This window comes from Sediminicoccus sp. BL-A-41-H5, assembly GCF_050632405.1.
Classification (GTDB): domain Bacteria; phylum Pseudomonadota; class Alphaproteobacteria; order Acetobacterales; family Acetobacteraceae; genus Roseococcus.
This window is the reverse complement of the sequence record NZ_CP192601.1, coordinates 2,668,667-2,777,304: the sequence shown is the minus strand read 5'-3', so window position 1 is coordinate 2,777,304 and position 108,638 is coordinate 2,668,667. Positions and strand designations below refer to the sequence as shown.

General features: G+C 70.4%; 116 protein-coding genes, 1 tRNA gene and 1 riboswitch (2 of these 118 running past the window's edge). Of the genes, 65 read left to right on the top strand and 52 right to left on the bottom strand.

Going from position 1 to position 108,638, the window contains the following annotated elements:
• Both ACQ860_RS13660 and ACQ860_RS13655 read left to right on the top strand, forming a co-directional pair.
• Positions 1-1,144: the 3' portion of a TRAP transporter permease gene (locus ACQ860_RS13660; RefSeq protein ID WP_431303899.1), read on the top strand. Its footprint begins 875 nt before the window's first position; the window shows 1,144 of its 2,019 coding nt (coding positions 876-2,019); its start codon lies off the left edge, out of view; the stop codon is at positions 1,142-1,144.
• An 18-nt stretch (positions 1,145-1,162) separates the two neighbouring features.
• Positions 1,163-2,707, top strand: coding sequence for a tetratricopeptide repeat protein (locus ACQ860_RS13655; protein WP_431303898.1), 1,545 nt, complete (start codon positions 1,163-1,165; stop codon positions 2,705-2,707).
• Here ACQ860_RS13655 and ACQ860_RS13650 read toward each other — a convergent pair.
• A complete protein-coding gene (locus ACQ860_RS13650; RefSeq protein WP_431305755.1) occupies positions 2,694-3,038 on the bottom strand; it encodes a cupin domain-containing protein in 345 nt (114 codons plus the stop codon). The two genes, ACQ860_RS13655 and ACQ860_RS13650, sit on opposite strands and share 14 nt — an antisense overlap.
• Positions 3,039-3,111: 73 nt before the next feature.
• On the bottom strand, positions 3,112-4,734 hold the full coding sequence (locus tag ACQ860_RS13645; protein WP_431303897.1) for an ABC transporter substrate-binding protein: 1,623 nt from the start codon (positions 4,732-4,734) through the stop codon (positions 3,112-3,114).
• 85 nt (positions 4,735-4,819) lie between these two features.
• On the opposite strand from ACQ860_RS13645, the gene ACQ860_RS13640 reads away from it, so the two are divergent.
• The 3 genes from ACQ860_RS13640 (at position 4,820) to ACQ860_RS13630 (ending at position 8,057) form a co-directional block, all read left to right on the top strand.
• Positions 4,820-5,797, top strand: a complete 978-nt coding sequence (locus tag ACQ860_RS13640) for a TIM44-like domain-containing protein (RefSeq protein ID WP_431303896.1) — start codon at positions 4,820-4,822, stop codon at positions 5,795-5,797.
• 191 nt (positions 5,798-5,988) lie between these two features.
• Positions 5,989-6,927 (top strand): threonine dehydratase, encoded by a 939-nt coding sequence (locus ACQ860_RS13635; protein WP_431303895.1) that lies wholly within the window; start codon positions 5,989-5,991, stop codon positions 6,925-6,927.
• A complete protein-coding gene (locus ACQ860_RS13630; RefSeq protein ID WP_431303894.1) occupies positions 6,924-8,057 on the top strand; it encodes an amidohydrolase family protein in 1,134 nt (377 codons plus the stop codon). The genes ACQ860_RS13635 and ACQ860_RS13630 overlap by 4 nt, the downstream gene beginning before the upstream one ends.
• A gap of 119 nt (positions 8,058-8,176) precedes the next feature.
• On the opposite strand, the gene ACQ860_RS13625 is transcribed toward ACQ860_RS13630, so the two are convergent.
• Positions 8,177-9,070, bottom strand: a complete 894-nt coding sequence (locus ACQ860_RS13625; RefSeq protein WP_431303893.1) for an NAD(P)-dependent oxidoreductase — start codon at positions 9,068-9,070, stop codon at positions 8,177-8,179.
• A 3-nt stretch (positions 9,071-9,073) separates the two neighbouring features.
• Positions 9,074-9,541, bottom strand: a complete 468-nt coding sequence (locus tag ACQ860_RS13620) for a carboxymuconolactone decarboxylase family protein (protein WP_431303892.1) — start codon at positions 9,539-9,541, stop codon at positions 9,074-9,076.
• 81 nt (positions 9,542-9,622) lie between these two features.
• On the opposite strand from ACQ860_RS13620, the gene ACQ860_RS13615 reads away from it, so the two are divergent.
• Positions 9,623-10,504, top strand: coding sequence for an alpha/beta fold hydrolase (locus tag ACQ860_RS13615; protein ID WP_431303891.1), 882 nt, complete (start codon positions 9,623-9,625; stop codon positions 10,502-10,504).
• Complete coding sequence (locus ACQ860_RS13610; protein WP_431303890.1) at positions 10,497-10,847, top strand: hypothetical protein; 351 nt, start codon at positions 10,497-10,499, stop codon at positions 10,845-10,847. Before ACQ860_RS13615 ends, ACQ860_RS13610 begins: the two co-directional genes overlap by 8 nt.
• Before the next feature lie 233 nt (positions 10,848-11,080).
• On the opposite strand, the gene ACQ860_RS13605 is transcribed toward ACQ860_RS13610, so the two are convergent.
• Complete coding sequence (locus tag ACQ860_RS13605) at positions 11,081-12,715, bottom strand: gamma-glutamyltransferase family protein (RefSeq protein WP_431303889.1); 1,635 nt, start codon at positions 12,713-12,715, stop codon at positions 11,081-11,083.
• Between the two features lie 61 nt (positions 12,716-12,776).
• Here ACQ860_RS13605 and ACQ860_RS13600 point away from each other — a divergent pair, with 61 nt between their 5' ends.
• Both ACQ860_RS13600 and ACQ860_RS13595 read left to right on the top strand, forming a co-directional pair.
• A complete protein-coding gene (locus tag ACQ860_RS13600; protein ID WP_431303888.1) occupies positions 12,777-13,724 on the top strand; it encodes a Bug family tripartite tricarboxylate transporter substrate binding protein in 948 nt (315 codons plus the stop codon).
• Positions 13,725-13,759: 35 nt separating this feature from the next.
• Positions 13,760-13,834 (top strand) — tRNA-Gly (locus tag ACQ860_RS13595).
• Between the two features lie 16 nt (positions 13,835-13,850).
• Here ACQ860_RS13595 and ACQ860_RS13590 read toward each other — a convergent pair.
• From ACQ860_RS13590 to ACQ860_RS13580, 3 genes are read right to left on the bottom strand one after another with little or no spacing between them, the layout of a single operon-like run.
• Complete coding sequence (locus ACQ860_RS13590) at positions 13,851-14,231, bottom strand: histidine triad nucleotide-binding protein (RefSeq protein ID WP_431303887.1); 381 nt, start codon at positions 14,229-14,231, stop codon at positions 13,851-13,853.
• Positions 14,232-14,272: 41 nt separating this feature from the next.
• Positions 14,273-15,106 (bottom strand): HpcH/HpaI aldolase/citrate lyase family protein, encoded by an 834-nt coding sequence (locus tag ACQ860_RS13585; protein ID WP_431303886.1) that lies wholly within the window; start codon positions 15,104-15,106, stop codon positions 14,273-14,275.
• On the bottom strand, positions 15,106-16,335 hold the full coding sequence (locus ACQ860_RS13580; protein ID WP_431303885.1) for a CaiB/BaiF CoA transferase family protein: 1,230 nt from the start codon (positions 16,333-16,335) through the stop codon (positions 15,106-15,108). The genes ACQ860_RS13585 and ACQ860_RS13580 overlap by 1 nt, the downstream gene beginning before the upstream one ends.
• 81 nt (positions 16,336-16,416) lie before the next feature.
• Here ACQ860_RS13580 and ACQ860_RS13575 point away from each other — a divergent pair, with 81 nt between their 5' ends.
• Positions 16,417-17,343: a polysaccharide deacetylase family protein gene (locus ACQ860_RS13575; RefSeq protein WP_431303884.1), complete on the top strand. Its 927-nt coding sequence runs from the start codon at positions 16,417-16,419 to the stop codon at positions 17,341-17,343.
• Positions 17,344-17,350: 7 nt separating this feature from the next.
• On the opposite strand, the gene ACQ860_RS13570 is transcribed toward ACQ860_RS13575, so the two are convergent.
• Positions 17,351-18,322 (bottom strand): Bug family tripartite tricarboxylate transporter substrate binding protein, encoded by a 972-nt coding sequence (locus ACQ860_RS13570; protein ID WP_431303883.1) that lies wholly within the window; start codon positions 18,320-18,322, stop codon positions 17,351-17,353.
• Between the two features lie 120 nt (positions 18,323-18,442).
• On the opposite strand from ACQ860_RS13570, the gene ACQ860_RS13565 reads away from it, so the two are divergent.
• Positions 18,443-19,558, top strand: a complete 1,116-nt coding sequence (locus ACQ860_RS13565) for a serine hydrolase domain-containing protein (protein ID WP_431303882.1) — start codon at positions 18,443-18,445, stop codon at positions 19,556-19,558.
• Here the strand turns inward: ACQ860_RS13565 and ACQ860_RS13560 are convergent.
• The 6 genes from ACQ860_RS13560 to ACQ860_RS13535 form a co-directional block, all read right to left on the bottom strand.
• Positions 19,548-20,390: a ParB/RepB/Spo0J family partition protein gene (locus ACQ860_RS13560; RefSeq protein ID WP_431303881.1), complete on the bottom strand. Its 843-nt coding sequence runs from the start codon at positions 20,388-20,390 to the stop codon at positions 19,548-19,550. The two genes, ACQ860_RS13565 and ACQ860_RS13560, sit on opposite strands and share 11 nt — an antisense overlap.
• Before the next feature lie 67 nt (positions 20,391-20,457).
• Entirely contained in the window at positions 20,458-21,294 is an 837-nt protein-coding gene (locus tag ACQ860_RS13555) for a ParA family protein (protein ID WP_431305754.1), read from the bottom strand.
• Complete coding sequence (rsmG, locus tag ACQ860_RS13550) at positions 21,281-21,895, bottom strand: 16S rRNA (guanine(527)-N(7))-methyltransferase RsmG (RefSeq protein WP_431303880.1); 615 nt, start codon at positions 21,893-21,895, stop codon at positions 21,281-21,283. The genes ACQ860_RS13555 and rsmG overlap by 14 nt, the downstream gene beginning before the upstream one ends.
• A complete protein-coding gene (gene mnmG, locus ACQ860_RS13545; protein ID WP_431303879.1) occupies positions 21,873-23,744 on the bottom strand; it encodes a tRNA uridine-5-carboxymethylaminomethyl(34) synthesis enzyme MnmG in 1,872 nt (623 codons plus the stop codon). Before mnmG ends, rsmG begins: the two co-directional genes overlap by 23 nt.
• 47 nt (positions 23,745-23,791) lie before the next feature.
• Complete coding sequence (gene mnmE, locus ACQ860_RS13540) at positions 23,792-25,084, bottom strand: tRNA uridine-5-carboxymethylaminomethyl(34) synthesis GTPase MnmE (RefSeq protein WP_431303878.1); 1,293 nt, start codon at positions 25,082-25,084, stop codon at positions 23,792-23,794.
• Complete coding sequence (locus ACQ860_RS13535) at positions 25,081-25,434, bottom strand: (2Fe-2S) ferredoxin domain-containing protein (RefSeq protein ID WP_431303877.1); 354 nt, start codon at positions 25,432-25,434, stop codon at positions 25,081-25,083. Before ACQ860_RS13535 ends, mnmE begins: the two co-directional genes overlap by 4 nt.
• A gap of 126 nt (positions 25,435-25,560) precedes the next feature.
• Here ACQ860_RS13535 and ACQ860_RS13530 point away from each other — a divergent pair, with 126 nt between their 5' ends.
• Positions 25,561-26,034, top strand: a complete 474-nt coding sequence (locus ACQ860_RS13530; RefSeq protein WP_431303876.1) for a methylated-DNA--[protein]-cysteine S-methyltransferase — start codon at positions 25,561-25,563, stop codon at positions 26,032-26,034.
• 15 nt (positions 26,035-26,049) lie between these two features.
• Complete coding sequence (locus tag ACQ860_RS13525) at positions 26,050-27,024, top strand: quinone oxidoreductase family protein (RefSeq protein ID WP_431303875.1); 975 nt, start codon at positions 26,050-26,052, stop codon at positions 27,022-27,024.
• Between the two features lie 5 nt (positions 27,025-27,029).
• Here ACQ860_RS13525 and ACQ860_RS13520 read toward each other — a convergent pair whose 3' ends face one another.
• The 6 genes from ACQ860_RS13520 to ACQ860_RS13495 form a co-directional block, all read right to left on the bottom strand.
• The gene (locus ACQ860_RS13520) at positions 27,030-27,767 is read right to left on the bottom strand and encodes a GNAT family N-acetyltransferase (RefSeq protein ID WP_431303874.1); all 738 of its coding nucleotides are present in this window, start codon (positions 27,765-27,767) and stop codon (positions 27,030-27,032) included.
• Positions 27,764-28,318 (bottom strand): HD domain-containing protein, encoded by a 555-nt coding sequence (locus ACQ860_RS13515; RefSeq protein ID WP_431303873.1) that lies wholly within the window; start codon positions 28,316-28,318, stop codon positions 27,764-27,766. Before ACQ860_RS13515 ends, ACQ860_RS13520 begins: the two co-directional genes overlap by 4 nt.
• Positions 28,319-28,322: 4 nt before the next feature.
• Positions 28,323-28,568 (bottom strand): YMGG-like glycine zipper-containing protein, encoded by a 246-nt coding sequence (locus ACQ860_RS13510; RefSeq protein WP_431303872.1) that lies wholly within the window; start codon positions 28,566-28,568, stop codon positions 28,323-28,325.
• Positions 28,569-28,959: 391 nt separating this feature from the next.
• Complete coding sequence (rho, locus tag ACQ860_RS13505; RefSeq protein WP_431303871.1) at positions 28,960-30,234, bottom strand: transcription termination factor Rho; 1,275 nt, start codon at positions 30,232-30,234, stop codon at positions 28,960-28,962.
• Between the two features lie 185 nt (positions 30,235-30,419).
• A complete protein-coding gene (gene hemJ, locus ACQ860_RS13500; protein WP_431305753.1) occupies positions 30,420-30,875 on the bottom strand; it encodes a protoporphyrinogen oxidase HemJ in 456 nt (151 codons plus the stop codon).
• Positions 30,872-31,393: a D-glycero-alpha-D-manno-heptose-1,7-bisphosphate 7-phosphatase gene (locus ACQ860_RS13495; RefSeq protein ID WP_431303870.1), complete on the bottom strand. Its 522-nt coding sequence runs from the start codon at positions 31,391-31,393 to the stop codon at positions 30,872-30,874. The genes hemJ and ACQ860_RS13495 overlap by 4 nt, the downstream gene beginning before the upstream one ends.
• Before the next feature lie 66 nt (positions 31,394-31,459).
• Here ACQ860_RS13495 and hisB point away from each other — a divergent pair, with 66 nt between their 5' ends.
• The 8 genes from hisB (at position 31,460) to ACQ860_RS13455 (ending at position 36,274) form a co-directional block, all read left to right on the top strand.
• Positions 31,460-32,065, top strand: a complete 606-nt coding sequence (hisB, locus tag ACQ860_RS13490; protein ID WP_431303869.1) for an imidazoleglycerol-phosphate dehydratase HisB — start codon at positions 31,460-31,462, stop codon at positions 32,063-32,065.
• Positions 32,065-32,472, top strand: coding sequence for a DUF2628 domain-containing protein (locus ACQ860_RS13485; RefSeq protein WP_431303868.1), 408 nt, complete (start codon positions 32,065-32,067; stop codon positions 32,470-32,472). Before hisB ends, ACQ860_RS13485 begins: the two co-directional genes overlap by 1 nt.
• Positions 32,469-33,113 (top strand): imidazole glycerol phosphate synthase subunit HisH, encoded by a 645-nt coding sequence (gene hisH, locus ACQ860_RS13480; RefSeq protein ID WP_431303867.1) that lies wholly within the window; start codon positions 32,469-32,471, stop codon positions 33,111-33,113. Before ACQ860_RS13485 ends, hisH begins: the two co-directional genes overlap by 4 nt.
• Positions 33,110-33,697 carry a GNAT family N-acetyltransferase gene (locus ACQ860_RS13475; RefSeq protein ID WP_431303866.1) on the top strand — a complete coding sequence of 196 codons (588 nt, stop codon included), beginning with the start codon at positions 33,110-33,112 and terminating at the stop codon, positions 33,695-33,697. The genes hisH and ACQ860_RS13475 overlap by 4 nt, the downstream gene beginning before the upstream one ends.
• The gene (hisA, locus tag ACQ860_RS13470; protein WP_431303865.1) at positions 33,694-34,428 is read left to right on the top strand and encodes a 1-(5-phosphoribosyl)-5-[(5-phosphoribosylamino)methylideneamino]imidazole-4-carboxamide isomerase; all 735 of its coding nucleotides are present in this window, start codon (positions 33,694-33,696) and stop codon (positions 34,426-34,428) included. The genes ACQ860_RS13475 and hisA overlap by 4 nt, the downstream gene beginning before the upstream one ends.
• Positions 34,425-34,862 carry a GNAT family N-acetyltransferase gene (locus ACQ860_RS13465; protein WP_431303864.1) on the top strand — a complete coding sequence of 146 codons (438 nt, stop codon included), beginning with the start codon at positions 34,425-34,427 and terminating at the stop codon, positions 34,860-34,862. Before hisA ends, ACQ860_RS13465 begins: the two co-directional genes overlap by 4 nt.
• A 102-nt stretch (positions 34,863-34,964) precedes the next feature.
• Positions 34,965-35,735 carry an imidazole glycerol phosphate synthase subunit HisF gene (gene hisF, locus ACQ860_RS13460; protein ID WP_431303863.1) on the top strand — a complete coding sequence of 257 codons (771 nt, stop codon included), beginning with the start codon at positions 34,965-34,967 and terminating at the stop codon, positions 35,733-35,735.
• The gene (locus ACQ860_RS13455) at positions 35,735-36,274 is read left to right on the top strand and encodes a phosphoribosyl-ATP diphosphatase (protein WP_431303862.1); all 540 of its coding nucleotides are present in this window, start codon (positions 35,735-35,737) and stop codon (positions 36,272-36,274) included. The genes hisF and ACQ860_RS13455 overlap by 1 nt, the downstream gene beginning before the upstream one ends.
• Before the next feature lie 56 nt (positions 36,275-36,330).
• Here ACQ860_RS13455 and ACQ860_RS13450 read toward each other — a convergent pair whose 3' ends face one another.
• Positions 36,331-36,912, bottom strand: coding sequence for a helix-turn-helix domain-containing protein (locus ACQ860_RS13450; RefSeq protein WP_431303861.1), 582 nt, complete (start codon positions 36,910-36,912; stop codon positions 36,331-36,333).
• 28 nt (positions 36,913-36,940) lie between these two features.
• Between ACQ860_RS13450 and ACQ860_RS13445 the strand changes: the two genes are divergently transcribed.
• The gene (locus ACQ860_RS13445) at positions 36,941-37,147 is read left to right on the top strand and encodes a hypothetical protein (RefSeq protein ID WP_431303860.1); all 207 of its coding nucleotides are present in this window, start codon (positions 36,941-36,943) and stop codon (positions 37,145-37,147) included.
• 169 nt (positions 37,148-37,316) lie between these two features.
• On the opposite strand, the gene ACQ860_RS13440 is transcribed toward ACQ860_RS13445, so the two are convergent.
• The 5 genes from ACQ860_RS13440 to ACQ860_RS13420 are packed head-to-tail and all read right to left on the bottom strand — an operon-like array spanning position 37,317 to position 41,845.
• Positions 37,317-38,291, bottom strand: coding sequence for an NAD(P)H-dependent glycerol-3-phosphate dehydrogenase (locus ACQ860_RS13440; protein ID WP_431303859.1), 975 nt, complete (start codon positions 38,289-38,291; stop codon positions 37,317-37,319).
• Positions 38,284-39,099 (bottom strand): 23S rRNA (adenine(2030)-N(6))-methyltransferase RlmJ, encoded by an 816-nt coding sequence (locus tag ACQ860_RS13435; protein WP_431303858.1) that lies wholly within the window; start codon positions 39,097-39,099, stop codon positions 38,284-38,286. Before ACQ860_RS13435 ends, ACQ860_RS13440 begins: the two co-directional genes overlap by 8 nt.
• 24 nt (positions 39,100-39,123) lie before the next feature.
• The gene (locus ACQ860_RS13430) at positions 39,124-39,816 is read right to left on the bottom strand and encodes an SDR family NAD(P)-dependent oxidoreductase (protein ID WP_431303857.1); all 693 of its coding nucleotides are present in this window, start codon (positions 39,814-39,816) and stop codon (positions 39,124-39,126) included.
• Positions 39,817-39,818: 2 nt separating this feature from the next.
• Positions 39,819-41,273 carry an amidophosphoribosyltransferase gene (gene purF / locus ACQ860_RS13425; RefSeq protein ID WP_431303856.1) on the bottom strand — a complete coding sequence of 485 codons (1,455 nt, stop codon included), beginning with the start codon at positions 41,271-41,273 and terminating at the stop codon, positions 39,819-39,821.
• An 11-nt stretch (positions 41,274-41,284) separates the two neighbouring features.
• Positions 41,285-41,845: a CvpA family protein gene (locus ACQ860_RS13420; RefSeq protein ID WP_431303855.1), complete on the bottom strand. Its 561-nt coding sequence runs from the start codon at positions 41,843-41,845 to the stop codon at positions 41,285-41,287.
• Between the two features lie 262 nt (positions 41,846-42,107).
• Between ACQ860_RS13420 and ACQ860_RS13415 the strand changes: the two genes are divergently transcribed.
• Positions 42,108-44,084 carry an HWE histidine kinase domain-containing protein gene (locus ACQ860_RS13415; protein ID WP_431303854.1) on the top strand — a complete coding sequence of 659 codons (1,977 nt, stop codon included), beginning with the start codon at positions 42,108-42,110 and terminating at the stop codon, positions 44,082-44,084.
• Here the strand turns inward: ACQ860_RS13415 and radA are convergent.
• A complete protein-coding gene (gene radA, locus ACQ860_RS13410) occupies positions 44,065-45,465 on the bottom strand; it encodes a DNA repair protein RadA (protein WP_431303853.1) in 1,401 nt (466 codons plus the stop codon). The two genes, ACQ860_RS13415 and radA, sit on opposite strands and share 20 nt — an antisense overlap.
• 172 nt (positions 45,466-45,637) lie before the next feature.
• On the opposite strand from radA, the gene ACQ860_RS13405 reads away from it, so the two are divergent.
• Positions 45,638-46,054 carry a hypothetical protein gene (locus ACQ860_RS13405; protein WP_431303852.1) on the top strand — a complete coding sequence of 139 codons (417 nt, stop codon included), beginning with the start codon at positions 45,638-45,640 and terminating at the stop codon, positions 46,052-46,054.
• Positions 46,055-46,186: 132 nt separating this feature from the next.
• On the opposite strand, the gene ACQ860_RS13400 is transcribed toward ACQ860_RS13405, so the two are convergent.
• The 3 genes from ACQ860_RS13400 to ccmA all read right to left on the bottom strand — a co-directional run bounded on the left by ACQ860_RS13400 (position 46,187) and on the right by ccmA (position 48,097).
• On the bottom strand, positions 46,187-46,546 hold the full coding sequence (locus ACQ860_RS13400) for a hypothetical protein (RefSeq protein ID WP_431303851.1): 360 nt from the start codon (positions 46,544-46,546) through the stop codon (positions 46,187-46,189).
• Between the two features lie 65 nt (positions 46,547-46,611).
• Complete coding sequence (gene ccmB / locus ACQ860_RS13395) at positions 46,612-47,262, bottom strand: heme exporter protein CcmB (RefSeq protein WP_431303850.1); 651 nt, start codon at positions 47,260-47,262, stop codon at positions 46,612-46,614.
• 232 nt (positions 47,263-47,494) lie between these two features.
• Entirely contained in the window at positions 47,495-48,097 is a 603-nt protein-coding gene (gene ccmA, locus ACQ860_RS13390; RefSeq protein ID WP_431303849.1) for a heme ABC exporter ATP-binding protein CcmA, read from the bottom strand.
• A 56-nt stretch (positions 48,098-48,153) separates the two neighbouring features.
• Between ccmA and acnA the strand changes: the two genes are divergently transcribed.
• Positions 48,154-50,844, top strand: a complete 2,691-nt coding sequence (gene acnA, locus ACQ860_RS13385; RefSeq protein WP_431303848.1) for an aconitate hydratase AcnA — start codon at positions 48,154-48,156, stop codon at positions 50,842-50,844.
• Positions 50,845-50,889: 45 nt separating this feature from the next.
• Here acnA and ACQ860_RS13380 read toward each other — a convergent pair whose 3' ends face one another.
• Together ACQ860_RS13380 and ACQ860_RS13375 are read right to left on the bottom strand one after the other, a co-directional pair.
• A complete protein-coding gene (locus tag ACQ860_RS13380; protein ID WP_431303847.1) occupies positions 50,890-51,429 on the bottom strand; it encodes a CHAP domain-containing protein in 540 nt (179 codons plus the stop codon).
• A 62-nt stretch (positions 51,430-51,491) separates the two neighbouring features.
• A complete protein-coding gene (locus ACQ860_RS13375) occupies positions 51,492-52,115 on the bottom strand; it encodes a YjbF family lipoprotein (RefSeq protein WP_431303846.1) in 624 nt (207 codons plus the stop codon).
• Positions 52,116-52,213: 98 nt separating this feature from the next.
• Here ACQ860_RS13375 and proB point away from each other — a divergent pair, with 98 nt between their 5' ends.
• From proB to ACQ860_RS13345, 6 genes are all read left to right on the top strand, one after another.
• Positions 52,214-53,335 carry a glutamate 5-kinase gene (gene proB / locus ACQ860_RS13370; protein ID WP_431303845.1) on the top strand — a complete coding sequence of 374 codons (1,122 nt, stop codon included), beginning with the start codon at positions 52,214-52,216 and terminating at the stop codon, positions 53,333-53,335.
• The gene (locus ACQ860_RS13365) at positions 53,335-54,126 is read left to right on the top strand and encodes an undecaprenyl-diphosphate phosphatase (RefSeq protein WP_431303844.1); all 792 of its coding nucleotides are present in this window, start codon (positions 53,335-53,337) and stop codon (positions 54,124-54,126) included. Before proB ends, ACQ860_RS13365 begins: the two co-directional genes overlap by 1 nt.
• Before the next feature lie 84 nt (positions 54,127-54,210).
• Positions 54,211-54,363, top strand: coding sequence for a hypothetical protein (locus ACQ860_RS13360; RefSeq protein WP_431303843.1), 153 nt, complete (start codon positions 54,211-54,213; stop codon positions 54,361-54,363).
• Between the two features lie 8 nt (positions 54,364-54,371).
• Positions 54,372-54,812: a hypothetical protein gene (locus ACQ860_RS13355; RefSeq protein ID WP_431303842.1), complete on the top strand. Its 441-nt coding sequence runs from the start codon at positions 54,372-54,374 to the stop codon at positions 54,810-54,812.
• Between the two features lie 79 nt (positions 54,813-54,891).
• Positions 54,892-55,230 (top strand): STAS domain-containing protein, encoded by a 339-nt coding sequence (locus tag ACQ860_RS13350; RefSeq protein WP_431303841.1) that lies wholly within the window; start codon positions 54,892-54,894, stop codon positions 55,228-55,230.
• Positions 55,227-55,631, top strand: coding sequence for an ATP-binding protein (locus ACQ860_RS13345; protein ID WP_431303840.1), 405 nt, complete (start codon positions 55,227-55,229; stop codon positions 55,629-55,631). The genes ACQ860_RS13350 and ACQ860_RS13345 overlap by 4 nt, the downstream gene beginning before the upstream one ends.
• A 9-nt stretch (positions 55,632-55,640) precedes the next feature.
• Here the strand turns inward: ACQ860_RS13345 and ACQ860_RS13340 are convergent, their stop codons facing one another.
• Positions 55,641-57,668: a 4Fe-4S binding protein gene (locus tag ACQ860_RS13340; protein WP_431303839.1), complete on the bottom strand. Its 2,028-nt coding sequence runs from the start codon at positions 57,666-57,668 to the stop codon at positions 55,641-55,643.
• 81 nt (positions 57,669-57,749) lie between these two features.
• Here ACQ860_RS13340 and ACQ860_RS13335 point away from each other — a divergent pair, with 81 nt between their 5' ends.
• The 14 genes from ACQ860_RS13335 (at position 57,750) to ACQ860_RS13270 (ending at position 70,487) form a co-directional block, all read left to right on the top strand.
• Positions 57,750-58,454, top strand: coding sequence for a biotin/lipoate--protein ligase family protein (locus ACQ860_RS13335; RefSeq protein WP_431303838.1), 705 nt, complete (start codon positions 57,750-57,752; stop codon positions 58,452-58,454).
• The gene (locus tag ACQ860_RS13330; protein ID WP_431303837.1) at positions 58,439-58,987 is read left to right on the top strand and encodes a DUF6505 family protein; all 549 of its coding nucleotides are present in this window, start codon (positions 58,439-58,441) and stop codon (positions 58,985-58,987) included. The genes ACQ860_RS13335 and ACQ860_RS13330 overlap by 16 nt, the downstream gene beginning before the upstream one ends.
• Positions 58,984-60,012 carry a DUF6352 family protein gene (locus ACQ860_RS13325; RefSeq protein ID WP_431303836.1) on the top strand — a complete coding sequence of 343 codons (1,029 nt, stop codon included), beginning with the start codon at positions 58,984-58,986 and terminating at the stop codon, positions 60,010-60,012. Before ACQ860_RS13330 ends, ACQ860_RS13325 begins: the two co-directional genes overlap by 4 nt.
• Positions 60,009-60,509, top strand: a complete 501-nt coding sequence (locus ACQ860_RS13320; protein WP_431303835.1) for a DUF3305 domain-containing protein — start codon at positions 60,009-60,011, stop codon at positions 60,507-60,509. The genes ACQ860_RS13325 and ACQ860_RS13320 overlap by 4 nt, the downstream gene beginning before the upstream one ends.
• A complete protein-coding gene (locus ACQ860_RS13315; protein WP_431303834.1) occupies positions 60,509-61,198 on the top strand; it encodes a DUF3306 domain-containing protein in 690 nt (229 codons plus the stop codon). Before ACQ860_RS13320 ends, ACQ860_RS13315 begins: the two co-directional genes overlap by 1 nt.
• Positions 61,199-61,321: 123 nt before the next feature.
• On the top strand, positions 61,322-62,104 hold the full coding sequence (locus ACQ860_RS13310; RefSeq protein WP_431303833.1) for a molecular chaperone TorD family protein: 783 nt from the start codon (positions 61,322-61,324) through the stop codon (positions 62,102-62,104).
• 27 nt (positions 62,105-62,131) lie between these two features.
• Positions 62,132-62,362: a twin-arginine translocation signal domain-containing protein gene (locus tag ACQ860_RS13305; RefSeq protein ID WP_213613732.1), complete on the top strand. Its 231-nt coding sequence runs from the start codon at positions 62,132-62,134 to the stop codon at positions 62,360-62,362.
• A 20-nt stretch (positions 62,363-62,382) separates the two neighbouring features.
• Positions 62,383-65,322, top strand: coding sequence for a formate dehydrogenase subunit alpha (locus ACQ860_RS13300; protein ID WP_431303832.1), 2,940 nt, complete (start codon positions 62,383-62,385; stop codon positions 65,320-65,322).
• A 12-nt stretch (positions 65,323-65,334) separates the two neighbouring features.
• Positions 65,335-65,931 (top strand): formate dehydrogenase FDH3 subunit beta, encoded by a 597-nt coding sequence (gene fdh3B / locus ACQ860_RS13295; protein ID WP_213613736.1) that lies wholly within the window; start codon positions 65,335-65,337, stop codon positions 65,929-65,931.
• Between the two features lie 71 nt (positions 65,932-66,002).
• The gene (locus tag ACQ860_RS13290) at positions 66,003-67,013 is read left to right on the top strand and encodes a formate dehydrogenase subunit gamma (protein ID WP_431303831.1); all 1,011 of its coding nucleotides are present in this window, start codon (positions 66,003-66,005) and stop codon (positions 67,011-67,013) included.
• A 104-nt stretch (positions 67,014-67,117) separates the two neighbouring features.
• Positions 67,118-67,837 carry a hypothetical protein gene (locus tag ACQ860_RS13285; RefSeq protein ID WP_431303830.1) on the top strand — a complete coding sequence of 240 codons (720 nt, stop codon included), beginning with the start codon at positions 67,118-67,120 and terminating at the stop codon, positions 67,835-67,837.
• Positions 67,838-67,952: 115 nt separating this feature from the next.
• The gene (gene mobB / locus ACQ860_RS13280) at positions 67,953-68,453 is read left to right on the top strand and encodes a molybdopterin-guanine dinucleotide biosynthesis protein B (protein WP_431303829.1); all 501 of its coding nucleotides are present in this window, start codon (positions 67,953-67,955) and stop codon (positions 68,451-68,453) included.
• A 3-nt stretch (positions 68,454-68,456) separates the two neighbouring features.
• Entirely contained in the window at positions 68,457-69,704 is a 1,248-nt protein-coding gene (locus ACQ860_RS13275) for a molybdopterin molybdotransferase MoeA (RefSeq protein WP_431303828.1), read from the top strand.
• Positions 69,705-69,734: 30 nt separating this feature from the next.
• The gene (locus ACQ860_RS13270; protein ID WP_431303827.1) at positions 69,735-70,487 is read left to right on the top strand and encodes an enoyl-CoA hydratase-related protein; all 753 of its coding nucleotides are present in this window, start codon (positions 69,735-69,737) and stop codon (positions 70,485-70,487) included.
• A gap of 88 nt (positions 70,488-70,575) precedes the next feature.
• Here the strand turns inward: ACQ860_RS13270 and rdgB are convergent, their stop codons facing one another.
• Together rdgB and rph are read right to left on the bottom strand one after the other, a co-directional pair.
• Complete coding sequence (gene rdgB / locus ACQ860_RS13265) at positions 70,576-71,175, bottom strand: RdgB/HAM1 family non-canonical purine NTP pyrophosphatase (RefSeq protein WP_431303826.1); 600 nt, start codon at positions 71,173-71,175, stop codon at positions 70,576-70,578.
• Positions 71,172-71,888: a ribonuclease PH gene (rph, locus tag ACQ860_RS13260; RefSeq protein WP_431303825.1), complete on the bottom strand. Its 717-nt coding sequence runs from the start codon at positions 71,886-71,888 to the stop codon at positions 71,172-71,174. Before rph ends, rdgB begins: the two co-directional genes overlap by 4 nt.
• A 117-nt stretch (positions 71,889-72,005) precedes the next feature.
• Between rph and hrcA the strand changes: the two genes are divergently transcribed.
• From hrcA to ACQ860_RS13245, 3 genes are all read left to right on the top strand, one after another.
• Positions 72,006-73,082: a heat-inducible transcriptional repressor HrcA gene (gene hrcA, locus ACQ860_RS13255; protein WP_431303824.1), complete on the top strand. Its 1,077-nt coding sequence runs from the start codon at positions 72,006-72,008 to the stop codon at positions 73,080-73,082.
• 31 nt (positions 73,083-73,113) lie between these two features.
• On the top strand, positions 73,114-73,665 hold the full coding sequence (locus ACQ860_RS13250; protein ID WP_431303823.1) for a nucleotide exchange factor GrpE: 552 nt from the start codon (positions 73,114-73,116) through the stop codon (positions 73,663-73,665).
• An 84-nt stretch (positions 73,666-73,749) separates the two neighbouring features.
• On the top strand, positions 73,750-74,706 hold the full coding sequence (locus ACQ860_RS13245; RefSeq protein ID WP_431303822.1) for a Bug family tripartite tricarboxylate transporter substrate binding protein: 957 nt from the start codon (positions 73,750-73,752) through the stop codon (positions 74,704-74,706).
• Between the two features lie 30 nt (positions 74,707-74,736).
• Here ACQ860_RS13245 and ACQ860_RS13240 read toward each other — a convergent pair whose 3' ends face one another.
• The 4 genes from ACQ860_RS13240 to thiS all read right to left on the bottom strand — a co-directional run bounded on the left by ACQ860_RS13240 (position 74,737) and on the right by thiS (position 78,333).
• Positions 74,737-75,867, bottom strand: coding sequence for a type III PLP-dependent enzyme (locus ACQ860_RS13240; RefSeq protein WP_431303821.1), 1,131 nt, complete (start codon positions 75,865-75,867; stop codon positions 74,737-74,739).
• Positions 75,868-76,515: 648 nt separating this feature from the next.
• On the bottom strand, positions 76,516-77,295 hold the full coding sequence (locus ACQ860_RS13235; protein ID WP_431303820.1) for an SDR family oxidoreductase: 780 nt from the start codon (positions 77,293-77,295) through the stop codon (positions 76,516-76,518).
• Positions 77,296-77,331: 36 nt separating this feature from the next.
• Positions 77,332-78,108 (bottom strand): thiazole synthase, encoded by a 777-nt coding sequence (locus ACQ860_RS13230; RefSeq protein WP_431303819.1) that lies wholly within the window; start codon positions 78,106-78,108, stop codon positions 77,332-77,334.
• A gap of 3 nt (positions 78,109-78,111) precedes the next feature.
• Positions 78,112-78,333 (bottom strand): sulfur carrier protein ThiS, encoded by a 222-nt coding sequence (thiS, locus tag ACQ860_RS13225; protein WP_431303818.1) that lies wholly within the window; start codon positions 78,331-78,333, stop codon positions 78,112-78,114.
• Between the two features lie 39 nt (positions 78,334-78,372).
• Positions 78,373-78,484: riboswitch (TPP riboswitch) on the bottom strand.
• A gap of 105 nt (positions 78,485-78,589) precedes the next feature.
• Between thiS and aroQ the strand changes: the two genes are divergently transcribed.
• The 6 genes from aroQ to ACQ860_RS13195 all read left to right on the top strand — a co-directional run bounded on the left by aroQ (position 78,590) and on the right by ACQ860_RS13195 (position 83,334).
• Complete coding sequence (gene aroQ, locus ACQ860_RS13220; RefSeq protein ID WP_431303817.1) at positions 78,590-79,045, top strand: type II 3-dehydroquinate dehydratase; 456 nt, start codon at positions 78,590-78,592, stop codon at positions 79,043-79,045.
• The gene (gene accB / locus ACQ860_RS13215; RefSeq protein ID WP_431303816.1) at positions 79,042-79,554 is read left to right on the top strand and encodes an acetyl-CoA carboxylase biotin carboxyl carrier protein; all 513 of its coding nucleotides are present in this window, start codon (positions 79,042-79,044) and stop codon (positions 79,552-79,554) included. The genes aroQ and accB overlap by 4 nt, the downstream gene beginning before the upstream one ends.
• Before the next feature lie 206 nt (positions 79,555-79,760).
• Positions 79,761-81,101 (top strand): acetyl-CoA carboxylase biotin carboxylase subunit, encoded by a 1,341-nt coding sequence (gene accC, locus ACQ860_RS13210; RefSeq protein WP_431303815.1) that lies wholly within the window; start codon positions 79,761-79,763, stop codon positions 81,099-81,101.
• A gap of 61 nt (positions 81,102-81,162) precedes the next feature.
• Positions 81,163-82,128 (top strand): Bug family tripartite tricarboxylate transporter substrate binding protein, encoded by a 966-nt coding sequence (locus tag ACQ860_RS13205; RefSeq protein WP_431303814.1) that lies wholly within the window; start codon positions 81,163-81,165, stop codon positions 82,126-82,128.
• 43 nt (positions 82,129-82,171) lie between these two features.
• The gene (locus ACQ860_RS13200; RefSeq protein WP_431303813.1) at positions 82,172-82,813 is read left to right on the top strand and encodes a TetR family transcriptional regulator; all 642 of its coding nucleotides are present in this window, start codon (positions 82,172-82,174) and stop codon (positions 82,811-82,813) included.
• Positions 82,814-82,914: 101 nt separating this feature from the next.
• Complete coding sequence (locus ACQ860_RS13195) at positions 82,915-83,334, top strand: phasin family protein (protein WP_431303812.1); 420 nt, start codon at positions 82,915-82,917, stop codon at positions 83,332-83,334.
• Positions 83,335-83,352: 18 nt separating this feature from the next.
• Here the strand turns inward: ACQ860_RS13195 and ACQ860_RS13190 are convergent, their stop codons facing one another.
• The 5 genes from ACQ860_RS13190 to ACQ860_RS13170 are packed head-to-tail and all read right to left on the bottom strand — an operon-like array spanning position 83,353 to position 87,743.
• Positions 83,353-84,519: a M20 aminoacylase family protein gene (locus ACQ860_RS13190; protein ID WP_431303811.1), complete on the bottom strand. Its 1,167-nt coding sequence runs from the start codon at positions 84,517-84,519 to the stop codon at positions 83,353-83,355.
• Positions 84,520-84,526: 7 nt separating this feature from the next.
• A complete protein-coding gene (locus ACQ860_RS13185) occupies positions 84,527-84,730 on the bottom strand; it encodes a DUF2783 domain-containing protein (protein ID WP_431303810.1) in 204 nt (67 codons plus the stop codon).
• Positions 84,727-86,337: an FAD-dependent oxidoreductase gene (locus ACQ860_RS13180; protein WP_431303809.1), complete on the bottom strand. Its 1,611-nt coding sequence runs from the start codon at positions 86,335-86,337 to the stop codon at positions 84,727-84,729. The genes ACQ860_RS13185 and ACQ860_RS13180 overlap by 4 nt, the downstream gene beginning before the upstream one ends.
• Before the next feature lie 15 nt (positions 86,338-86,352).
• Complete coding sequence (locus ACQ860_RS13175; protein ID WP_431303808.1) at positions 86,353-87,327, bottom strand: MBL fold metallo-hydrolase; 975 nt, start codon at positions 87,325-87,327, stop codon at positions 86,353-86,355.
• A gap of 59 nt (positions 87,328-87,386) precedes the next feature.
• On the bottom strand, positions 87,387-87,743 hold the full coding sequence (locus ACQ860_RS13170) for a hypothetical protein (RefSeq protein WP_431303807.1): 357 nt from the start codon (positions 87,741-87,743) through the stop codon (positions 87,387-87,389).
• Positions 87,744-87,795: 52 nt separating this feature from the next.
• On the opposite strand from ACQ860_RS13170, the gene ACQ860_RS13165 reads away from it, so the two are divergent.
• The 5 genes from ACQ860_RS13165 to ACQ860_RS13145 all read left to right on the top strand — a co-directional run bounded on the left by ACQ860_RS13165 (position 87,796) and on the right by ACQ860_RS13145 (position 95,158).
• On the top strand, positions 87,796-88,734 hold the full coding sequence (locus ACQ860_RS13165; RefSeq protein WP_431303806.1) for an ArsR/SmtB family transcription factor: 939 nt from the start codon (positions 87,796-87,798) through the stop codon (positions 88,732-88,734).
• 17 nt (positions 88,735-88,751) lie between these two features.
• Positions 88,752-92,249 (top strand): methionine synthase, encoded by a 3,498-nt coding sequence (gene metH / locus ACQ860_RS13160; protein WP_431303805.1) that lies wholly within the window; start codon positions 88,752-88,754, stop codon positions 92,247-92,249.
• Positions 92,250-92,251: 2 nt separating this feature from the next.
• Positions 92,252-93,181: a hypothetical protein gene (locus ACQ860_RS13155; protein WP_431303804.1), complete on the top strand. Its 930-nt coding sequence runs from the start codon at positions 92,252-92,254 to the stop codon at positions 93,179-93,181.
• A gap of 101 nt (positions 93,182-93,282) precedes the next feature.
• Positions 93,283-94,170, top strand: a complete 888-nt coding sequence (locus ACQ860_RS13150) for a cation diffusion facilitator family transporter (protein WP_431303803.1) — start codon at positions 93,283-93,285, stop codon at positions 94,168-94,170.
• 688 nt (positions 94,171-94,858) lie between these two features.
• Entirely contained in the window at positions 94,859-95,158 is a 300-nt protein-coding gene (locus ACQ860_RS13145; RefSeq protein WP_431303802.1) for an energy transducer TonB, read from the top strand.
• 39 nt (positions 95,159-95,197) lie between these two features.
• On the opposite strand, the gene cobO is transcribed toward ACQ860_RS13145, so the two are convergent.
• From cobO to cobT, 4 genes are read right to left on the bottom strand one after another with little or no spacing between them, the layout of a single operon-like run.
• Positions 95,198-95,800, bottom strand: coding sequence for a cob(I)yrinic acid a,c-diamide adenosyltransferase (gene cobO / locus ACQ860_RS13140; RefSeq protein WP_431303801.1), 603 nt, complete (start codon positions 95,798-95,800; stop codon positions 95,198-95,200).
• A gap of 1 nt (position 95,801) precedes the next feature.
• Entirely contained in the window at positions 95,802-96,332 is a 531-nt protein-coding gene (gene cobC / locus ACQ860_RS13135) for an alpha-ribazole phosphatase family protein (RefSeq protein WP_431303800.1), read from the bottom strand.
• A complete protein-coding gene (locus ACQ860_RS13130; protein ID WP_431303799.1) occupies positions 96,323-97,081 on the bottom strand; it encodes an adenosylcobinamide-GDP ribazoletransferase in 759 nt (252 codons plus the stop codon). Before ACQ860_RS13130 ends, cobC begins: the two co-directional genes overlap by 10 nt.
• Entirely contained in the window at positions 97,078-98,088 is a 1,011-nt protein-coding gene (gene cobT, locus ACQ860_RS13125) for a nicotinate-nucleotide--dimethylbenzimidazole phosphoribosyltransferase (RefSeq protein WP_431303798.1), read from the bottom strand. Before cobT ends, ACQ860_RS13130 begins: the two co-directional genes overlap by 4 nt.
• 56 nt (positions 98,089-98,144) lie before the next feature.
• Between cobT and ACQ860_RS13120 the strand changes: the two genes are divergently transcribed.
• Positions 98,145-99,167, top strand: coding sequence for a zinc-binding dehydrogenase (locus ACQ860_RS13120; protein WP_431303797.1), 1,023 nt, complete (start codon positions 98,145-98,147; stop codon positions 99,165-99,167).
• Positions 99,164-100,048 (top strand): lipid A biosynthesis lauroyl acyltransferase, encoded by an 885-nt coding sequence (locus tag ACQ860_RS13115; RefSeq protein ID WP_431303796.1) that lies wholly within the window; start codon positions 99,164-99,166, stop codon positions 100,046-100,048. The genes ACQ860_RS13120 and ACQ860_RS13115 overlap by 4 nt, the downstream gene beginning before the upstream one ends.
• A gap of 57 nt (positions 100,049-100,105) precedes the next feature.
• On the opposite strand, the gene ACQ860_RS13110 is transcribed toward ACQ860_RS13115, so the two are convergent.
• Entirely contained in the window at positions 100,106-101,695 is a 1,590-nt protein-coding gene (locus ACQ860_RS13110) for a phosphoenolpyruvate carboxykinase (protein WP_431303795.1), read from the bottom strand.
• Between the two features lie 153 nt (positions 101,696-101,848).
• Positions 101,849-102,586: a HugZ family protein gene (locus ACQ860_RS13105; protein ID WP_431303794.1), complete on the bottom strand. Its 738-nt coding sequence runs from the start codon at positions 102,584-102,586 to the stop codon at positions 101,849-101,851.
• 148 nt (positions 102,587-102,734) lie between these two features.
• Here ACQ860_RS13105 and ACQ860_RS13100 point away from each other — a divergent pair, with 148 nt between their 5' ends.
• The 4 genes from ACQ860_RS13100 to ACQ860_RS13085 all read left to right on the top strand — a co-directional run bounded on the left by ACQ860_RS13100 (position 102,735) and on the right by ACQ860_RS13085 (position 106,752).
• A complete protein-coding gene (locus ACQ860_RS13100; protein ID WP_431303793.1) occupies positions 102,735-103,574 on the top strand; it encodes a hypothetical protein in 840 nt (279 codons plus the stop codon).
• Positions 103,575-103,685: 111 nt separating this feature from the next.
• A complete protein-coding gene (locus ACQ860_RS13095) occupies positions 103,686-105,059 on the top strand; it encodes a DUF2252 domain-containing protein (RefSeq protein ID WP_431303792.1) in 1,374 nt (457 codons plus the stop codon).
• Between the two features lie 55 nt (positions 105,060-105,114).
• Entirely contained in the window at positions 105,115-105,978 is an 864-nt protein-coding gene (locus ACQ860_RS13090) for an AraC family transcriptional regulator (RefSeq protein WP_431303791.1), read from the top strand.
• Positions 105,979-106,050: 72 nt separating this feature from the next.
• Complete coding sequence (locus ACQ860_RS13085) at positions 106,051-106,752, top strand: response regulator transcription factor (RefSeq protein WP_213616854.1); 702 nt, start codon at positions 106,051-106,053, stop codon at positions 106,750-106,752.
• A 12-nt stretch (positions 106,753-106,764) separates the two neighbouring features.
• On the opposite strand, the gene ACQ860_RS13080 is transcribed toward ACQ860_RS13085, so the two are convergent.
• Positions 106,765-108,638: the 3' portion of a methyl-accepting chemotaxis protein gene (locus tag ACQ860_RS13080; RefSeq protein ID WP_431303790.1), read on the bottom strand. The gene runs 199 nt beyond the window's last position; the window shows 1,874 of its 2,073 coding nt (coding positions 200-2,073); the start codon falls outside the window, past its right edge; its stop codon occupies positions 106,765-106,767.

Here is a 108,638-nt window from a genome sequence, read left to right as displayed (position 1 = left end):
TGGCCTCGGCGCCATCATCTCGCCACCCATCATGGGTGCCGCCGCCTTCCTGATCGCCGAGTATCTGAAGATCAGCTACCTCGATGTGCTGCTGATGGCGGCGATCCCGACGGTGCTCTACTACGCCTCGCTGCTCTTCATGGTGGAACTCGACCAGCGCCGCATCCGCGCGGCGGGCGGCGGCAAGGATGACGCGCCGATCCAGGTCGAGAAGGTGGGCGCCATGTTCAAGCGCGGCTGGTACCACTTCACCAGCCTGATCGCGATCATCGCCTTCATGGCCATGGGCTATTCCGCGACGCTTTCCGTCCTTTACGCCATGGGCCTCGCCATCGCCCTCTCCTTCCTCTCGCGCGAGCATGCGCTCTGGCCCCGCAAGCTGATCCGCACGCTGGCGGCTGGCTCCGAGCAGGCGATCGGCATCGCCGCCACCTGCGCCTGCGCCGGCATCATCGTGGGCTGCATCACGCTGACCGGCCTTGGGCTCAAGTTCTCCGACATCGCCATCCAGGCGGCGGGCGGTTCGCTGATCATCACGGCGATCTACACGGCGCTGATCGTCTGGGTCGTCGGCCTCGCCGTGCCGGTCACCGCCAGCTACATCATCTGCGCCGTCGTGGCGGCACCCGCGCTGATGAAGCTGGGCGTGCCGGACTACGCGGCGCACATGTTCGTCTTCTACTACGCGGTGCTGAGCGAGGTCTCTCCGCCCACCGCGCTCTCGCCCTTCGCGGCGGCGGCCATCACGGGTGCGGGGCCCTACCGCACCACGCTCATGGCCTGGAAATACACGCTGCCCGCCTTCGTGCTGCCCTTCGTCTTCGTGACCGACCCGCAGGGCGTGGGCCTGCTGCTGAACATGCTGCCGGGCATGGACTGGATGGATGTGGTGGAGCAGGTGTTCTTCGCCACGCTGGGCCTCGCCGCCCTCTCCGCCGCGTGCCAGGGCTATGCCATCACGGTGATGAACGCGGCGGAGCGCTGGCTGATGGCGCTGGGCGGGCTTCTGATGGTGTTCCCGGCCATCGTCGAGGTGATGGTGGCCGACGCCATACCCGCCCCGCATTGGGTGGGCCTGGCCATCGGCGGGGTGCTGCTGGGCGTGCAATGGGCGCGGCGGAGGCGCTTGCAGGCCGCCGGCTAGGAGGCTTTCCTGGCCGGCATGGATGCCGATGAGACGCCCGCTGCCGAAGCGCGCCCGTCAGGGCTGATCCGGCGCGGCTGGGGTCGCGCCGTCGCCATCTGGGAGTTCGGCCAGAAGCTGATGCTGGGTACCCTGCCGCTGGTTCTCGTGGTGCTGGCCGTGGTGATGGTGGTGCGCGAGGCGGCGCGCCAGCCCATCGAGATTGCCGAAGTCGCCGTGCCCACGAGCCTCTCCGACAGCGGGCTCTCCGGCGCGGTCGCGGCGCGCCGGCTGCTGGATGCGATCAACGCCACCGCGCATGCCGTCCGCACCGAGACGCTGCACCGCCCGAGCGCCGAGCTGGAAGGCTCGGAGCCCGATCTCAACATCCCCGCCGCCGGGCTTTCGCTGCGCGGGCTGGCGGCGCTGCTGCGCAACCTGCTGGGCTGGCCGGAGCGCAAGCTCTCGGGCGAGATCATCGTGGCGGGGGACAGGATGCGCCTGCGCCTGCGCCTCGCGGGCCATGGCGTGATCGCGGATGTGGAGGGGCCGACGGCCGAAGGCGCGGACCCTCTGCTGCTGCGCGCGGCGCCCGAGGTGTGGCGCGTCGTCGCCCCGCGCCTCTATGCCTGGCACCTGGCCGAGACGGATGCGGAGGAGGAGGCGATCCGCGACCGGCTGCTGCTGCTGCGCCGCCGCGTCGAGGATGCCGATACGGTGGCCACGATCAACTTCCTCTTCGCGCGCTCGCTGGTGCGCTCGGGCCATGCGCAGCGCGCGCTGGAGCTGCTGGACCTGGTGATGGAGCAGGGGCCGCCGCGCGCCTCGGCGCATTACGGCAGGGCGCTGGCGCTGCGCGCGCTGGGGGACCGGCAGGGCGCGCTGGAGGCGCAGGCGCGCGGCCTGGCGCTCGATCCGCTCTCGCCCTGGGCGCATCTCTCCTCGGCTGTGCTGCTGCGGGAGCTGGGGCGCTACGAGGAGGCGCTGGCGGCGGCGCGCACCGCGCAGCGCCTGGATGATGACGACCGCGACGGGCTGATCGAGGAAGCGCGCATCCTGCGCTTCATGGGGCACCTGGCGGAGGCCGCTTCCGTCGCGCGGCGGGCGGTGGCGCTGGACCCGACCTATGCGCCGGCGCATGCGGGCATGGGGCACACGCTGCTGCGGCAGAACGAGAATATGGCCGCGCTGGCTGCCTTTGAGACGGCGCTGCGCCTCGCTCCGCATCTGGCCGATGGGCATACCGGCCGCGGCCAGGCGCTGGCCGGGCTGGGCCGCACGCCGGATGCGCTGGAATCGCTCGCGCGCGCCATCGCGCTGGACGCCGCCGACCACCGGCCGCACCAGGCCAAGGGCATGGTGCATGCGCGGCTGGGGCAGTGGGAGGAGGCGCTGGCGGCCTATGACACCGCCATCCGCCTCACGGCCGGCGTGCCGGAACTGTATCTGGGCCGCAGCGTGGCGCTGGCCGAGCTGGGGCGGCGGGCGGAGGCCATCGAGGCGCTGCGCCAGGCCTTCGCGCTCGGCCTGCGGGATGATGGCGGGCGGCGGCTCCTGACGGAGCTGGAGGCTACCGGCCGGTGAGGACCGCCATGTCCTCGGCATCCAGTCCCATCGACGTGCCGTTCCGGATGAGCGCCGCGAAATCCTCATCCGGCACCATCAGCGTGAGGCAATAGAGCTTCCCGGGGCCGGTGTTCTCCACCACATGCTCCACGCCGGGCGGCAGCAGCAGCGTGTCGCCGGGGCTGATCTCTTGCCAGGTGTCGCCCGCCCGCGCGCGGCCCTGGCCGCGCAGGACGAAGAAGGCCTCCTGCGCCGCGCGATGCGTGTTGGGCGGCGTGGCGCCGCCGGGGCGAAGACCTCCACCACCAGGGTGAAGCCAGCGCCATCGGCGATGGGGTCGAGCAGGCAGGCGAAGTCATTGCTGTCGCCCGCCGCGATGCGGAAGCCGCGCAGATCGGCGGCGCCTTTCACGAGAGCCGGCATCAATCCAGCTTGATCTCGCGCACCTGGAACTGGTTGTCCGCGCGGTGCCGCACATGGACACCCTGGCGATGCGCCCAGGGGATCATCATGTGATAGAGCGGGACATGGCCGAGGTCGGCGTTGTGCAGCTTGTGCGCCTCGATCATCAGCGCGCGGCGTGCCGCCGGGTCGCCCTCATTGTCGATGCGCGGCAGCAGCGCGTCGAAGGCCGGGTTGGAATAGCCGCCCATGTTCCAGGTGGCCGCCCCGCCCACGGAGCGCGAGGCCATGATGGCGCGCAGCGTGTAGCTGGCATCGAAGGTCGGCACGCCCCAGGAGAGCGCGTAGAAGGCCGTCTCCTGCCGCCGGATGCGCTGGCTGAAGACGGCGTTGGGATGCAGCGCCAGCGTCACGCGGATGCCCACCTGGCTGAGCATGGCGGCGACGGCCTGGCAGGCCTCGTCATAGGTGCCGACGGGGCAATCCAGCGGCACGGAGAAGCCCTGCGGGTAGCCGGCCTCGGCCAGCAGGCGGCGGGAGCGCTCGCGGTCCAGCGGCAGGCGGGCATCGGTGCTGGCGTCCCAGCCATTCACGAATTGCGTCCACATGGAGCCGGTGGGCACCGCCTGGCCGCGCAGCGTCGCGCGGCGCAGCGCCTCGACATCAATGGCATGCGCCACGGCCTGGCGGACGCGGAGATCCTTGAAGGGGTTGCGGCCGCGGATGTCGCTGCCGGGCAGTTCGTCCACATCCTGGCGGAAGCCGAGCCAGACCGTGCGGTTCTCCTGGCCTTCCAGCACGCGCAGGCGCGAATTGGCGCGGATGCGCGCCACATCCTGCACCGGCACCACATGCACCATGTCCACCTCGCCCGAGAGCAGGGCGGCCACGCGCGTGGCGTCCGAGCCCAGCGTGATGTGATGGTATTCCGTCACGTTCCCGTCGGGGGCCACGCCGGCCGCGATGCCCCACCAGTTCGGGTTGCGCACCATGATGGTGCGCTGGTCCACCTCGCGCGAGCGGATCACGAAGGGGCCGGTGCCATTGGCCATGCGGACGGCCGGGATTTCCTCGCGCTGGGCGAAGTTCTGCGGAACGGTGCTGCGGTTCGCCTCGGACCAGCCGCGATCCATGAGGAGGACGCGCGTCATCTTGTCCGGGATCACGGCGTCGGGCACGCGGGTGACGATGTCCACCGTGAGGTCATCCACCGCCTCGGCGCGCAGCACCGTGTCCACGAAGATGCCGTAGTTGCTGGTCGGCGCCAGCGCGCGGGTGATGCTGAAGACGACATCATCCGCCGTGAAATCCTCGCCGCCCGCGAATTTCACGCCGGGGCGCAGGGTGAAGCGCCAACGTGTGGGCTCCACCTGGCGCCAGGCGGTGGCGAGGCCGGGATGCACGCGCAGATCATCCCCGCGATGCGTCAGGCTCTCATAGACCTGGGAGACGACGAGGAAGGTGAAGAGCGCGTTGGTGGCGTGCGGGTCCAGTGTCGCGGCATCCACGCTCGTCGCCATGCGGAAGATGCGCGGCGGCGTGGTCTGCGCCAGCACCGGGAGCGTGACCGTCACGGCCAGCGCCGCCCCCGCCAGGATGTTTCGCCAGCCCATCAGCGCCTCCATGTGCCAAGCCTTCACCATGGGCGGTGATGAAGAACCTCGCAATCCGCGTTCCTTGCCCCTATATTGCGGGAAAGACAGATTTCCTCGGGGAGTTGCCCTCACCATGCGTCGCACTGCACGTTTCCTGACCCTTCTGGCCGCCGCCGCCTTCGTGCTGGCGCCGGCCCTGGCCGAGGCCGCGCCGGGCGGCCGTTCCTCCTCGGGCAGCCGGGGGGCGCGCACCTATCAGGCGCCGCCTCCGACCAACACCGCGCCGCAGCCCGCGCGCCCGATGGAGCGCACCGCGACCCAGCCCTCCGCCCCCGCGACCGCGGGCGCCCCTGGCGCTGCCGCGCGCCCGGCCGCCGCGCCGGGTGGCTTCTTTGCGCGCAACCCGATGATGGCCGGCCTGATGGGCGGCCTGCTGGGTGCGGGCCTCTTAGGCCTGCTGGCGGGCGGCGGCTTCTTCTCGGGCCTCGGCAGCCTGGCCGGGATCATGGGCTTCCTGCTGCAGCTCGCGCTGATCGCGGGCCTCGTCTTCCTGGCTATGGCGCTGTTCCGCCGCTTCCGGCAGCAGCCTGCGCCGGCCGGCGTGCCCAATGGCATGATGCGTGAGGCGCAGCCCGATGCGCGCCCCATGATCGGCGGCGGCAATACCTCCCAGGGCGGCCGCGGCCCCGCGCAGCCGGTGGATGAGATCGGCGTCCAGGCGGCCGACTTCCAGGCCTTCGAGCGCAGCCTCATCGAGATCAACGCCGCCTGGTCGCGCGAGGATATCGCCACCCTCTCGCGCCTCGCGACGCCGGAGATGGTGCAGTATTTCCGCGACGACTACGCGGCCCTGGCCCAGCGCGGCTGGAAGAACGAGACACGCGACGTGAAGCTCGAGCAGGGCGACCTGGCCGAGGCCTGGAACGAAGGCGCGCGCGACTACGCGACCGTCGCCATGCGGATGTCGCTGGTGGACTGGACGCGCGACCTGAAGACCGGCGCCATCACCGAGGGCGACCCGAATGCGCGGCAGGAGCAGACGGAGCTCTGGACCTTCGTCCGCGTGCAGGGCGGCCCCTGGATGCTGAGCGCGATCCAGCAAACGGGTTGATTTTTGCCCTCAGACGCCGGGCGCGCGCTCCGCGCGCTTGGCTTCGGAACGCTGAAGCATTCCGCCTCGCCTATTCGGCTCGCATCCTCGGAGGGTGCGGGCCTTTTTTTGCGCCCGGATCCTCATCGGGCGCGGCTGTTCTTTTTCCGTCTTCGCTTTCCCTCTTGGGCTGGCGCCTCTAGCCTGCGCGGATGTTCACCCTCCCCGCGCTCGAAGCCGCCGAAGCCCTGATCCGGCGGCATTTTCCCGCAACGCCGCAATATGCCTGGCCACTGCTGGCGCAGCGCGCCGGATGCGAAGTCTGGGTCAAGCATGAGAACCACACGCCCACCGGCGCCTTCAAGGTGCGCGGCGGGCTCACCTATTTCGAGACGCTGCGCTCGAAGGGCGTGGTGAGCGCGACGCGCGGCAATCACGGGCAGTCGTTGGCCTATGCCGGGGCCAAGGCGGGGATTCCCGTCACCATCGTCGTGCCCATCGGCAATTCCACCGAGAAGAACGCCGCCATGCGCGCGCAAGGTGCGACGCTGATCGAACACGGCGCGGATTTCGACGTGGCGCGGCAATTCGCGCGCGATTACGCAGCCGAACACGGCCTCGACTTCGCCCCCTCCTTCGCGCCGGACCTGGTGCGCGGGGTGGCCACCTATGCGCTGGAGCTGTTCCGCGCCGCACCGCCGCTCGATGCGCTCTATGTGCCGATCGGCCTCGGCTCGGGCATCTGCGGCTGCATCATGGCGCGGGACCTGCTGGGGCTGACAACCGAGATCATCGGTGTGCAATCCACCGGTGCCGATGCCTATGCGCGCAGCTTCGCCGCCGGCCATGTGATCGAGACGCCGAGCGCCATCACCAAGGCCGATGGCATGGCGACGCGCATCCCGGATCCAGGCGCGCTGGAGATGATCCTCAAGGGTGCGGCGCGCGTCGTCACCGTCACGGATGACGAGGTGCGCGATGCGATCCGCGCCTATTGGACGGACACGCACAACCTCGCCGAAGGCGCGGGGGCCGCGCCCTTCGCGGCGCTGATGCAGGAGCGCGCGAAGATGCAGGGCAAGCGCGTCGCGACCATCCTCTGCGGCGGGAACATCGATCTCGCGCTGTTCCGTGACTGGGTGATGGCATGATCCTGGAGCATGTCAGCCCGCTCGGCGGGGCGCCGGTGGATCTGCATGTGGCGGAGGGTCGCATCGCGAAGCTCACGCCCAGCACATGCGACGGCGCGCCGCGCCTGCTGCTGCCGGGCCTGGTGGAGGGGCATTGCCACCTCGACAAGACGCTCTGGGGCCAGCCCTGGTGGCGCAATGAGGTCGGTCCCTCGCTGATGGACCGCATCAACAACGAGAAGGCGACGCGCCGCGCCATCGGCATGGATGCGATGCGGGAAGGCCGCGCGCTCTGCGAGGCGCATCTCGCCGCCGGCACCACGCGCCTGCGCAGCCATGTGGACGTGGATGAGGAAAGCCGCCTCACCCATGTCGAGAAGCTGCTGGCGCTGCGGGCCGAGATGCGCGGGCGGATGGAGATCCAGCTCGTCGCCTTTCCGCAATCGGGCATCCTGCGCACACCGGGCGTGGAGGATTGGCTGGACACGGCGCTGCGCCTGGGCTGCGACGTGGTGGGTGGGCTGGATCCCTCGCTGATTGACCGCGATCCGGTGCGGCATCTGGATATCGTCTTCAGGCTGGCGCAGCGGCACGGCAAGCCGGTGGACATCCATCTGCATGAGGCGGGCGAGCTGGGCGCCTTCAGCATGGAGCTGATCGCGGAGCGCGCGCGGGCGCTCGGCATGCAGGGGCGCGTCGTCATCAGCCATGGCTTCGCGCTGGGCGATGTGGCGCCCGCGCGGGCCGATGCGCTGCTGGCGCAACTGGCGGAGGCGGGGGTGGCGCTCTGCACCTCGGTGCCGCCGTCCCGCGCCGTGCCGCCGCTGAAGCGGGCGCGGGAATTGGGCGTCACGCTCTTCGCCGGCAATGACAATATTCGCGATACCTGGAGCCCGCACAATGCGCCGGACATGCTGGCGCGGGCCGCGATGGTGGCGCTGAAATATGAGCTGCGGCGGGATGAGGATGTGGCCCTCGCCCTGGACGCCGTGACCTTCCGGGGTGCCGAGGCCTGCGGCTTCGCGGAGTATGGCCTGGCGGTGGGCGACCGCGCCGATCTGGTGCTGGTTGGGGCCAGCTGCGTGGCGGAGGCGGTGGTGACGCGCGCGGCGCCGCTGGTGGTGTATTCGGCCGGGAAGCGGGTGGTTTGATGCGAGAGGGCTTTGCCCTCTCGCGCTCACCCACCAGGAAACAGGTTTCCTGGACCTTCATGTGATATGGGTGCAGGGAACTCGTTCCCTGCCGGGGTCGAGGGGCAGAGCCCCTCGCTTCAGGTATTGCCCCCCGTGAGCGTCTGATTGGCCAGCCGTTCCGACAGCTTCGCCACTGCCGTGTGATCCTCGCCCGGCCCCAGATGTGTCGCCGCCGCCGCCCAGAGTTCACGCGTCAGCGCCGAGAGCGGCGTCGGCACGCCCGCTTCCTTGCCGACCTCGATGGCGATGGAGAGGTCCTTCACCATCAGGTCGAGCCCGAAGCCGGAATCGAAGCGCCGGGACAGCACGAATTGCCGGAACTTCTTCTGGGTGGAGTTGTTCATCCCCGTCGAGGAATTCAGCACATCCACCATCAGCCCAGGTTCGAGGCCGAGCTTCTGGCCGATCAGCAACGCCTCGATGCCCATCAGGAAGCCGCCGGCGCTGACCAGGTTGTTCAGCGCCTTCATTGCCTGGCCCGCGCCGATCCCGCCGCAGCGGTGCAGCGAGGTGCCCATGGCGCGCAGGATGGGTTCGGCGGCGTCGAGATCCGCCGTCTCGCCGCCCAGCATGATGGCGAGCTCGCCCGTCTTCGCGCGCGGCACGCCGCCGGAGACGGGGCCGTCCACCATGCGGATCTTGCGCGTGGCCAGCCGCGCCGCGATCTCGCGCGTGCGGGTCGGGTTGCCCGAGGTCATGTCGATGAAGAGCGCGCCCTCGGGCAGGGCGGGAAGCACGGCGTCGGCGACGAGCGCCACTTCCTTGCTGGTGGGCAGGATGCAGAGGAAGGCGTCCACGCCCTTCGCCGCTTCCGCGGGCGAGGCGGCGGCCTGGCCGCCCACCTCGCTGACGAAGCGCGCCACGCGCTCGGGCGAGATGTCGGTGACGGTGACATCATGGCCGGCCTTGATGAGGTTGGCCGCCATGGGCCAACCCATATTGCCGATGCCGGCGAAGGCGAGGCGCGCCATGGCCTACTTCTTCGCCTTCTTGGCGGCGGGCTTCGGCGCGGCGGCGGCCTTCGCCTTCTTCGCCGGCTTCTCGGCCTTGGGCTGGATCGCGCCCTCGGCCAGCAGCACCTCATGCGTCGCCTTGAAGGCGTCGAGGCCGGCGGGAATGCCGCAATAGGCGGTGGCGTGCAGCAGCGTCGCCTTGATCTCCTCGACGGTCACGCCGTTGGCCAGCGCGCCCTTCACATGCAGCTTCACCTCGGGGATCTTCCCCAGCGCGGTGAGCATGGCGAGGTTGATGATGGAGCGCGTCTTGCGGTCCAGCGTCGGGTCGCCCCAGGCCCAGCCCCAGGCCCAGGCGGTGGTGGCGCGCTGGAAGGACATCATGAATTCGTCGGCCTTGGCCATGCTGCCATCCACATATTCGGCGCCGAGCACGGCGCGGCGGATGGGCAGGCCCTTCTTGAACAGCTTGTCGTCGTCGAGCGCCATGGAAGTTCCCCTTGGGTTGCTGGGTTGTTGAAAGTTGCCGCAGGCTAATCGCCGCGAGAGACGGGTCAATGGGAGGCTGGGATGTTCTTCGAGGGATTCACGCTGGAAACGCGCGAGGTGGATGGCATGGCGGTGCGCTACCGCCGCGGCGGCAAGGGCCCGCCGCTCCTGCTGCTGCACGGCAACCCGCAGACGCATGCCATGTGGCACCGCGTCGCGCCGGAGCTGGCGGAGCGCTTCACCGTCATCGCGGCCGATATCCGCGGCTACGGGTTTTCCGCGAAGCCGGGTGTGACGGCGGATCACGCGCCCTATTCCAAGCGCGAGATGGCCAAGGATGTGGTGGGGCTGATGCGCGGCCTCGGCTTCGATCGCTTCCGCATCGTGAGCCATGATCGCGGGGCGCGGCTCGCGCATCGCATCGCGCTGGATCACCCGGCCTGCGTGGAAAAGCTCTGCGTGATGGATATCGTGCCGACGCTGCATCACTTCGAGCATGCCGACATGAAGTTCGGCCTTGGCTACTACCATTGGTTCTGGTTCGCGCAGCCGCATCCGGGGCCGGAGACGCTGATCAGCGCGGATGTGGAGGCGTGGTTCGACATCCACACCTCGCGCGAGCCCAAGGATCGCAGCTTCTTCCACCCCGAGGCGCGGGCCGATTACCTCGCCGCGCTGCGCCTGCCGGGGACGGTGACGGCGATCTGCGAGGATTATCGCGCGGCTGCGAGCATTGACCTGGAGCATGACCGCGCGAGCCGCGCGGCGGGCGTGCGGGTGCAATGCCCGGTGCTGGCGCTGTGGGGTTCCAAGGGCAAGATCGGGCAGTGGTATGACGCGCTGGAGGTCTGGCGCGCCTATGCGGATGGGCCGGTGAGCGGGCATGCGGTGAACAGCGGGCATTACCTGGCGGAGGAAGCGCCCGGCGAGGTGCTGGTGGCGCTGGAGGGCTTTCTTGCGTGAGCTGACGCTGCGCGTGGCGGCGCCGGAGGATGCGGCGCGGGTCTCGGCGGTGCTCGCGGCGTCCTACGGCACGTTGTGTCGCGGCGCCCGCGAGCCGGAGGCGCTGGATGCCGTGCTGGCGCTGGTGAGCCGGGAGCGGCCGGAGCTGCTGGCTTCGGGGTGGTCCTTTCTGGCGCTGCGGGGCGATGTGGTGGCGGCTTTCGGCGGCTGGAGCCTGGAGGACCCGGGCAGCGGCGTCGCGGAGGCGGGCGGGGTGCCGGCGCCTGACCTGATGAGCCGCGAAGACCGCCGATTTCGACAGGCGGAGCGCATGAATCTTGACCGGAAAGGCATTTTGTCCTAACGACGATAGCGACAATCGGGGTCCCCATGTCCGGCCGGCGCAGTGCTGCCGCCCCGGGGTCTCGCCTTGGCTGGCAGGATGATTCAGCCTCGACCCACCCGGCATCAAGGCGCCCCATCGGCTGCGATTTCGCGCGCGATGGCGGGCGCGGCTGCGCGGGCCGGAACCGAGCCCGCGCCTTGGGTCCGGGCCGTTTTCCAGGATGGGTGATTTGTCCGAAAGCGCGGTGGCGCTCAATCTCCCAGCGCGGCGCCGTCGCGCCTCGGGTCGGCCGCGCCTTCCAGCCCGCCGGGGATGCGGCGGATCACCTGCAGGCCGGTGTTGATCACCACCACGCGCGGCGCATGGCCCATGGCGCTGAGCGCGGGGGCGAGGGCGGCGGCGGCCGTGCCTTGCTCCAGCTCCACCACGCCGGATTGCGCGCCCAGGCGCGCGCGGGATGCGGCGGCCCAGGCGTCGCGGTTCCAGGCGAGGATCTCGGCCAGGCCGGCGGCCACCGCATCGGGAATCCAGGAGCCGCCGCCGGCGCCGATGACGATCTCGGGCGCGCCCGTCGTGCCGAAGACGATGCTGGGGGCCATGGTGGTGGCGGGTCGCTTGCCGCCCTGCATGCGGTTGGGCGAGTTGGATTGCGGGTTCACGGCGAAATTCGTGTTGCCGTTGTTGAGCGCCACACCCATCGCCATCAGATCGGCGCCGAAATTCAGGTTGTTGGTGGTGGTGAAGGCGACGGCGCCGCCCATCGCGTCCATCACGGAGATATGGCTGGTCATCGGCGCGTTCTCGGGCGTGCCGGGGGTGATTTCGGGGCGGGCCTGGGTCGGGCTGATGAGTTCCGCGCGGGCGTCGAGGTAGCGGCGCGCGACCATCGCATCCTCCGGCACGGTGATGAAGCGCGGGTCGCCCACCCAGCGCAGCCGGTCGGCCCGGGCGAGGCGGCCGGCCTCGATCAGCAGATGCGCGGCCGCGGCGCTGCCCGGCGTGGCCTGTGCGAAGCCCGTGCGCTCCAGCAGGCCGAGCTGCTGCAGCACGGAGACGCCGCCGGAGGAGGGGGCGGCGGCGGTGCAGATGCGGTGGCCGAAGGCCTGGCCGCACAGCGCCTCACGCGGGAGGGCGCGGTAGGCGCGGAGGTCCTCGGGCGTGATCAGGCCGGGGATGGGGCTGTCGCGCGTGGCGGCGAGGAAGGCTTCGGCGAGCGGGCCCTCGCGCAGGGCGGCGGCGCCGTGGGCGGCGATGAGGCGCAGCGCCTCGGCCTGGGCGGGGTTGCGGAGGATGTGGCCAGCGGGGTGGGGCGTGCCGTCCTCGGCGTAGAAGAGGGCGCGGAAATCGGGGTTCTGGCGGAGCGCGGGGGCGCGGGCGGTGAGCACGGCGTGGAGATAGGGCGGAATCGGGAAGCCCTGCGCGGCCAGGCGGATGGCGGGGGCGAAGAGGCTGGCCCAGGGCAGGCGGCCGAGGGCGGCGTGCCCGGCCTCCAGCGCCGCGATGCTGCCGGGGATGGCGACGGCGCGGCCGCTGCGGGCGACGCTGGGGGGAAGGCGGCTGCCATCGGTGTCGAGCGTGAGCGAGGGCGTGGCGGCGGCGGGCGCTTCGGCCACGCCGTCCCAGTGCCAGGTGCGGCGGGTGGCGGGATCCCAGGCCAGCAGCAGGCCGCCCCCGAAGAGGCCGGAGGCGTGGGGCTCGACGAGGCTCAGGACCGCCTGGGCGGCGATGGTGGCATCCATGGCGCTGCCGCCGGCGCGAAGCATCTCGAGCCCGGCGGCGGAGGCCATGGGGTTGGCGGTGGCGACCATCTGGCGCGTGGCGCGCGTGGCCTCGGCCTGGGCGGCGAGGGGCGCCAGCAGGAGCAGCAGCAGGAGAAGGGCGCGCATGGATCGGGCTTCCGGGGGAGGGCGTTCTTGGCCACGATGGCGGAACATCCGGGAGACCGCCATGCGCCGCCGCTCTGTCCTTGCCCTGCCCTTCCTTGCCACGCCTGCAATCGCGCAAAGCCCCGCGCCGCGGGCGCTGCGCGTGATCGTGCCCTTCGGGGCGGGGGGCATCATCGACGTGGCGACGCGGCTGCTGGCGGAGCCGATGGGGGCGGAGCTGGGGCAGACGGTCCTGATCGAGAACCAGCCTGGCGCGGGGGCGACCATCGGCGCGCGCAACGTGGCGCGCGCGGCGCCGGATGGGCAGACGCTGCTGGTGAGCGGCGCCGCGCATGCGGTGATGCCGGCCCTCTATCCGGACGCGCCCGATCCGGCGCGGGACTTCACGCCGATCACGCTGATCTCGCAGCAGCCCTTCCTGCTGGCGGTGCACCCTTCCAACCCCGCGCGCAGCCTGCCGGCCTTCCTGGCCTGGCTGCGGGAGAAGCGGGACACGGCGACCTTCGGGACGACGGGCGTGGGGGCGGCCTCGCACCTCGCCGGCGAATTGCTGAAGAAGCTGGCGGGGGTGGATTTCACCGTGGTGCCCTATCGCGGCACGCCCCAGGCGGTGACGGATCTGACGGCCGGGCGGCTCGACTTCATGATCGACAGCCAGACGCTGCTGGCGCCGCTGGCCCGCGCCGGCCAGGTGGTGGGGCTGGCGGTGACGACGGCCGGGCGCTCGCAGATGCTGCCGGATCTGCCGAGCATCGCGGAGGTGGTGCCGGGCTTCGAGAGCTCCTCCTGGCAGGGGATGTATGCGCCGGCGGGGCTGCCGGCGCCGATGGTCGCGCGGCTGGCGGCGGCGGCGCAGGTGGCGCTGGCGCGGCCGGAATTGCAGGCGCGCTTCGCTGATGCGGGCTTGCAGATGATGCCGACGGGGCCGGAGGCGCTGCGGACATTCCTGGCGGCGGAGACGGCGCGCTGGGTGCCGATCCTGCAGGCGACGGGTGCGCGTGGGGGTTGAGAAGGGGCGCGGCTGTCTGTAGGGTCTGCGGGAGCGCGGGCGTAGTTCAGAGGTAGAACGTCAGCTTCCCAAGCTGAATGTCGTGGGTTCGATTCCCATCGCCCGCTCCACTTTCCCCAATCCAGATCAGACCGGCGTGAGCATCCGCCCCAGCGGCCGGCCGCCCAGCACGTGCACGTGGAAATGCGGCACTTCCTGGCCGGAATGCGGGCCCATGTTCGTGATCAGCCGGTGGCCGGGCTGCTCCAGGCCGAGCGACTTCGCCACCGCGCCGACCGCGCGCCAGAAGCCCGCGATTTCCTCCGTGGTGGCGCCCGCGTGGAAATCGGCGGCGCTGACATAGGCGCCCTTGGGGATCACCAGGACATGAGTCGGGGCCAGCGGGTTGATGTCGTGGAAGGCGAGGGCGAACTCGTCCTCATGCACCTTCTTGCAGGGAATCTCCCCGCGCAGGATGCGCGCGAAGATGTTTTGCGGATCATAGGGGGGAAGGCCGGAGACGCTCATGCGGCGCAGGTTAGTGCAAGCGCTGCCGCGTTGGAATCACCTCATCCCTCACCCGCCTGGGCCAGGATGCGGCGGGCCCGGATGAGGATGGGTTCGTCCACCATCAGCCCATCCACGACGAAGGAGCCCCGGCCCTCGCGCGCCGCTTTCTCGCCGGCGGCGAGCTGCCGGCGGGCGAGGTCGAGCTCGGCCGCGCTGGGGGAAAAGCCCTGGTTCAGGATGGGCACGAGGGAGGGGTGGATGCAGCTCGCGCCGACCAGGCCGGTGCGCTTGGAGCGGGCGACAAGGGCGCGCACCTTCTCGGCGTCCTTGTAGTCGGCGACGGTGCCGAGCGTCCCGAGCGGGGCCACGCCCGCCGCCACGGCGGCCAGCACCATCTGGCGCTTGGCCATGGCGATGATCTCGTCATCCGCGGCCGCACCGCATTCGGCGGCCAGGTCCTCGGCGCCGATGAGCAGGCCGGCGACGCGCGGCGAGGCGCGGGCGATCTCGTGCAGGGAGCGCAGCGCGGCCGCGGTCTCGACCATGGGGATGATGCGCATGTGCCCGGTGAGCAATTCGCAGGCGAGCTGGACATGGTCGGGGCCCAGCACCTTGGTGAGCAGGATGCCATCGGCCCCGGCGGCGACGGCGGCCTCGATGTCGCCCACGGCGAGGCGCAGCGGCCGGTTCACGCGGACCAGCACCTCGGAGCCGCCGGAGCGCGCGATGGGGATGGCGGTGGCCAGCGCGGCGCGGGCCTCGGCCTTGCGCTCATGGGGGATGCTGTCCTCGAGGTCGAGCAGGATGGCATCGGCGCCGGCGGTCGCGGATTTCTCCACGAAGCGCGGCACGTTCGCCGGCACATACAGCATCGAACGCCAGATGCGGGCCATCACTTGGTCTCCCCGTCGAGCACGATGCGCGCGGCGCGCAGGCGTGCGAGTTCTTGAGCGCCCAGCAGCGGGCCAAGCAAAGCGTCATTGTCCTGGCCCAGGCTGGGGGCCGGGTTGCGCAGGATGCCGGGTGTGCCGGAGAGGCGCGGCACCTCGCCATGCATGGGCAGCCAGCCGCCGGGCATCTCGGCATCGGGCACTTCGATCAGCGCCTCGCGGCCGGCGACGTAATGGTCCTGCTCCAGGCCGGCCACGTCCATGATGGGGCCGATGGTCACGCCGTCGCGGTCGAACTGCGCCAGCGCCTCTTCCATGGTGAGCTGCGCCACGGCGTCGCGCACCACCGCATCGATCTCCTCGATGTGGCGGAGGCGGTCGCTGTTGGTGCGGAAGCGGGGGTCGTCCACCAGTTCGGGGCGGCCGATGCTCTTCATGAGCTTCACGAAGATCGCCTGGGTGGAGCTGGACAGGCCGACCCAGCCGCCATCCTTGGTCTGATAGGCGTTGCGCGGCGCGGTGTTGGTGCTGCGGCTGCCGGTGCGCGGCTTGAGCTTCCGGGTGATGCGGTAATTCGCCATCTGCGGCTCGAGCACGGAGAAGATCGGCTCGAAGAGCGAGAGGTCCACCACCTGGCCCTGGCCGGTGCGCTCGGCATGCCGCAGGGCGATGAGGGTGGAGGAGGCGCCCATCAGGCCGGCATAGGCATCGGCCATGAACATGGGGGGCAGGACGGGCGGTCGGTCCTCGTAGCCGTTGATGGCGGCGAAGCCGGAATAGCCCTCCACCAGCGTGCCGAAGCCGGGCTTGTGCGCGAAGGGCCCGGTCTGCCCCCAGCCGGAGACGCGGACGATCACCAAGCGCGGGTTCAGCGCGAGCAGGGTTTCGGGCGCCAGGCCCATCTCCTCCAGCACGCCGGGCCGGAAGCTTTCGACGAAGATGGCGGCGGTTTCCGTGAGGCGCTTCACCACGGCGATGGCGTCGGGCTGGCGGAGGTCGAGGCAGATGCTGCGCTTGTTGCGGCACCAGGTCTTCCAGGAGGTCTCCACGCCGCCGACCTTCCAGGCGCGCAGCGAATCCCCGGCGGGGGGCTCGACCTTGATGACCTCCGCGCCCTGGTCGCTCAGCATCTTGGTGAGCATGTTGCCGGCGACGAGGCGGGAGAGATCCACCACGCGCAGGCCATCCAGCGCGCCTGTCGCCGCCGCGTGGAATTCGCGCCGCGTGAGCATCTTTCCCCGGTTTCCCCGCTCCATTGATCGGGGGCGACGCTATGGGCCAGTCTGGACCCGGTCAATGCGGAGGCGGCGCGAGTGGCATATCAAGCAAGGCGCGATTTCATCGGCTATGGCGCGAACCCGCCGGATCCCCGCTGGCCGGGCGGCGCGAAGCTGGCGCTGAACTTCGTGCTGAATGTGGAGGAGGGCTCCGAGCCTTCGGTGCAGGATGGCGAGGGGTTTTCGGAGACGAACCTCAGCGAGGCGCATGGGCGGAACCAGATCCCCAAAGGGCGGGACCTCGCGGCGGAGACGCTGTTCGAATATGGCAGCCGGGTGGGGTTCTGGCGCATCACGCGGATGTTCGCGGAGCGCGGCTTGCCGCTGACCATGTTCGCCTGCGCGCTGGCGCTGGAGCGCAATCCGGAGATCGCGGCGGCCATCCGGAATTCCGGGAATGACGTCTGCTCGCATGGCTGGCGCTGGATCAAGCATTTCGAGCTGGAGGAGGCGGAGGAGCGCGAGCATATCGCGCGCGCCGTCGCCTCGCTGGAGCGGACCACGGGGCAGAAGCCCTCGGGCTGGTATTGCCGCTATGGACCCTCGGTGAACACGCGAAGGCTCGTCGCGGAGCATGGGGGCTTTCTCTACGACAGCGACCATTATGGCGATGAACTGCCCTTCTGGGTGACGGTCGAGGGCCAGGGGCACCTGATCGTGCCCTATTCGATGGCGACGAATGACGCGAAGTATTTCGGCGCGATCGGCAATGGCGAGCAGTGGTTCGGCTATCTCCGCGACGCCTTCGACACCATGCTGGACGAAGGCCGGCGTGGGCGGCCTGCCATGATGTCGGTGGGGCTGCACCCGCGCATCACCGGCCAGCCGGCGCGGGCCGCGGGACTGCGGCGCCTGCTGGACCATGTGATGGCCCAGCCTGATGTCTGGGTGGCGCGGCGCGAGGACATCGCGCGGCACTGGTTGGCCACGCACCCCTATCCGGGGCGCGGGCTGAACGAGTGAGGGCGGCTCAGTCGGCCCGGATGCCGGCTTCCCGAACGAGCCGGCCCCAGCGTTGCACCTCGGCCTCCATGAAGGTCCGGGAGCGGTCGGGCTCCCAGCCCAGCATGTCGAAGCCGCCATCCTCGCCGCGGCGGCGGAGGTCGGCGTCGCGCATGGCCAGTTGCGTCGCGCGGCTGATTTCCGTCAGCGCGGGCCGTGGCACGGCGGTATTGGTGAGCATCGCCGTCCAGTTGGTCATTTCCAGGCCGGGCGCGTTCGCTTCCAGCACGGTCGGGATGTCGGGGACCAGCCGGTGGCGGGTCGAACTGGTGACGGCGAGGCCGCGCAGGCGCCCGGCCTGGATCTGCGCCAGGCACTCCGGCAGGTTGGAGACCATGAAGTCGAGATTGCCGGCGACGAGGTCGGTCACGCCCGGCGCGCCGCCGCGATAGGGCACATGGGTAATGTTGCCGCCGGCGCCGGAGACGCGGCGGAACAGCTCCAGCCCCAGATGCGGGGGCGAGCCATTGCCGGAAGAACCGCCATTCAGCACGCGCGACCGCGCCTGGGCGATGAGGTCGGCCAGCGAGCGTGCGGGGTTGTTGGCGTTGACCACGACGACGAGCGGCAGCGAACCCAGCACGGAGACAGGGACGAAATCCCGCATCAGATCATAGGGCGCATTGGGGAAGAGGCTTACATTCACCGCATGTGTCAGGGTGATGGCGAGCAGCGTATGGCCATCCGGCGGGGATTTCGCGGCGGCGTCGGCGCCGATCAGCGCATTGCCGCCGGCGCGGTTCTCGACGACGACGGGCTTGCCCCAGATCTCGGAAAGCTTCTGCGCGACGAGGCGCGCCATGATGTCGGTGAGGCCCGCGGGGGTGAAGGGCACGATGTAGCGGACGGCACGGTCCGGGAAACTCGGCGCGGTTTGCGCCTGGGCGAGCATGGGAAGGCCGAAGGGCAGGCCGAACGCCGCCCGGCGGGTGATGGACATGATGATTCCTCCGGTGGGTGATGATCGCACCCTTGGCGGCGAGTGTAGGCGAAGCCGGGGCCGGTTTGGCAAGCCGCGAAGGCTCTGGCGTAATGATCGCGCATACGAAGGAAGCCATCCATGACTGACGCCTTTCCGCTGCCCAGCGCGAGCCCCGCCGAACTGGGCCTGGACCCCGCCAAGCTCGATCTGCTCTGTGCGCGGATCGAGGCGGATATCGCGGCGGGGCATCACCCGGGCGCGCAGGTGGCGATCGCCCGGCACGGCCAGCTCGGCTTCTTTCGCAGCTTCGGCGCGGCGCGGCGGGGTCTCGCCGCGAATGACGCGACACTCTGGCTGCTCTACTCCAACACCAAGGTCATCACCGCCGCCGGGCTCTGGGCGCTGGCCGAGGAGGGCCGGCTGCGGCTGACGGATACGATCGCGCAGCACCTGCCGGGCTTCGAGGCGGGCGGGAAGGGCAACATCACCTTTATCGAACTGCTGACCCACCAGGCTGGTTTCCCGAGCGCGGAGGTTCCAGCCGCCGCCTGGGAGGATGCGGCCCTGCTGCGGGAGGTGGTCTGCGGCTTCCAGCTGGAATGGGAGCCGGGAAGTTCCGTGCGCTACCATCCGGCCTCGGCGCATTGGGTGGCGGCGGCGGTGATCCGCGCGGTGACGGGCGAGGACCACCGCGCCTATCTCCGCCGGCGGATCATCGCGCCGCTGGGGCTGGAGGGGGAGCTTTTCGTCGGCGTCCCGCCGGAGGTGCAGCCGCGCACGGTGGACATGCATGACGTGGACGGCTCGGTGAGGATGCCGGAGGGCACGGCGGCGCATCGGGCGGCCGGCATTCCGGGCGGCGGCGGCTATGGCACGGCGCGGGCGATGGCGGCCTTCTACCAGGCCCTGCTGAATGGCGGGGCGGTGGCGGGCCGCCGCGTCATCTCACCGCGGATGATCGGCTATGCCATTCGCAACTACACGGGCGACCGGCCGGATGAGTACAACGGGATGCCGATGCATCGCGGGCTCGGGCCGCATCTGCGGGGCGAGACGCCGGGCATTCGCGGGCTGGGGGATATCGCGCATCCCGGCACCTTCGGGCATGGCGGCGTGGGGTCGTCCTATTGCTGGGGGGACCCGGCCTCCGGCGTGTCCTTCGCCTTCCTCTCGAACACGCGTCAGACGGAGGAATTCCACGGGCCGCGGATGAACACGATCAGCAACCTCGTCCACGCGGCCATCATTTCGTGAGAAGGCGGACCAGCCCATCGAGCTGGTCGAGGTCCTTGTAGGCGAGCACCACCTGCCCGCCGCGCTGGCCGTGGCGGATGGTGACCTTGAGGCCCAGATGGGCGGTGATCTGCCGCTCCAGCGCCCGGGTCTCGGCGTCGGATTTCGGCTGGCGCGGCGCGGGGCCGACATTCTTCGTGGCGGCCAGGGCTTCCGCCTGGCGCACGTTCAGGCCGCGATCCACCACCTGGAGCGCGAGGGCCACGGGGTCCTTCGCGGTGAGCAGGGCGCGGGCGTGGCCGGCGGTCAGCGCGCCCTCGCGCAGCAATTCGCGCACGCGCTCGGGCAGGTTGAGCAGGCGCAGCGTGTTGGCGACATGGGGGCGGCTCTTGCCGACGGCGCGGGCCAGCGCCTCCTGTGTCAGGCCGAACTGCTCGGTGAGGCGGCCATAGCCTTCCGCTTCCTCCAGCGGGTTGAGGTCCTGGCGCTGCAGGTTCTCGACGAGGCCGGCGGCCATCGCTTCGCGGTCGGAGAATTCGCGGACCAGGGCCGGCACTTCGTGCAGGCCGGCGGCCTGGGCCGCGCGCCAGCGGCGCTCGCCGCCGATGATCTGGTAGCGGTTGGCCTTGCCCTTGGTGGGGCGCACCAGGATGGGCTGCAGCACGCCATGCTCGCGGATGGAGGCGGTGAGTTCGGCCAGCGCGGCCTCATCCATCGCTTCGCGTGGCTGGAAGGGGCCTGGCTCCATGGCGCCGACCTGGAGGGTGCGCAGGCCGGGCGCACTGGGGTTGACGGCGGCGGCATCGCCCAGCAGGGCGGAGAGGCCGCGGCCGAGGGCGGGGGGTTTGGTCATGGGGCGGCCTCCTCGGCCATCCTGGGGGCAGGCGGTTTCGGCCCTGGATGGTCACACTCAACACGGATCAGGATTCGCGCTCCAGATCATTCTTCGCCAGCTCGCGCAGGCGGGCGCGGTGGCGGCGCAGGAACTCGGCGGCGAGGCGGGTATAGGCCTCGGCGCCGGGGGAGCGGGGGTCGTAGAAGGTGACGGGCAGGCCGTGCGACGGCGCCTCGGAGACGCGGACGTTGCGCGGGATCACCGTGTCGTACACCTGGGACTTGAAGAAGCCCCGCACATCCTGCGCCACCGCCTCGGCCAGGTTGTTCCGGCGGTCGAACATGGTCAGCACGATGCCGTCGAGGCGAAGCTTCGGGTTGAAGCCGGCACGGACGCGATCCAGCGTCTGGATGATCTGCGAGACGCCTTCGAGGGCGTAGAACTCGGCCTGCAATGGAACCATGACGGATTCGGCCGCCACCAGGGCGTTGAGGGTGAGCAGGCCGAGCGAGGGTGGGCAGTCGAGCAGGATCCACTCGACGCCCTTGAGCGTGCCGGCCCCCTTCTCCAGTGCGTCGCGCAGACGGGTTTCGCGTTGGGCGAGGTCCACCAGCTCCAGCTCGCCGCCGGCGAGATTCGGGTCGGCCGGGATGATGGAGAGGTTCGGGATGGCCGTCGGGCGGAGTACCTCGGCCAGCGGGCGGCCCTCGACCAGCATGGCGTAGCTACCGGCGCCACGGGCGGCGCGGGCGATGCCGAGGCCGGTGGAGGCGTTGCCCTGGGGGTCGAGGTCGATGAGCACGACGCGCTGCCGCGCGGCGAGTGCGGCAGCCAGGTTCACGGCCGTCGTGGTTTTGCCGACGCCACCCTTCTGGTTGGCGAGGGCCAGGATGCGGAAGGTGGCGGGGTCAGACACCGGCAGGGCGTATCTCGCTGAGGCGGAGGATGGTCGCTTGCGCGTCGGTGCGGCTTTGGAACCGCTCCGTCCGCATAAGCCAATGCGGCGCGGCGGCCGTCAACTCCGCCTCGGCATTCCGGCCCTTCAAAAATACCGCGACCCCGCCGGGTGCCAGGATTCGCCCGGCATGGCCGAGCAGATCGTTCAGTGGGGCGAGGGCGCGGGCCGTCAGCACCTGGATCCTCGGCAGGCGCGCGGCCTCGATTCGCGACGGGTGCACGCGCACATGGTTGAGGCCGAGCGTGCGGGCCGCCTCCATCAGGAAGGCGCATTTGCGCCGGTCGGATTCGACCAGGTGGGTCTCCTCTTCACGCCTGATGGCGATGACCAGCCCGGGTAGGCCGCCGCCTGAGCCGATATCCGCCAGCGGGCCGGGCGGCAGGAGGGGGAGCATCTGCCACGAATCCAGGATGTGGCGGTGCCAGGCCTCTTCCTCCGGTACGGCGGCGATCAGGTTGATCCGCGCGTTCCAGGCGAGCAGCAGGCGCAGATACTCCCGGAGTCGCGCCTCTGTTTCATGTGGAACATCAAGGCTGGGCTGATCAGGCTGTTTCACGTGAAACACCTCGCCGCAGATGCACCGCGAGTGCGGCGATGGCTGCCGGTGTGACGCCGGGGATCCGCCCGGCGCCGCCCAGGGTGGCGGGCCGGGCGCGCTGCAGGCGGTCCTTCATCTCGTTGGAGAGGCCGGCGATCTCGGCGAAGTCCACATCGGGCGGGATGGCGAGCGCTTCCTCGCGCTCCAGCAGGGCGCGCTCGCCCTCTTGACGGGCGAGGTATGGGCCGTAGAGCGCTTCGGCCTCGACATAGGCGCGAACCCGGCGCGGCAGGTCGCGCAGCCACGGGAAGAGGCGCTCCGCCGCCTCGCCGGACATGGCGGGCAGGGCCAGCGTGTCCAGCGCACTGCGCCAGCGGCCATCCTGGTTCACCGCGACACCCGCGGCGGCATAGGCGGCGGGCGTCGCCCCCTCGGTCCGGGCCCGGTGCAGCGCCTCCGCCACATCGGTGGCGAAGGCGCGGTGCAGGGCGGCGCGTGCCGGACCGACACAGCCCCAGGCGATGCCCTTCTCCGTCAGGCGCATCCCGGCATTGTCGGCCCGCAGGCTGAGGCGATATTCGGAACGCGCGGTGAGCATGCGGTAGGGCTCGCTCACGCCCTGCAAGGTCAGGTCATCCAGCAGCACGCCCAGATAGGCATCGGCACGGCTGAGCGTCGCGGGGGCAGGTCCGCCGCCCGCGACATGCGCAGCGTTCACGCCGGCCAGCAGGCCCTGGGCCGCCGCCTCCTCGTAGCCGGTGGTCCCGTTGATCTGCCCGGCCAGGAACAGGCCCGCCAGCGCCTTGCACTCCAGCGTCGGGCCAAGCGCGCGCGGGTCTACATGGTCATATTCGATCGCGTAGCCGGGGCGCAGGATCACGGCCTGCTCCAGCCCCGGGATGCTCGCGATCATCGCGCGCTGCACATCCTCGGGCAGGCTGGTCGAGATGCCGTTGGGATAGACCGTCGGGTCATCCAACCCCTCGGGCTCAAGGAAGATCTGGTGCCGCTCGCGCGATGCGAAGCGCACCACCTTGTCCTCGACCGAGGGGCAGTAGCGCGGGCCCACCCCCTCGATCCGCCCGCCATAGACGGCGGAGAGGTGCAGGCTGCTGCGAATGATTTCATGTGTGCGGGTCGTGGTGTGGGTGATGCCGCATTCCACCTGGCGATTGGTGATGCGCTCGGTCATCCAGGAGAGCGGCTCTGGCTCCGCGTCGCCCGGCTGCATCTCGAGGGTGGCCCAGTCGATCGTCCGCCCATCCAAGCGCGGCGGCGTACCGGTCTTCAGCCGCGCCAGCGGCAGGCCGAGGCGTTCCAGCGCCAACGCGAGGCCCACGGCCGGTTCCTCGCCCACACGGCCGGCCGGGATGCGCTGCTCGCCGATATGGATCACGCCACGCAGGAAGGTGCCGGTGGTGATGACCAGCGCGCCGCAGGCAATGCGCCGGCCCGTGCCGGTCACGACGCCCTGCAGGCGGCCCTCCGCGATCACCAGATCCTCGGCCGGATCACCCAGGATGGTGAGGTTCGCGGTCTCGGCCAGCAGGGCCTGCACCGCCTCGCGGTAGAGCCGGCGGTCGGCCTGGGCGCGCGGGCCACGTACGGCAGGGCCCTTGCTGCGGTTCAGCAGCTTGAAATGGATGCCTGCCGCATCCGCCGCGCGGCCCATCAGGCCATCCAGCGCATCCACTTCACGCACCAGATGCCCCTTGCCGACGCCGCCGATGGCCGGGTTGCAGGACATCTCGCCCAGCTTCGCCGGATCATGCGTCAGCAGCAGGGTCTGCGCGCCACAGCGCGCCGCGGCCGCCGCCGCTTCGCAGCCCGCATGGCCGCCGCCCACCACGATCACATCGAAGCGCATGTCCCACATGGCGCGGGCTATAGCAGCGCTCGCGCATCAACGCGATGCGCCGCGCATCACTTGCCGATGCAGAACTCGCCGAACACCACGTCCAGCACCTGCTCGACACCGACGCGGCCGGTCAGCCGCCCCAGCGCCCGCAGCGCGCGGCGCAGCGCCTCGGCCCGCAACTCAGGCAGACCGGCCTCTGGCAGGCGAGACAACTCCTCCGCCGCCTCGCGCAGCGCGGCGCGATGACGCGGGCGGGTAAGCACCGCGCCTTCCACCAGCCCTGCCCGCGCCGCAGCGGCCTTCTCCAGCGTCTGCCGCAGCGCCACCAGTCCCTCGCCGGAGCGCGCCGAGACCGGCAGCGCCCCAGCCAGCCCCGGATGCGGCAGGTCCGCCTTGTTCAGCACCACCAGCGCCTCCGGCCCACTCAGCGCGAGCGTTGCTTCATCGGGCGGCGCATCCGCGGCGAAGACCAGCAGCCGCAGATCCGCGCTCTCCGCCCGCGCCAGCGCCCGACGAATCCCCTCCCGCTCAATCTCGTCCACCGCCTCACGCAGCCCGGCCGTATCGGCCAGCGTCACCGGCACGCCGGCCAGGATCAGCCGCACCTCCACCACATCCCGCGTGGTGCCCGCCCGCGCCGAGACAATCGCCGCCTCCCGCCCCACCAGCGCATTGAGCAGCGAGGATTTTCCGGCGTTGGGCGCGCCCAGGATGGCGATGGTCAGCCCCTCCCGCAGCTTCTCGCCACGGTCCCCTTCGGCCAGCATGGCCTCCATCTCGGCGCGGAGTACGCCGGCATCCGCCTCCACCCGGGCATCGAGGTCGCCGGGAAGGTCCTCCTCCTCGAATTCGATGAAGGCTTCCTGCCGCGCCAGCAACTGTGTCAGGCGCTGCGCCCAGCCGGCATGGCGTTCGGCCAGCGCGCCCTCGGCCTGGCGCAGAGCCTGGCGCCGCTGCGCTTCCGTCTCGGCCGCGATCAGGTCGGCGATGCCCTCGGCCGCTGTCAGATCCAGCTTTTCATGCAGGAAGGCGCGCCGCGTGAATTCACCAGGCTCGGCCGGTCGCGCGCCCAGTGCCGTCAGCGCCTCCGCTACAGCCGCGATCACGGCCGGCCCGCCATGCAGATGCAGCTCCGCGCTGTCCTCGCCCGTGTAGCTGCCGGGCGCGGGGAACCAGAGCACCAGCGCCCGGTCCAGCTCCACGCCCTCGTGTCTCAGCAGCCTCAGGCTCGCCCGTCGCGGCGCCGGCAGCGTCCCGGCGAGCGCGGCCACCACCTCGCCCACGCCCGCCCCGGAAAGCCGCATCACCGCGACCGCGGAGCGCCCACCCCCCGTCGCCAGAGCGAAGATCACGCTCACGTCTTGGCCGGGGGCACGTCTTTCTCGGTCAGCATCAGGCGCCGCGCACGGCCGCCCGCCACGAGATGCGCCTGCAGCACCTCCTCCACATCCTCGCGGGTCTGGACCTGGTACCAGATGCCCTCGGGGTAGATCACCAGCGTCGGGCCGAACTCGCAGCGGTCCAGGCAGCCCGCCTGGTTGATCCGCACGCCCTTGAGGCCGAGCTCCTTGGCGCGCGCCTTCATGTAGTCGCGCAGCGCCTCGCTGCCGGAGGCGGCGCAGCTGCCGCGCTTGTGCCCGTCCGGCCGCCGGTTGCAGCAGACGAAGACATGCGCCTCGAAATAAGGCGGGGGATCGGCCTCGGCCATGCGGCCTCCTTGGGGTCAGGTTCTGTCCCCCATGTAGCAAGCGGGGACAGCGGGGGAAGGGAGGGGATGCTTGACGCCGGCCCCCTCTGGGTGCTGCATCCCGTCACGCGCGCAACATCGGGAAACATGCCGCAACTTTCGCTTCACACTCCGCTCGGCGAGGTCACCCTTTCGGAAGACGAAGGGGCCATTGTCGCGCTCGACTGGGGCCGCGGCAGCGAGCAGGAGGCCACGCCCCTGCTGCGTGAAGCGCGGGACCAGCTGCATGACTATTTCGACGGCAAGCGCGTGCAGTTCCAGCTGCCCCTGGCGCCGCACGGCACGCCCTATCAGCGCCGCGTCTGGTCCGCCCTTCGCGCCATCCCGGCCGGCGAGACGCGCAGCTATGCCGAGATCGCCCGCGAGGTCGCCTCGCACCCGCGCGCCGTGGGCCAGGCCAATGGGCGCAACCCGATTCCGATCCTCATCCCCTGCCACCGGGTGGTCGCGGCCAATGGTGCGCTGGGCGGGTATTCGGGCCTGGATGGACCCGAAACGAAGCGCTATCTGCTCGCTCTCGAGGCGCGAAGTCTGAACCTGCCCTTCCCCTCCCTCTTCTGAACCAGGAACTCCTCCATGAACCACGCCATCCGCGTCCATGAATACGGCGGCCCCGAGAAACTGATGTGGGAGGAGGTCCCCCTGCCGCACCCGAAGCCGGGCGAGGCGCTGATCCGCCAGAAGGCGGTGGGGCTCAACTACATCGACGTCTATTTCCGCACCGGCCTCTACAAGGCCCCCTCGCTGCCCTTCACCATGGGCATGGAGGGCGCCGGCGTCGTCGAGGCGATCGGCGAGGGTGTCACCGAGGTCGCGGTGGGCGATCGCGTGGCCTATGCCTCGGGCCCCATGGGCGCCTATGCCGAGGCGCGCACCAACAAGGCCGATCGCCTGGTGAAGATCCCCGAGGGCATCAGCTTCGAGCAGGCCGCCTCGATGATGCTGCAGGGCATGACGGCGCAGTACCTGCTGCGCAGCACCTATCGCGTGAAGGCGGGCGAGACGATCCTGGTCCATGCGGCCGCCGGCGGCGTCGGCCTCATCATGGTGCAATGGGCGAAGGCGCTGGGCTGCACCGTCATCGGCACCGTCAGCACCGAAGCGAAGGCCGAACTCGCCCGCGCCAATGGCTGCGACCATGTGGTGCTGGCCGGCGAGGACCTGCCGGCGGCGGTCAAGCGGATCACCGGCGGCGCCATGCTGCCCGTGGTCTATGACAGCGTGGGCCGCGACACCTTCACCGCCTCGCTCGACTGCCTGGCGCCGCTCGGCATGATGGTCAGCTACGGCAATGCCTCGGGCGCCGTGCCGCCCATCGACATCGGCATCCTGGCCGCGAAGGGCTCGCTCTACCTGACGCGCCCCACGCTCGGTTCCTACACGATGAAGCGCAGCGACCTAGAGCATGTCGCGGCTGAGCTGTTCGACGTGGTGAAGTCCGGCGCGGTGAAGCTGCAGATCAACCAGCGCTATGCGCTGAAGGATGCGGCCCAGGCCCATCGCGACCTCGAGGCCCGCAAGACCACGGGCAGCACCGTCCTGCTGCCGTAAGGCCCTTACCGCAGCACGAAGTAGCGGTAGCGATAGGCCTCCGTGAGCCCCAGCCCCGCCTGGAGCGCCACGGAGGCCGTGTTCGTGATGGCCACCTGCGCGAAGCAGGTCTCGGCCCCCAGCCCCTGGCCCCAGGCGGCCGCCGCCCGGATCATGCGCTGAGCCAGGCCGCGGCGCCGGAATTCCGGCCGCACTGCGAGGTCGAAGATGCCGGTGAAGCGCCCATCGCAGGTGGCCGACATGGCGGCGGCGGCCTGGCCCTCCTCCTCCAGCACCAGCCAGGCCGCGGGAATCGCAAAGAGTGGCACCGCCTCCTGCTTCTCGGCGCGCCGCGCGGCGGACTGGTATTCCACGGTGCCCAGCACGTCGAACCAGGTCGCGTCCGGGGCGTCGAGGATGCGGATGGCAGGGTCCGTCCGCGCCTCCACGCGCCCATGCGTGACATGGCTCTCATCGGCCTCCGCCCAGCCGCCCGCGCGCAGCAGCGCCTCCAATCCCGGCGGATCGAGCGGCGCGGAGCGGAAGCGCGGCGTCATGCCGAGGCGCTTGTAGTGTGCGGCGATGCGGGTCATGCGCTGCGGCAGCTCGGGATCGGGCGAAGGGTCGAGGCAGCAGGCCGCATTGGCCCGCCCCGTCCCGCCGAGGAAGCTGCGGACGACGAAGGGGCCGTCGAAGACGACGCGCGGCGAAGGCAGGGCGTTCAGCGTCGCCCGCTCCAGCGCGTGCACCAGGGCGAGGTTCATGCCGTGTTTCTCGCAAGCTCGATCATCGCGTTCCGGTAGGTCTGGTCGAACAGCGCCTCGAGCCCGGGGTTCACGCCCCGCAGCCCGGCGGCGACCCGTCCGGCCCAGCCGACATATTCGACGCGGCGCGCATGGTTCCAGTTGGCCGGCGGCGCGCTGACCATGGCGCGCAGGTTGGATATCTTGTCGGCCAGCTTCACCATCTTGGCGGCGGCGGATTTCTTCGGTGCCTGCGCGATCTGCAGCGCCTTGCGCGTCTCCTTGGGAAGGCTCTTGTCGTCGGACACCTCGGCGACGATCGCCGCGACCTCGGCGCCGAAGCGTGCGGCCAGGGCCTCGAGCGTCACCGGCTCGGGGTCATCGCTGCTGTCCTCCACCGTGTCATGCAGCAGCGCGGCCAGGATCGCCTCCTCCGGCGCGTCATGCTCGGCGAGGATCTGGGCCACTTCCAGCGGATGGTTGATGTAGGGCTCGGCCGCCGCACCCTTGCGGCGGTGCGTGGCATGGACGGCGGCCGCGAAGCTCGCGGCCGCCAGGATCTTCGCGCTCAAGCGATTACTTGTAGGCTCGCTGCGGCTGCTGCGGCGTCGTGATGAGGCCGGTTGCGGCACCCACCGCGCCGCCTGTCAGCGCACCAATGGCGGCACCCTGACCGCCGCCCGCGATGGCGCCGATCGCGGCACCCGCACCGGCGCCGATCAAGCCGCCGCCCGCGGCGCGCTGCGCGGGATCATTCGGATTGGTGCAGGCGCCCAGGGACAGCAGGGCGCAAAGCCCGATCGCCGTGAAAGCGTTTCGCATGGTCTGTTCTCCTTGTGTGGCGGCAACCGACCCGCCGCTCAGCGGGCTGAAGCTTCGCCGTTGCTTCCTTGCCATCCGATCAATTTCCCGGATGATTTGCAACGTCCCGCTGCCGGAACAGCGGGCCCAAATTCGGCCAGGGCCGCGTATAGCCATCGGACGGAACGCCCTGTGACGGCGCGCAGCCCGCGAGCGGGCTCAGCAACAGGAGCAGGGCGAATGCGACCTTCGGCATGGCGTGAGCCTGGCCATGCATTGCGGCGGGATCATGCCCGGCCGCGCCCGATTTTCGCACGATGCATGGCGGGGCCCGGCCCCGCCATGGCGCAGATCACGTGTTCATCGCGTCACGCCGGAGGCGTGCCGAGCCATGCTGATGCGACGAACACCCTCAGGTGTTCATCGCGTCAAAGAAGTCCTGGTTCGTCTTGCTGTATTTCAGCTTGTCCAGCAGGAACTCCATCGCGTCCTGCGTGCCCATCGGGTTCAGGATGCGGCGCAGCACCCACATCTTGCTGAGCGTGCCGCGATCCACCAGCAGCTCTTCCTTGCGGGTGCCGGACTTGGTGATGTCGATGGCCGGGAAGACGCGCTTGTCGGAGAGCTTGCGGTCCAGGATCAGCTCGCTGTTGCCGGTGCCCTTGAACTCTTCGAAGATCACCTCGTCCATGCGGCTGCCGGTGTCGATCAGCGCGGTCGCGATGATGGTCAGCGAACCGCCTTCCTCGATGTTGCGCGCCGCGCCGAAGAAGCGCTTCGGCCGCTGCAGCGCATTGGCGTCCACGCCACCCGTCAGCACCTTGCCCGAGGAGGGCACCACGGAGTTATAGGCACGGCCCAGGCGCGTGATGCTGTCGAGCAGGATCACCACATCCCGCTTGTGCTCGACCAGGCGCTTGGCCTTCTCCAGCACCATCTCCGTCACCTGGACGTGGCGCGTCGCCGGCTCGTCGAAGGTGGAGGCCACGACCTCGCCCTTCACCGTGCGCGCCATGTCGGTCACTTCCTCCGGCCGCTCGTCGATGAGCAGCACCATGAGAAACACGTCGGGGTGGTTCGCCGTGATGGACTTGGCGATGGATTGCAGCATCACCGTCTTGCCGGTGCGCGGCGGTGCGACGATCAGCGCGCGCTGCCCCATGCCGATCGGCGCGATGAGATCAATCACGCGATGCGTGTTGTCCTTCTGCTGCCCCTTCGGCACCTCCGGCTGGCCCTCGACCTCCATCTTCAGGCGACGGGTCGGGTAGAGCGGCGTCAGGTTGTCGAAGTTGATGCGGTGGCGCAGGGCTTCCGGCGGCTCGAAATTGACCGCGTTCACCTTGAGCATGGCGAAGTAGCGCTCGCCATCCTTCGGCGCGCGGATCTGGCCTTCCACCGTGTCGCCGGTGCGCAGGCCGAAGCGGCGCACCTGGGCGGGGCTCACATAGATGTCGTCGGGGCCGGGCAGGAAGTTCGCCTGCGGGCTGCGGAGATAGCCGAAGCCGTCGCTGAGGATTTCCAGCGTGCCTTCGCCATAGATCGCCTGGTCGTTGTCGGCGAAGGTCTTGAGGATGGCGAACATGATGTCCTGCTTGCGCAGGATGGAGGCGTTCTCGACGCCCAGCTCCTCCGCGAAGGCGAGGAGTTCGGGCGGCGTCTTCGCCTTGAGTTCAGAGAGGTGCATGCAGCATCCGGAGTGTGGATCGTGGGGAAGACGCCGGGGGCAATGGGATGGGCCCCGCAATTCGTGCCGCGCGCATGGGCTTCGGCGAATTCGGCGATCGGAAGGGAGGGATCGGCCCAGGGAGGGCCGACCCCACTAAACTAGGGAGCCCGGAACGCCCCGTCAACGGTTCCGGACAGGCGGCCTCAGAAGGGCTTCACGATCACCATGATGACGATGACGATCATGAGCAGCGTCGGCACCTCGTTCATGTAGCGCCAGTGGCGCTGCGGAAACAGGCGCTCATCCCGCTCGAAGGCCTTGCGGTGCTTCGCCAGATACATGTGGAACCACGTCATCGCCAGCACGCTGAGCAGCTTCACGTGCCACCAGCCCGAGGTCCAGGAGACGACGCCGGGTGTGGCGACCAGCATCAGGCCCAGCAGCCAGGTGGCGATCATGCTGGGGTTCATGATGCCGCGCAGCAGGCGGCGCTCCATGGTCTTGAAGCGCTCATGCTCCGGCCCGCCGCCGGCCGGGATCTCCGAGTGATAGACATAGAGGCGCGGCAGGTAGAACAGCCCCGCCATCCAGGCCATGACCGCCATGAGATGGAAGGATTTCACCCAGAGGTAGGCGGGGGCGAGGAATTCCAAGGTCAGGTTCCCTTCAGGATGGCGGCGACGAATCCATCCAGATCATCGCCGGGAAAGAGGTGGCCGGGAATCCCGGCCGCGCGCGCGGCCTGCATGTCGGTCTCGCGGTCGCCGATCAGGAAGCTGCCCTCCCGCCGCAGCGGGAAATGCGCGAGCCAATCCTCGATCATGCCGGCCTCCGGTTTGCGGCGGGGGCTCGGGCGGCGGTAGCGCGCATCCTCGGCCGCCGGGTGGAAGGGGCAATAGGCGAAGCCGTCCAGCCGCGCGCCGGCCGCCCGGGCCTCGCTTGCCATCCAGTGGTGCAGCCGGCCGATCGCGGCCTCGTCGTAGTAGCCCCGCGCCACGCCCGCCTGGTTGGTGACGATGCAGACGGCCAGCCCCGCCGCGTTCAGGCGGCGCAGCGCGGCCATGACGCCGGGCACCCAGCGCACCTCCTCGATGCGGTGCGGGTAGCCGGTATCCTCGATCAGCACGCCGTCACGGTCCAGGAAGGCGCAGGGGCGCCGTTCATCCATCGGTTCCATGGCCTTGCCGATAGCATGGCCCTCTGGTGCTGGTCTTCTCACGCCGGGAGGATTAGAGGTGCGGCCATGCAGCCCGTGACCCGCCGCGCCGAGATTGCCCGCAAGACCGCCGAGACCGACATCACCGCCCGGCTCGACCTGGACGGCGCCGGCCGCGCCGAGATCGCGACCGGCATCGGCTTCCTTGACCACATGCTGCACGCGCTCACGCGCCACGCCCTGCTGGACCTGACGCTCCATGCCCAGGGCGACCTGCATATCGACTTCCACCACACGGCCGAGGATTGCGGCATCGTGCTGGGCCAGGCCATCAAGGCCGCGCTGGGCGAGAAGCGCGGCATCACGCGCTTCGGCCAATGCCTGATGCCGATGGACGAGGCGCTGGCGGAATGCGCCATCGACATCTCGGGCCGCCCCTTCCTCGCCTGGAGCGTGACCTTCACGCGCGACAAGGTGGGCGAGATGGATACGGAGCTCTTCGAGGAGTTCTTCCGCGCCCTGGTGATGAACGCGGGCCTGACCTGCCACATCACCCAGAAGGCCGGCACCAACGCGCACCACATCGCCGAGGCCTGCTTCAAGTCCTTCGCCCGCGCACTGCGCATGGCGGTCGAGCCCGACCCCCGGCAGGCCGGCGCCATTCCCTCCACCAAGGGCGTGCTGGAGGGGTGATGCGGAGCTGGACCGTCCACCTCCCGCCTGGCGCCGCGCGCGGCTCGGTGCCCGCCACGGGCATCAGGCAGGCGCCGGTGCTGATCCCGGAGGGGTTCTCCTTCTGGGCCTTTCTCTTCGGGCCCTTCTGGCTGTTCCGCCACCGCGCCTGGCTGGCCGGGATCGCGGTGCTGATCGGCCTCGTCGTGATCAACCTGCTGCCTGACCCCTATGGTATCGCGGCCGCCCTCGCCGCGCATCTGCTGCTGGGCTTCCAGGGCCAGGATCTGCGCCGCTGGACGCTCGGGCGCCGCGGCTGGACGCTGGCGCATGTCGTCCAGGCGCAGAGCGCGGATGGCGCGCTGGCCCGCCTGCTCCAGGCCGAGCCGCGCCTCTTGCCGCTCTATGCCGGGGAGGCCGGACGATGAGGGTTTCCGTCATTGATCCCGGCTCGGGCAACCTTGCCTCCGTCTGCCGCGCGCTGGAACATGCGGCCCCCGGCCCCATCACCGTCGAGATCACGCGCGAGCCGGAGACGCTGATCCACGCCGACCGCATCGTGCTGCCCGGCCAGGGCGCCTTCGCCGCCTGCCGCGCCGGGCTGGACGCGCTGGAGGGCATGGTCGGCGCGCTCTACGAGCAGGTGCGGGTGCACCAAAAGCCCTTCCTTGGCATCTGCGTCGGCCTGCAATTGCTGGCGGAGCGGGGCCTGGAGCATGGTACCACCCCCGGCCTCGCCTGGCTGCCCGGCGAGGTGGCGGAGATGGATCCCCGCGCGCCTGACGGCAGCCCCCTGCCCCTGCCGCAGATGGGCTGGAACGCGCTCGACTTCACGCCCGGCTCGCACCCGCTGCTGGAAGGACTGCTCCCCGGCGACCACGCCTATTTCGTGCATTCCTACGCCTGGCGCGGCGGCGAGGCGCGTGATGTGCTGGCCACCACCGACTATGGCGGCCCGGTTCCGGCCATCCTCGGGCGCGGCAACGTCGTCGGCACGCAATTCCATGTCGAGAAAAGCGCGGCCGTCGGCCTGCGCCTCCTCGCCAATTTCCTGCGGTGGACCCCATGATCCCCGATCCGGCCGTAGCCCACCGCCTGGAGGTGGAGCGGGTGGACATGCTCGACCCGCATGACCTTGCCGATCTTTGCGAGGCGACCAACGCCGCCATCGTGGAAGGCGGCGGCTTCGGCTGGGTGGAGGCGCAAAGCCGCTCCGCCCTCGAGCGCCATTTCCGCGGCGTGATGCTGGTGCCCGAGCGCGAATTCTTCATCGCGCGCCTGGATGGCCAGGTGGTGGGCAGCGCGCAACTGGTCCGCCCGCCGCGCAACAACGAAGCGCAGGGCTTCGCCGCCCAGCTCACCCACGCCTTCATCGCGCCCTATGCGCGCGGCTTCGGCCTGGCGCGGCTGCTGGTGCGGCGCGTGGAGGAACGCGCGGCCGCCATGGGCATCCGCGTGCTGAACCTCGATGTGCGCGCGACGCAGGAAAGCGCCATCACGCTCTTCGAGCGGCTGGGCTATGTGCGCTGGGGCACGCACCCCGCCTATGCGCGCGTGGGCGGCGAGACGGTGGCCGGCTTCTTCTACTATCGCCTGCTGGAGCCGCAGCACGGCCGCAGCACGGCGGACGCATTGGGACAGATCAAGACGTGAGCGGCTTCACCCTCTACCCCGCCATTGACCTCAAGCAGGGCCGCGTCGTGCGGCTGCAGCGCGGTGACATGGCGATGGCCACCATCTACGCGGAAGACCCGGCCGAGCAGGCCTGCGCCTTCGCGGCCCAGGGCTTCCCATGGCTGCACGTGGTGGACCTGGACGGCGCCTTCGCCGGCAAGCCCGCCAATGCCGAGGCGGTGGCGCGCATCCTCGCCGCCAGCCCCAACCCGGTGCAGTTGGGCGGCGGCATCCGCAACATGCCGACGGTGGAGGCCTGGCTGGAGGGCGGCGTCACGCGCGTCATCCTCGGCTCCGCCGCGGTGAAGGACCCGCAATTCGTGCGCGAGGCCTGCCGGCATTTCCCGGGCCGCGTCGTCGTCGGCATCGACGCCCGCGGCGGCATGGTGGCGACCGAAGGGTGGGCCGAGACGAGCACGCTGCCGGCGCGGGACCTCGCGCTGCGCCTGGAAGACGCGGGTGCGGCCGCCATCATCTACACCGACATCGACCGCGACGGCATGCTGAGCGGGGTGAATGTCGAGCAGACGCGCACGCTGGCGCTCGCTCTGGAGACGCCGGTCATCGCTTCGGGTGGCGTCGCCTCCATCGCCGATATCGAGGCGCTGAAGGCGGTGGCGGCGGATGGCATCGCCGGCTGCATCCTGGGCCGCGCGCTGTATGACGGGCGGATCAACCCGGCCGAGGCGCTGGCGCTGGCGGCGGCGTGATCCGCACAGCCGTCCACGCCGACCTGGCGGGGATACTGGACCTCTACCAGCACCTGAACCCCACCGACCCGCGCGTGACGGAGACGACGGCCGCCCCGGCCTGGGCCGCGATGCTCGGCTCCGACCTCATCCGCCTCTTCGTCGCGGAGGAGGACGGGCTCCTGGTCTCCAGCTGCACCCTCGTCATCGTGCCCAACATCACGCGCGGCGCGCGCAGCTATGCCGTGATCGAGAATGTCGTCACCCATGCCGGGTATCGCGGGCGCGGCCTCGGCCGGGCCGTGCTGGCGGCGGCGGTCGAGGCGGCCTGGTCGGGGGATTGCTACAAGGTGATGCTGGCCACCGGCTCGCGCCAGGGCTCGACCTGGAGCTTCTACGAAGGGGCCGGCTTCACCCGCGCGACCAAGACGCATTTCGAGATGCGCCGCGCCTGAGCCTCCACCGTCGCCAAGGCGTCGCTTGACGCACCGCCAAAAACGCCGCAATCGCCTCACTCCGGGATCATCTGGATGCCTGGACAAAGCTGGGATTCATCCGTGCTCGCGCTCCGCATCATCCCCTGCCTCGACGTGAAGGAAGGCCGCGTCGTGAAGGGCGTGAACTTCGTCTCGCTGCGCGACGCCGGCGACCCGGTGGAGCAGGCCCGCGCCTATGACGCGCAGGGCGCGGATGAGCTGACCTTCCTCGACATCGGCGCCACGCATGAGAACCGGGACACGATGTATGACGTCGTCTCCCGCACCGCGGCGCAGGTCTTCATCCCGCTGACGGTGGGCGGCGGCGTGCGCAGCGTGGAGGATATCCGCAAGCTGCTGCTCGCCGGCGCCGACAAGGCCAGCATCAACAGCGCCGCCGTGGCCGAGCCCGAGCTGGTGCGCCGCGCCGCCGAGGCCTTCGGCAGCCAGTGCATCGTCGTCGCGGTGGACGCGAAGAAGGTGTCGGACGGCCGCTGGGAAATCTTCACCCATGGCGGCCGGCGCGAGACGGGGCTGGACGCGGTGGACTGGGCGCGCCGCATGGCGAGCCTCGGCGCGGGTGAGATCCTGCTGACCTCGATGGATCGCGACGGCACCAAGCAGGGCTTCGACCTCGACCTGCTGCGCCGGGTGACGGCGGCGGTGCGCGTGCCCGTGGTGGCCTCGGGCGGTGTCGGCGCGCTGGACCACTTCGTCGAGGGTGCGCGGGCCGGCGCCACCGGGCTGCTGGCGGCCAGCGTGTTTCATGATGGCGTGTTCCGCATCGAGCAGGCCAAGGATGCCTTGGCGGCGGCGGGCCTGCCCGTGCGCCGCGTCCGGGAGATGGCGTGATGGCGAAGGCCACGAAGAAGAAGGCGGCCGCCAAGGCCCCGAAGGCGGCAAAGACCGTCAAGGCCGGCAAGCTGCCGGTGCCGAAGAACATCCCGGCGAAGAAGACGCGCATCCCCAAGGCCGTGCTGAAGGCCGAGGCCGCGCATCTCAAGCCGCTGGTGCTGCCCGAGGATGGCGATGCGGCCGTGCTGGATCGCCTCTGGGCCACCATCGAGGCGCGCCGGCAATCCGGCGACGTCGCCACCTCGCACTCCGCGCGGCTGATCGCGCGCGGCACGCCCAAAGTGGCGCAGAAGCTGGGCGAGGAGGCGGTGGAGCTGGTGATCGAGGCGGTGGCCCGCAACCGCGCCGCCACCATCAGCGAGTCGGCCGATGTGCTCTATCACCTGATGCTGCTGCTGGTGGATGCCGGCATCACGCCGGGCGAGGTCTGGGCCGAGCTGCGCCGGCGCGAGGGGATCTCCGGCATTGCCGAAAAGGCCTCCCGCGCCCGGCCCAAGGCGCTGCTGGCCATCGCGCAGACGACGAAGCTGCCCTGACGGGTCGGATCCTCCTCGGCGGTATGCCGAGGAGGTGATTCGGCCCCGCTTCTGTCTCAACGCCGGCTCAGCGTCACGACGTAGCGGCAATCCTCCGTCGTCGAGGGGTTGTGGAATTCGCAATCGCGTGGCGTCGTCAGGTCGTAGGCGAGCGCATCGCCGGGCCCGAGGGTGGTTTCCTCCTCACCCTCGCGGATCACCAGCGCCCCTGTTTCCAGCCAGACCACCTGCCCCCGGAGGAGGCGATAGGACGCCGCCGGATAGGCGATCCGCGCGCCGGGCGGCAATTCCACCTGGACCAGCTCCGGCTCGGCGCCGGGCGGTGAGATGGCGCGGCGGCGATAGCCGGTGCCGGGATCGGTCCAGAGCTGCTGCGTGGCGGCGCGGGAGACGCGGCCGCCCCCCGCATCGCCCTCGGCGCGGGCCAGCAGGGCTGAGATGGTGAGGCCCAGCGCGCCGGAGAGACGGCCGAGCAGGGCGGCGGTCGGGCTCGCCTCGGCGCGCTCGATCTTGCTGATCATGGCGCGGGAGACGCCGGATTTGGCGGCCAAGGTGGCGATGGACCAGCCCCGCGCCTCGCGCTCGCGCCGGATGCGGCGCGCGAGGAGGTCATCCAGCTCTGTCATCATGGTGGACATGAAACCATTTTAGTGGAAGATGCGAAGCATGACCAGCATCGGCCACAATGGCGGTCCGCCGCTCGAGGATGAAGGCACCGCCTGGCGTGGCTGGGTCTGGCGCCGCGCCCACAAGAAGGCCTGGAAGACCCCGCCCCGCGAGATCGCGCTGCGCCGCCTGGCCCGCACGGAGGAGCTGGGCATGACCTACAAGGAATACACGCTGGAAATCCTGGAGCGCGGCAAGTTCCTGTGAGGCAGGGCCAGGCAGCGACCGTCGAGGAAGCGCCCTCCCTCCATGGCTCCGGGCGCACAGCGCCCGGCGCCGCCCAACCGGACGCCTGGCCCCTCACACCAGCCGCGCGGAGCGCGCGCTTCGTGCGAACAGCCCGCCTGCGGCGCGACGCGCCGGAGGGCGGGAAAATCTATTCCCCCCGAAGCGGCCGGGCCATCAGCGCGGCGAGCGCGCCCTGCACATCCAGGCGCCCCTGCAGCATGGCCACCACCGCCGCGCAGATCGGCAGCTCCACCCCGGCCCCTTGCGCGCGCTCCAGCAAGGCTGGCGCGGTGGCGATACCCTCGGTCACGCCCGCGCGGCCGGCCAGGGCCTGGGGCAGCGTCATCCCCCGCCCCAGCGCGAAGCCGAGCGAGGCGTTGCGGCTGGAATTCCCCATCGCGGTCAGGATCAGGTCGCCCAGCCCCGAGAGCCCCGCCGCCGTCTCCGCCTTGCCGCCCAGCCCGACCACGAGGCGCGACAGCTCCGCCAGCCCGCGCGTGATCAAGGCCGCGCGCGCATTCTCGCCCAGCCCCGCCCCCGTCGAGATTCCGGCCGCGATGGCCAGCACGTTCTTGGCCGCGCCGCCCAGCTGCACGCCCAGCACATCCGCGCTGCCATAGAGCCGCAGCGCCTGGCCCGAGAGCAGCCCCTGCGCGGTGGCGACCAGCGCCGCATCCCGCGCCGCGACCACGCTGGCCGCCGGCAGCCCCGCCGCCACCTCATGCGCGAAATTCGGGCCCGAGAGGACGCCGCCGGTCAGGTCCGGCCGCGCGTCGGCCAGCACCTCCAGCGGCAGGCGCAGCGTATCCGCCTCCAGCCCCTTGCAGACCAGCAGCAGCGGCGGCAAGCCGCGGGGCAGCCCCGCCAGAACGGCACGCAGCGGCTGCATCGGCACGGCGAGGATGCCGAGCGCAGCACCGCCCGGCGCGGCGTCATGCGTCACTCGCAGCGCCTCCGGAAAAGTCGCGCCCGGCAGCAGGCGCGCATTCACGCGCGTGCGCTGCATCTCCTCGGCGCGCGCCGCATCGCGCGCCCAGAGGGTGACGCCATGGCCCAGCCGCGCCGCATGGATGGCCAGCGCGGTGCCCCAGGCGCCGGCGCCATAGACGATGACCTCACTCATCGGCGATCCGCGTCAGCGCCCATCCGGCGCCCTCCTCCGCTGACAATTCCATGCGCAGCGCCTCCAGTATGGCGCTGGCCGCCGCCTCGAAGCCATAGGGCGGGTTCACGACGATGAGGCCGCAGCCGTTGAGCCGCGCCGCATCCAGCGGCTCGCGCAGATGCAGCTCGGCCGCCACCACGTCCCGCACGCCGGATTCCGCCAGCGCCGTGTGGAAGGCACGCACCGGCGCGCGGCCCTTGATGGGATACCACGCCGCCTGCACCAGGCCGCGCGCGCGGCGCGAGACCTCGGTGATCGCTGCCGTCAGGCGCTCATATTCGCCCGGTTGCTCGAAGGGCGGGTCCATGAGGACGAGGCCGCGCTTCTCCGGGAAGGGGGTCAGCGCGCGCACCGCCTCGAAGGCGTCGCGCCTGTGGACCGCCACGCGGCTGTCACGCCGGAACAGCGCGCGCAGTGTCGCGTGGTCCTCCTCATGCAGCTCGACCAGCGCGAGGCGGTCCTGCGGGCGCAGAAGTGCCGCGGTCAGGGCGGGCGAACCCGGATATCCCCCATCGGCCCGTACCAGATCGAGGTAGTCGGCCAGCGGCCCCTCGGTGATGTGAAGCAGCCGGCCGATCCCCGCGCGCCATTCCCCCGTGCGCTCAGCCTGGTTGCTCGCCAGGTCATAGCGGCCGATGCCGGCATGGGTGTCCAGCACGCGGAAGGCCGCCGGCTTGCGCGCCAGGGCGCGCAGCAGCCAGACGAGCAGCGCGTGCTTCATGCAGTCGGCGAAGTTGCCGGCGTGGAAGGCGTGGCGATAATTCATGGCTCAGCCCCCGGATGCCGGGCGTCAGATGGGCAGCGTCGCCCCATGCGCGAAATCCTGCCCGAGCAGGGCGAGGATCGCCGTCCCCACCTCCTCCGGCTGGCGCAGCTTCGCCGGGTCCTCGCCCGGAAAGCCGGCCGCGCGCAGCTTGGTGGCGACCGGGCCCGGATCCACCAGCGCGACCTTGAGGGGCGAGCGCGCCACCTCCGCCGCCCAGCAGCGCACGAGGTTGGCCTGCGCCGCCTTGGCGCTGCTGTAGAGGCTCCAATAGGCCGTCGGCTCTTCCGCATGCACGTCGTGCAGGAAGAGCGCGCGGCCGGCGGGGGCCGCGCGCAGCGGCGGGTCGCAGGCGCGGATCAGGCGATAGGCGGCGGTGGCGTTCACCGCCAGGCTCTCGCTCCAGTCGCGCGGCGGGATGTGCCCGGCCGGCGTCAGCTTGGCCAGCAGGCCCGCCGCATGCACGAGGATATCGAGCCGGCCGAAGCGCTGCACGATGGAGGGCCCCAGCATGTCGAGCTGGTCGGCCTCCTTGATGAAATCCAGCGGCAACAGCGTCGCCGTCCCGCCCGCCGCGCGGATCATGTCGTCGGTCTCTTCCAGACCGCCCTGGCTGCGTGCCATGAGCACGACATGTGCTCCGGCACCCGCCAGCGCCAGCGCCGTGGCGCGGCCGATCCCGCGCGAGGCGCCGGTGATGAGCGCAACCTGTCCCTTCATGCTCAGGCGCCCGCCTTGAGCAGGCTGCCGCGCGCCTCGGTGTTGTCGGTGCGGTCGGTCAGCGGGATCGCGTATTCGCCGGTGAAGCAGGCGTCGCAGTAGGCCGGCGCGGCGGGGTCGCGCCCCTCGCGGCCGAGGGCGCGATAGAGCCCGTCCAGCGAGATGAAGGCCAGGCTGTCCACGCCGATCAGCTTGGCCATCGCCGCCAGGTCATGCTGCGCGGCCAGCAGTTCGGAGCGCTCGGGCGTGTCGATTCCGTAGAAGCAGGAATGCGTGGTGGGCGGCGAGGAGATGCGCATGTGAACCTCGGCCGCGCCCGCCTGGCGTACCATCTCCACGATCTTCTTCGAGGTGGTGCCGCGCACGATGCTGTCATCCACCAGGATGACGCGCTTGCCTTCGATCATCGCGCGATTGGCGCTGTGCTTGAGCTTCACGCCGAGATGGCGGATCTGGTCCGTCGGCTCGATGAAGGTGCGGCCCACATAGTGGTTGCGGATGATGCCGAGCTCGAAGGGAATGCCGGCCTGCACGGCATAGCCCATGGCCGCCGGCACGCCGCTGTCGGGCACCGGCACCACCACATCGGCGGCCACATGGCTCTCACGCGCGAGTTCGGCACCGATGCGCTTGCGCGTCTCATAGACCGGCGTGCCCTCGACCACGGAATCCGGCCGGGCGAAGTAGATGTATTCGAAGATGCAGAAGCGGTTCGCTTCCTTCGGGAAGGGCTTCACCGAGCGGATGCCGGAATCGTCGATCACCACGACCTCGCCCGGTTCGATGTCGCGCACGAATTCGGCGCCCACGATGTCCAGCGCGCAGGTCTCGCTCGCCAGCACCCAGCCATCGTTCAGGCGGCCGAGGACGAGCGGCCGCACGCCCATCGGGTCGCGCGCGCCGATGAGGCCGCCATTGTGCAGCGCCACCAGCGAATAGGCGCCCTGCACCTGCTTCAGCGCGTCGATCAGCCGGTCCAGCACGGTGGAATAGAGGCTGATGGCGATGAGGTGGACGAAGACCTCGCTGTCCGTCGTGGACTGGAAGAGGCAGCCGCGGCGCACCAGCGCGCGCTTCAGCACGGCGGCGTTGGTGAGGTTGCCGTTGTGGCCGACGGCGAAGCCGCCGAACTCGAAATCCGCGAAGAGCGGCTGCACGTTGCGCAGCGCCGTCTCGCCCGTGGTGGCGTAGCGGTTGTGGCCGATGGCGGTGCGGCCGGGCAGGCTCGCCATCACCTTGGCATCGCCGAAGATGTCCCCCACCAGGCCCAGGCCCTTATGGGCGTGGAAGTGGCCGGCGTCGTCCAGGGTGACGATGCCCGACGCCTCCTGCCCGCGATGCTGCAACGCGTGCAGGCCGAGCGCGGTGAGTGCCGCCGCATCCTTGTGCCGCCAGATCCCGAAGACCCCGCACTCCTCGTGGAACTTGTCGTCGTCAGAGGCGGCGGGAAGGGGCATGGGAGTGACCTTCAGCTTCGGTTGCGGGCAGGCGGACGCATCAGGTCCTCCTGCGTGGGCACGCGGCGTTCCGGTGGGGCTGCGATGCGGGGGCGATACTCCTCCGGCATCAGGCCGACAACCCACCGTGCCCCATCCACCACATAGGGCAGCGAGCGCGCCTCCTGCACGGGCTCGGGCCAGCGCTCGATGGCGGGGACGAAAAGCCCCGCGAGCACATAGGCCAGGACCGCGATGAAGGCGCCGCGCGCCAGACCGAATATGGCGCCCAGCGAGCGATCCACACCCCCCAGAGGGCTGCGCTGCACGCTGCCCGCCAATGCGTGAATCAGGAGCTTCAGCACCACCAGCACGATGAGGAAGACACCGCCCACGGCGACGCCATCGGCCAGCCAGTCGGGCTCGATCGTGCCGGCCATCAGGGGCCGGAGGTGGTCGAGCAGGGCGAAACCGGCCAGCGCGGCGCCGATCCAGGCGGCGATGCCGAGGAATTCCCGCACGAAGCCGCGCAGGAACGACAGGATGGCGGAGGCCACCATCACGAGGAGAAGGATGCCATCCGCCCAGGTCATGCTGCAACGCCATGTAGCGGGGGCGGTGATTCCTGTCACCTGATCCGCCTGCCGCGGCGCGGGGGGGAAGCCGGCCGCGACTCTTCACGTGCACCTCGTTCGCATTTCGAGATAGATGAACGCAGCTTCAGCTTCACCTTGTCCCTCTCCGTGCGTTGAACCCCTGACGGCGCGCCCGTCGGCACCTTGAGGAACTGCCGCCCTGACCACCCCGCCTGCCCCCGTCAGAGCCCCGCGTGCCGGCCGCTCCTTCCGCAGCCTGATGCTCTGCGTCGTCCTGGCGGTCGCGCTTCCGCTCCTCGGCGTCGCGCTTCTCGGCACCCTGGATGGCGTGCGGCGGGAGCGCGCCCTGTTCAACGGCCAGATGGTCCAGACGGTGCGCGCCTTGGCCACAGCCCTGGACGGCGATATCGCCCGCCTGGAATACGCGCTGCGCATCCTGTCCGGCGCACTGGATGGCGGGGAGCTGACGCCCGGCCGCGGCCTGCGCCAGACCATCCGTGCGGCGGTTGATGGCCCGGGGCTGGCCCTGGTGCTGGACGAGGCGGGGCAGGTCCTGGTGGAACTCGATGCCTGGCCGGAGCGCCGCGCTGGCACGGTGAACCTCGACGAGGGTTTCCGCGCCGCGGCCCGCGCCGGGCCGGCGCCGCTCCTCTCCAACATCATTCCCCTGCCGGGGGGCGGCTTCGCCGTGGCGGCGGCGCAGCCCCTGGGGCCTCGCACCCTGGTCGCCCTGCTCGTGCCCTCGACGCGCTTCGGCGACGTCCTGCGCGCGCAGAGCCTGCCCGAAGGCTGGGTCGCCGCGGTGGTGGACCGTGAGGGCCGTGTCGTCGCCCGCACCCGCTCGGAGGCGGAATTCCTCGGCGCCCTGGCGATGCCCCGCACCAGGGCGATCCTGGCCGAGGCCGGCAGCGGCCTGGTCACGCACATCACCACGCATGACGGCATGTTCAGCACCACCGCCGCCGCCCGCGCGCCGCGCAGCGGCTATGGCGTGGTGATCGCGGCGCCGGCCCCCGGCGTCTTGCAGGACCTCCGCTCCGTGCTCGGCTTGCCGGCGCTGGCGGGCGCCCTGCTGGTCCTGGCGGGCGTCTGGGCCGCGCGCCGGATCAGCATCCAGGTGCTGGACGGCATCGCCGCCCTGGCGCCCGGGGCCGCCGCCACGCCATCCGGCGTGCGGGAGCTGGACGCCGCCGCCGCACGGCTACGCGCCGCCGAGGCCGACCGGGCGAGCGCCATGGAGCGCCTGGAGCAGAGCGAGGCGCGCTACCGCATCGCGACCGAGGCCTTCGCCGGCGGCATCTATGAATGCCGCCCGCGGGAGAATGCGGTGATCCGCAGCCGCGGCCATGTCGCCATCCTGGGCGAGGAGCGCGATGTGCCGGTGCGCGAATGGTGGCTCGACCGCCTGCACCCCGCCGACCGGCCCCAGCTGGACGCGGCCCTGGCGGAGCTTCACGCCGGCGAGCGCGACCGGTTCGAGCTGGAGTATCGCGTCCGCCACCGCCTGGGTCACCATATCTGGGTCTGGCACCGGTCCGTCGCGACCCGCGACGCCGGCGGCGAGGTGGAGCGCATCTTCGGCTCGGTGACGGACATCTCCGCCGAGCGCACGGCGCGCGACAAGGAGGTGCTGGTCGCGCAGGAGATGGACCACCGCGTGAAGAACAGCTTCGCGCTGATCGCGAGCCTGGTCAGCCTCACCGCGGCGCGCTGGCCAGAGGCGCGCGACTTCGCCGACGAACTGCGCCAGCGGGTCACCGCGCTGACGGCGGCGCATGATCTCGTCCATCGGGGGGCCGTGGGGGCCACCCTCCACGGGCTGATCCGCCGCATGGCCGCGCCCTACGAGTCGGAGCAGGTGGCGCAGCGCGTCGTGCTCGCCGGGGATGACCTGCCCCTGCCGCCGCCCGTGGTTCCGCAGCTCGGCCTCGTGCTGCATGAATGGCTCACCAACGCGGTGAAATACGGCGCCCTCTCCCGCCCCGAAGGCCGGCTGCGCATCGTCACGCGGCGCTGCGGCCCGGATCTTCGCCTCGACTGGGAGGAGAGCGGCGGCCCGCCCATCGCCGCCCCGCCGGAGGAGATCGGCTTCGGCTCGCTGCTGCTCGCCTCGACCGCGCATGCGCTGCAGGCGCATCAGGAGATCGCGTGGCACCCCGAGGGCCTGCGCATCCGCTTTACCCTGCCGCTGGACCAGCTGGCGCAGGGCGATGGGGTCACGCCCGCTCCCGCTTGAGGGTGCCCGCCGCGAAGGGTGCCACCAGATCGGCCAGGTGCCCCACCTCGGTCAGCCGCAGGCCCTCGATCGCGGCGGGCGGCTTGTTGCCGCGCGCCACCCGGCGCGGCAGCACCGCGGCCGAGAAGCCAAGCTTCTGCGCTTCCCGCAGCCGCTGCTCGGCCTGGGAGACCTGCCGGATCTCGCCCGAGAGGCCGACCTCGCCGAAATACACCGCATCCGGGTCGGTCGGCCGGTCGGTGATGGCGGAGGTGAGCGCGGCCGCGACCGCGAGATCAGCGGCGGGCTCGTTGATGCGCAGGCCGCCGGCGATGTTCAGATAGACGTCCGACTGGCCGAAGCTCAGCCCCGCCCGCGCCTCCAGCACGGCGAGCAGCATGGAGAGCCGCCCTCCCTCCCAGCCCACCACCTGCCGCCGGGGGGAGCCGCCATTGCTGGGCGAGAGCAGCGCCTGCACCTCCACCAGCACCGGCCGCGTCCCCTCCAGCCCCGCGAAGACGGCGCTGCCCGAGATGTTGCCCCGCCGTTCGGCGAGAAAGAGCGCGGAGGGGTTGGTGACTTCCACCAGCCCGCCCTCGGTCATCTCGAAGACGCCGATCTCGTCCGTCGCGCCGAAGCGGTTCTTGGTGGCGCGCAGGATGCGGAACTGGTGGCCGCGATCGCCTTCGAAATAGAGCGTGGCATCCACCATGTGCTCCAGCACGCGCGGCCCGGCCAGCGTTCCCTCCTTGGTGACATGGCCGACCAGCACGAGCGCGAAGCCGCGCGCCTTCGCGCAGCGGATCAGCTCCGCCGCGCAGGTCCGCACCTGCGCCACGGTGCCGGGCGCCGAATCCAGCGCGTCCAGCCACATGGTCTGGATGGAATCGATGACGACGAGCGTGGCTTCCGTCTCCGCCTCCAGGCTCGCCAGGATGTCCCTGAGCGCGGAGGCCGCGGCAAGCGCCATGGGTGCCTCGGCCAGGCCCAGCCGGCGCGCGCGCATCCGCACCTGCGCCACCGCCTCCTCGCCCGAGATGTAGAGGACGCGCTTGCCGCCCATCGCCATGCGCGCCGCGGCCTGCAGCAGGATGGTGGATTTGCCGATGCCCGGATCGCCGCCCACCAGCACGGCCGAGGCGGGTACGAAGCCGCCGCCCAGAACGCGGTCCAGCTCGGCGATGCCGGTCAGGTGGCGCGGCGGCGGCGCGCTCTCGCCCGCCAGGCCCACGAAGCTGATGCCCCGCCCCGGCGGCGCCTTGCCCACCGGCCCGGGCGCGCGCGGGGCGGTGCTCTCCTCGACCAGCGTGTTCCATTCGCCGCAGCCATCGCAGCGGCCCTGCCACTTGGGGTGCGTGGCGCCGCAGGATTGGCAGGTGAAGCGGGTGCGGTCCTTGGGCATGGCTCGGAACATGAATAGAACGAAGCTGATCCGCAAGGGATGAAGCGCGATAGGCAACGCCGATGGGCGGCGATGCCGCCATGGATTGGCCGCGCGCCGGGATGCGGCCTAGCTTTCAAAATATCGGAAAGGCGGTCCCGCCGGCCGAGATGAACCCGAAGGAATGACCGACATGAGAAAGCCCCTGTTCACCGGTCTGGCCGCCGCCGCCCTCGCCACCCTGCCCATGGCCGGGGCCTCCGCCCAGGGCAATTCCTACTGCAACGGGATGGTCCAGGCCGCGAGCTTCTACAGCACCACCGACTCCACCTCGACGCGCAGCACCGTCTCCTACTTCGTGATCGTGCAGAGCATGGTGGAGCAATCCCTCCAGATCGAGGTGACCTTCCGGGATCGCCGCAACATCGTGATCGGCGGTGGCAGTGGGCCGCATGGCCGGCGCCTCGGCCCATGGGGCACCTCGCAGCCCATCCAGCTCGGCGTGGCGACGCTGGCCAATCCCTCAGGCACCGGCGGGCTGAACGTGCCGACGGACCTGGCCGCCGGGACCACCATCACCTGCCGCGTCCTCGTCCGCTCCGGCGCCTGATCCGCTCCTCGGGATGAGTGGCCGCGAGGCGGCTCGTCCGAGCAGGTCGCCGCGCCACTTCCCCATCCCAGGCGCGGCGGCAACCCCAGCGGGGCGATCCCCCCATTGGCCCCGCCGGGGGCCCTGTCTTCCTCAACCCATGCGGCAGGAGGCGCCGAGGCCGCGCAGCAGCGCCTCGGGCGGCAGGCCGGCTGACTGCTCCTCCGGCACGCGCAGCGCGAAGACCGTCTGGCCCTGGCGCACCAGCATCAGCGGCAGCCCCATCTGCGGCCGCCCGGCGCCCGTCGTGAGCACGGGCTGCAGCAGGATCGCCTCGCCCGTGCGATTGGCGACGGCCACGCTGATTCCCGTCGCGGCCCGGCCCGGCGCGTGCTCATGCCATTTCGGGCTGACCGCCAGAACCTCGACGCGCCCGCCGCACAGCGTGCCCGCGCCAAAGGCGGGGCCGGCGAGAAGGCAGACGGTGGCCGAGAGGGCCAGAGTGCGGCGCATGGGATCGCTCCATCCAACTGAGAACGATCCCGTCCTATGGGATGAAGGTTAACGGCCGCCTAAACCTAATCGCCGCGCAGCGCGGCACCGGCCGCCAGCGGGGCGAGGGGTGCGGCCAAGGCCAGGATCGCGGCCTCCAGCAGCAGGTAGGGCCGCGCCTGGAGGCCGTTTGCCGCCGCCTCGATCGCCGCCGCGCCGAAGATCACCGCCGGGATGGAGAGGGGCAGGACCAGCAGCGGCAGCAGCACGCCGCCGCGCCGGGCGCCCAGCGTGAGTGCCGCGCCGGCCGCGCCGAAGACGGAGAGGATGGCCGAGGCCAGGCCCAGCGCCAGCATGGCGGCGGGCCAGGCTTCGGTCGGCAGGTTGAGCAGGGCGGCGGCGAGCGGCGTGGCCAGCACCAGCGGAATGCCCGTGGTGATCCAGTGCCCCAGCGCCTTCACGGCGGCGATCCCGGCCGGATGCAGGCCGGACAGCAGCAGCTGGTCCAGCGAACCATCCTCCGCCTCCGCGCCAAACAGGCGATCGAGCGGCAGCAGCGCGGCGAGAAGTGCCGCCGCAAGCAGGACGCCGGGTGCCAGCCGCGCCAGCAATTCCGGCGATGGGCCGACGCCGAAGGGGAACATCGCCGCCACCAGCACGAAGAACATGACGGCCGAGAGCGTATCGGCCGGGTGGCGGAGCGCGAGGCGCAGCTCGCGGGCCAGCAGAGCGATCACGCGCGTCCCCTCCGATGGTCGGAGGGCCGCATGGCCCGGAGGGCTGAATCGGTGGGGCCCATCCCCCGATGGCTGGAGGGCCGCATGGCCCGGAGGGCTGGATCGGTGGGGCCCATCCCCCGATGGCTGGAGGGCCGTATGGCCCGGAGGGCTGAATCGGTGGGGCCCATCCCCCGATGGCCGGAGGGCCGCATGGCCCGGAGGGCTGAATCGGTGGGGCAATGTCTCGCGATCACAGCCTGAGCTCCCGCGCATCCGGCAAAGGCAGCGGCAGGTGGGTGGCCGCCAGGATCATCCCGCCCGCCGCCCGGTGCGCGGCGAAGAGCGGCGCCAGCCGCTCCACCGAAGCCGCGTCCAACCCGACCGAGGGCTCGTCCAGCAGCCAGAGCCGCGCCGGTGCCAGGGCGAGCCGCGCCAAGGCCAACCGCCGCTTCTGCCCGGAGGAGAGCACCCGCGCCGGCAGATCGGCGAGCGGCGTGAGGTCGAGCGCGGCCAGCGCCGCCTCCACATCCCCGCCCCAGAGGCGCGCGAAGAAGGTCAGGTTCTCGCGCGCCGTCAGCGCCGGCTTCAGCGCGTCCTGATGGCCGATGTAACGCAGCCGCGCGCCATGCGCCGGCAGGTCGGCCCAGCAATCCGCGCCATCCCAGGTGAGTGCTCCTTCCGCCGCCGGAATCAAACCGGCGAGCAATCGCAGCAGGGAGGATTTGCCCGCGCCATTGGCGCCGGTCAGCAGCAGGGCCTCGCCGGGGGAAACCTCGAAGGACAAACCGGCGAAGACCAGACGTTCCGCCCGCCAACAGGCCAATTCTCGCGCTTGCAGCAGGGCGGCCTCCATGGACCTCGTCACAAGGCCATGCTTAAAAGCGCGGCGCAAGAGTGAGGAAGAAAATCATGAACGGGACCGACACCCTCAAGGCGGCGCGTCAGCTTACGGTGGATGGCAAGACCTACCACTATTTCAGCCTGCCCGAGGCGGCCAAGCAGATCGGCGACATCTCGCGCCTCCCCTTCTCGCTGAAGGTGCTGCTGGAGAATGTGCTGCGCTTCGAGAATGGCCGCAGCTACACCGTGGACGATGCCAAGGCCATCGCCGAATGGGTGCAGGCCGGCCATTCCGAGAAGGAAGTCCCGTTCAAGCCCGCGCGCATCCTGCTGCAGGACTTCACCGGCGTCCCCGCCGTGGTGGACCTCGCCGCCATGCGCGACGCGCTGCTGAACCTGGGCGGTGACCCGCGCCGCGTGAACCCGCTGGTTCCCGTGGACCTCGTGATCGACCACTCGGTGATGGTGGATGTCTCGGGCAGCGCCAGCGCGCTGCAGAAGAACGTGGACATCGAGTTCGAGCGCAATGGCGAGCGCTATGAGTTCCTGCGCTGGGGCCAGGAAGCCTTCAACAATTTCCGCGTCGTGCCCCCCGGCACCGGCATCTGCCACCAGGTGAACCTGGAATATCTGGGCCAGGTGGTCTGGACCAACACGGTCGCGGGCGAGACCTATGTCTATCCCGACAGCTGCTACGGCACGGACAGCCACACGACGATGATCAACGGCCTGGGCGTGCTGGGCTGGGGTGTCGGCGGCATCGAGGCCGAGGCCGCGATGCTCGGCCAGCCCATCGCCATGCTTATCCCCGACGTGATCGGCTTCAAGCTCTCCGGCAAGCTGAAGGAGGGAGTCACCGCCACCGACATGGTGCTGACGGTGACGCAGATGCTCCGCAAGAAGGGCGTCGTCGGCAAGTTCGTCGAGTTCTTCGGCCCGGGCCTCGCGCACATGCCGCTGGCCGACCGCGCGACCATCGCGAACATGGCCCCTGAATACGGCGCCACCTGCGGCTTCTTCCCCGTGGACGAGATGACGCTGGGCTACCTCACGCTCTCCGGCCGTGACGAGCACCGCATCAAGCTCGTTCGCGAATACTGCAAGGCGCAGGGCATGTTCCGCGATGAGAACACGCCCGACCCCGTCTTCACCGACACGTTGGAACTGGACCTCTCCACCGTCGAGCCCTCGATGGCCGGCCCGAAGCGCCCGCAGGACCGCGTGGCGCTGGTGAATGTCGGCGCCTCCTTCGCCAAGGACCTCGCCGCCGGCGCCATGGGCGTGCCGGGCGACGAGGCCAACAAGCGCGTGAAGGTGGCGGACGCGAATTTCGACCTCGGCCATGGTGACGTGGTGATCGCCGCCATCACCTCCTGCACCAACACCTCCAACCCCTATGTACTGGTCGCCGCCGGCCTTGTGGCGCGCAAGGCGCGCGCCCGCGGCCTGAAGCCGAAGCCCTGGGTGAAGACCTCGCTGGCCCCTGGCTCGCAGGTCGTGACGGACTACCTGGACGCCGCCGGCCTCTCGGCCGATCTGGACGCCATCGGCTTCCAGACGGTGGGCTATGGCTGCACCACCTGCATCGGCAATTCCGGCCCGCTGCCGGATGCCATGGTGGACGCCATCGAGGAGAACAAGCTTGTGGTTGCCGGTGTGCTCTCGGGCAACCGCAACTTCGAGGGCCGCGTGCACGCCAATGTGCGCGCGAACTACCTCGCCTCGCCGCCGCTGGTCGTCGCCTATGCGCTCGCCGGTACGGTGAAGCTCGACATGGGCAAGGATCCGATCGGCATCGGCAGCGACGGCAAGCCCGTGATGCTGGCCGATATCTGGCCGACGCAGGAAGAGGTGAATGCCACCGTTCATGACGTGCTGACGCGCAAGATGTTCATGTCCCGCTACTCGGACGTCTTCAAGGGTCCGCAGCAGTGGCAGGCCATCAAGGTGGATGCGGGCAGCGACACCTATCGCTGGAACGCCGGCTCCACCTATGTGCAGAACCCGCCCTATTTCGAGGGCATGACCATGGAGGTGAAGCCGCTCGCCTCCGTGCAGGGCGCGCGCGTCCTGGGCCTGCTGGGCGACAGCATCACGACCGACCACATCTCGCCCGCGGGCAATATCCGCAAGACGAGCCCGGCCGGCGAATACCTGCTGGAGCACCAGGTCCGCCCGGCCGACTTCAACAGCTACGGCGCCCGACGCGGCAACCACCAGGTCATGATGCGCGGCACCTTCGCCAATATCCGCATCAAGAACGAGATGGTGCCCGGCATCGAGGGCGGCATCAGCAAGCACTACCCCTCGGGCGATGTCGCGCCGATCTATGACGTGGCGATGCGCTACAAGGCGGAGGGCGTGCCGCTCGTGGTCTTTGGCGGCAAGGAATACGGCACCGGCTCCTCCCGCGACTGGGCGGCCAAGGGCACCTTCCTGCTGGGCGTGAAGGCCGTGATCGCCGAGAGCTTCGAGCGCATCCATCGCTCGAACCTGGTGGGCATGGGCGTGCTGCCGCTGGTCTTCAAGGAAGGCGAGAACCGCCAGACGCTCGGCCTCAAGGGCGATGAAAAGGTCGACATCCTCGGCATCGAGAACCTGAAGCCGCGGATGATGCTGGACGTGGTGATCACCCGCGCCGATGGCAGCGTGGTGAAGACGCAGGTGCTGTGCCGCGTGGATACCGCCGACGAGGTGGAATACTACCGCAATGGCGGCATCCTGAACTACGTGCTGCGCGAAATGGCCAAGGCCGCCTGATCGCCTGAACCCCGCCGTGCCGCACCGGCACGGCGGGGTTTCTTCTCACCGTCCGGCCATCTGCATGCGCGGCAGGATGAAGCCGTGCGCGGCGAAGACGGTGTTCCCGTAGTCATTGATGCGCGGATACCAGACGCGGATCTGCGTCCAGTCATTGCCGGGCGAGACGTCGATCACCGGCTGGTCCTGCGCGATGCGGCCACGCGCCGCGCCGCTCGCCCAATTCGCATGATCCACCCGGATTTCCCGCGCGGAGACGACGCGCGAGACGACGGCCACATGCCCCGTCGGCAGGCGCCGCGTGCGGGCCAGCACGATGACGCTCCCCGGCGCGGGCCTGCGCGCGCGGGTGTAGCGCCCCGCCGCCGCGTCCCACCATTGCCAGGCATCGCCGCGCAGCTCGATCCCTGAGCGCGCGCGCGCATAGGGCACGCAGGAGAGCTGCATGTCCGGCCCGAAGCCGGGCACGCCGGAGGGCGCGGGCGCGCGCGAGGTGCCGCAGCCCGCCAGCGCGGACAGCGCGATCAGCCCCAACCAGCGCCGCCCGCTGGCCTGGAAGACGCTCGACACGATGAAAACCCCCAAAGCCGCCTCCCCCGAGGCGGTGTTTTCAATTTATCGCAAGGCGGGCTGCGAAAAAAGCGCGATCATTCGGCCGGCTGGAAGTCGAGCGCGAGCGGGCCGATCCCCGGGCCGATCCACTGCTCGGCATAGCCCACCGCGCCGCTGTCGCGCTCCGCCCAGAAGCGGTTCACCACGGGCGAGAGGCCGGGCACGCGGCAGCGCTCCTCCACCAGGATGTAGCCATCCTCCGTCTCGGCCGCGCGCAGGCGGCAATCGAAGGAGAGGCCGAAGCGCATGGTTGCGGGATCGCGTGAGGCGCCGGAGACATCCACCAGGCGCCGCGTCTCGGCGGTGCGGGTCAGCAGGGCGCGCGGGTCGGTCAGCGGGTCCGGGCCATCGAAGCGCGTGGCCATCACCATCTGCGGCAGCCCGGCGGTACCCACCACGCGCGCGCCATCGGTGGCGACGACCACGCCGCCCGGCGCGCGCCACATGCGCCGCGTGCCCTGCTCCTGGATCAGCACCGCGCTGGCCCGCCGCCGGCCCAATGCCATGCGCAGCACCTCGCCGCTTTCCTCGGCCTCGGCGCTTTCGATCTCGGCGATGGCGAGGCGGTCGGGCTCGCCGCTGGGCAGGAAGCCGGCGAGGGGTGAGTTGCTGCCACAGCCCGCCAGGGCGAGGAGCAGGATGGGCAGGACGACGCGCATGCCCGATGATGCGAACACGCCCCGGTTGTGTCGAGAGGATTTCGCCGCCGGATGGGGAGGCTGGACGCCCTGCCGCAAAAGCCGCAGAGACACGGGCCATGTCGCCCTTGAACTCCGCCCGTCGCATCGTCGTGAAGATCGGCTCGGCCCTCCTCGTCGAGCAGGCGGAGCCGCGCCGCGCCTGGCTCGAATCGGTGGCCGCCGACATTGCCGCCTTCCGCGCGCGCGGCACCGAGGTGGTGGTCGTCTCTTCCGGCGCGGTGGCGCTCGCGCGCGGCACGCTCGGGCTCACGCGCAAGACGCTGAAGCTCGAGGAGAAGCAGGCCGCCGCCGCCGTGGGCCAGATCCGCCTCGCCGGCGCCTGGGAGCAGGCGCTGGCCGGGCAGGGGCTGCGCGCCGCGCAATTGCTGCTGACGCTGGAGGACAGCGAGGACCGCCGCCGCTACCTCAACGCCCGGGCCACGCTCGCCACGCTGGCGGAACTCGGCTGCGTGCCCGTCATCAACGAGAATGACACGGTGGCGACGGCGGAGATCCGCTTCGGCGACAATGACCGGCTGGCCGCCCGCGTGGCGGAGATGATCTCGGCCGATGCGCTGATCCTGTTTTCCGACATTGACGGCCTCTACACCGCCGACCCCCGCAAGGACCCCGCGGCCCAGCATCTGCCCGTGGTGGAGCGCCTGACGGACGAGATCATGGCCATGGGGGGCGAGCCGCCGCCCGGCTATTCCTCCGGCGGCATGCGGACCAAGCTGATCGCGGCCCGCATCGCAACCGGCGCCGGCTGTGCCATGGCGATCGCGATGGGCCATGCGCCGCATCCGCTGAAGCGCCTCTCCGAGGGCGAGCGCTGCACCTGGTTCCTCGCCTCGCCCGAGGGGCGCACGGCGCGCAAGCGCTGGATCGGCGGCAGCCTGCAGCCGCAGGGCGTGCTCGTGGTGGATGCCGGCGCGGCGCGCGCATTGAAGCGCGGCGGCTCGCTCCTGCCGGCGGGCGTGCGCGCGGTGAGCGGCGATTTCTCGCGCGGCGATCCGCTCAGCGTGCAGGACGAGACGGGGCGCGAGCTGGCGCGCGGCCTTTCCGCCTATGACGCGGCGGATGCGGTGCGCATCGCCGGCCATCGCAGCGCCGAGATCGAGGCCATCCTCGGCTGGCGCGGCCGCGACGAATTGATCCACCGCGACGACATGGTGCTGGCCGAGCAGGAGACACGCTGATGTTCGACGCCTTCCTGATGGGCGTGGTGGAGGGGCTCACCGAGTTCCTCCCCATCTCCTCCACCGGCCATCTGATCCTGCTGGGCGAGCTGCTCGACTTCCAGGGCCCGCCGGGCAAGGTCTTCGAGATCTCGATCCAGCTCGGCGCCATTCTCGCCGTCATCGTCGTCTTCTGGCGCAAGCTGCTGGATGTCGCGCTCGGCATGTGGAAGCCGCGCACGCCGGAGCGCTATTTCGCGGTGAACATCGCGCTCGCCTTCCTGCCGGCCATGGTCATCGGCGCCACGCTGCACGGCACCATCACGGCGCTGCTCTTCAATCCCTGGGTGGTGAGCGTGGCCCTCATCGTGGGCGGCATCGCGATCATCCTGATCGAGCGCACCATCCGCGTGCCCACCATCCGCTCCGTGCCCGAAATCGGGCCGCTCGCCGCCATCCTCATCGGCTTCGGCCAGGCGCTGGCGATGATCCCGGGCACCTCGCGTTCGGGGGCCACCATCATCACCGCGCTGCTCTGCGGCGTGGACCGCAAGACGGCGGCCGAGTTCAGCTTCATCCTGGCGATCCCGACCATGCTGGCGGCGGCGGCCTATTCGCTGCTGAAGGCGCGCCATGAGCTCTCGCTGGAGGGGCTCGGGCAGATCGGCATCGGCTTCGTCACGGCCTTCATCGTTGCGCTGGTGACGGTGCGCGCGGTGCTGGCGGTGATCGGCCGCATCGGCTTCACGCCCTTCGGCTGGTACCGCATCGCCATCGGCACCGTGATGCTCGTGGTTCTGAGCCTGAGCTGAGCCACAAGCGCAACCTCGGCGGGGCATGCCGCGTTCTCCGGGTCATGGCAGCCAAGGGTGGCTGCCGAGCCGGAGGTTCCGATCATGCGTCTCTCCCTTGCCGCCCTGATGGCCCTGCCCCTTCTCGCCGCCTGCACCGTCAACAACCCGCCCGCGCCCACGCCCGTCGTGGTGCAGGAGCGTCCGGTACAGCCGCAGGTGGTCACGCCGCCGCCCGTCGTCCTGCAGCGCTACTGAGGCGGGAGATGCGCGCATCTTCCCTCTGGGCGGCGGGCCTGATCCTCGCCGGCCCCGCGCTGGCGCAGTCCTGGCCTGATCCAGGGGCCAGCCGCGCCACGGACAGCATCACCGAGCAGCAGCGCGAGATGCGCCGCATGGGCGAGCCCTCCGTGCCACTGCAAAATCGCGACAGCCGCCAGATCGATGCGCTGGGCGAGCTGGCGGGCTCGCGCGAATGGCTGAAGGAGGCGCAGACGGCGATCCGCCGCGGCCAGCTCGGCCTCGCGAACGAGCTGCTGGAGCGGACGGCGACGCGCATGCTCACTCGCAGCACCGAGCCCGCGCTGGCCGGGCAGCCGATGCGTGACCCGCGCCTGGGCTACGTCAATGACGCGCGCCAGGCGCTGTTCCGCCGGGACCGGCGCGAGGCGGACCGGCTGATCGAGATGGCGATCCAGGCGCCTTGAAGGGCGTGCCATAAAACTGTCACTCCCCAAGCGGCCGGGCTGCTTCTATGCGGCTCGGAGACCAGCATGGGGATTCTTCGTGGATATCAGCTTCGAGCAACTGCCCTCCGGCGTCGCGCTCATCCGTCTCAAGGGCCGGCTGGACATCATGGGTGCGATGAAGATCGACGTGCAGTTCGCCGCCGTCACCGCCGCCAACAGGGCCGTGGTGGTGGATCTGGGAGAGGTGGAGTTCCTCGCCTCCATGGGGCTGCGCACGCTGATCATGGGGGCCAAGTCCATGCGCGGCAAAGCGGGCCGCATGGTGCTCTACCGCCCGCAGCCGCTGGTGGAGGAGGTGCTGGTGACGAGCGGCACCACCACCCTGATTCCCCTCGCGCATGACCTGGCCGAGGCGGAGGCGCAGGCGCTGGGATGAGGGTGCGGGAGCTGCATCTCCGTGCCGAACTCGGCGAGATGCCGCGCCTCGCCGCCTGGGTGGAGGCGCAGGCGCCCGGCCTCGGATTGGGCGAGCGGCAGCTCTATGCCATCCAGCTCTGCCTGGAGGAGGTGGTGGCGAACCTCGTCCTCCATGCCCGCCCGGCCGCCGGCGCGGGCATCACCGTGACGGTCCGGATCGAGGAAGCCCCGCTGCGCGTTACGGTGGAAGATGACGCGGAGCCTTTCGACCAGACGGCGATCGCGCCCGCCGCGCCGGCAGAAACCCTGGAGGCGGCGCAACCGGGAGGCCTTGGCCTCAGCCTTGTCGCGGCCTTCACCACCGCGCGCGACTACCGGAGCGAGAGCGGGCGCAACAGCCTCATGCTGCGTTTCGCCTGACCGGCACGGTCAGTTCAGCTTCTTCGCCCGCTCCGCCTCGCGCAGGTAATCCTCGGTCGTCTTGGTCTTGGGCCGCTCGGTGGTGGCATAGGGGTCGAGTGCCGCATTGGTCGCCGCCGTCACCCGGCAATCCTCGCAGAGGTCGAGCATGGCGAGCCGCGCCGGGTCCTGGAACATCCAGTGGCCGGAGGCGACGAGCTTCGCCTTCACCCGCTCCACGCTCGACTTCATGCCGAACAGCTTGCCGCAGGACGGGCATTCCGCCGGGGGCTCTTCTTTCACGATGACAGGGCGCGCGGCTTCTGCGGAGAAATTCAGGCGCGGCTCCAGCGTGATCACCTTCTCCGGGCAGGTCACGGCGCAGAGGCCGCATTGCACGCAGGCATCCTCCAGGAAGCGCAGCTGCGGCGTGTCCGGATTGGCGGTGAGGGCCGAGGTCGGGCAGACCATGGTGCAGGAGAGGCAGAGCGTGCAGCCCTCGGTGTCCACGCGGGCCAGGCCGAAGGGCGCCTTTTCCGGCATCGCCACCTGCGTGGCGGTGGCTCCGCTCGCGCCATGCAGGGCGCGGAAGGCCTGGCGCATCACCTCGCGCGGCGCGCCCATGGGCAGGAAGCTCTCCGCCGTCCAGCTCGTGCGCAGCGGCTTCAGGGCCGCCAGCGCCTCGCCCAGGGTGAAGGGATCATCCGTCTCGATCGCGGCGGCGCGGGCGCCAAGGCCCATGCCCTCCAGCGCGGCGTTCAGGTAGTCGAGGTTGCGGAACACGCCCTCGGTGCCATGGCCACGCCGTGCCGGCATCAGCAGGCGCAGGCCCGCTGCGCCCCAGGCGAAGGCGCCGGCCAGCAGCGAGAGATCGAGCTGGCTCACCTCATTCACGCGGATCGGCAGCACGCGGGCGGGCAGGCCATCGCCATGGCGCGCCAGGGCATCGAGCAGCGCCTCGCCATGGGCGTCGTCATGGATCAGCAGGATGGGGTCGCGCCCGCCGGCCTCGGCGAAGCCCAGCAGCATGGCGCGGATGCGCCGCGCCAGCGCATCGGCCGGCGGCAGCGCATACTGGATCGCGCCGGTCGGGCAGACGGCGGCGCAGGCGCCGCAGCCCGCGCAGATCTCGTTGGAGACCGCCACCCAGTCCTTGCCGGAGGGCGTGATGGCGCCGGTCGGGCAGAGGTCGAGGCAGCGGGTGCAGCCGGTCTTCTTGTTGCGGTTATGCGCGCAGAGGCCCTGCTCGAAATTTACGAAGCGCGGCTTGTCGAAGGTGCCGACCAGCTCGCCCGCCGCCGCCATCGCGCGGGCCACGGCCACCGGATCACGGGGATCGGCCCGCAGGTAGCCCTGGCGGGTCTCGTGGAACAGCGCGGGGCGGCCCGAGAGGTCCAGGATCACGTCGCAGCGGCTTTGCGTGCCGTTCTTCCCCTCGCCCCAGAGATAGGTGGCGCGCGAGGCCGGCGAGGCGGCGGAGGTGTCGTCCACCACCACCGTGAAGTCGCCCAGATGCCCGGTGGCGGAGCGCGCGCGGCCGCGCAGCACCGGGAATTCCACGCGGCGGGCGGGCGTCACCGGCTCCTCGCCCGTCAGCAGCACGGTGATGTCGAGCTTGTCGGAGAGTGCCTGCGCCGCCTCCAGCGCCACCGCATCGCGCCCCAGGATCAGCGCGATGCCCTGGCTGGTCATGGAGACCAGCGAAATTCCCGGCAGCGGCTGCGCGGCGGCCGCCAGCAGTCCCGCCATCTTCGGCCCGGCCTCGGCGCCCTCGCTGCTCCAGCCCGCATGTTCGCGCACATTCACGAAATCGAGGGGCGCGTCGAAGCCCACCTCCTCCGCCTCCTGGGTGAAGAGCGGTGCCTCCTGCGTGCAGGCCACAGTGACGGGCCGGCCCTCGCCCAAGGCCTTGAGAAAGCGGTCCATCTGGCTGCGGCAGAGGTGTTCCGCCGTGCGCAGCTCGGCCCCCTGGGCGGCGCAGCCCTTGGCCAGGGCCTTGCCATCCAGCGTCATCGTGTCCTCGCAGGAGCACACAAAGGCGATGCGCGATGCGGTCATGGGGGCTGGCTTCCTTCCCGGCGGCGTTGCGGGCGCTTATATCCTTACACGCAAGTCAGGATAGATGGGGGGAACCCAAGCGTGCATACCGGCGACACCTTGCCGCCTCTGCCCAGCCTCTTCGCACCCGTGATGCTGCGCGAGGGCGGCGATGCCATGGCCCGCGCGGTGGAGCTGGCGCCCGAGGGGGCCTCGCCCATCGCCAGCGGCGCCGGCACGCTGGTGTGGGTGCGCGCGCTGAACCGCGCCGAGGCGGCGGTGGTGCTGGAGCCCGACCGCCCGCTGGGCCAGGCGCGCCTCGCCTATCTCGCGGCCGCCAATGCGCTGGCCGACACACTCTCCGCCATCGCGCCGCCCGAGCTGCCCGTCACCTGGCGCTGGCCGGGGACGCTGGCCGTGAATGGCGGCGTGGTGGGCGAGATGCGCCTGGCCTTGCCGGAAGGTGCCAGCGAGGATGACATCCCCGAATGGATGGTGGTGGGCTTTGAGCTCCGCCTCGCCTGGCCGGAATCGGTCACCCCCGGCGAGCGCCCGGGCGAGACCTCGCTGGTCGAGGAAGGCTTCGAGGAACTGACGCCGGCCGGCGTGACCGAGGCCTGGGCGCGGCACCTCATGGCCAATATGGATGAATGGAATGCCCGCGGCCCGCGCCGCGTGGCCGAGAAATACCTGGCCCGGCTGGAGGAAGCGGCAGGCCAGAAGGGCGTGAAGCGCGGCATTGATCCGAACACGGGCGCGCTGGTCATCCACCGCGAGGAAGGGCGAGAGACATGGCCGCTCTCCTGAGGACGCTGCGCCTCGACCCCTCCGACACGCTGATCTTCCCTGTGGCCGCCGAGCCCGGCGAATGGGCCGTCCCTGGCGGCTTCCAATTCTGGGATGACGCGCCGGAAAGCCTCAACGGCAAGCGGCAGCAGGCCTTCCGCAGCGGCTTCCTGGGCCTTTCCAGCTTCGGCTGGTCCACCCTGGTCGAGGTGGCCGAGATCACCCCCGAAGCCCGCGCCGAGGTGCTGGAGGCGCTGGCCGCCCATATCCAGGCCGAGCATGGCGCGCCCGACCGCGACGCCGCCCGCGCCGCCGCGGCCGAGGAGCTGGGCTTCGCGGAATCCCTCTGCGACCAGCCGCCCGGCACCGTCTTCGCGCTCCATCGCAGCCATGACGAGGGCGGTGAGGTGCGCGAAGCCTTCCGCACCCTGCACCGGCGTGAGACGCCGCACCATGATTTCGGCGCGCTGCCGGTCTTCGCCATCTCCCAGGTCGAGGAGGAATCGCCGCCCGATTCGCCCGACCTCACCGCCCTCATCAAGGCCCGCCCATGACCCTGCATTCCCCCGGTGATTTCTGGGTCGCCTCCGGCCACCACCTCTGCGACCTCGACGCCGAGGGCCGGCTGCGCGCCACCTCCGACCTCTGGCGTGCCTTCCTCGCCCGGCCCGAGCTGGTCCCCCCCGAGGAAGCCTGCGACGCCGAGCGCGCCCTGCATGCGCGCCTGATGGAGAACCCGCTGGCGGCGGTGGAAGTCGCCGGCCTCGCCGACCCCGATGCCGCCGAGAACTGGCAGGTCTTCCTCGGCTTCCGCGACAAGGTGGCCGCCGAACCCACGCTGGAGGCGGCCTGGCTCAAGCTGTTCCGCGGCAATGTCGGCGGCATCCCGCCGCTGTTCCTGCAAATGCTGACGCATCTTGTCGCCCGCGCGGCGATGGAGGGCGAGGGGGATGCCTTCACGCTGCGCGCCGCCGAATGCCTCTTCCGCACCCAGCGCGCCGCCATCACGCAAGGCGCCACGCTGCTCGCCGATGAGGAAGTGGTGGATGCCCGCCACGCCGATGGCGACCTGGGCGCGCTGGGCCGCCTGCTGACCGAAGCCGGCGCGCCGCCGCGCGAGGTGGAACTGGACGTGCTGAGCGAGGAGAACGCGCCGGGCTACAAGGCGCGCTCCGACGCGCATGATATGGCGCTGGATATCGCCGAATCGCGCCAGGGCCAGTTTGGCCTGGCCCGTGCGCTGGAGCGCTTCACCCGCCATATGTTCGGCGAGACGGTGCGGATCAGGCCCGTGCCCGTCATCGAGGACCGCAACTGGACCTGGCATGTCGGCCTGGATGCGGAGGCCACGCGCATCGCGAACGCGCTCTGGGACGGCAAGAAGGTGAAGCAGGCGGACCTCGCGCGCATCCTCTGGCTCGGCGTGCTGGAATTCGAGGATCCGACGCGGGTGGTGAAGCGCGCCCAGGGGCGGCCGGTCTATCTGGCGCTGGCCATGGATGCCGCGCAGCGCGTCAGGATGAAGCCGCAGAACCTGGTCAGCGGCCTGCCGCTGGTGGAAGCGGAGAAGGCGGCATGAGCGGCACGGCTCTTCCCCCGGAACTGACCATCCCGGTCGCGATCCTGGCCGAGCGGCGGCCCGGCGTGACCATCTGGCAGTCCCATGTCTGGCGCGCGCTGGCCGTGCTCGAGGAGGCGCCCCCCGTTCCCGCCTGGACCAAATTGCGCGAGGAAAACGGCCGCGAGGTCTTCTTCGCCGGCACGGCCGAGGTGCACCTCCATCGCACGGACACGCCCAACTACAAGGACAATCTGGAAGCCGCAGAGCCGCGCATCTGGGTGGTGCTGCGCGAGACGCCGGATGGCATGGTCATCCAGGCCGTGACCGTGGATCCCGGCGAGGCCGAAATCTACACCGAGGGCCCCGCCGACCTGATCGAGGCGCTGCCCCTGCCGCCCGGCCTCGCGGTCCTGCTGGCCAGCTTCGTCGCCACCCACCACGTCGAGCGCGAATTCCACAAGCGCAAGCGGGACCGGCAGGATATCGATTCGCTCGGCCGGAAGGGGCGCGTGTGATGCCGGAGGAGGCGGAAAAGCTCGGCTTCCTCAGCCGATGGTCGCGCCGCAAGCGCGGCGAGGAACTGCCGGAGCCCGAACCCGCCCCGGTGGTGGAGGCGAAGCCCGAGCCCGCGCCGGAGCCGGTCTGCGAGCCGGTGGCCGAGGCCCCGCCGCCCGAGCCGGAATTCGACATCTCGACCCTGCCGCCGATCGAAAGCCTGGACGCCAGCAGCGACTTCACCGTCTTCCTGAAACCCGGGGTTCCCCAGGCGCTGCGCACGGCGGCCCTGCGCAAGGCCTGGCTGGCCGACCCGCTGATCCGCGACTACATGAGCCCGCTGGACTACGCCTGGGACTTCAACAGCCCTGGCGGCCTGCCGCATGGCTTCAGCAATGTGTTGGCCGAGACGGGCGAGGCGCTGCGCAAGCTGGTGAACCAGGCCATCGGCGAGATGGAGCCGGAGGAGGAGAAGCCGCCTGAAGAGGCGGCGCTGGCCGAGGCCGGCTTGCCAGCTTCGGACGATGATCCCGCGCCGCCCGATGAATCTCATCTGGTGGAAGCACCGCCCGCTCCGGATGACAGCCAGGACATGTCACTTCCGAGTCCGATCCGCCTCAGCGAGGCGCTCCTGCCGGCGCCAGTCCCTGTCCTGGAGGAGCCGCCGCCGCCGCCCCGGCGGCGCCATGGCGGCGCCTTGCCAGCCTGAAAGCCCGGTTCGAGGCCGGGTGTTTTTGAGAATGCCTCGCATTCTCATTTAAGTCCTTGAAATTGCGCCGCCTTTTCGTCACCCCCGTTGACGCCGGTGCAAGATTTCTGCACTGTCATCCCAATGGACCGGGGAACGCAGACAGGCGGGCTTGACGCCGCCATCACTGCGGCTGGGGGCATGGAAGCCTTCCAGTCGGCGCTCGATGTCGCGCGCCGCACGGTTTTCCTGTGGAAACAACAAGGTGTGCCCGCCGAGCGCGTGCCGGAGATCGAGGCCGCCACCGGCATCTCCCGTCACGCCCTGCGCCCCGACCTCTGGCCCGCGCCCAGCGCCCAGGCGGCCGATCCGCTGCGCGAGGGCCGCGCCAATCTCTACGCCCTGCTCGGCCATCTGCTGAGCGACGTGCCCGACCCCGCCCTGCTCGCGCGCCTCACCGCCATCCCGGCGGATGAATCGCCCATCGGCCGCGCGCTGGGCGCGCTCGCCGCCGCCGCCCGCGTGGCGAAGCCCGAAGCGCTGGAGCGCGAGTATCACGACCTCTTCATCGGCCTGGGGCGCGGCGAGCTGCTGCCCTATGCCTCCTACTACCTGACCGGCTTCCTGCATGAGCGCCCGCTGGCCGAGCTGCGCTCGGACCTCAAGCGGCTGGGCATTGCTCGCTCCGCCGGGGTGCATGAGCCCGAGGACCACATCGCCTTCCTCTGCGAGGTGATGGCGGGCCTGCTCCGCGGCGGCGTCCCGGAGGAGGCCGATGCGATGTTCCAGCGGCATATCCGCCCCTGGGCGATGCGCTGCTTCAGTGATTTGTGCGTGGCCCAGGCGGCGGTGTTCTACCGGCCCGTCGGCGAATTGGGCCGCGCGCTGATGGATGTGGAATTGGCCGCGGCCGAGCTGCCGGCCTGAGTTTTTCGAAGGGAGAGGGAAATCGCCATGGCGAATGATCAGGAGACGGCCGGCAAGCGCCGTGGGTTCCTCAAGACCTTGGGCTTCGGCACCGCCGCCGCGGCGGCAGCCGTGACGCCGGCACTCGCGCAGCGCGCCGATTCCGTGCCGGCGCGCGACGCCCGCAAGGAGAACGCGGCGACCCGCACCGCCGCGCGCTACCAGCCGAACTCGCCTTCGGTGCAGGCCTTCTACCGCACCAACCGCTACGAAACCTGAGCACAGGAAAGACTCGCACCATGCTCATCAAGCGCTCCGACGGGGTCCGCGCCAAGCAGCGCCTCGCCTCCGCCTATCAGGGCCTCTCCGCCGGCGGCCTCGACCGCCGTGGCTTCCTCAAGCAGGCGGGTCTCGCCGGCGCCGGCGTGGCCGCGCTGGCCGGCATCGCGCCCCGCATGGCCGAGGCCTCGGGTGCCGCCACCGGCGTGATCAACCACGAACAGCCGGTCACCCGCGTCAAGAACATCTGCACCCATTGCTCGGTCGGCTGCACGGTCGTCGCCGAGGTGCAGAACGGCGTCTGGGTCGGGCAGGAGCCCGCCTGGGAATCGCCGATCAACCGCGGCACGCATTGCGCCAAGGGCGCCTCGGTGCGTGAGCTGGTGCATGGCGATCGCCGCATCAAATTCCCGATGAAGCTCGTGGGCGGCCGCTGGCAGCGCATGAGCTGGGACGCCGCGATGTCCGAGATCGGCGAGAAGATGATGGACATCCGGCAGAAGTCGGGTCCGGATTCGGTCTTCCTGCTCGGCAGCGCCAAGTTCTCCAACGAGGGCGCCTATCTGTACCGCAAGTTCGCCGCCTTCTGGGGCACGAACAGCGTGGACCACCAGGCCCGCATCTGCCACTCGACCACGGTGGCCGGCGTGGCCAACACCTGGGGCTACGGCGCGCAGACCAACTCCTACAACGACATCCGCAATTCCAAGACCATGATCATCATGGGCGGGAACCCGGCGGAGGCGCACCCGGTCTCGCTGCAGCACGTGCTCTCCGGCAAGGAGACCAACCGCGCGAACCTGATCGTCATCGACCCGCGCTACACCCGCACGGCGGCGCATGCCACGGATTACGTCCGCATCCGCCCGGGCACCGACATCCCCATCATCTGGGGCATGCTCTGGCACATCTTCCAGAACAACTGGGAGGACAAGGAGTTCATCCGCCAGCGCGTGCACGGCATGGACGATGTCCGCGCCGAGGTCGCGAAGTGGACGCCGGCCGAGGTCGAGCGCGTGACGGGCGTTCCCGGCGCGCAGCTCCGCGCGGTGGCTGAGAAGTTCGCGACGCAGAAGCCCTCCACGCTGATCTGGTGCATGGGCGCCACGCAGAAGACCGTCGGCACGGCCAATGTCCGCGCCTATTCGATCCTGCTGCTGGCCACCGGCAATGTCGGCAAGGAAGGCACGGGCGCCAACATCTTCCGTGGTCACTGCAACGTGCAGGGCGCGTCCGACTTCGGCCTCGATGTGGCGACGCTGCCGGCCTATTACGGCATCGACGAGAACGCCTGGCGCCACTGGTCGCGCGTCTGGAATGTCTCCTTCGAGAGCATGCGCGCGCGCTTCGACACGCCGCAGATGATGCACACGCCGGGCATTCCCACGACGCGCTACTTCGACGCGATCACGCTGCCCAAGGACCAGGTGCAGCAGCGCGACAACACCAAGGGCATGATCGTCTTCGGCCATGGCGGCAACACCGTCACCCGCATGCCGGAAGCCGTGAAGGGCCTGGAGGCGCTGGACCTGCTCGTGGTGGCGGATCCGCACCCGACGACCTTCGCGGTCCTCTCTGGCCGCCGCGAGAACACCTACCTGCTGCCCATCGCGACCCAGTTCGAGTGCAATGGCAGCCGCACCAGCTCCAACCGCTCGGTGCAGTGGTGCTCGAAGGTGGTGGACCCGATCTTCGAGAGCCGCACCGACTACCGCGTGATCTATGACCTCGCGAAGTCGCTCGATGCCGCCGCCACGAAGCGCAACATGACCTACCGCATCGCGGAGGAAATGTTCCGCCCCTACGAGATCGTGAACGGCGAGCCGACCGCCGAGAGCATCCTGGGCGAGATCAACCGCGGCGCCTGGGGCACGGGCTATTCGGGCATCTCCGCCGCGCGCCTCAAGCTGCACCAGCAGCACCAGGACAAGTTCGACCTGGTGACGCTGCGCGCCGGTGCGAACGCGCCGGCCGAGATCCGCGGCGACTATTACGGCCTGCCCTGGCCCTGCTGGGGCACGCCCGAGATGCGCCACCCGGGCAGCCACATCCTCTACAACACGAACATCGCCGTGAAGGATGGCGGCGGCAGCTTCCGCCCGCGCTTCGGCCTGGAGCGCAACGGCCAGACGCTGCTGGCCGAGGGCAGCTGGTCCAAGGACTCGGACATCCAGGACGGCTACCCCGAATTCACCGTGGCGGTGCTGAAGCGCCTCGGCTGGTTCGATGAGCTGACGGTGGCGGAGAAGGAGAGCATCGCCCGTGTGGGTGGCGCGAACCAGGATGCCGTGTCCTGGATGACCGACCTGTCGGGCGGCATCCAGCGCGTGGCCATCGCGCATGGCTGCTCGCCCTTCGGCAACGGCAAGGCCCGCGCCAATGCGTGGAACCTGCCCGACCCGATCCCGGTCCATCGCGAGCCGATCTATACGCCGCGCAACGACCTGATCGCGCAGTTCCCGACCCTGCCCGACCGGCGTGGCTTCCGCCTGCCGCATCTGGGTCAGTCGGTGCAGGCGCGCAGCCCGCAGCTGGCGGCGGAGTTCCCGATCATCCTCACCTCCGGCCGACTGGTGGAGTATGAGGGCGGCGGCGAGGAGACCCGCTCGAACAAGTGGCTGGCCGAACTGCAGCAGGACATGTTCGTGGAGATCAACCCGCGTGACGCGGCCGCCCGCAACATTCGCGACGGCGGCTGGGTCTGGGTCATGGGCCCCGAGAGCAGCAGCCGCACCCGCGTGAAGGCGCTGGTGACGGAGCGTGTGGGCCCGGGCGTGGCCTTCATGCCCTTCCACTTCGCCGGCTGGTTCCAGGGCACCGACCAGCGGTCCAAGTACCCGCAGGGGACGGACCCGATCGTGCTCGGCGAGTCGGTGAACACGCTCACCAGCTACGGCTATGACCCGGTGACCTTCATGCAGGAAACCAAGGTCACCATCTGCCAGATCCGTGCGGCTTAAGGGAGAATCGACATGGCCCGCATGAAGTTCCTGTGCGACGCGGATCGCTGCATCGAGTGCAACGCCTGCGTCACCGCCTGCAAGAACGAGCACGAGGTGCCCTGGGGCATCAACCGCCGCCGCGTCGTCACCATCAATGACGGCAAGCCCGGCGAGCGCTCGATCTCCATGGCCTGCATGCACTGCACCGACGCGCCCTGTGCGGCGGTGTGCCCCACCTCGTGCTTCTACACGACGGCCGATGCCGTCGTGCTGCACGACAAGGACACCTGCATCGGCTGCGGCTACTGCTTCTACGCCTGCCCCTTCGGCGCGCCGCAATATCCGCGCGTCGGCAACTTCGGCGGCCGCGGCAAGATGGACAAGTGCACCTATTGCGCCGGTGGTCCGCAGCAGGACAACACGCGCGTGGAGTACACGCAGTACGGCAGCAACCGCCTGGCCGAGGGCAAGCTGCCGCTCTGCGCCGAGATGTGCTCCACCAAGGCGCTGCTGGCCGGCGATGGCGAGATGATCGCGACCATCTACCGCGAGCGCGTGCAGCGCCGCGGCTATGGCTCGGGCGCCTGGGGCTGGCGCACCGCCTATCGCGAGAACATCACCACCTGATCGGATAAGGCCCCGGCGCAAGCCGGGGCCAAGTCTTTCAAGGGAGGGCGAACCCTCCCGGAGGAATGCACATGAAACGGCTCATTCTCGCACCCTTCCTGGTGCTTCTGCTCGCCCTCTCGGTTGGCTCCCTTGGGCCCGCCTTCGCGCAGCCCGCGCCGGGCGGCCAGGCGCGTGGCCAGGTCAGCGCCGACGAGATGGAAATGCAGCGCCTGCTGCAGGGCGGCCGCATCGAAGGCCGCACCTCGATCCCCGATCCGCGCTCCGAGGTGCTGGTCCAGCCGCAGGGCAAGGCCTGGCGTGACTTCCACAACGTGACGCTGGCCTGGGTCGGCGGCATCGCGGTGGGCGGCATGGCGCTGATCCTCATCGCCTTCTACGCCACGCGCGGCCGCATCAAGATCGAGGGCGGCATGTCCGGCCGCACCATCAGCCGCTTCAACATGCTGGAGCGCGCGAACCACTGGATGGTCGCCTCCTCCTTCATCGTGCTGGGCCTGACCGGCCTGAACCTGACTTTCGGCCGGCACATCCTGCTGCCGATCCTCGGCCCCTATACCTTCGCGGAGATCTCGCTCTGGGGGAAGATCGCGCATAATTTCGTGGCCTTCCCCTTCACGCTCGGCATCGTCGTCATGCTGCTGCTCTGGGTGAAGGACAACATCCCGAACGGCCGTGACATCGAGTGGTTCAAGATGGGCGGCGGCCTGATCGGCAAGGGCCATCCCAAGGCGGGCCGCTTCAACGGCGGCCAGAAGATGGTGTTCTGGATCACCGTGCTGGGCGGCGGCATCGTCGCGGCCTCGGGCTACTTCCTGATCTTCCCCTTCTGGGGCGAGTTCGGCGTGGCCGACATGCAGCTCGCGCACATCATCCACTCCATCCTCTCCGTGCTGATGGTGGCGGCGATGATCGCGCACATCTACATCGGCTCCGTCGGCATGGAAGGCGCCTTCGACGCGATGGGCTCTGGCGAGGTGGACCTGAACTGGGCCAAGGAGCACCATAGCCTCTGGGTCGAGCAGGAGATGGCCAAGGCCCGCCAGGTCGTCGCCCCCTCCGGCGTGAAGCCGGCCGAGTAAGGTCGAGAATTCCCTTCGCGGGAGGGCGGTTCTGGGTTACAGGACCGCCATCTTTCTCGGGGGGTCTCATGCGCTTTCGTATTCCTGCGGCCATCGCCCCGGCGATGGCCGTTTTCGTTTCCTTCGGCGCCGCCGCGCAGGAGAGGCAGGCCTGGCGCGTGGATCTCGAATCCGGCGCGACCTTCCAGACCAAGAATCAGGTCCGCAACCCCGGCAACACCGGCACGCAGTTCAACCTGAACGCGCTGCAGGGCGACCCGGTCTCGCCCTTCTTCCGCGCGACGCTGGCCTGGGACCCCTGGGAGCGGCACGGCTTCCTCGTCGCCTACCAGTATCTGCGCAACGAGGGCTCGGGCACGCTGCTGGGCCCGACCAACTTCGCCAACACCACCTTCGCGCCGGGCGTGCGGACCACGGGCGACTACCGCTTCGACACCTGGCGCGCCACCTATCGCTACACCCTGGTGCAGACGCCCGATTTCCGCCTGCGCGTCGGCCTCACCGGCCTGATCCGCGACGCCGAGATCCGGCTCAGCCAGAACGGCATTACGCGCGCCGATTCCAATGTCGGCTTCGTACCACTGCTGCATGCGAGCTTCGACTGGCGCGTGGCCCCGCGTCTGAGCCTGATGGGCGAGGTGGATGGGCTGGCCGCCTCCCAGGGCAGCGCGGTGGATCTCGGCCTGCGCGCCGGCTTCGACCTGACGCCGCAATGGCAGGCGACGCTCGGCTGGCGCATGCTGACGGGCGGCGTGGACAATGACACGACCTATAATTTCGCCACCTTCCAGACCATCACGGCGGGCGTGGCCTATCGCTTCTGAGAATGGTCCCAGGCGCGCTCCGCGACGTGGTGCCTGGCGCGCGCCGCGACGCGGTGCTTGGCGCGCTCCGCGACGCGGTGCTTGACGCGCCGCGCATGGGGGTTTGAAAGGCCCCATGCGCATCATCGGCCTCGCGGGATGGAGCGGCGCGGGCAAGACCACGCTGCTCACCCGGCTCATTCCGGAATTGCGGGGGCGCGGGCTCAGCGTCTCCACCCTCAAGCACGCGCACCACGCATTCGACGTGGACAAGCCGGGCAAGGATTCCTTCGAACACCGCGCGGCCGGCGCCTCCCAGGTGCTGGTCGCTTCCGCGAAGCGCTGGGCGCTGATGACGGAGCATCGCGACGCGCCGGAACCCGGCCTTGCCGAGCTGCTCACCCATCTCTCCCCGGTGGACCTCGTCATCATCGAGGGCTTCAAGCGCGAGGCGCATCCGAAGATCGAAGTGCACCGCGCCGCCAACGGCAAGCCCTGGCTGCACCTGGAGGATCCCCGCATCGGCCTGGTGGCGAGCGATGTGGCGCCGCCCCCCGGCGCGCCCGGCTGGGTGCATCTGGACGACATCCCCGCCATCGCCGATGCCGCGCTGCGCCTCGCGGTGGATTATCGCTGAGCCATGGCCCAGCTCTCCGATGACTGCTTCGCCTTCGGGGGACCGCTGCTCACGGTGGAGCAGGCGCAGGCGCTGATCCTGGAGCGCGTGGCCCCCTTGGCCGGCGCGGAGGGCGTGCCGCTGCGCGAAGCCTTGGGCCGCGTCCTCGCCGCGCCGCTGGTCGCGCAGACGCCGCTGCCGCCCTTCTTCAACTCGGCGGTGGATGGCTATGCCTTCCGCCATGCCGACCTCGCGCCCGAGGGCGAGACGCGCCTGATGCTGGCCGGCCGCATCGCCGCCGGGCATGCGGGCACCGCCATCGCCCCCGGCACCGCTGCGCGCATCTTCACCGGCGCGCCCATGCCCCCAGGCGCGGATACGGTGATGATGCAGGAGGATGCGCGCCTCGACGGCGAAACGCTGCTGCTGCCCCCGGGCCTGAAGCGCGGTGCCAATGCCCGCCCGGCCGGCGAGGATGTCGCGGCCGGCAGCCTGGCCCTGCCCGAAGGCCGCCGCCTGCGCGCGCCGGAGCTCGGCCTCGCCGCCGCGCTGGGTTTCGCGCAGCTCTCCGTGCGCCCGATGCTCCGCGTCGGCGTCTTCTCCACCGGCGATGAACTGGCCTCGCCCGGCGCGCCGCTCGGCCCGGCGCAGACCTTTGACAGCAACCGCTTCACGCTGATGGCCATACTGGCGCGGCTGCCCGTGCAGGTGACGGATCTCGGCATCCTGCCCGATGACGCGGCCGAAACCTCCCGCGCGTTGCATGGCGCGAGTGCCACGCAGGACCTGCTGGTCACCTCCGGCGGCGTCTCGACCGGCGAGGAGGATCACGTCCGCGCCGCGATCGAGGGCGCGGGCAGGCTCGTCTTCTGGCGCCTCGCCGTGAAGCCGGGGCGGCCGGCGGCGATGGGCGTGGTGAATGGCGTGCCCATGGTGGGGCTGCCGGGCAATCCCGTCGCGGCCGTCGTCACCTTCCTGCACCTGGTGCGGCCCTTGGCCCTGCGGCTGGCCGGTGCCGCGCCCGAGGCGCTGCTGCGCGTGCCGGCCGTGAGCGGCTTCGCCTACCGCAAGAAGCAGGGCCGCCGCGAATATGTGCGTGTGACGCTGCGCGAAGAGGAGACCGGCCTGGTCGCGGAGAAATTCCCGCGCGAGGGGGCCGGCCTCCTCACCTCGCTCACCCAATCCGACGGCTTCGCGGAACTGCCCGAAAGCATCACGGAACTGGCACCCGGAGCCCCCATCCGCATCCTCCCCTTCGCCGCGATCTTCTGATCTAATTCCCCCCAGCAAAGGGGAAACGCGATGACCGACCATGTGCTGACCGGGCGCCACGGCGCCGTCATGACCATCCGCCTGAACCGGCCGGAGAAGAAGAACGCCCTCACCCGCGACATGTACCGCGCCATGGCCGCCGGGCTGCACGCCGCCGCCGCGGATGACGCGGTGAATGTCGTGCTGCTGGCTGGCGGCGCCGATTTCACCGCGGGCAACGACATTGGCGACTTCGCCAAGGCCGGTGAGCGCGACCCGAAGGACCCCGGCGCCGCCTTCGATTTCCTCGAGGCCATCCTGGCCTTCCGGAAGCCCGTCGTCGCCGCCGTGCGCGGCAATGCGGTCGGCATCGGCACCACCATGCTGCTGCATTGCGACGTGGTGGTGGCGAGCGAGACGGCGCGGCTGATGATGCCCTTCACGCGCCTGGCCCTCTGCCCCGAGGCCGGGTCCTCGCTGCTCATGCCCGCGCGCGTCGGCCCCGCCATCGCGAATTGGTGGCTGCTGGCGAGTGCGGGCTTCAGCGGCGCCGATGCGGCGGCCGCCGGCCTCGCCACGCGCGCGGTGGCGGATGACGAGGTGGAGGCGACGGCGGCGCAGATGGCGGCCACGCTCGCCGCCTTGCCGCCCGGCTCGGTGCAGGAATCCAAGCGCCTGATCCGCGCGCCGCATATGGAGGCGGTGAAGGCCGCGATGGCGGCGGAGCGTGTGAGCTTCGGCGAGCGGCTGCGCAGCCCGGAGGCGCAGGCGGCCTTTGCGGGCTTTCTGAAGAAGGCAAGCTGAGGTTGTTGCGAGAGGGCTTTGCCCTCTCGCGCTCACCCACCAAGGAACTGAGTTTCCTGCCGGGCAGCCCGAGGGGCTGGCCCCTCGGTTACGCCAAACACCCCTTCGCCAGCGCGGCGAAGGCCCGCGCCCGGTGGCTGTGCCGCGCCTTCTGCTCCGGCGTCATCTCGCCGAAGGTCAGGGTCGCGCCATCTGGCACGAACATCGGGTCATAGCCGAAGCCCTGGGCGCCGCGCGGCGGCGCCACCCAATGCCCGGCGCAGATCCCCTCGAAGGCCTCGCTGTGGCCATCGGGCCAGGCCAGCACAAGCACGGCCACGAAGGCGCAGCGGCGCCGCGCGCTGCGATCCTCGGCCGCGATGCGCGCCATGGCGGCGGCATAGTCGCGCGTGCCGTCCGGCCGCATGGCCCAATCCGCCGTATAGACGCCCGGCGCGCCACCCAGCGCTGCGACCGCGAGGCCACTGTCATCGGCCAGTGCCGGCAGGTCGGTCGCCCGCGCCGCCGCCTGCGCCTTGATCTTGGCGTTGGCCACGAAGGTCGCGCCCGTCTCGGCGGGCTCCGGCAGGCCGAGGGCGCCGGCCGATATCAGCTCCAGGCCATGCGGGGCCAGCAGCCCGGAGAATTCGCGCAGCTTGCCCGCATTGTGGCTGGCAAGCACCAGCTGGCCCGGCGCGAGTTTCCTCACAGGCCGACGGCGGCCTTCTGCGCCGCGACGAGCTGCGCCACGCCATCGCGCGCCATGTCCAGCATCGCCAGGAACTGCGCCTCGCTGAAGGGCGCGCCCTCGGCCGTCGCCTGCACCTCGATCAGGTTGCCATTGCCGGCGAGCACGAAATTCGCATCCGCATCCGCCGTGCTGTCCTCGGCATAGTCGAGGTCGATGATCGCCTCGCCGCCCGCGATCCCGCAGGAGATGGCGGCGACGTGGTCCGTCAGCGGGATGGCGCTCATGATGTTGTTGCGCTTCGCATGTTGGAAGGCCAGGTGCAGCGCGACCCAGGCGCCGGTGATGGCGGCGCAGCGCGTACCGGCATCGGCGTTGATCACGTCGCAATCCAGCGTCACCGTCATCTCGCCCATCGCCTTGCGATCGGTCACGGCGCGCAGGCTGCGGCCGATCAGGCGCTGGATCTCCTGCGTGCGGCCGGATTGCTTGCCGCGCGCCGCCTCGCGATCACCGCGCGTGTGGGTGGCCCGCGGCAGCATGCCGTATTCGGCCGTCACCCAGCCCAGGCCCTGGTTGCGCAGGAAGGGCGGCACGCGCGCCTCCAGGCTCGCGGCGCAGAGCACCTCGGTGTTGCCCATGCGGATGAGGCAGGAGCCTTCCGCATGCTTGGCGATGCCGGTCTCGATCGAGATCGGGCGCAGGGCGTCGGGGGCGCGGCCGGATGGGCGCATGTTCGGGCAATCCTCAGGGTTTCTCCGGCGGCACTCAGCACAAGCGGGGCCGCATGACCAGTGGTTGCCGCGCAAAGGTTGACCAACGCTTCCCGGACAACCAAGCTATCAGAAGCGATGCACACCCCCTTCAAGACACCCCTCGTCGCGGTGCCGAGTATCGCCACCAGCGCCCTGGACCCCCGCTCGACCGCCGTGCTGCGCGAGCTGGTGGAGGTCTATGTCGCGACCGGCGAGCCCGTGGGCAGCCGCACCCTCTCCCGCCGCCTGCCGCTGAACCTCTCGCCGGCCTCCATCCGCAACGTGATGGCGGATCTGGAAGAGGCGGGCCTGCTCTATGCCCCGCACACCAGCGCCGGCCGCCTGCCGACGCAGCAGGGCCTGCGCCTGTTTGTGGATGGCCTCCTGGAATTCGGCGACCTGGCCGAGGAGGAGCGCGCCGAGATCGCCGCCCGCTGCGCGGCGCATGGCCGCTCGCTCCAGGATACACTGGCGGAAGCCGGGCAGATGCTCTCCGGCCTCGCGGGGGCCGCTGGCCTCGTCGTGGCGCCGAAGGGCGAGGCGCCGCTGCGCCATATCGAATTCGTGCCCTTGGGCCCCGGCCGCGCGCTGGTGGTGCTGGTGCAGGGCGATGGCCGCGTGGAGAACCGCGTGATCGAGGTGCCGCCGGGCCTGCCGCCCTCCGCGCTGGTGCAGGCGGGCAATTATCTCAACGCCCGCCTCTCCGACCGCACGCTGGACGAGACGCGCGCCAACGTCATGACCGAGATCGCCGCCAACCGCACCGCGCTCGATGCGCTCACCACCCAGGTGGTGGAGGCCGGCATGGCGACCTGGGCGGGCGGCGGTAGCGGCTCGCTCATCCTGCGTGGCCAGGCGCGGCTGCTGGAGAACATGGAGAACCTGGCCCGCGTGCAGGAGATCCAGGCCCTGTTCGAGCGGCTGGAGGCGCAGGAGACCACCCTCAAGCTGCTGGAACTGGCCCAGCGGGGCGAGGGGGTGCAGATCTTCATCGGCGCCGAGAGCGGCATCTTCTCCACCGCGGGCCTCTCCGTGGTGGTGGCCCCATTCCGCAACGGGCAGGAGAAGATCGTGGGCGCCATCGGTGTGATCGGGCCATCGCGCATCAATTACGGCCGCGTGATCCCGGTGGTGGACTACACCGCGCGGGTCATCGGCCGGCTGCTGGGTTGATCCCGCGCCGCCACGCGCCTACCTCTGAGGCATGAGCGAACAACCCAACCCTTCCCCGGCCGAAGCCGCGCCGGAGACCCCTGACGCGCCCCCGCCCGCACCGACGCCGGAGGAGCGCATCGCCGCCCTCGAGGCCGAGCTGGCCGAGATGAAGGACCGCTGGCTGCGCGCCGAGGCCGAGGTCCAGAACGTCCGCAACCGCGGCAAGGACGAGGTGGAGAAGGCGCGCAACTACGCCGTGCAGAAATTCGCCACCGACATGACGGAAGTGGCCGAGAACCTGCGCCGCGGCCTGGACCTTCTGCCCAAGGCCGAAGAGGGCGAGGCCGAGATCATCGGCAAGATGCGCGGCGGCTTCGAGGGTGTGGAGCGCTTCCTGCTGCAGCGCCTGGAAACCCACGGCGTGCATCGCAAGCCGGCCGAAGGCCAGCCCTTCGACCCCGAGCTGCACCAGGCGATGAGCGAGGCCCCGGCCCCCGAGGGCGTGGAGCCCGGCACCGTGCTCCAGGCCTGGACCAGCGCCTGGACGCTGAACGGCCGCTTGCTGAAGCCCGCCATGGTGGTGGTCGCCGGGAAGGGCTGAACGCCCTGGCATGAATTTCGCTCCACGGGAGGGGCGGCGCCGGATTTGCCGGTTTCTGCCGCGCCTTTCAGCAGGAGTGAGCCCATGCCCCTGTCCCGTCGCCTCATCCTGGGCAGCGCGCTCGCCGCGCCCGTCGCCGTCTCGGCGCAACCGGCCTGGCCGAGCCGCCCGGTGCGCGTCATCAACCCCTATTCCCCCGGCGGCACCACGGATGTGGTGATGCGCCTGATGAGCGAGCGGCTGGAGCGCGCCTTCGGCCAGCCCTTCGTGGTGGAGGCGCGGCCCGGCGCGGGTGGTTCGGTCGGCACGGCCCAGGCGGCGCAGGCCGCGCCCGATGGCCACACGCTGCTCATCACCAACACCGGGCCGCTGACGGTGGCGCCGACGCTCATGGCCAACATCACCTATCGGCCCGAGAGCTTCACCTACATCACGATGTTCGGCGGCGCGCCCATCGTCTGTGCCGTGCGGGCGCAAAGCCCCTACCAGACCATCCAGGACTACGCGGCGGCCGCCCGCGCGCGGCCGGAGGGCATCAGCTTCGGCAATTCGGGCGCCGGCTCCATCGGCCACCTGGCCGGCATGCTCTTCGAGCAGGCCGTCGGGGTGAAACTGCTGCATGTGCCCTTCCGCGGCGCGCCCGAGGCGCAGGCGGCGGTGCTCTCGGGCGATGTGACCTCGCTCTGGGACACGATCGGTGCGCATGCGGGTTCTGTGCGGCAGGGTTCGCTGCGGGCGCTCGCCTTCACCAGCGCCGAGCGCATCGGGATTTTTCCGAGCGTGCCAACGGTGCGCGAATCCGGCTTTCCCTCGGTGGTGGCGAACAACTGGTTCCTGCTGGCGGGCCCCGCCGGCATTCCGCCCGCCATCGCCACGCGCATCAACGAGGTCTGCCAGGCCGCGATGCAGGAGGCCGTGGTGCGCGAGCGGATGGACGCGCTGGGCCTGGCCTCGCTCGGCAACATGACCGGGGCGCAGATGCTGGCCTTCGTGGTGGAGGAAACGGCGCGCTGGGCGCCGGTGGCGCGCGCGGCGGGGTAACCGGGGGCGCCAAAAGCGCCCCCGATCAACTCAGATGTAGTGTTCGGCCAGCGGCTCGAAGCCGTTGAACTTCTGGCTGGCATAGGTCGTCACATAGGCGCCGGTGGCCAGCAGCTCCACGCGGTCGCCCGCCGTCAGCGCCATGGGCAGACGGTAGTTGCTCTTCTCGTAGAGCGTGTCCGTGCTGTCGCAGGTCGGGCCCGCGATGGTCACGGGGCCGTCGCTGGCGCCGTCATGCGGGGTGCGGAAGGCATACTTGATCGCCTCGCCCTCGGTCTCCGCCAGCCCGCCGAAGCGGCCGATGTCGAGATAGACCCAGCGCACCGGATCATTCTCGGCCTTGCGGCTGACCAGCACCACCTCGGACGAGACGACGCCCGCATCGGCCACCAGGAAGCGGCCGGGCTCGATCACGATCTCGGGGATCGCGTTGCCGAAATGCTCGGCCATGGCGCCCATGATGGCGGAGCCGAAATCATCGATCTCGGGCACTTCCGCCTTGTAGCGCACGGGGTAGCCACCGCCGAGATTCACCATGCGGATCTTCACACCGGCCTCGGCCAAGTCGGTGAAGAGCATGGCGACCTTGGCGATCGCCGCCTCATAGGCGACGGTCTTGGTCTGCTGGCTGCCGACATGGAAGGAGAGGCCGAAGGCGTCGAGCCCCATCTCCGCCGCGCGGATCATGAGCGCGCGCGCCATCTCGACCTCGCAGCCGAACTTGCGGCTGAGCGGCCATTCGGCGCCGTCATTGCCCACGAGGATGCGGCAATAGACGCGGCTGCCCGGCGCGGAACGCGCGAGCTTCTCCAGCTCCATCTCGCTGTCGAAGGCGAACATGCGCACGCCGGCCGCATAGGCGGCGGCGATGTCGCGCTCGCGCTTGATGGTGTTGCCGTAGGAGATGGAATCCGGCGCGGCGCCCGAAGCCAGGCACATCTCGACCTCCTGGAAGGAGGCGGCGTCGAAGAAGGAGCCGAGCCCCACCAGCCGGTCGAGAATCGGGGCGGCCGGATTGGCCTTCACGGCGTAGTAGATGCGCGCCAGCGGCATCGCCTGCTGGAGGCGAGCGAAATTCTGCGCGACGCGGTCCACATCCAGCACGAGGCAGGGCGTGGCCGGCTGGGTGTCCGCCAGGTAGCGAGCGACCTTGGGGGTCATCGCACGATACTCCACAAACAAGTGGAACCGACCCCGTCAGGGGTGGCCCCAGATTGACGAAACGGTCGAACGAACCAGCGACCAGAAGAAGACCGTGGGGTAAGCCACGGGGTTGCCAGAACGCTTGACGTCGTTGCGTAAACCTTGCGCCGCGGTGGCAAGCCTTATTCGGGGCTCAGCTCCGTGGGCCTGGGGCCAGAGGCACGTGCGTACTGCGTCTTGTGAGGCGCGATGTAGGGCCAGTCGCACCAGCATGCAAGCGGGAAATCCCGAATGGGCGAAGTTTTTTCGCGTCTCTCCCCGGGGGCGCCGGAAACCCCGCCGAAAGCCCCCCGGGGGGTCACGGGAAAATGCCGGAATCTCCCGGGGGGAGGCAGGAGTGTTTCCGGCGCGTGTCAGGATTGCACCCGGCGCATCGGGGGCAGGGGCCGATTCGGCCGGTGCTCCGCGAAGGCAGGAAAGGCGTTGACCTCAGCGAATCCTGCCGCACAGCGGCCGGCGCCGCCCAACAGGCTATTGGCCCGGCGCACCAGCCGCCCGGCGTCTGAGGGCACAACAACGACATATCCGGCCGCACGTGGGGCCGGCGGATCGCTTCAGCGATCCGAAGCCAAGCGCGCGGAGCGCGCGCCCGGCGTCTGAGGGCTTTTACAAAGTCCCCGGATAGGAGCCGCCGTCGAGCAGGATGCTCTGGCCCGTGGTGAAGCCCGCATGGGCGGAGCAGAGGAAGGCGGCGAAGGCGCCGAATTCCTCGGCGGTGCCAAGCCGCCCGGCCGGGATGCCGGCGATGGCCCGCCGCTCCAGCTCCGCCACATCGCCCCCGCCACCCTTGGCCACCGCTTCCCAGTTCCCCCGCACGCGGTCCGTGTCGAAGGGCCCCGGCAGCAGGTGGTTGATCGTCACATTGTGCGCCGCCACCCGCCGCGCCAGCGAGGCCAGCGCCCCGGTCAGGCCCGCACGCGCGCCGTTGGAGAGCTCCAGCCGCCCGATCGGCATCTTCACGGAATAGCTGGTGATGTTCAGCACCCGGCCGAAACGGCGCGCCTGCATGGCCGGCAGCACCGCGCGGATCAGCGCGATGGGCGTCAGCATGTTGGCCTCGACGGCGCGGCGCCAGTCATCCAGCTCGAATTGCGAGAACTCGCCCTGCGGCGGCCCGCCGGCATTGGTGATCAGGATGTCCGGCTCCGGGCAGGCGGCGAAGAGGGCTGCGCGCCCCGCCTCGGTCGTCACATCGCCCTGCACGGTGGTGACCGGGACGCCGGTCTCGGCGCGGATGGCGGCCGCGGTCGCCTCCAGCGCCTCGCCGCCACGGGCGGAGATGACGAGCGAGACGCCCTCCCGCGCCAGCGCGAAGGCGCAGCCGCGCCCGAGCCCCTTGGAGGCCGCGCAGACGATGGCGGTGCGGCCCTTGATGCCGAGATCCATGATGTTTCCCCCTGGGTTCAGGGGGGTGAGGCTATCTCAGCGGATCAGCCCCGTCATGGGGCTGGAGGCATCCGCCTTGTAGTCCCGCGGCATGCGGCCCGCGAGATGCGCGGCGCGCCCGGCGATGACGGCGTGCTTCATGGCCGTGGCCATCTTCACCGGGTCCTGCGCATGCGCGATGGCGCTGTTCAGCAACACCGCGTCGCAGCCCAGCTCCATGGCGAAGGCCGCCTCGCTCGCCGTGCCGATGCCCGCATCCACCAGCACCGGCACCTTGGCCGCGGCCTTGATGGCGCGGATCATGTAGGGGTTCACCACGCCCATGCCCGAGCCGATGGGTGCGCCCAGCGGCATGATGGCCACACAGCCCATCTCCTCCAGCCGCTTCGCCGCCACCGGGTCATCGGCGCAATAGACCATCACCTCGAAGCCATCGGCGATGAGGGCGGCTGCGGCCTCGAAGGTCGCGGCCATGTCGGGGTAGAGGAAGGGCGGCGGGCCCAGCACTTCCAGCTTCACCAGGTTCCAGCCGCCCGCCTCGCGCGCCAGGCGCAGCGTGCGGACCGCATCCTGCGCGGTGAAGCAGCCGGCGGTGTTGGGTAAGTAAGTGTAACGGTCTGGCGGCACGAAATCCTGCAGCATGGGCGCCGAGGGGTCGCTCAGGTTCACCCGGCGGACGGCGACGGTGACGATCTCCGCCCCGCTCGCCGCGATGCTGTCGCGCGTTTCCTCCAGCGACTTGTAGCGCCCCGTGCCCACGATGAGGCGCGAGGTGAAGCGCCGCCCGGCGACGTCCCAGCTGTCTTCGGTCACGGCTCAGCCACCCCCGATGAAATGAACGATCTCGATGGCGTCGCCCTCGGCCAGCGCCGTCGTTGCATGTTGGGAACGCGGCACGATCTCGAGGTTGCGCTCCACGGCCACCTTGCGTTCGGCGAGACCGATCTCGGTCAGCAGCCCGGCCACGGTGAGGCCCTGCGGCACGCGCCGCGCCTCGCCATTCACGGTGAGCTTCAGGCCCAGGGCCAGCTCGGACATCGCACGCGCACTCCCGCCAATGGGGTCAGGGACGGCGGGAGGGACAGGGGCTCCCATCCCTTCGCCGGCATGACCCGGATCAGGTTCGTAGGGTCACCGCGCCATCGCGGACTCTCAGCCCCCTGGACGGGGGGCTCCCCTTGGTCCTGGGCAATCTGGGTCGCCCGGGGCCGGCGCGCAAGCCGGGGGCGCGCTTGCCGCTGGCGCATGCCCCATGCTAGCCCGGCCAATCCATTCCCTGTTTGACCGAACCGCCATGAACCTGATCGCCGTCTTCAACGGCCCCAACCTCAACATGCTGGGCACGCGCGAGCCGGAGAAATACGGCACCGCGACGCTCGATGATGTGGAGAACCTCTGCGCCGAGGCGGCGGAGGAACTCGGGCTCGCGATCGATTTCCGGCAGTCGAACACGGAAGGGGAGCTGGTCTCCTGGATCCAGGAATGCCGTGGCCGCGCCGCGGGCATCGTGATCAACCCGGCCGGCTACACCACCACCTCGGTCGCCATCCTGGACGCGCTGCTTGCCGTGGGCTTGCCGGTGATCGAGGTCCATATCACCAATATTCATCGGCGCGAGGAGTTCCGGCAGCACAGCCTGGTCTCCAAGGCAGCCACCGGCGTGATCGCCGGCCTGGGCGTCGCGGGCTATGCCCTGGCGCTGCAGGCCATGGCGAACCTCGTCGGCGGAAACGAGGATGACGAAGCATGACCACCGGCATTCAGTTCGACGCGGAGGCGATCCGCAAGCTCGCCGAAATCCTGCGCGAGACCGACCTGACCGAAATCGAGCTCTCGGAGAAGGAATCGCGCATCCGCGTGGCGCGGATCATTCCGCAGGCCCCGGTGGCGGCGCCGCAGTATTTCGCGGCGCCCTCCATGCCGATGCAGATGCCCATGCAGATGCCGATGGCCGCCCCGGCCCATGCGGCGCCCGCCGCCCCGGCCGCGCCCGCCGGGGACTCGGACGCGATCGACCCGAAGCATCCGGGCCTGATCACCTCGCCCATGGTGGGTGTGGCCTATCTCTCGCCCGAGCCGGGCGCGCCGCCCTTCATCACGGTCGGCGCCAAGGTGAGCGCGGGCCAGACCGTGCTGCTCATCGAGGCGATGAAGACCTTCAACCAGATCAAGACCAGCCGCTCGGGCACGGTCACGCGCATCCTGGTCGAAGCCGGCACGCCCGTGGAATACGGCGAGCCGCTGGTGCTGGTGGAATAGGGCGATGGCCCCGCGCATGGACCACCACAGCGCGCTCCCCGGATCATTCGTGCCCAACGCGGTCAGCGACCAGGACCCGCGCTTCCTTTCAGAACCCGGCCGCACATCGGCCGGCGCCGCGCAACTGACTTCCCCGCCCGGCACACCCGTCGCGCGGCGAAGCCAAGCCGGCGGAGCCGGCGCCCGGCGCCTGAGGGCTTAGAAAAATGCTCAAGAAAATTCTGATCGCCAATCGCGGCGAGATCGCGCTGCGCGTGCACCGCGCCTGCCAGGAGATGGGCATCCGCACCGTCGCCGTGCACAGCACCGCCGATGCTTCCGCCATGCATGTGCGCCTCGCCGATGAGAGCGTCTGCATCGGCCCGCCGCTGGCGCGCGACAGCTATCTGAACGTGGCGGCGATCCTCTCGGCGGCGGCCATCACGGGGGCGGATGCCATCCACCCCGGCTACGGCTTCCTCTCGGAAAATGCCCGTTTCGCCGAGATGGTGGAGGCGCATGGCCTCACCTTCATCGGCCCCACGGCCGACCACATCCACATGATGGGCGACAAGATCGCGGCCAAGGACGCGATGCGCAAGCTCAACGTGCCGCTGGTGCCCGGCTCGCCCGGCGCGCTGGAGAGCTTCGAGGAAGCGCGCGAGATCGCCGAGCGCATCAAATATCCGGTGCTGATCAAGGCGGCGGCCGGCGGTGGCGGGCGCGGCATGAAGGTCGCGCGCTCGGCGGACGAGCTGGAGGAGGCGTGGCAGGTGGCCCGCACCGAGGCCAAGGCCGCCTTCGGCAATGACGCGGTCTATATGGAGAAATACCTGGATCGACCGCGCCACATCGAGCTGCAGATCCTGGCCGACACGCATGGCAATGTCGTGCATTTCGGCGAGCGCGACTGCTCGCTCCAGCGCCGCCACCAGAAGCTGGTGGAGGAGGCGGGCTCGCCCGTGCTCACGGCGGCCGAGCGCAACGCGCTGGGCGCGCAGGTGACGTCGGGGCTGCGGCAATTGGGCTATCGCAACGCCGGCACGCTCGAATTCCTCTACCAGGACGGGCAATTCGCCTTCATCGAGATGAACACCCGCCTGCAGGTGGAACACCCCGTGACGGAGATGGTCTGCGGCGTGGACCTGGTGCGGGAGCAGATCCGCATCGCGGCCGGCGAGAAGCTCGGCTACGGGCAGGAGGATGTGCAGTTCAACGGCCACGCCATCGAATGCCGCGTGACCGCCGAGGACCCCGAGAGCTTCGCGCCCTCGCCCGGCCGGGTGAACACCTATCACGCGCCGGGTGGCCTCGGCGTGCGCGTGGATAGCGCGCTCTACTCCGGCTATGCGGTGCCGCCGCATTACGACAGCCTGGTGGCCAAGCTCATCGTGCATGCGCCCTCGCGCCCGCAGGCCATCGCCCGCATGCAGCGCGCGCTGGACGAGATGGTGGTGGACGGCATCAAGACCACGCTGCCGCTGCACCGGCGCATCATGGCCGATGCCGAGTTCCAGTCGGGCGACTACACCATCCATTGGCTGGAGCGCTTCGTCGCGCGGGGGTGAAGCCCCGCGCTTGCATGCCCGGCTGATCCCGGTGACGCTTGCGGGGCACAGGAGGCCCCCCATGCAACCACTCTCCCGCCGCGCCGCGCTGATCGGCGCGGGGGTGCTCGCCACGCCCGCGCTGGCCCAGGCGCCCTGGCCCGACCGCCCCATCCGCTGGATCGTCAACTTCCCGCCCGGTGGTGCGGCCGATACGCTCTCGCGCATCATCGCCCCCGTGGTCAGCGCGCGGCTTGGCCAGCCGGTGGTGGTGGAAAACCGGCCGGGCGCGGGTGGCGCCCTGGGCGCGGACATCGTGGCGAAGGCGCCGGGCGACCGCTTCCTGGTGATGATCTCCTCGGCCGCCTCGCATGGCATCGGACCGGTGCTCTATCGCAACCCGCCCTATGACGCGCTGCGTGATTTCTCCAACATCCGGCTGATCGGCACCTTCCCCTCCGTGCTCGCGGTGAATCTCGATTTTCCCGCGCGCAACCTGGCCGAATTCCTGGCGGTGGCGCGGCAGCGGCCGGTCTCTTACGGCTCGGGCGGGAACGGCACGCTGAACCACCTGATCGGGCAATTGCTGGCGCGGGCGGCGGGCGTGGACCTCACCCATGTGCCCTATCGCGGCTCGGCCCCCGCGCTGACGGATACGATCAGCGGGCAGATCCCCGCCATCATGGAGAGCCTGCCCATCGCGCTGCCGCATCTGCGCGGCGGGCGGCTGCGCGCGCTGGCCACCAGCGAGCAGACGCGCCCCGCCTCCCTGCCCGATGTGCCGACCTTCGCCGAGCAGGGCTTCCCCCAGGTGGTGGCCAGCAACTGGTTCGGCTTCTCGGCGCCGGCCGGCCTGCCGCCCGAGATCATCGCCCGCTGGGATGCCGAGATCGCCCATGCCCTGGCGGACCCGGCGGTGGTGGAGCGCTTCACCCCCATCGGCGTGCGGCCGGGCGCGGAGGGGCCGGCCGGCTACACCGCCCTGGTCCGGGCCGAGCTGGAGCGCTGGCGGGCGGTGATCGCGGCCGGGAACATCACGGCCGATTGAGGGGCGGCTTGCGCCCGGGCGCCTGCGGGCCAATCTTGCGGGCATGAGCACATCCGTTCCCGACCATGCAGCGATCCTCGGCGCCTTCTGGCGCGTCCTGGCCGGCAGTGGCTGGCATGGGCTGACGCTGCGCGCCGTGGCCGCCGAGGCTGGCCTCTCGCTGGCCGAACTGCGCCGCCACTTCGCGACACCGCTGCACATCCTGGCCGCGCACCAGCGGGCCGTGGATGCGGCGGTGCTGGAGGGCACGGTGGATGACCTCGGCAGCACGCCGCGCGATCGCCTCTTCGACGTTCTGATGCGCCGCCTGGACTCGCTGCAGCCCGACCGCGCCGGCGTGGTGCGGCTGCTGCGCGACCTGCCGCGCGCGCCGCTGCTGGCGCTGTGGTTCGCGCCGCGCAACGCATCCTCCATGGCCTGGATGCTGGAGGCCGCCGGGCTGGATGCGGCCGGCCCGAAGGGCGTTCTGCGCGTCCAGGGGCTGATCGGCGTCTGGCTCGCCGCCCTGCGCGCCTGGGAAAAGGACGAGAGCGAGGACCTCTCCGCCACCATGGCGGCCCTCGACCGCGCGCTGGACCAGGCGGACCGCGCGGCGCGCTGGTTCGGCATGGCGCCCAGGGAGGATCAGGCCGAACCCGAGCCCGAGGTTGAAGCCGCCCCCGAATCTCCCGACGAAGTCATTTGACCGCGTCGCCTTCGGGCGGTTACGACTCGGAAAGGCGGTTCCCGGCCGGAACAATGGATCGCTGGGGTCCATTGGGTGGCGGGGGCGCGGAGACTCACGCCATGACGAACAGCTTCAACCCCGAAGAGATGATGCGCGCCTTCACCTCGATGAAGATGCCGGGCCTGCCCGATTTCCAGGCCTTCGCCGACGCGCAGAAGCGCAACCTCGAGGCGCTGACCACCGCGAACAAGCTCGCCATGGAAGGTGCGCAGGCCGTGGGCCGCCGCAACATGGAGATCATCCAGCAGGTGATGGCCGAGATGACGCAGGCCATGCAGAGCCTGAGCGCCGCCGATGGCTCGCCCAACGCCAAGGCCGCGCACCAGGCCGAGATGATGAAGGCCGCCTATGAGCGCGCGGTGGCGAACATGCAGGAGATCGCCGAGCTCATCCAGAAGTCCAATGGCGAGGCTGTCGGCGTGCTGAACCGCCGCTTCGCCGAGGCGCTGGAGGAAGTGAAGAGCCTGGTGAAGGCCTGACCTGCCGCCGGGGCGGGTCTATTCGACCCGCTTCAGCTTCGCCTCGACGACGGCCGCCAGCACGCCCGCGCCATGCGGGATGGCGGCGTCGTTGAAGTCGAAGCGCGGATTGTGCACCTCGGCGCTGTCGCCATTGCCGGTGACGATGTAGGCGCCGGGGCATTTCTCCAGCATGTAGGCGAAATCCTCGCCGCCCATCACGGCGGGGAATTCGCGCTTCACATGGCCCTCGCCCACCAGGGATGCGGCGGCGTCGCCGAGCGCCACGGCCTCCATCGCGTCATTCACCAGGGGCGTCGTGATCACGCGGAAATCCAGCACCGCCGAACCGCCAAGGCCGGCCGCGACCCCTTCGCTGATCGCGCGCATGCGGTCCTCGACCAGCTTCATGATCTCGTTGCTGAAGGCGCGCACCGTGCCGCCGAGGCGCACCTCGTTCGGGATCACGTTGTAGGCATTGCCGGCATCGAAGCGCGTGATGCTGAGCACGGCGCGCTCGGCCGCCGGCACGTTGCGCGCGACGACGGATTGCAGCGCCTGGACGATGGCCGCGCCCATCACCACCGGATCATGCGTCGTCTCGGGCCGCGCGCCATGGCCGCCCTTGCCGGTGACGTGGATGTCGTAGAAGGCCACCCCCGCCATCATCGGCCCGGGGCGCAGGCCGTATTGGCCGACCGGCATGCCGGGGCGGTTGTGCAGGCCGAAGACGGCGTCGCAGGGGAAGCGCTCGAAGAGGCCATCCTCCAGCATCGCGAGCGCGCCGCCCGCGCCCTCCTCGCCCGGCTGGAAGATCAGATGGACCGTGCCGTCGAAGCGCTTGGTGGTCTGCAGATACTTGGCGGCGGCGAGCAGCATGGTCGTGTGCCCGTCATGCCCGCAGGCGTGCATCTTGCCCGGGATGGTGCTGGCGTGGCCGAAATCATTCGCCTCGCTCATCGCCAGCGCGTCCATGTCGGCGCGCAGGCCGATCCGTCCCTGGCCGTTGCCGTTGCGGATCACGCCCACCACGCCGGTGGCGCCCACGCCGCGATGCACCTCGATGCCGAGCTCCTCCAGCTTGCGGGCGACGAGATCGGCGGTGCGATGCTCTTCCAGCCCCAGCTCGGGATGCGCGTGGATGTCGCGGCGGATGGCGGTGAATTCATCCTGCCACTGGGCGATGGTCTCGGTGGGATTGCTCATGCCCGCATTATTCCTCCGGCTTGGCGCCTTGGGCAATCGCCAGCGCCTGGCGCAGCACCGTCATGTCGCCGATGTGATTGGCCAGCAGCAGGATGAGCTTGGCATCCAACTTGCGCGAGGCCGTCTCATCCAGCGCGCGATGTGCCTCCATCAGCGCGGCGTAGAATTCGTCGGGCTCCGCGAGGCGCGGTTCGGTGCGAAGGCGGGTCATGGTGCGAGGGTCCCTCGTCCAAGAGCTTTACCGCGCGCGGCGAGGATCGGATCGGGCGCGGCGGTGGTGAACCGCGCGGCGACATGCTGGTCGGGGCGCAGCAGCACGCATTCGCCGGGCGAGAGGCCATAGCGCGCGGCGACGAGGCCCGAATGGTCGAGCAGCGCGCCGGGGCGCGGCGTGTCCGTCAGCACCAGCGTGGTGATGCCGGGCAGCGGCACCGGCGTCACCTCGCGCGCCAGCAGCGTGAAGCCGCCATCGGCGCCGATGTGACGCAGCAGCCAGTCGCGCGCATCGCCGCGCAGCACCGGCGCATCGGGGGCCGGCGTGCCGGGTGGCGCCAGGCCCGGGGCTTCGTCCGGGCCGTTCAGCGGACTGTTCCAAAGCGTCGAGGGGCGCGAAAGACGGCCCGAATTCACCAGCGGCCGCGCCAGCGGCCAATCCTCCGCCAGCTCCAGCACCGCGTCGCGGAAGGCGCGGGCGGCGGCGTTCTTCGGCGTGATGAAATCCGTGCTGCGCGTGGAGTTCAGGATATTCTCATCCGCCGCGGGAATGCGCTCGGCGTCGTAGCTGTCCAGCAGCGCGTCGCCCGCCTCGCCGCGCAGCACGGCGGCGAGCTTCCAGCAGAGGTTGTCGGCATCCTGCACGCCGCCATTGCCGCCGCGCGCGCCGAAGGGGCTCACCTGATGCGCGGCGTCGCCCAGGAAGAAGATGCGGCCATGGCGGAAGCGCTCCATCCGGCGGCAGCGGAAGGTGTAGACGCTGACCCATTCAAGGTCGAAGGGCACGTCCGGCCCCAGCATCGCCTTGACCCGTTCGCGCACGCGCCCCGGGTCCTTCTCGCGCTCCGGATCGGCGTCCCAGCCCAGCTGGAAGTCGATGCGCCACACGTCGTCCGGCTGCTTGTGCAGCAGCACGGACTGCCCGGGATGGAAGGGCGGGTCGAACCAGAACCAGCGCTCGGTCGGGAAGGGGGCGGTCATCACCACATCGGCGATGAGGAAGCGGTCGCGGAACACCTGCCCGGTAAAGGCGAGGCCGAGCGTCTCGCGGATGAAGCTGCGCGCGCCATCTGCCGCCAGCAGCCAGTCGGCGTGCAGCGTGTAGGAACCGGCGGGCGTCTCGACGGTGAGGCGCGCGCCCTCGGGAAAATTCTCGACGCTCGTGACGCGGGATTTCCATCGGAGATCCACGAGGCCCGTCGCCTCGCAGGCCTCCACCAGCCATTGCTCGGCGTAATACTGCTGCAGGTTCACGAAAGCCGGGAATTCGTGGCCATCCTCCGGCAGCAGGTTGAAGCTGTACGCCTCGCGCGACTGGAAGAAGACGCGGCCCTGATTCCAGGTGATGCCCTTCTCCAGGAATTTGTGGCCGAGGCCGAGCCGGGCGAAGATTTCAAGCGTGCGCTTGGCGAAGCAGATGGCGCGGCTGCCGAAGCTCACCGTGTCATCCTCATCCAGCACCACCACGCGCTGCCCGCGCCGCGCGAGATCGAGCGCCGCCGTCAGCCCGACGAGGCCGGCGCCCGCGATGACCAGCGGCGCGCTCTCCTCACCGCCCGGATGCGGGCGGAAGGCGTAGTGCGGCTGGGTGTACGTCCCCGGCACCTCAATCACTCCAGGTCAGTGCGCTTCGGCGGGCTTCATGGGCGTCGCACCCTCGACGGCGCGCCACATCTCGAGGTCGCGCTCGGCGGTCCAGATGCGCGGATGGGTGATGCCGCTCGCCTCGTCGAACGCGCGGCTGACATTGAAGGGCATGCAGTGCTCGAAGATCACCCAATGCCCGTATTTCGGCCGCATCGCGTCCATCGCCTCGGCATAGAGCTGCGTCAGGTTCCAGCCCTTGGCCACGGCGCGCTGCGCGAGGCCGAAGAGGTCGCTCGTGAAGCTTTCCGTCTCGTGCAGGGCCTGGGCGACATCCGCCTTGGTCAGCAGCGCGGCACCCCGGCCGGGGACCAGCTTTTCCGGCCCCAATTCCCGGATGGCGGCGATGGTGGCGGGCCAATCGGCGAAATGCGCGTCGCCGCAATAAGGTGTTGCGCCGAATTCCACCGTGTCGCCGGCGAAGAGCACGCGCTCCTTGGGCATCCAGACCACCGTGTCGCCCGCTGTGTGGCTGCGGCCGATATGGATGATCCGCGCCTCGCGCTCGCCGAGCCAGAGCGACATCTTCTGGTGGAAGCTCTGCGTGGGCCAGGTGAGGCCCGGGATGCTCTCCCGCCCGCGGAACAGGCGCGGGAAGCGGCCGATCTCGCTGTCCATGTCCTGTGCGCCGCGCTCGACGATGAGGTCGCGCGTCGCGTCCGAGCAGATGATGGAATGCGCCGGATAGCCGGAGGCGCCGAGCACGCGCACCGCGTGGTAATGCGAGAGCACCACCTGCTTCACCGGCAGGGGCGTCACGTTGGCGATGCGCGCCTGCACATCGGCGGCCATGATCGGTGTGGCCTGGGCGTCCACCACCACCACGCCCTCCGGCCCGACGATCACGCCGGAATTCGGGTCGCCCTCGGCGGTATAGGCATAGAGCCCGGGGCCGAGCTCGTCGAAGGAGACGTGCTTGTCGGCGAGGTCCTGCGTGGAAGCGAAGCTCATGGAGTGGCGGCCCTTTTCGCTTTGGCGTTGGGCTACCTTATACCCCCAATCCGGCCCCGTCAGGCTAGGCGGAACCGCGCCGCCGCCAGGGCGTCCTCGGCCAGGGCGACGCGCACCGCCTCGCCCGCGCCCTCCTCGTCCAGCACCAGGACGCGGTCGAACCAGCGGGCCTGGCCGCGCACGCGGGCCTGGAAGAGGCGGTCCAGCGCCTGGGCGGCCGGGCTGCGGCCCTGGCAGCAGGCGCAGGCCACGGCGTGGGCCGTGACGCCCGCCTCGAAGGCGACGGAGCAGGCCGCGCCCTCGGGCAGCGGGCCGGGCGGGGCCAGGGTGACGACCGCCGCCGGCTTGCCGGCCGCCAGCGCCGCCGCCAGCGCGCCGGGCTCCGGAAGGATCGAGACAGGGATGCGGGCGTCCAAAGACCAAGCCATAGGGTAGACATAAGGATATCTTTATGCCATTTGCAAGCCCATGGACGCCCTCCTCTCCCAGCTGCGCGCGACGGCCGAGCCCACACGGCTCCGGCTGCTGGCACTCTGCGCCCGTGGCGCCTTCTGCGTGACGGAGCTTTGCGCCGTGCTGGGCCAGTCCCAGCCGCGCCTCTCCCGCCACCTCAAGCTGCTGACCGAAGCCGGGCTGCTGGAGCGCCTGCCCGAGGGCTCCAACGTCTATTTCCAGGTGCCCGCGCAGGCCGAGCTGGTGCGCGTCATCCTCGCCCGCCTGCCGGAGGAGGAGCCGGTGCTCCAGGCCGATCGCCGCCAGGCCGCGCGCATCGCCGCCGACCGCGCCCGCGCCGCCTCCGACGCCTTCCAGCGCGAGGGGATGGACTGGGACGAGCTGCGCGCGCTCGACCTCGACGCCGCCGCGATCGAGGCCGCGCTGCTGGCGGCGCTGCCCGAGCGGATCGAGGCGCTGCTCGACATCGGCACCGGCACCGGCCGCCTGCTGGAGGTGCTGGCCCCCCGCACCCGCCGTGCGCTGGGCGTGGACGCCAGCCGCGAGATGCTGGCCCTGGCCCGCGCCCGCCTCTCCGAGCGCGGCCTCGCGGAATCCTGCACGGTCCGCCAGGCCGACATGTACCGCCTGCCGCTGGCCGACCGCAGCTTCGACGCCGTGACGCTCCAGATGGTGCTGCACTACGCCGAGGACCCCGCCGCCGCGCTCACCGAGGCGGCGCGCGTGCTGCGGCCCGGCGGCGTGCTGCTGCTGGCCGATCTCGCCCCGCACGGCGCGGCGGAGGTGCTCACCCGCTTCGCCCATCGCTGGCCCGGCTTCGATGATTCCGAACTCGCCGGCTGGCTCGGCCAGGCCGGTTGCGTGCTGGCCGCCCGGGCCGACATTCCCGGCCGCCTTCCCGTTCGCGTCTGGCGCGCCGAAAAGCTGCCCGCCGACGCCCTCACCCACGCCTGACCTGAAGAGTATCTCCCATGGCCTCTCGCCCGCACCTCCTCGATGCCCTGCGCGACCGCGTCCTGCTCTGCGACGGCGGCATGGGCAGCCGCGTCCAGGCGCTGACGCTCGATATCGTCAAGGATTTCTGGGACAAGGAGAACTGCACCGAGGTGCTCTCCCTCTCCCGCCCTGAGCTGATCCGCGAGATTCACCGCGGCTATTTCGAGGCCGGTGCCGACATGGTGCTGACCAACACCTTCGGCGGCAGCCCCATCACGCTGGAGGAATTCGAGCTCGGCTCGCGCGCCTTCGAGATCAACAAGCTCGGCGTCGAGCTGGCGCGCGAGGCGGCGGAGAGCTTCGCCGATGGCCGCCACCGCTGGGTGGTGGGCGATATCGGCCCGGGCACCAAGCTGCCGAGCCTCGGCCATGTCACCTATGACGCGCTGGAGACGGCGCTGACCGAACAGTGCCTCGGCCTCATCGCCGGCGGCTGCGACGCCATCCTCACCGAGACGAACCAGGACACGCTCTACATCAAGGCGGCCGTCAACGCGGCCAAGATCGCCAAGGCCAAGACCAAGAGCGACATCCCCATCTTCGTGCAGGTGACGGTGGAAACCACGGGCACCCTTCTGGTCGGCCCCGACATCGCCGCCGCCGCGGCCGTGGTGCATTCGCTGGACGTGCCGCTGCTGGGCCTGAACTGCGCCAGTGGCCCGCAGGAGATGGCGGAGCATCTGCGCTGGCTCAGCCAGAACTGGCCCGGCCTGCTCAGCGTGCAGCCCAATGCCGGCCTGCCCGAGCTGGTGGACGGCAAGACGCATTACCCGCTGGGCGCCGAAGAGATGGCCGTCTGGATGGAGCGCTTCGTCGTCGAGGACGGCTTCAACCTGATCGGCGGCTGCTGCGGCACCTCCACGCCGCATATCGCGGCGCAGGACGCGATGCTGCGCCGCCTGGGCGGCGACAAGCACCGCCCCACGCCGGTGCCTCGCCGCTATCACTGGGTGCCCTCCGTCGCCTCGCTCTACTCGGCGGTGGCGCTGCGGCAGGAGAATTCCTATTTCTCGATCGGCGAGCGCTGCAACGCCAATGGCTCCAAGGCCTGGCGCACCGCGCAGGAAGCCAATGACTGGGACAGCTGCCTCGCCATCGGGCGTGAGCAGGTGGCGGAAGGCTCCAACAGCCTCGACGTCTGCACCGCCTTCGTCGGCCGCGACGAGATGCGCGAAATGAGCGAGGTGATCACGCGCTTCACCGCCAGCGTGAACAGCCCGCTCGTCATCGACAGCACCGAGACCAACGTCATCGAGGCCTCGCTGAAGCTGCATGGCGGCAAGGCCATCATCAACTCGATCAATTTCGAGGAAGGCGAGGGCGCGGCGCATGACCGCATGAAGCTCGCCAAGAAGTTCGGCGCCGCCGTCATCGCGCTCACCATTGATGAAGTCGGCATGGCCAAGACCGCCGAGGACAAGCTGCGCATCGCCGAGCGGCTGGTGGATTTCGCCTGCAACAAATACGGTCTGCCGCAGTCGGACCTGATGATCGACCCGCTGACCTTCACCATCGCGACGGGTAACGAGGACGACCGCAAGCTCGGCCAGTGGACGCTGGAGGGCATCCGCATGATCCGGGACAAGTTCCCGGACATCCAGATCATCCTCGGCCTTTCCAACATCTCCTTCGGCCTGAACCCGGCCGCGCGTCATGTGCTGAACAGCGTCTTCCTGGACCACGCGGTGAAGGCGGGGATGACGGGCGCCATCGTCCACGTTTCCAAGATCAAGCCGCTGCACAAGATCCCGGCCGAGGAGGTGAAGGTCATGGAGGACCTCATCTACGACCGCCGAGAGGAAGGCTACGACCCGCTGCAGAAGGTGCTGGAGATGTTCTCCGGCCGGAAGGCCGCCGACAACGTCGCCAAGGTGAAGGCGGCGACGGTGCAGGGCCGCCTCAAGGACCGCATCGTGGATGGCGACCGCAAGGGCCTCGACGATGAGCTCGCCGCCGCGATGGCCGAGGGCATGAAGCCGCTCGACATCATCAACGACGTGCTGCTAGACGGCATGAAGGTGGTGGGTGACCTCTTCGGTGCGGGCAAGATGCAGCTGCCCTTCGTGCTGCAATCCGCCGAGACGATGAAGGCGGCCGTGGCCTATCTCGAGCCCTTCATGGAACGCGTGGAAGGCCAGGAGAAGGGCACCATCGTGCTCGGCACCGTGCGCGGCGACGTGCACGACATCGGCAAGAACCTGGTGGACATCATCCTCACCAACAACGGCTACAAGGTGGTGAATCTCGGCATCAAGGTGCCGCTGAACGACATCGTGGCCGCGGCCCGCGAGCACAAGGCCAATGCCATCGGCATGTCCGGCCTGCTGGTGAAATCCACCGTCGTGATGCGCGAGAACCTGGAGGAGATGTCCCGCCAGGGCATCGACATCCCCGTGCTGCTCGGCGGCGCGGCGCTGACCCGCAATTACGTCGAGGAGGACTGCGTCCAGGCCTATGCCTGCGGCAAGGTGGTCTATGCGCGCGACGCCTTCGATGGCCTGCACCTGATGGACAAGGTGATGGGCAATGACTTCGAGGGCTATCTCGGCGCCATCCAGGCCAAGCGCGCCGGCAAGACCCGCAACGAGAAGCGCACGCTCGGCACCGCCGATCCGCGCGGCTTCGCGCCGGTGGACGTGGCCTATGCCCAGAAGCGCCGCCGGCGCGAGACGGCGAACCTGCCCACGCCCGTGCCGCCCTTCTGGGGGGCGAAGATCATCGAGACCGATCCCAAGGCGCTGGTCCCCTTCATCAATGAGCGCAGCCTCTACCAGTTCCAATGGGGCTTCCGGAAAGCCGGCCGCAGCCTGGAGGATTTCCTGGGCTGGGCGAAGCAGGAGCTGCGCCCCGTGCTGAAGCGCATGCTGGCGCTGACGCAGGAGCAGAACATCCTCAAGCCGCAGGCCATCTACGGCTACTGGAAATGCGCGGGCCAGGGGAATGACCTGATCCTCTTCGCCGAGGACGGCACGACCGAGGTCGCGCGCTTCAACATGCCGCGCCAGCCGAAGGAGGATGGCGACTGCATCGCCGATTTCGTGCGCGACGTGGATGATGCCGAGCGGGACGTGATCGGCCTGCAGGTCGTCACCGTGGGCCAGAAGGCTTCCGACATGGCGCGCGAGTGGTTCGAGGAGAACCGCTACCAGGACTACCTCTACCTGCACGGCCTCTCGGTCGAGATGGCGGAGGCGCTGGCGGAAGTCACCCACAAGCGCATCCGCGCCGAGCTCGGCTTCGCCGGCGAGGATGACCGCGACATCGAGAAGATGCTGAGCCAGGGCTATCGCGGCGGCCGCTACAGCTTCGGCTACCCGGCCTGCCCGAAGCTGGAGGACCAGGCGCCGCTGCTGGAGCTGCTGGATGCGAAGCGCATCGGCGTGGACATCAGCGACGAATGGCAGCTGCACCCGGAGCAGAGCACCAGCGCCATCGTGCTGCACCACCCGCGCGCCAAGTACTTCACGGTCTGAGCGTGCGACCCGCACTCGTCCTCGCCTCGGCCCTGCTGCTCGCGGGCTGCGGCCTGGGCGAGCGCCGCGTCACGGACATTGGCGACACCTTCTGCGCCAACCGGCTGCGCACCGCGGTGGCCCATCTGCCGCCGCCCGCGCCGGGCCAGGTGGAGCGCCTGTTGGCCGGCGGGTTCAGCGCGGACGCGATCGAGACGGCCGAGGCGATCGGCGTGCTGGACCGCATGCAGGCGCTGATCGAGACGGAGCGCCGGCCCGGCAATGGCGTGCCCGTCATCCTGGCCCGCCAGGCGGTGACGGACCGTGTTGTGCTGGCGCTGCTCGATGTGCAGGCGACACTCGCCACCATTGATTGCGAGGGTGAGCGCGCGGACCAGCTCCGCGGCCAGCTCGCGCGCAACGAGGCGCGGCGGGCGCGCAACCTGGGCCTCGCCGGCATCCTGATCGGCGCCAGCACGGCGGCGTTGACGGGCGGGCTCTCGCTGGCGGGTTCCACCGCCGCGGGTGACACCATCGGCATCGTCGGCGGCTCGACCGAGGCGGCGGTGGCCAGCCTGCTGCTCTTCGGCGGCGGCGACGGGCTGCTGCGCACCCGCGCCAACCTGCTGGCCGAGATCCATCGCCAGCCCGATCAGTCCACCCTCTTCCCGCCCACGGTCTGGCGCTACCTCACGCGGCGCGATGCCGCGGGCGAGCCCAGCATCGCCGAGGAGATCGTCACCGAATGGCGCGCCGCCGGCCTGCTGGAGGGCACGGGCGAGGATGACCCGCTCTTCCAGCCCGAGGCGCGCCTCACCATCGATCAGCTGGAGCGGCGCGATGCCATGCTGGACCTCACCGAGGCGCGGATCGCGCTGATGAGCCGCGACCTTCGGCAATTGCTGGAGGAGGTGACCAGCCGCCCCATCCCGGCCCGCGCCCGCCGGCCGTGAGGGGCCAGCTTTCCGGTGGGCTTCCATGCGGGGCAGGATGCTTCGCGGCCTGTCGGGAATGGGGTAGACCACGCCCCTCCGCCGCTGCGATGAGGTAGAGCTTGACCCGCGCCGTTTCCCTCGCGGCCGGCAGTGTTGCCGTGGCCCTCGCCGTGCTGGCGATGAAGCTGGTCGCCTGGTGGCTGACCGGGAGCGTGGCGCTGTTCGCCGATGCGCTGGAAAGCGTGGTGAACGTCGCCGCCGCCGCCGCCGCGCTGGTGGCGGTGCACTATGCCGCCCAGCCGGCGGATGCGAACCATCCCTATGGCCATGACAAGGCCGAATATTTCTCGGCCGTGCTTGAAGGCGCGCTGATCCTCGTCGCCGCCTTCATCATCCTGCACGAGTGCTGGCAGGTGTGGCAGGCGCCGCGCACGCCGGAGCTCAGCCTCATCGCCTTCGCCGTGGCGCTGACGGCGACCGCGGTGAACGCCGCCTGGTGCGCCATGCTGTTCAAGCAGGGCAGGCGCCTGCGCTCCCCGGCGCTGTTGGCCGATGCCCGGCACCTGATGGCCGATGTCGTCACCTCCATCGGTGTGCTGCTGGGCGTCGCGCTGGCGCTGGCCTCCGGCCTGCTCTGGCTCGATCCGCTGCTGGCGGCGCTGACGGCGGTGAACATCCTGTTCAGCGGCGCGCGGCTGGTGCGCGAGAGCGTGGGCGGGCTGATGGACGAGGCGGTCTCGCCCCAGATGCTGGCGCGTATCCGCGCCACCGTCGCGGCCGAGGCCGAGGGCGCGATCGAGGCGCATGACATCCGCTCCCGCCAGGCGGGGCGCTCCACCTTCATCGAGTTCCATCTGGTGGTGCCCGGCGATATGCGCGTGGTGGAGGCGCATGCCATCTGTGACCGCGTGGAGGCGGCGCTGAAGGCCGAGCTCGGCAGCGCCATCATCACCATCCATGTCGAGCCTGACACCAAGGCGAAGCACAGCGGGGTGCTGGTCCTGTGATTGCGGGCCGGCGCTGGGCGCCGCCGGAGCGCGGCGGGAACATCTCCATCGCCGCGCTGCTTTCGCTGCTGCTGCATGGCGCGGCGCTCGCCGGGCTGGTCGGCCTGTTCCACCGCGAACCCAGGACGGAACCGGCGCCCGAGCGCGGCGTGGAGATCGTCTGGGACCAGGAGGCCTCCGAGACGGTGAGCGAGGCCGAGGAGCCCGTCCCGCCCGGCGCGCCGCCCGAGCCCGCGGCGGCACCCGCCGGTGGCCGAGACGCCCCCACCCGCCCCCGCCGCCCCCGCCCGTGGCCCCGCCGCCACCGCAACTGGCGATGGCGCCGCCGCCCCCGCCGCCCCTGCCGCTCAGCCTGCCGCCGCTCGAATTGCCAGCGCCCGATCTCTCGGTCGCGCCACCGCAGGAAGCCGCCGCCCGCGCCTGAACCGCCGCCGGCGGAACCGCCTCCCCCGGCGCCGGAACCGCCACCGCCCGAGCCGCCTCCACCGCCCCCGGAGCCTGAGCCGCCGCGCGCGGAACCGCCCCTGCCGGAGCCGCCGCCGCCGACCCCGGAGCCGCCACCGCCCGAGCCGGCGCGCCAGCCGCCGCGCCCCCGCCCCGCGCCGCCGCCTCGCCCGGCCCAGCGCAACCAGCCGCCCAACGAGGCCGGCCGCGCGGGCGAGGAGCGGCCGCGTCACAGGCGGCGGGTGTGGGCCGCGCCACCGGCGCCGTCGTCCCGCCCGGCCGCGATGATCGCTACAACAATGCCGCGCCCAGCTACCCGGAGGCGGCGCGGCTGCGTGGCGAGCAGGGGACGGTCGGGCTCGAAATCGCGGTGGGCACGGATGGGCGCGTCATCAACGTGACGGTGGCGCGCAGCTCAGGCTCGCCCATGCTGGATGCGGCGGCCCGGCGCGCGGTGCAGGAATGGCGCTTCCGCCCGGCGATGCGTGATGGCGAGCCGGTGCCCGGCACCATCCGCACCTCGGTGCATTTCCGGCTGCAATAGGGCGTGATGCGCTGAACCACGCTCTGAGCAGGCGCGGCGTCAGAAATCGATCCCGCGCTGCGCCTTGATGCCGGCCTGGAAGGGGTGCTTCACCTCGCGCATCTCGGTGACGAGGTCGGCCATCTCCATGATCTCGGGCTTGGCGTTGCGCCCGGTGAGGATGACGCTGGTGCGGTTCGCGCGGCCTTCCAGCGCGGCCAGGACGGCCGGCACCGTGAGGAAGCCGAATTGCAGGGCGATGTTGATCTCATCCAGCACCACCAGGTCATGCGCGCCGGAGGCCAGCATCTCGGCGGCGGCGGCGAGTGCGGCCTCGGCCGTCTTCGTGTCGCGCGCCAGGTTCTGCGTGTCCCAGGTGAAGCCCTCGCCCATGGTGCGCCAGACCACCTGGCCGCCGAGCTTGTCGAAGAACTGCTTCTCGCCGGTCGGCCAGTCGCCCTTGATGAACTGCACCACGCCCACGCTGTGGCCCCAGCCCAGCGCGCGGATGATCACGCCGAAGGCCGAGCTCGACTTGCCCTTGCCGTCGCCAGTGTGGACCAGCACGAGGCCGCGCCCGGGGTCGCGCGCCTCGATGATCTTGCGGCGCTGCTCGGCCTTCAGGGCCTCCATTTCCGCCTTGTGGCTGTCGTCATCCGGCATGCTATTCTCCTCTGGGTGGGCAGATGGTCACGAATTCGCCGAAGGCGAGGGTGGCGGGCCAATCCTCGGCGCGTGGGCCGGTGGCGAGTGCGGCCTTGATCACGCCGCCATGGGTGACCAGCAGGGGGTGGCCCGGGCGGGTGCGGAAATCGGCCAGCGCGGCGCGCACGCGGGCCTGAAGCTGCGCCACGCTCTCGCCGCCATGCGGGCGCGCGTGCAGGAAATCGGCGGCCCATTGATCGAGCTCCGCGCGCGGGATGTCATCCCAGGGCCGGCCCTCCCAGGCGCCGAAATCCATCTCGATGAGGCGTGGGTCCATCTCGACCTGGAGGCGGAGCCGCGCGGCCAGGGCCTCGGCCGTCTCGCGGCAGCGCCGCAGCGGGCTGGTGGCGATGGCGGTGACCGGCGGCAGGCGCGGCAGCAGCGCCTCCAGCGCCGCCTGATGGCCCGGCGCGAGGGCGAGGTCCGTGATGCCGTAGCACAGGCCCTCCGTCACCTCCGGCCGCACATGCCGCAGCAGCGTCAGAGCCACGCGAGCACGCCGAGATAGAAGCCGAGTTCGCTGCCCTGCTGCACCGCGCCCAGGCAATCGCCGGTATAGCCGCCGACCTTGCGCTCATAGACGCGGCGGATGGCGAGATGCCCCAGGGCGAGGCCGACCAGGCTCAGCAGCGCCGCCATCCAGCCGAGGCCGAGCGCGAGGCCCAGCCACAGCACCAGCGCGGTGGCGGCCGCGATCATCAGACTCTCGCGGCTCACCCCGTCCGCCACCGGCTTGGCGGTGCCATGGTCCCGCACATAGCCGCTGGTGGCGATGACCAGCACGGAGGAAAAGCGGCTGAGCCCATGGCCCGTGATGAGCGCGATGATGACGGCGTGCGGCGGCAGGGCGGCCAGCGCCGTGGCCTTGAGCAGCAGAGCGAGCATCAGCGCCGCGCCGCCATAGGTGCCGATGCGGCTGTCCTTCATGATCTCCAGCGCGCGCTCGCGCGTCATGCCGCCGCCGACGCCATCGAACATGTCGGCCAGGCCGTCCTCATGGAAGGCGCCGGTCAGCAGGAGGCTCGCCGCGATGGAGATCACCACCGCCACCAGCGGCGGCCAGGCCAAGAGAGCCAGCGCATAGACCAGCGCCACCAGCGCGCCGATGAAGGCGCCCACCAGCGGGTGATAGCGCGTGGCCGCCGTCAGCCGCGCGGGCGTGAAGCCGGCGCTGGCCGGCACGGACAGCCGTGTGAGGAACTGCACGGCCAGCAGCAGGATCGCCCATTGTTCTCTCATGCCGGCCCGCTCACCGCCGCACTCTCGAAGCTCGCCATCTCGTTCAGCATGGCGGCCGCCGCGCGAAGCAGGGGCCAGGCGAGCAGCGCGCCCGAGCCCTCGCCCAGGCGCAGCCCCAGGTCGAGCAGCGGCTCGGCCTCCAGCGCCGCCAGCAGCGCCGCATGCCCCTGCTCGGCCGACCGGTGCGCGAAGACCAGGTTGGCGCGGATCGCGGGCTCCAGCCCCAGCGCCACCAGCGCGGCGGCGCCGGCGATGAAGCCATCCACCAGCACCATGCGCCGCGCTTCGGCCGCGCCCAGCATCGCGCCCGCCATGGCGGCGATCTCGAAGCCGCCATACTCGACCAGCGCCTCGGCGGGCGCGAGCTTTGGCGCGGTGCGGGCCGCGGCCGCCTCCAGCACGGCCTGCTTGCGCGCGAGCCCGGCCGCATCCACGCCCGTCCCGCGCCCGATGAAGCCCGCGACCGGTCGGCCGGTGATCTTCGCGGTCAGCAGCGCGGCGGCGGAGGTATTGCCGATGCCCATCTCGCCCAGGCAGAGCGCGTCGAAATCGCCCGCGCGCGCCAGTTCGCGGCCCATGTCGAGTGCGGCGTCGCGCTGGCTGGCGGTCATTGCCGGGCCGTGGCGGAAATTGTCCGTGCCGGGCGCGATCCGCCGCGCAATCAGGCGGGGTGCTTCAAGCGGCGCGCCCGCCACGCCGCAATCCACGACGGACACCGGCAATCCCGCCTGCCGCGCGAAGACATTGGCCGCCGCCCCTCCCGCGAGGAAATTCAGCACCATCTGCCGCGTCACCTCGGCCGGATAGGCGGAAACCCCCTCGGCCGCGATGCCGTGATCGGCGGCGAAGAGGATCAGGCGGCAGGCTTGCATGCGGGGTTCCAGGCTCTGCTGGACCCGTGCCACCTGCGCCGCCAGCGCCTCGATCCGGCCCAGCGCGCCCAGCGGCTTGGTCTTGCCGTCAATCTTCGCGCGCAATGCGGCTTCGAAATCCTGCTTGGGCGTCATGCCCGCCGTTATTGTCCAGCTTGGGCGCATCGCCAAACCCTGCTATCCGCCCCGCCATGCGCGCACTCCAGCTCCTTGCCGACCGTGACCTCCGCCTGGTCGAGATCCCGCCCCCGCCCCCGCCCGGCCCGGGCGAGATCCAGCTCGCCATCAAGGCCGTGGCGCTGAACCACATCGATGTCTGGGGCTGGCGCGGCATGGCCTTCGCCAAGCGCGAGCTGCCCATCAGCGTCGGCGCCGAGGGCGTGGGCGAAGTGGTGGCGCTGGGCGAGGGCGTGACCGGCTTCACCCCCGGCCAGCTCGCCGTGCCCTATGGCGGCTTGACCTGCGGCACCTGCAAGGAATGCCTGCGCGGCCGGGACAACCTCTGCGAGAATATCAAGGGCATCCGCGGCTTCCATGTGGATGGCTTCGCGCGCGGGCTGATGAACATCCCCGCGCGGCAATGCGTGGCGGTGCCGGCCGGCGTCGCGGTCGAGGACGCGGCCTGTGCCGGGATCACCTTCTCCACCGTGCAGCACATGCTGTTCGACAACGCGAAGCTGGAGCCCGGCGAGACGGTGCTGATCCATGCGGCCGGCTCAGGCATCGGCACCGTCGCGGTGCGGATGGCCAAGGCCATCGGCTGCACCGTGATCGGCACGGTGGGCGATGAGTTCAAGGCCGCGAAGGCGCGCGCCGAGGGCGTCGACCACGTCGTGAACTACAACACCGACCGCTTCGAGAGCGTGGCCCGCCGCGTCACCGGCAAGCGCGGCGTGGATGTGGTGTTCGAGCATGTCGGGGCCGCCACCTGGGCGGGCTCGCTGCTCTCGATGAAGATGGGCGGGCGGCTCGTCACCTGCGGCAGCACCAGCGGCGTCTCGGCCGAGACCAACCTGATGATGATCTTCCAGCGCCAGCTGAAGATCCAGGGCAGCTTCGGCGCCACTTTGCGCAACATCGCGGAGGGCGTGGAGAAGATGGCCCAGGGCATCCGCCCCGTGCTCGACACCGTGCTGCCGATCGAGCGCTTCGAGGAAGGGCTCGCCCGCCTTGAGGCGCGGAACGTCTACGGGAAGATCGTCATCAAGCTGTGAAGCGGTTGCAGCGCATCGGGGAATGGCTGGTCGCCTGGCTGTCCCGCCGGGTGTTCGGGCTGCTGCGTCTTCTCGGCCCGGATCGGGCGTCGAATCTCGGCGCCTGGATCTCGCCGCGCGTGGGGCGCTTCCTGCCGCATCACCGCCACGCGATGGAGAATCTCCGCCTGGCCTTCCCCGAGAAGACCGAGGCCGAGCGCGAGGAGATCGCGCGCGAATCCTGGGCCAATCTCGGCCGGACCGTCTGCGAGTATCCGCATCTGGACGTGCTCTATGACGGCGACGGCAAGCGCGTCGAATCCGAGCAGGCGACCAAGGACCGCTTCGCCGCCATCCGCGAGGGCGGCCGGCCTGTGCTGATCTTCGGCGCGCATCTGGCCAATTGGGAATTGCCGGCGGTGATCGCCCACGCCTTCGGCCAGCGCGCGGCCCTGCTCTACCGCACGCCGAACAATCCCTACATCGCGGCCGACATCGTGAAGATGCGCGAACCCATCATGGGCGAGCTGATCCCCACGGGAATCTCCGCGCCGATCCGCATGACGCAGGCGGTGGACGAGGGCATCAATCTCGGCATGCTGGTGGACCAGCGCTTCGGGCGCGGGCCGCGCGTGCCCTTCTTCGGGCACCCTGTCGCGGCGAACCCCTTCATCGCGCGGCTGGCGCGCCGCTTCGAGGCGCCGGTGCATGGCATGCGCGCCATCCGCCTGCCGAACAATCGCTTCCGCCTGGACCTGACCGCGCCGCTCGATCTGCCACGCGATGCGTCCGGGAAGATCGATGTCGAAGCCTCGACCGCGATGATCAACCGCGTGATCGAGGAGTGGGTGCGCGAGCATCCGGGCCAGTGGCTCTGGATGCACCGCCGCTGGCGGCCCTGACCCGAAGGCCAGGGCGGTGCTGAGGCGAAACCGCCTCAGCGGATCATGCGGTCGCGATCAGGCCGCCGCCTTGATCGCGACCTTCTTCACGCTCTCATCCACGGCGCCGGCGAAGGTCTCGAAGTTCTGCTCGAACAGGCCGACCAGGTTCTTCGCCGTCGCGTCATAGGCGGCCTTGTCGGCCCAGCTGTCGCGCGGGTTCAGCACATTGGCGGGGATGCCGGGCACGCTCTTCGGGATCATCAGCCCGAAGAACGGGTCCTGCACGAACTCGACCTGCGCGAGCGAGCCGTCCAGCGCCGCGCGCAGCAAAGCGCGGGTGTGCTGGATGCTCATGCGCTGGCCCGTGCCATAGGCGCCGCCGGTCCAGCCGGTGTTCACCAGCCAGCAATCGGCGCCATGCTTCGCGATCAGGTCGCTGAGCATCTTGCCATAGACTTCCGGGTGGCGGGGCAGGAAGGGCGCGCCGAAGCAGGTGCTGAAGGTCGCCTGCGGCTCCTTGCCCATGCCCTTCTCGGTGCCGGCGACGCGCGCCGTGTAGCCCGAGAGGAAGTGGTACATCGCCTGCGCGGGCGAGAGCTTGGAGATGGGCGGCAGCACGCCGAAGGCATCGGCGGTCAGCATCACCACATTCTTCGGCAGCCCCGCCTTGCCCGTGATCGTCACGTTCGGGATGAACTCGACCGGGTAGCAGGAGCGCGTGTTCTCCGTGTAGCGGTTGTCCTCGAGGTCGAGGACGCCGCGCTCATCGGCGACCACGTTCTCCAGCACGGCGCCGAAGCGGTGGGAGGCGTCCCAGATCTGCGGCTCCGCCTCGCGCGAGAGCTTGATGACCTTGGCGTAGCAGCCGCCCTCGAAGTTGAAGACGCCGGCATCGGACCAGCCATGCTCGTCATCGCCGATCAGGCTGCGCTCGGGGTCGCTGCTGAGCGTTGTCTTGCCGGTGCCCGAGAGGCCGAAGAACAGGGCCACATCGCCCGCGCGGCCGACATTGGCGCTGCAATGCATGGGCAGCACGCCCTTGGCGGGCAGCAGCCAGTTCATCACGGTGAAGATGCTCTTCTTGATCTCGCCCGCGTAGCTGGTGCCGGCGATCAGGATGGTCTTCTGCGCGAAGCTGAGTGCGATGCAGGTGTTGCTCCGGCAGCCATCCACCGAGGGGTCGGCCTCGTATTCCGGCGCGTGCAGGATGGTGAAGTCCGGCACGAAGGAAGCGAGGTCCTCCACCGGCGGGCGGATGAACATGTTGCGCGCGAACATCGCATGCCAGGCATTGGTGGTGACGAGGCGCACGCGGATGCGATGCGCCGGGTCCGCGCCCGCGTAGAGGTCCTGCGTGAAGAGGACGGGCCGGGCGCCGAGCCAGCCGCGCACCTTGGCGGCCAGGCCCTGGAACTTCACCGGCTCCATCTTCTTGTTGATCTTGCCCCACCAGATCTCGTTCGTGACCTCGGCATCGTCCACCACGAACTTGTCCTGCACCGAGCGGCCGGTGTGCACGCCGGTCAGCGCGATGAAGGCGCCATCCGCCGAGAGACGGCCCTCGCCGCGCGCCAGGGCGTGCTGCACCAGCAGGGGCGCCGTGAGATTCGCGTGCACCGGATTGCTGGAGGTGACGCCGGTCCCGGCGAGGGCGGATGCGGTCATGCGGAATGTCCCCGTTTTGAGCATTAAGCCGTGACCGTTCCCATGTCCCGGCCGTGTTGGTTCACTCAGGGGCATTTCGATGACAGTCGAGGCGGAATTACGGCCTGGGGGTGGCCCTGGTCAATGCCGCCAAGGGGCTGAAATCCATGGCTTTCATGAAATTTTACCTTGTTGCGATGCAGCAAGCGCCGCGCGTGCCGTCCGGGCTGACCGGACCAATTCGGTGCGCACCCCCTCCGCATCCGTGACAGGCGCCGCGAAGGCGAGGCGCAGCACCGAATCCCCTGCGGCCAGGTCCAGCCCGTCCACATCCACGGCGGTGAGGCGCCATGCACCCGGCGCGGCGCCGAGCAGGCCCGTGGCGATGGCTTCCACGGCATCGGCATGGTCGGCATTCACATGGCCGATGATGCCGGCCTCCGCCGCCGCGATGGCGGCGACCGCCGCCGCATCGGGAAGCAGTTGCCCGAGGCGCAGCCGCGTGGCGCGGGCGAAGCCGCCCACCATCAGCGCGCCCTGCGGGTTGATGCGCCACAGGCCGAAATCCGCGAATTCCGCATAGAGCGCGGCATAGGGGTGGCGCGCCAGCCAGCGCGCCTTGAGCTCCGCATCGGTGATCGGCTCGGCCAGGCCGGTCAGCGTCACGCGCGGCGCGGTCTGCGGATTGGCGCCCTCGGCCGCGCCGGTGAAGAGCAGGGCGCAGCGCGGGTCGCGCTGCAGGTGCCGCGTGTGCTCGGAGAGCGTCGAGAGCCAGAGCAACGGCGCGAGGCCGGGCGCGGTCCCTGGCGTCACCAGGCTGGCGAAGGGCTGGCCGTCCTGCTGCGTGGCGAGCGTGGCGGCGGCGGCGGCGCGGATGATGCGGCGGGCTTGGAAGCCGGGATCTTCGGTCATGTGCGGGAAAATGGGCGCTGCGGGCGGCGCTGTCATCCCGGTGCGATATTGCGCCCTGCATGGTTTCAGGCGCAGAGTCATGCATCAGCCGCTGCGAAGAATCCCACGCAAGGCAACCCTGTCTGAGATCCCGCCGAGGAGACCACCCATGTCCGAGCCGAAGCACCTCGCCGCCGCGCTGGGTGCGCTGCTGGGCGCCGCGCTGATGTCCTCCGTCGCTACGGCGCAGACGGTCCCGGATGGCAGCGACAGCGGCTGGCGCTTCTCGCTCACGCCCTATGTCTGGCTGCCGACCGTCGGCGGCGACCTGCGCTACGGCCCGCGCGAGCGCCGCACGGCGCATGTGGACATGGACCCGCAGAGCATCGTGGACACGCTGAAATTCGGCATCACCTTCGGCGCCGAGGCGCGCTACGGCCGCTTCACCCTGGCGACGGACCTGATCTACTTGAACCTCGGCAACCAGACGAGCTTCGTGCGCAGCGTGGATTTCCCCTCGGCGCGCGTCGGGGCCTCCGCCAATCTCGGCACGCAGACCTCGCTGAGCAACACGCTCTGGACGCTGGCGCCGGGCTATACCGTCCTGCAAGGCGCCTGGGGCAATGTGGACATCCAGGCAGGCTTCCGCATGCTGGCGGTCAGCACGCGCACCAGCTACCAATTGGCCACCGATATCGTCGGCCCCAATACGGGCGATGTCTTCGCGCGGGCCGGGCGGCTGAGCGCGAGCGACCAGGTGTGGGACGGCATCGTGGGCGTGCGGGGCCGCTTCAACCTCGGGCATGGCTTCTACGTGCCCTATGCGGCGGATATCGGCGCCGGCGGCTCGAACACCACCTGGCAGGTGCAGGGCGGCCTCGGCTATTCGACCGGCTGGGCGGGCGTGGTGGCGGGCTATCGCTACCTCTCCTATTCGGGAACGGGCGATTCCCTCATCCGCAACCTGCATCTGGGCGGCCCCTTCATCGCGCTCAACATGACCTTCTGACGCGCGACGCCGGCGCGCTGCTCGCGTGAAGCCGGCGCGCTGCTCGCGCGACGCTGGCGCGCCTCCCGCGTGCCGGATTACCCTCGCCCCAGAAGGCGAGGAACGACCCGCATGGCCAAGACGAGTCTGCCCGACCACGCGACGCCCGAGCAGCGCAACGCGGCCGGCAAGGCGATGCGTGACGCTGTGCCGCGTGCGGCCCAGGGCGCCTGGAAGCCGCATCCGAAGCGCCCCGACATCATGGCCCTGCTGCAAAGCGCGGACGCCAACCGCCTGCCCGAGCTGGTCCCCATCCGCTACGGGCGCATGCTCCGCACGCCCTTCACCTTCTACCGCGGCTCCGCCGCCATCATGGCGGGAGACCTCGCCACCACGCCCGGCACCGGCCTGCGCGTCCAGGCCTGCGGCGACGCGCACCTGATGAATTTCGGCGGCTTCGCGACACCCGAGCGCCGCCTGGTCTTCGACATCAATGACCTGGATGAGACGCTGCCCGCGCCCTGGGAATGGGATGTGAAGCGCCTCGTCGCCTCCTTCGTGCTCGCCGCGCGCTCCAATGGCCTGTCCGACGATGCGGGGCGGGAGGCGGCGATGGCCTGCGCCAGATCCTATCGCAAGCGCATGCGCGACTATGCACGGTGCGATGTCCTCGAAACCTGGTACGCGCGCATCGATGCCGATGACGTGCTGGACATGCTGCCCGCCGCGCATCGCGACCGGCTGGAGAAGCGCATCGCCAAGGCGACCGAGGCCACCAGCTCGGAGCTGGTCTTCCCCAAGCTCGTGGAGCAGAGCCGCGCCGGGCCGCGCATCCGCGACGAGCCGCCGCTGCTCTTCCACTGGACCGGCCCGAACAGCGAACGCCACATGGACATGATCCGCGAGGCGCTGGGCGCTTACCGCGAAACCTTGGCCGATGACCGCCGCGTGCTGTTCGACCGGTACGAGCTGGCGGACGGCGCGTTGAAGGTGGTGGGCATCGGCAGCGTGGGCACCTTCTGCATGGTGCTGCTCTTCACCTCGATCGCGGGGGACCCGCTCTTCCTCCAGGTGAAGCAGGCCAACGCCTCGGTCCTGGAGCCGCATGCCGGCCCCAGCGCCTATCCGCATCACGGCCAGCGCGTGGTGATGGGGCAGCGGCTGATGCAGACCGCCTCCGACATCTTCCTGGGCTGGGTGACGGGCGGCGCGGGCCGGCAATTCTACCTGCGCCAATTGCGCGACGTGAAGCTGAGCCCGATGGTCGAGACCTTCGACGGCGAGATGCTGGAGATCTATGGCGCGCTCTGCGGCTGGGCCCTGGCCCGCGCCCATGCCAAGGCGGGCGACCCCTGGACGATCAGCGGCTATCTCGGCAGCAGCGAGAAGTTCGACGAGGCGATGGGCCGCTTCGCGCTCGTCTATGCCGACCAGGCCGAGCGCGACCACGCGACGCTGAAGGCCGCGGTGCGGGCCGGCAAGATCGCAGTGGAGATGGAGCGGTAGCCCCGGGCATCAACTTCGCAAGACGGATCAATCGGGGCCGCGCTATCAGCGCCGCATGCCGATCAGGACCCGCATCCCCAAATCCCGAACCCTGGCCGATCACGCCACGCGCATCGCCCGTGCCATGGCGCATCTGGCCGCCCAGCCGGACCGCACGCCGAGCCTGGAGGAGTTGGCCGACGTCGCCGCCTTCTCGCCCTGGCATTTCCACCGCGCCTATCGCTCCCTGACCGGCGAGACGCCGGCCGAGACGCTGGCGCGCATCCGCCTCTCCCGCGCCGCCGCCGCGCTGATCAAGAGCGACGCGCCGATGGCGCGGATCGCGGCCGCGGCCGGCTATGGCTCGACCGCCGCCTTCACCCGCGCCTTTCGCGAGGCGCTGGGCATCCCGCCCGGCGCCTATCGCCAGCGCGCCGCCATCGGCGCCCCCATCCCCGAGGAGGAGACCATGCAGGACATCATCATCGTCGAGACGCCGCCGCTGCATCTGGCCGCCCTGCCGCATCGCGGATCCTTCGACGCCATGGGCCCGGTCTTCGACCGGCTCGGCGCCTGGGCCGGGGCGCGCGGGCTGATCAACGAGACGACGCGCTTCATCGGCATCTACCCCGATGATCCGCACAGCGTGCCCGAGGCCGAGCTGCGCTCGCTCGCCGCGCTGACGGTGCCGCCGGGCACGCCGCTCGATCCCGGGATGGAGGTGGTGGACATCCCCGCCCTGCGCTGCGCCCGCCTGCGCTACCAGGGCCCCTATGCGGAGCTGGAGGCGGTGTATGAACGGCTCTATGGAGCCTGGCTGCCGCAATCGGGCGAGGAGGCCGGCGATTTCCCGGTCTTCGAGGAATACCTGAACGACTGCCGCAGCCTGCCGCCTTCCGAATGGCTGACGGACATCCTGCTGCCGTTGAAGTCGCGCTGAAGGCGGATTTGCCACGGCTCGGCCTGTTTTGTGCCACCATCGGCGCCTATAAGCGTCGGCAAGGAGGCCCAAATGCCGCAGACCATCGCCCTCGTGGATGACGACCGCAACATCCTCACCTCGCTCTCCATGACGCTGGAGCAGGAAGGCTACAGCGTCCGCACCTACACGGATGGCGAGAGCGCGCTGCAGGGCCTGATGGGCAAGCCGGCCGACCTCGCCGTGCTCGACATCAAGATGCCGCGCATGGACGGGATGGAGCTGCTGCAGCGCCTGCGCGCGCGCAGCGCCATGCCGGTGATCTTCCTCACCTCCAAGGATGAGGAAGTGGACGAGCTGATGGGCCTGCGCCTGGGCGCCGACGACTACATCACCAAGCCCTTCAGCCAGCGCCTGGTGCTGGAGCGCATCCGCGCGCTGCTGCGCCGGAACGAGGCGATGAAGGCCGAGAGCAGCGGCGTGGTGGCCGGCGGCCTCCTGGTGCGCGGCGACCTCACGCTGGACGAGACGAAGCACACCTGCACCTGGAAGGGAAAGCAGGTGCAGCTGACCGTCACCGAATTCCTGCTGGTGAAGACGCTGGCGCTGCGCCCCGGCCTCGTGAAGAACCGGGACCAGCTGATCGACGCCGCCTATGGCGAGAACATCTATGTGGATGACCGCACCATCGACAGCCATGTGAAGCGCGTCCGCAAGAAGTTCCGCGCGGTGGATGACGAGTTCGCGCAGATCGAGACGCTCTACGGCATCGGCTACCGCTACAAGGAGCAGTAGCCGCCCGCGCCCTCACGCGGCGCGGATCTCCGAGAGGAAGCGGTCCACCTGGCCGCGCATCTGATCCGCCTGCCGCGCAAGGTCGCCCGAGGCGCCGCGCAGCTCGATGGCGGAGCTGCCGGTGCGTTCGGCCCCTTCGCGCACACCCGCCGCATGGCGCGCGGCGTCCTGGGTGCCGGCCGCGGCCTCCGCCACCGCACGCCCGATTTCGCGTGTCGCCGCTGCCTGCTGCTCGGCCGCCGCCGCCACCGCGCCGGTATTTGCCTCCATCTGCGAGATGGTGCGCGAGATGCCGGCAATGGCGGCCACCGTGCGCGCCGTCTCCTGCTGCATCGTGCCGATCTGCGCGCTGATCTCCTCGGTCGCCTTGGCGGTCTGGGCGGCGAGCGTCTTCACCTCGCTCGCGACCACGGCGAAGCCCTTGCCGGCCTCGCCAGCGCGCGCCGCCTCGATCGTCGCGTTGAGGGCGAGGAGGTTGGTCTGCCCCGCGATGCCGCTGATCAGCTGCACCACCTCGCCGATGCGCTGCGCGGCCGTGGCCAGCCCCTGCACCGTCGCGTCCGTCTCCTGCGCGTTGCTGGCGGCATCGCGCGCCACCGCGGCGGCTTCCTGCACCTGGCGCGAGATCTCGCCGATCGAGGCGGAGAGTTCCTCGGCGGAGCCGGCGACGGATTGCACATTGGCACTCGCCTGTTCGGCGGCGGCCGCCACGGAGGTGGCGCGCTCGGTGCCCTCGGCCGCGTTCTCGCTCATCTCGGCCGAGGTCTGCTCCAGCCCGCTGGCCGCTGCGGACAGCGCGCCCAGCACCTTCCCCGTCTCGGCCTCGAAGCCATGGATCAGCGCCTCGATCCGCTGGGCGCGCGCGGCCTTGGCGGATTCCTCGGCGAGGCGTGCCGTGGCCATCTCCTCGCGTTGCAGGGCGCCCAGCCGCAGCGTCTCCACCGCCGAGGCGAGGCGGCCCAGCTCATCGGCGCGGTCCTGGCCGGGGACGGCGGTGCCGAGCTCGCCGGCGGCGATGCGGTCCACCACCTCCGTCGTGGCCTGCAGGGGCGAGACCACGCGGCGCAGCAGCAGCAGCACCGCCGCCGCCGAGATCAGCGCCGTCACCAGCACCAGCGCGAGGCTGACGGCCAGCTCGATCCAGCCGGCGCGTGTCATGCCCTGCGCCTTGGCCAGGGCGTGGTCCAGCGCCGTGTCGCGCAGCTGGAGGATGCTGGCCTGCGCCGGCAGCGACCAGGCGCGGAACGCCGTCAGATCCTCCGGCCAGGCTGCGGTGGATGCGCCCGGGACGGCCCGCGCCCGCGCCCATTCCATCACCTGGTTCCAGCGCACCGCATCCCGGTTCTGGAAGACCTGGACCTGGCGCTGCACCTCGGCGGTGAGGGCCGGCGCGTCGTTCAGCGCGGCGACCATGCGCTGCACCGTCTCCCACGCCTGGTCCACGCGGCCGGTCATCTGCTCGGCCGCGACGATCTGCTCGGGCGCGATTGGCCGGCCGGCCACCCAGGCATTCATCATCAGGTTCCGGCGCCCGGCATATTCGCGCATGTCCATCGCCTGCAGCGCGACATTGACGGGGGCCGCGATCACAGGCGCCTCCGTCGCCACGCGCTCGGCCGCTGCGGCTGCGAGGTGGGTGAGCTGCGTGCCCGCCGCCATGCGTGCGGCCAGGAGCTGCGGGGCGAAGCTGGCATCACGCTCGGCGGGCGGACGGGTCAGCAGGCCGTCCAGGCGCTGCCGGAAGCGCGAGACCATGGCGGCGCCCTCGCGGATGGCGGCGGCGTCGAACCCGGCCTCCAGCGCGCTGCGCTCGGCCGCCCGGAGCAGGCCGTCGGTCGTCGCCGCCGTCGTGGCGAGGAAGGCGCGGTCCGGGCTGGCGGTCTGGG

What these genes read in the sequence shown, in the direction of transcription:
- ACQ860_RS13655 (WP_431303898.1), top strand. Translation starts at nt 1,163, where the DNA reads ATGGATGCCGATGAGACGCCCGCTGCCGAAGCGCGCCCGTCAGGGCTG.
- ACQ860_RS13645 (WP_431303897.1), bottom strand. Translation starts at nt 4,734, where the DNA reads ATGGTGAAGGCTTGGCACATGGAGGCGCTGATGGGCTGGCGAAACATC.
- ACQ860_RS13640 (WP_431303896.1), top strand. Translation starts at nt 4,820, where the DNA reads ATGCGTCGCACTGCACGTTTCCTGACCCTTCTGGCCGCCGCCGCCTTC.
- ACQ860_RS13635 (WP_431303895.1), top strand. Translation starts at nt 5,989, where the DNA reads ATGTTCACCCTCCCCGCGCTCGAAGCCGCCGAAGCCCTGATCCGGCGG.
- ACQ860_RS13630 (WP_431303894.1), top strand. Translation starts at nt 6,924, where the DNA reads ATGATCCTGGAGCATGTCAGCCCGCTCGGCGGGGCGCCGGTGGATCTG.
- ACQ860_RS13625 (WP_431303893.1), bottom strand. Translation starts at nt 9,070, where the DNA reads ATGGCGCGCCTCGCCTTCGCCGGCATCGGCAATATGGGTTGGCCCATG.
- ACQ860_RS13620 (WP_431303892.1), bottom strand. Translation starts at nt 9,541, where the DNA reads ATGGCGCTCGACGACGACAAGCTGTTCAAGAAGGGCCTGCCCATCCGC.
- ACQ860_RS13615 (WP_431303891.1), top strand. Translation starts at nt 9,623, where the DNA reads ATGTTCTTCGAGGGATTCACGCTGGAAACGCGCGAGGTGGATGGCATG.
- ACQ860_RS13605 (WP_431303889.1), bottom strand. Translation starts at nt 12,715, where the DNA reads ATGCGCGCCCTTCTCCTGCTGCTGCTCCTGCTGGCGCCCCTCGCCGCC.
- ACQ860_RS13600 (WP_431303888.1), top strand. Translation starts at nt 12,777, where the DNA reads ATGCGCCGCCGCTCTGTCCTTGCCCTGCCCTTCCTTGCCACGCCTGCA.
- ACQ860_RS13590 (WP_431303887.1), bottom strand. Translation starts at nt 14,231, where the DNA reads ATGAGCGTCTCCGGCCTTCCCCCCTATGATCCGCAAAACATCTTCGCG.
- ACQ860_RS13585 (WP_431303886.1), bottom strand. Translation starts at nt 15,106, where the DNA reads ATGGCCCGCATCTGGCGTTCGATGCTGTATGTGCCGGCGAACGTGCCG.
- ACQ860_RS13580 (WP_431303885.1), bottom strand. Translation starts at nt 16,335, where the DNA reads ATGCTCACGCGGCGCGAATTCCACGCGGCGGCGACAGGCGCGCTGGAT.
- ACQ860_RS13570 (WP_431303883.1), bottom strand. Translation starts at nt 18,322, where the DNA reads ATGTCCATCACCCGCCGGGCGGCGTTCGGCCTGCCCTTCGGCCTTCCC.
- ACQ860_RS13565 (WP_431303882.1), top strand. Translation starts at nt 18,443, where the DNA reads ATGACTGACGCCTTTCCGCTGCCCAGCGCGAGCCCCGCCGAACTGGGC.
- ACQ860_RS13560 (WP_431303881.1), bottom strand. Translation starts at nt 20,390, where the DNA reads ATGACCAAACCCCCCGCCCTCGGCCGCGGCCTCTCCGCCCTGCTGGGC.
- mnmG (WP_431303879.1), bottom strand. Translation starts at nt 23,744, where the DNA reads ATGTGGGACATGCGCTTCGATGTGATCGTGGTGGGCGGCGGCCATGCG.
- ACQ860_RS13535 (WP_431303877.1), bottom strand. Translation starts at nt 25,434, where the DNA reads ATGGCCGAGGCCGATCCCCCGCCTTATTTCGAGGCGCATGTCTTCGTC.
- ACQ860_RS13530 (WP_431303876.1), top strand. Translation starts at nt 25,561, where the DNA reads ATGCCGCAACTTTCGCTTCACACTCCGCTCGGCGAGGTCACCCTTTCG.
- ACQ860_RS13525 (WP_431303875.1), top strand. Translation starts at nt 26,050, where the DNA reads ATGAACCACGCCATCCGCGTCCATGAATACGGCGGCCCCGAGAAACTG.
- ACQ860_RS13520 (WP_431303874.1), bottom strand. Translation starts at nt 27,767, where the DNA reads ATGAACCTCGCCCTGGTGCACGCGCTGGAGCGGGCGACGCTGAACGCC.
- ACQ860_RS13510 (WP_431303872.1), bottom strand. Translation starts at nt 28,568, where the DNA reads ATGCGAAACGCTTTCACGGCGATCGGGCTTTGCGCCCTGCTGTCCCTG.
- rho (WP_431303871.1), bottom strand. Translation starts at nt 30,234, where the DNA reads ATGCACCTCTCTGAACTCAAGGCGAAGACGCCGCCCGAACTCCTCGCC.
- ACQ860_RS13495 (WP_431303870.1), bottom strand. Translation starts at nt 31,393, where the DNA reads ATGGAACCGATGGATGAACGGCGCCCCTGCGCCTTCCTGGACCGTGAC.
- hisB (WP_431303869.1), top strand. Translation starts at nt 31,460, where the DNA reads ATGCAGCCCGTGACCCGCCGCGCCGAGATTGCCCGCAAGACCGCCGAG.
- ACQ860_RS13485 (WP_431303868.1), top strand. Translation starts at nt 32,065, where the DNA reads ATGCGGAGCTGGACCGTCCACCTCCCGCCTGGCGCCGCGCGCGGCTCG.
- hisH (WP_431303867.1), top strand. Translation starts at nt 32,469, where the DNA reads ATGAGGGTTTCCGTCATTGATCCCGGCTCGGGCAACCTTGCCTCCGTC.
- ACQ860_RS13475 (WP_431303866.1), top strand. Translation starts at nt 33,110, where the DNA reads ATGATCCCCGATCCGGCCGTAGCCCACCGCCTGGAGGTGGAGCGGGTG.
- ACQ860_RS13455 (WP_431303862.1), top strand. Translation starts at nt 35,735, where the DNA reads ATGGCGAAGGCCACGAAGAAGAAGGCGGCCGCCAAGGCCCCGAAGGCG.
- ACQ860_RS13450 (WP_431303861.1), bottom strand. Translation starts at nt 36,912, where the DNA reads ATGTCCACCATGATGACAGAGCTGGATGACCTCCTCGCGCGCCGCATC.
- ACQ860_RS13445 (WP_431303860.1), top strand. Translation starts at nt 36,941, where the DNA reads ATGACCAGCATCGGCCACAATGGCGGTCCGCCGCTCGAGGATGAAGGC.
- ACQ860_RS13440 (WP_431303859.1), bottom strand. Translation starts at nt 38,291, where the DNA reads ATGAGTGAGGTCATCGTCTATGGCGCCGGCGCCTGGGGCACCGCGCTG.
- ACQ860_RS13435 (WP_431303858.1), bottom strand. Translation starts at nt 39,099, where the DNA reads ATGAATTATCGCCACGCCTTCCACGCCGGCAACTTCGCCGACTGCATG.
- ACQ860_RS13430 (WP_431303857.1), bottom strand. Translation starts at nt 39,816, where the DNA reads ATGAAGGGACAGGTTGCGCTCATCACCGGCGCCTCGCGCGGGATCGGC.
- purF (WP_431303856.1), bottom strand. Translation starts at nt 41,273, where the DNA reads ATGCCCCTTCCCGCCGCCTCTGACGACGACAAGTTCCACGAGGAGTGC.
- ACQ860_RS13420 (WP_431303855.1), bottom strand. Translation starts at nt 41,845, where the DNA reads ATGACCTGGGCGGATGGCATCCTTCTCCTCGTGATGGTGGCCTCCGCC.
- ACQ860_RS13415 (WP_431303854.1), top strand. Translation starts at nt 42,108, where the DNA reads ATGCTCTGCGTCGTCCTGGCGGTCGCGCTTCCGCTCCTCGGCGTCGCG.
- radA (WP_431303853.1), bottom strand. Translation starts at nt 45,465, where the DNA reads ATGCCCAAGGACCGCACCCGCTTCACCTGCCAATCCTGCGGCGCCACG.
- ACQ860_RS13405 (WP_431303852.1), top strand. Translation starts at nt 45,638, where the DNA reads ATGAGAAAGCCCCTGTTCACCGGTCTGGCCGCCGCCGCCCTCGCCACC.
- ACQ860_RS13400 (WP_431303851.1), bottom strand. Translation starts at nt 46,546, where the DNA reads ATGCGCCGCACTCTGGCCCTCTCGGCCACCGTCTGCCTTCTCGCCGGC.
- ccmA (WP_431303849.1), bottom strand. Translation starts at nt 48,097, where the DNA reads ATGGAGGCCGCCCTGCTGCAAGCGCGAGAATTGGCCTGTTGGCGGGCG.
- acnA (WP_431303848.1), top strand. Translation starts at nt 48,154, where the DNA reads ATGAACGGGACCGACACCCTCAAGGCGGCGCGTCAGCTTACGGTGGAT.
- ACQ860_RS13375 (WP_431303846.1), bottom strand. Translation starts at nt 52,115, where the DNA reads ATGCGCGTCGTCCTGCCCATCCTGCTCCTCGCCCTGGCGGGCTGTGGC.
- proB (WP_431303845.1), top strand. Translation starts at nt 52,214, where the DNA reads ATGTCGCCCTTGAACTCCGCCCGTCGCATCGTCGTGAAGATCGGCTCG.
- ACQ860_RS13365 (WP_431303844.1), top strand. Translation starts at nt 53,335, where the DNA reads ATGTTCGACGCCTTCCTGATGGGCGTGGTGGAGGGGCTCACCGAGTTC.
- ACQ860_RS13360 (WP_431303843.1), top strand. Translation starts at nt 54,211, where the DNA reads ATGCGTCTCTCCCTTGCCGCCCTGATGGCCCTGCCCCTTCTCGCCGCC.
- ACQ860_RS13355 (WP_431303842.1), top strand. Translation starts at nt 54,372, where the DNA reads ATGCGCGCATCTTCCCTCTGGGCGGCGGGCCTGATCCTCGCCGGCCCC.
- ACQ860_RS13345 (WP_431303840.1), top strand. Translation starts at nt 55,227, where the DNA reads ATGAGGGTGCGGGAGCTGCATCTCCGTGCCGAACTCGGCGAGATGCCG.
- ACQ860_RS13340 (WP_431303839.1), bottom strand. Translation starts at nt 57,668, where the DNA reads ATGACCGCATCGCGCATCGCCTTTGTGTGCTCCTGCGAGGACACGATG.
- ACQ860_RS13330 (WP_431303837.1), top strand. Translation starts at nt 58,439, where the DNA reads ATGGCCGCTCTCCTGAGGACGCTGCGCCTCGACCCCTCCGACACGCTG.
- ACQ860_RS13325 (WP_431303836.1), top strand. Translation starts at nt 58,984, where the DNA reads ATGACCCTGCATTCCCCCGGTGATTTCTGGGTCGCCTCCGGCCACCAC.
- ACQ860_RS13320 (WP_431303835.1), top strand. Translation starts at nt 60,009, where the DNA reads ATGAGCGGCACGGCTCTTCCCCCGGAACTGACCATCCCGGTCGCGATC.
- ACQ860_RS13315 (WP_431303834.1), top strand. Translation starts at nt 60,509, where the DNA reads ATGCCGGAGGAGGCGGAAAAGCTCGGCTTCCTCAGCCGATGGTCGCGC.
- ACQ860_RS13310 (WP_431303833.1), top strand. Translation starts at nt 61,322, where the DNA reads ATGGACCGGGGAACGCAGACAGGCGGGCTTGACGCCGCCATCACTGCG.
- ACQ860_RS13305 (WP_213613732.1), top strand. Translation starts at nt 62,132, where the DNA reads ATGGCGAATGATCAGGAGACGGCCGGCAAGCGCCGTGGGTTCCTCAAG.
- ACQ860_RS13300 (WP_431303832.1), top strand. Translation starts at nt 62,383, where the DNA reads ATGCTCATCAAGCGCTCCGACGGGGTCCGCGCCAAGCAGCGCCTCGCC.
- fdh3B (WP_213613736.1), top strand. Translation starts at nt 65,335, where the DNA reads ATGGCCCGCATGAAGTTCCTGTGCGACGCGGATCGCTGCATCGAGTGC.
- ACQ860_RS13290 (WP_431303831.1), top strand. Translation starts at nt 66,003, where the DNA reads ATGAAACGGCTCATTCTCGCACCCTTCCTGGTGCTTCTGCTCGCCCTC.
- ACQ860_RS13285 (WP_431303830.1), top strand. Translation starts at nt 67,118, where the DNA reads ATGGCCGTTTTCGTTTCCTTCGGCGCCGCCGCGCAGGAGAGGCAGGCC.
- mobB (WP_431303829.1), top strand. Translation starts at nt 67,953, where the DNA reads ATGCGCATCATCGGCCTCGCGGGATGGAGCGGCGCGGGCAAGACCACG.
- ACQ860_RS13275 (WP_431303828.1), top strand. Translation starts at nt 68,457, where the DNA reads ATGGCCCAGCTCTCCGATGACTGCTTCGCCTTCGGGGGACCGCTGCTC.
- ACQ860_RS13270 (WP_431303827.1), top strand. Translation starts at nt 69,735, where the DNA reads ATGACCGACCATGTGCTGACCGGGCGCCACGGCGCCGTCATGACCATC.
- rph (WP_431303825.1), bottom strand. Translation starts at nt 71,888, where the DNA reads ATGCGCCCATCCGGCCGCGCCCCCGACGCCCTGCGCCCGATCTCGATC.
- hrcA (WP_431303824.1), top strand. Translation starts at nt 72,006, where the DNA reads ATGCACACCCCCTTCAAGACACCCCTCGTCGCGGTGCCGAGTATCGCC.
- ACQ860_RS13250 (WP_431303823.1), top strand. Translation starts at nt 73,114, where the DNA reads ATGAGCGAACAACCCAACCCTTCCCCGGCCGAAGCCGCGCCGGAGACC.
- ACQ860_RS13245 (WP_431303822.1), top strand. Translation starts at nt 73,750, where the DNA reads ATGCCCCTGTCCCGTCGCCTCATCCTGGGCAGCGCGCTCGCCGCGCCC.
- ACQ860_RS13240 (WP_431303821.1), bottom strand. Translation starts at nt 75,867, where the DNA reads ATGACCCCCAAGGTCGCTCGCTACCTGGCGGACACCCAGCCGGCCACG.
- ACQ860_RS13235 (WP_431303820.1), bottom strand. Translation starts at nt 77,295, where the DNA reads ATGGATCTCGGCATCAAGGGCCGCACCGCCATCGTCTGCGCGGCCTCC.
- thiS (WP_431303818.1), bottom strand. Translation starts at nt 78,333, where the DNA reads ATGTCCGAGCTGGCCCTGGGCCTGAAGCTCACCGTGAATGGCGAGGCG.
- aroQ (WP_431303817.1), top strand. Translation starts at nt 78,590, where the DNA reads ATGAACCTGATCGCCGTCTTCAACGGCCCCAACCTCAACATGCTGGGC.
- accB (WP_431303816.1), top strand. Translation starts at nt 79,042, where the DNA reads ATGACCACCGGCATTCAGTTCGACGCGGAGGCGATCCGCAAGCTCGCC.
- accC (WP_431303815.1), top strand. Translation starts at nt 79,761, where the DNA reads ATGCTCAAGAAAATTCTGATCGCCAATCGCGGCGAGATCGCGCTGCGC.
- ACQ860_RS13205 (WP_431303814.1), top strand. Translation starts at nt 81,163, where the DNA reads ATGCAACCACTCTCCCGCCGCGCCGCGCTGATCGGCGCGGGGGTGCTC.
- ACQ860_RS13200 (WP_431303813.1), top strand. Translation starts at nt 82,172, where the DNA reads ATGAGCACATCCGTTCCCGACCATGCAGCGATCCTCGGCGCCTTCTGG.
- ACQ860_RS13195 (WP_431303812.1), top strand. Translation starts at nt 82,915, where the DNA reads ATGACGAACAGCTTCAACCCCGAAGAGATGATGCGCGCCTTCACCTCG.
- ACQ860_RS13190 (WP_431303811.1), bottom strand. Translation starts at nt 84,519, where the DNA reads ATGAGCAATCCCACCGAGACCATCGCCCAGTGGCAGGATGAATTCACC.
- ACQ860_RS13185 (WP_431303810.1), bottom strand. Translation starts at nt 84,730, where the DNA reads ATGACCCGCCTTCGCACCGAACCGCGCCTCGCGGAGCCCGACGAATTC.
- ACQ860_RS13175 (WP_431303808.1), bottom strand. Translation starts at nt 87,327, where the DNA reads ATGAGCTTCGCTTCCACGCAGGACCTCGCCGACAAGCACGTCTCCTTC.
- ACQ860_RS13165 (WP_431303806.1), top strand. Translation starts at nt 87,796, where the DNA reads ATGGACGCCCTCCTCTCCCAGCTGCGCGCGACGGCCGAGCCCACACGG.
- metH (WP_431303805.1), top strand. Translation starts at nt 88,752, where the DNA reads ATGGCCTCTCGCCCGCACCTCCTCGATGCCCTGCGCGACCGCGTCCTG.
- cobO (WP_431303801.1), bottom strand. Translation starts at nt 95,800, where the DNA reads ATGCCGGATGACGACAGCCACAAGGCGGAAATGGAGGCCCTGAAGGCC.
- ACQ860_RS13130 (WP_431303799.1), bottom strand. Translation starts at nt 97,081, where the DNA reads ATGAGAGAACAATGGGCGATCCTGCTGCTGGCCGTGCAGTTCCTCACA.
- cobT (WP_431303798.1), bottom strand. Translation starts at nt 98,088, where the DNA reads ATGACGCCCAAGCAGGATTTCGAAGCCGCATTGCGCGCGAAGATTGAC.
- ACQ860_RS13120 (WP_431303797.1), top strand. Translation starts at nt 98,145, where the DNA reads ATGCGCGCACTCCAGCTCCTTGCCGACCGTGACCTCCGCCTGGTCGAG.
- ACQ860_RS13110 (WP_431303795.1), bottom strand. Translation starts at nt 101,695, where the DNA reads ATGACCGCATCCGCCCTCGCCGGGACCGGCGTCACCTCCAGCAATCCG.
- ACQ860_RS13105 (WP_431303794.1), bottom strand. Translation starts at nt 102,586, where the DNA reads ATGACCGAAGATCCCGGCTTCCAAGCCCGCCGCATCATCCGCGCCGCC.
- ACQ860_RS13100 (WP_431303793.1), top strand. Translation starts at nt 102,735, where the DNA reads ATGTCCGAGCCGAAGCACCTCGCCGCCGCGCTGGGTGCGCTGCTGGGC.
- ACQ860_RS13095 (WP_431303792.1), top strand. Translation starts at nt 103,686, where the DNA reads ATGGCCAAGACGAGTCTGCCCGACCACGCGACGCCCGAGCAGCGCAAC.
- ACQ860_RS13090 (WP_431303791.1), top strand. Translation starts at nt 105,115, where the DNA reads ATGCCGATCAGGACCCGCATCCCCAAATCCCGAACCCTGGCCGATCAC.
- ACQ860_RS13085 (WP_213616854.1), top strand. Translation starts at nt 106,051, where the DNA reads ATGCCGCAGACCATCGCCCTCGTGGATGACGACCGCAACATCCTCACC.